This window comes from Halorussus ruber (assembly GCF_004765785.1).
GTDB classification, from domain to species: domain Archaea; phylum Halobacteriota; class Halobacteria; order Halobacteriales; family Haladaptataceae; genus Halorussus; species Halorussus ruber.
Genome location: NZ_SBIT01000001.1, coordinates 1 through 109,498 on the forward strand (window position 1 = coordinate 1; position 109,498 = coordinate 109,498).

Genomic DNA, 109,498 nt, shown 5'->3' on the forward strand with positions numbered 1-109,498 from the left:
ATAGGAGTAACGGCTGATTGGCACAGCCAGTAGCTGTCCAACGTGGCGGCTACAAACCGTAACCATCCCAATCCAGCGGTGCGGTGCCGTGGGAATCCTCGCCCTTCAGGGCGGGGAGGATGTCAATCTCTGCGGCCCGAACTCTCGAAGAAACAACCCGACCCACTCCGTCATAATCAAGTCACCTCGAAAACCACCACCCACCGTGTTCCGAACAGGACATCTCGGCGTGGCGCTCGCGCTCTACGCCCCCGTCGGCGGGTGGCTCCTCGCCCTCCAGCACCCGACCGCCGCGGTCCTCGGCGGCGCGGCCGTCCTCTGGACGACGATGCTCCCCGACTGGGACCACCGGATTCCCTTTCTCACCCACCGGGGCGCGACCCACACCCTCGCCTTCGCAGGACTCCTCGCCGGGAGCGTGTGGGCCGCGGTCGGCGCAGGTGCGAAGGCGGCGAACCTCGACGCGCCAGCAGTCGGCCCCCTCCCGCTTTCCGCGTTCGCCGCCGGAATCGTGGCGCTGGCGCTCCTCGCGCACCTCGTGGCAGACCTGCTGACGCCGATGGGAGTCGCGCTGCTGTGGCCGCTGACCGACCGGCGCTACTCGCTGTCGGTGACGCCCGCCGACAGCACCGCGTGGAACTACGCGCTGTTCGCGCTCGGCGTCTTCGCCACCGGCGCGGCGGCGTATCTCGCCCTCGACTTGCTCGTGCAGGGCGGGTGACGACTCAAGTTCGTATCTCAAACCGAAACCGCCAGCGGGCGGGGCGACAACCCTTTTCCCCGTCCCGGCCCTGCTATCGACAATGACGCAGGACTCCGAGGAGTCCCCGTCGCCGCCCACCCCGGACGGAGGACCGTCCTCACTCGCCGACGACTCGCTTCTCAGGCCCTTCCGCGAGGCCGACGACCCGGTGTTGACGACCGAGGAGGTCGGAAACGCGGTTCCGTACCGCCGCGCGCCGACCGTCGAGGGCCTCGAACGGCTCGCCGACGAGGGCGTCCTCAAGCGCAAGCGGATCGGCGAGGAGACGGTCTGGTGGTTGCCGGGCCACACGGCGACCGACGAGCAGCGCGGCCCGATGCCGGGGACGACCTACGACTACGACGGGGGGCTCCCGCGACAGCTCGAAAACGACATCTCGACGCTCTCGGCCCCCAGCGAACCCGAGCGCGCCGCGATTTACGCGGCGTGTCACTATCTCGCGGAACACGGCCCGGCCTCCTCGGAGACGCTCTGTGCCGAGGTCTACCCCGACAACGAGGCGGGATACGACGACGCCTCGTCGTGGTTGCGAGAGTGCGTCCGTCCGGCGCTGGCGGCGCTGGCGGGCGTCGAACACGTCGAGGACGGGTGGCGGCTCGACCCCGAGTGACGCCGGGACGCTGTCCACTCGACTCCGAGTGACGCGAGGACGCTGTCCACTCGACTCCGAGTGACGCGAGGACGCTGTCCACTCGACTCCGAGTGACGCGAGGACGCTGTCCGACGAAATCAGAACTCCGAGAGCGTGGCGCTCTCCGAGGCGCGGCGAAGTCGGCGAGACTCGTCTTCTGCGGCGGCTTCCAGAAACGCTCGGAATCGCGCGGACGGCTCCGAGAGTCCCACGAGACCCTCGTCGGCGTCGTACTCGACGACAGCTTCTTCGGCGAGCTTCGGGACGTGGACGTGGTGGAGACCGGCCGCGACCCGCTCGGTCGGTGCGTCTTCGAGCGCGGCGACCTCCTCGGCGAGGTCGGCCAGCGCCATCGGCCCTGAGTGGCGATACAGCACGTAGAGAGCGTTTCGGCGGCGCTCAGGTCCGAGGAGCTCGAAAATCGCGTCGAGCGACCGAACTCGGGGGCCGGGACTGGCGGGATTGTTCGCGGTCGGTTCGCCGTTCGAGCTGTCCGGGGACTGACTCATATCCTTGGTTGTGTCTCACACCCACACTTCATAAATCTAGGTAGATTCCTCGAAATCCATAGATTCGAAACAAACCGACGCGGTTCCGACGTCCGGTTGTCGCAGACGATAGCGTCGGTGAATCGCTGACGACGGGACCGTCCCAATCACCAGTCTCGATAGGACAACTCGTCTGCCTTGTTGGTGACCGCCTGCATCATGCACCCGTGGCAGACCCACATGTCGCCCCCGTTGCGAGCGACGAGTCGCGTCCCGTCGGGCTTGCGGTCCTCGCAGATGTCACAGACGCGCATAGCTCCTGTTGGTCGCGTGGGGGTTTCAATCTCTCGGGCAGTCCAGCGAACTTCTCCTCCCGGCGGACTTTTGCGTCCGACTGTCGAGTGTTCGAACGATGGCCGGGACGCTGACCGAGTTGTTCGTCCGAATCGTCGGGCACAATCCCGTGATGCAGGGGTTAGCCGGTGGCGTCGTCATCGCCGCGCTCAACACCCTCGGGGCGGCGCTGGTCGTCGTCTGGCCCGACCCCTCCGAGCGGGCGCTCGACGGGGCGCTGGGCTTCGCCGCGGGCGTGATGCTCTCGGCGAGTTTCACCAGCCTCATCCTCCCCGGCATCGAAATCGGCGGCATCGGACCGGTGCTGGCCGGGTTCGCACTCGGCGTCCTCCTGCTCGACCGCGCCGACCAGTGGGTGCCTCACATCCACGTCGTGATTACGGGGCGGAACCGGGCGAACGGACTTCGGTCGAGGAGCGACGGTGACCCCCGAATCGAGGAGGACACCGCCACCGGTCGGGCGCGAATCGACCCCGAGGACGACCGGACTGCCTCGGTGCTGCTCTTTATCGTCGCCATTACGCTCCACAACATGCCCGAGGGACTGGCGGTCGGGGTCGGTTTCGGGTCGGGCAACCTCGGCGACGCGCTGGCGCTGATGCTCGCAATCGGCATCCAGAACATCCCCGAGGGGCTGGCGGTGTCGGTCGCGGCCGCCAACGCCGGGTTCGGGTCGCTGTTCTACGCCACGCTCGCTGGCGTCCGGGCCGGACTCGTGGAGATTCCGCTGGCGGTGTTCGGCGCGCTCGCGGTCGGTCTCGCCGCGCCGATGTTGCCCTACGCGATGGGGTTCGCGGCGGGCGGGATGCTGTTCGTCATCAGCGACGAAATCGTCCCCGAGACTCACGCTCGGGGTCACGAGCGAGTGGCGACCCTCGGGACGATGGTCGGCGTGGCGGTGATGCTGTATCTGGACATCGTGCTCGGCTAACCGGGAGTCGGGGCGACCGTCGGAAGCGGTTATCAGGGTGGGCGTCGTTGGTCCGGTATGGAACACGTCGAGTACGTCTACACTTTCGGCATGACCGACGAGGAGTTAGACGAGTACCTCCGCGAGAACGACATCGGCGTCCTCTCGCTGGCGGACGACGGCGACGCCTACGCGATTCCGGTGGGGTACCACTACGACGGCGAGCGCCTCGTCGTCCGACTGGGCGAGCGCGACGACAGCACGAAGATGGACTACCTCGAAACCACCGAGCGAGCCACGCTGGTTCTCTACGAGAAAGAGAGCGAGCGGTCCTCGTGGAGCGTCATGGTTCGCGGGTCGCTCCGCGAACTCCCGCCGGAGTCGGACCGGGAAATCAACGAGCAGTTCGAGCCGTTCCGGCTGTTCAACGAGTCCATCGAGGACGTGGACGCCGCCGTCTACGAGATGGAGATGGCCGAGGTGACCGGGCGACGGACCGATTGACTTCTGACGAACTGCTCTCGTCCGCGCAACCTCTAACCCTCCCGAGACCCAATCCGGAGCCATGAGCGAGAAGACCGAGAGGACCGACGATCTGCCCGAGACCGAGGCCGAGTGGCGCGAGAAACTGTCCGACGAGGAGTATCGAATCCTCCGCGAGGCCGGGACCGAGCGGCCGTTCTCGGGAGAACACGTCGACCGCAAGGACGACGGCACCTACGCCTGTGCGGGGTGCGGCGCGGAACTGTTCGAGTCCGACACCAAGTACGAGTCGGGGTGCGGATGGCCGAGTTTCTACGACACCGACGACGACCGCATCGAGACCCGCCGGGACACCAGCAAGGGGATGGACCGAATCGAAGTGCTGTGCGCGAACTGCGAGGGACACCTCGGGCACGTCTTCGAGGACGGCCCGGAACCGACCGGCAAGCGCTACTGCATCAATTCGGCCGCGTTGGAATTCGAGGACGAAGAAAGCGAGGGATAGCGCGGCGAGCGAAACTGGTCGCGTTTCTCTCAGCGGACGGGGGGCGGCCACAAGGCTTATATCTAAAAACCCGAAGTTTTATTCCCCTTTCATCTCTCTGGAACCATATGACCAACACAGCGGCATACCTTGACAAGTCAAGTAGCGACACGGACGAGACGCTCGACCGACCGACGGTGAACGTGAAATACGCCCCGAGCGCCCCCGTCGTGGACAGTCCGATTCTGGTGGAGGCCGACCACGACGAGTCTGGCGTGGAGTACGAGTGGGAGTTCAGCGACGGTTCGACCGCGACCGGTCGGAAGGCGAGCAACATCTTCGACTCCGCTGGCGAGCAGTCGATTACGCTGACCGCCACCGACGGCGACGGCCGGACCGAGACGGTCCGCCAGACGCTGACGGTCTACCGCGAGGCGAACGTCGAAATCTGCGAGCGCGACTGCGGGGACGAGTACGTCACGGTCGTCATCCGCGGCGACTCGGACTTCGACCCGGCCGGGTCGGTCGCGGTAGACTCCCTGCGATTCGGCGCGCCGACCGCGCTGGCGATGGGAAGCGGGTCGGCCCCGGTCGAGACCGACGCCCGCGACGGCGACCTGCGCGTCCAGTTCCCCCGCCCGCCCGGCGACTCGGCCGGACGCCTCGCCGGACGCACCGCCGACGGCGTGCCGCTGGCTGGCACTGCCAGCACCGTCGACGCCGCCGACGCCGCCTGACCGAGGTCTGCCGCTTCGGAAATGAATACATTGGCTAGGGAAATCTATACAATTTCAAAATAATCGTAATTCTGTCTCTACGGCTGCTGCTCGTGTGTGGTGAACGGCGTAATCGCGGCGGTCCGCTGGGCCACGGTGGCGATGCGGAGGACGAACGCGAACAGCACCGCCAGCGGGGCGAACCCGACCGCGACCGTCGCCGCGAGGAGCAAGGGCGGGACGCCGCCGTAGAACGTCTGGGCCGACGGTCCCGCCGCCGCGACCAGCATCATCGTCGAGACGATTTCCGCCGGGACGCCGACGGAGAGCAGGATTCTCGACAGCGAGGCCAACTCGCTCTGCATGAACAGCGTCTTGAAGTACTGGCGCGCCACGTCGATTTGCCGGAGGCGACTCACAGAGTAGCGGCACCGACCACCGGACCGCTCGCAGGACGACGAGTTCGACTGCCACGAGGAGCGCGAACACCACCACGAGCAGGAGTCCGGCGACCACCAACCTGTCGCCGTTCAGCACCAACCAGTCGAGCGCTCGCTAGTCGTCGCCCAGTTCCGGCAGGCCGATGCGAAGTTCCGTCTTCGGCCAGTTCATCCGAACCGTGGTAGGGCAGTCGGACACGAAAGTTCGTCGGCCCCCGGAAGACACTTTCCGCTGCCCCGAGTTCTTTTGCTCGTCACACTCGCAGTCGCACCGTACTCTCGGTCACGTTCGAGACGTACTCGTCGGGCAGTCGATGCACGTCCTGATTGACCATCTCGTCCCACCCGAGTTGGGACACCGCGTCGTCGTCGGTCGCCTCGACCGCGACGTACATGTCGCCGTCGCGGATGTCTTGGACCGAACCGATTGCGACGCCGCTCTGGGCGACGACCCGCTTGCCGATTTGGTCGTTCTTGTAGTCGGCCATGGAGACCGGTTCGGTTTCTCGGCCTGAATGCGTTCGGGCCGCGTACGAGAGTCTTCGGATACGCAGGAGAAGTTCCGATTTCGAGCAGATGGAATTAGGTCTCGAAAGCCCTCGCGCGGTTCGCGGTCGCCCTTTCAGTCCGCCAGGGATGCGGTTGGAACACCGAGCGTAGTGCAGCGGTTGGTCACGCTTGCCTAAACACCGCCCTCGGGCATGCCACTTCGGGTCACACTTATGATGGCTCGGCGACTACTTCCGGACGAGAACCGATGAGTCGAACCGCCAGCGACGGGACCGCGAGCGGGGACGCATCGAGTCCGACGACCGACGAATCGGCGTCCCCGACCGAGTACGAGCGCCTCCGGACGAAGAAGAAAGAGCGGCAGGGCAACGCCGAGCGGGCCGAGGTCCGGGACGTGTTCGTCGGCGAGCGCCGGGTCGTCCTCACGGTCGGGTTCGACTGGACCACCGACACCGAGCGGTTGGTCTACGACCTCGACAGCGACCGCGAAGTGCTGAAACTCGAAGCCCTCGCCGAATCCAAGGGGTTCGACTTCGAGCAGGTGTCGTTTCTGGAGGCCGAGGAGATTCCGGTCGTCTACACCGGGAGCGAGTGGGTGCCCGAGGCCCACGTCGAGTACGTCGAGGGCGAGGGGTCGGCGGGCCAGACCTTCGTGACGGAGCTTCGCCTCCTCGTGCGGGAGTTGGCCCGGTCGCCGAAGGTTCTCCGGCGACTCGTCCGGGTCTCGCGCACCATGACGACCAAGCAGTTGGTCATCGCGGTCATCATCGTCAAGAAGCTGATTATCGTGGCCCTGCTGGCGTGGCTGTTGCTCTGACTGTCTCCTCGCTCGGGAACGCTTTTTCTCGCTTCGGACCGAACGAGACTCATGGCCAACCCAGTCCCGGCCGCGGCCGAGGAGCTACTGACCAGCCAACCCCTGATGGCCCACTTCGCCACTTGCACCGACGAGCGACCCCACGTCGCGCCGGTCTGGTACCACTACGACGAGGGGACGGTCGAGGTCTTGACCACCGGCCGAAAACTGGCGAACGTCCGCGAGAACCCCCGTGTCGCCATCTCGGTCCAGCAGGACGACGAGGGGCAGGCCCGGTGGCGGGTGACGCTCCGCGGGACCGCGACCGTCGTCGAGGACGAGGAGGAACGGCGGGAGGCCGCCGCGCGAATCAACCCGAAGTACGGCGCGGAGGCCGACGAGTACCCCGAGAACGTGCTAGTCCGGGTCGATGTCGGGTCGGCGAGCTACAAGACGTACTGACTCACTCGATGGCGAACCGCAGAATCGCGGCCACGCCGTCGAACCCCTCGCGGAACTGCTCGCCGCGGGCGAAGTCGGTCGGGACGACGAGGCACTCTCCGCCCTCGCTGTCGGCGCGCTCCTGAATCTCCTCGACCGCCTCGGGCGAGAGGTCCTCCGAGACCAGCACCGTCTCGACCGCGTCGTAGTCCAGGGCCTCCTCGACTTTCTCGCGGCCGTAGACCACCTCGGTGTCGTCGGCGTCGCTGTCGGCAGCGGATTCGGCCTCGCTATCGACGTGGAGCGCCTCGAAAAAGTGGTCGAGCGCCTCGCGCATCTCCTCGCGCTCGGCGTCTCGAAGCTGCTCGCTGGCCTTCTCCACGAGTTGGCGGAGTCCCTGCTCGGTGGCGTACTCGACCGAGAACGTCCCCTCGACGATGGCGTCTTCGAGGCGGTAGTCGAGGTGGTCGCCCTCGCTGAAGTCCTCGACCGTAATCTCGGTGCCGCCCAGAAGCAGGCCGTCGATGCCCTCCGCCGCGCCGTCGGACTCCTCGCCGTGGTGGCCCAGAAACGCCCGCTCGGCCTCGTCGGCCACCGTCTCGAAGAACTCCTCTTTTTGTCGTTCGCGCTCGCGCGCGAACCGCTGAGCCGACTGGCCGCCCGCCTTGGTCTTGCCCATCACGTCGCTGTCGAACGTCTCGATTTTCTCCACGTCGTCGCCCTCCGAGAGGCCGAGGACCGCCCCGCCGCGTTCCACGACCAGCAGGCCGAAGGTCTGGGACGACCCGTGGGTGGCCTCCAGCAGGTCGGTGTCGAACTCGTTGTCGCGCTCGTAGGTGAACTCCGAGACGGGCGTCGAGAGGTCGTCGAAGACGTACTCGACCACGTCGCCGTCCACCACTCCGGCGTAGACGATGAGGCCGTTCTCGGGCGTCGAGTCGCGGCGCTGGAACACCTTCCGGAGGGCTTCGAGCGCGTCGAGATACGCGGCGTCCTCGCCCTTCTCGCTGATGTACTCGGCCTCGGCGCGGTCCTCCTCGACGCGCTCCAAGGCCTCGCCGACCGACGCGTCTGGCGGAATCGCCACGGTCAGGAGGTCGTTCTCGGTCGCCTCGGCGGCTTCGACGCGCTCGATTCGCTCGCGGAGTTCGTAGTCTTGGATGTCCATGTGGGGAAAAATACGAAACGTAGTAGGGCGCGGTCGAAATTGAGGGTTTGGGCCGAGACTTATCCGCCTCGCGGTGGTACGCCGGAGGTATGCCCATCATTCACTTCGAGGAGGCCGACGCCCCCGAGCGGACCCAAATCGGCGAGGCCATCGTGAAGTTCGCCAGACAGGCCGACCGACTCGAAACCGGTCGAAGCGAGGGCAAGTACTTCCTGACCCACGAGGACGGCTGCGGCGTCTGCGGCGAGCGAATCGAGACGGGCGACGAGTTCTTCTTCGACACCGAGACGGGCGATATTCTCTGCACCGACCACGGGCGGGCGAGGCGGGAAGAAACCGAAGAATAGCTACTCGCTCTCGCCGACCACGTCCTCGACCTGCCACTCCGGAAGCACCAGCATCTGTTCGTCCTCGGCCATCTCGTCGGTCGTCACGAATTCGAGTCGGTCGCCGCCGACGACGCCCGACCCGCTCTCCACGATGTCGTCCCAGTGGTCGAACACCGCGTCGGGAACCCGTAGCTGTCGGCTGTCGTCGCGGATGACCGTGCTGGTCAGGAATCGAATGCCGGGGTCGTCCTCTACCGGGTCGTAGAGTTGGGAGGCGACCACCGCCCCGTCCTCCTCGCGGACGCCCCAGTAGACCTCGCCGCCCTGCTTGACCAGTTCCATGTTGACGGCCTGCTGGGGGACCGGTAGCTCTTGGGAGTTGCCGCTGACCGACGCGCCGCCGAGTCGCTCGTACTCTGGCATGGGTGTTTGGTCGGCGGCCACGCTGTTAGGTCGTGTGGCCGCCCGAGCGACTGCTCCGCAGAGCGCCCATCCGCTCCATCCGACCGACAGACCGATTCGACCGACAGACCGGTTCGACCGACAGACCGATTTGCCTCCGGGGCGACACGACACCTATGTCGTCCGTCTCGAACTCCGAGTCCTCGACCGAGGAGCAGTCGTCGCCCGACGTCGGCACCTCCTCGCCCGAACCGGCGGTCTCGTCCGAGGTGCGGGCAGACGAGAGTGGCGACGACGAGGGCGGCGAGGGGTCGTCGCTGTTCGACAAACTCGACACCGCGGCGACCGTCCTCCGGGTCTCCGTCCTCGCGTTCGTCGTCGTCTTCACGCTGATTCCCGTCGTCGGCCTCCTCGTCGGGTGGGCACCCTTCGACCCGCCGCCGAAACTGCCCTACTTCGCGCTGGTCGGGTTCGCGCTGGTCGGCACCGTCGCGCTCGTCGGGGCCGAGTTGTGGGACGTGTAGCTGCGTGGAAGATGTCTTCGTCGGAGCGCGAGGAAAATCAGTAATCGGGACGCGGAGCCGTTCCCGCCTGTCCGCTATTCGGCGCGCTGGAGGTCGAACGACAGCGACACGTCGTTGGTCAGGTTGTCCACGAGCGGCGAGTTCTCCCGCGCAACCGTCTTCAACTCCTCGAGTTCCTCGTCTGTCGCGTCGGTCTCGATGTGGGCGGTACACTCGATTTCGTCGTAACCCGGTCGAACGTCGGCGATGCCGAGGAGTCCGCGCATGTCCACCTCGCCCTCGAACTCGAAGCGCAGTCGGTCGATGTCGATGCCCAGTTTCGCGCCGTGGGCCGCGTAGCTGACGGTCAGACAGGTGCCGAGCGCGCCCAGAAGCTGTTCGGTCGCGGTCGGTGCCTCGCGGTGGCCCATCAGCGCACCTTCCATCGTGAACTCGGGGGATTCGGCGACCTTGCCGCCCTTCACGATGTCGCTGACGGTCGTCTCGCAAGTCGGTTCGCCTGCCCACTCGGTTTCGGCGCTGAACGAGAAGACGGCGTTCTCGGGGTCGGCCTCGGCCGCTTCGGTGAGCTTCTCTAACTTCTCCATCTCGATTCCGTTTCGCGTAGTCATGTGAGTATTGTACAATATCATGTTGGTGTCTATCCGTCTAAACGGCGTCGGAACCGCGCGTCGTTACCGGTTTTTCGCCATCGGTAGCGTGTCACAATTAGCCGCTGTGGCGCCCCAGCGTCCCGAAACACGACATTATATCCGGGGTTACTACTCTCCCGGCGACCGGAGGCGACTACTTCCGCTTCCGGCAGAGGTCGATGCGAAACACTCAAACAGTCTTGCGGTAAGAATACAATATTGCCCGGTGTCTGTCGGCAGGGTTGCCGACCGACCGGGCGTGACCACCAATGAGACGGAGAACATTCCTCGGCGGACTCGGGACAGTAGCACTCGGCGGCGTCGCCGCGACCGGAACTGCGAGCGCGGCGACCGACGGGTACGAGATAGAACTCTACTCGGGCGACGCCTTCTCGTTCGCTCAGACCAGCCTCGGCGAGTCGTTCATCTACGCGCCCCTACAGGACGGGAGTACCTACTACCTGATTCAGGTTCCCAACGGATGCTGTCGCGTGGACGAGGTCGTCGTGGTTCTCAGCGAGACGGGCGAGGTGCTGTATCTGGAGAGCCTCGACGGCGTCGAGTACACGCAAGACCAAATCGGGGAGATGGCCGACCGCATCGGGGAGATGGCAGACCGCATCGTCTACACCGAGGAACTCATCGTGCAGACCGAGTACCTCGTCGTGGACGTGATTCGCTTCTCGCAGGAGAACCTCCTCACGTTCGTGAGCATGCTGAACCCGCTCAGCCTGTTCTGAAGCGCCGAGAAGCGTCGGACCCCCGAAACCGGACTCTTTTCGACCGTTGCCGAAAACGCGGTACCTATACGACTCGAAACAGTATTGAGAGACATGAGCAAGATTCGACCCTCGGAACTCGACGAGCGACTGTCGAGCGACGACGTGTTCGTCCTCGACGTTCGACCGCGGGAGAACTACCAGAGCGACCACATCGACGGAAGCTACAACGCCCCGGTCTACCACGACCTGCGGGGCGGCGACCACGGGGCGCTCGACGAGCATCTCGACCGGATTCCGAAAGACGCCGAGGTCGTGACCGTCTGCAAGGCCGGAGTCGTCGCCAAGAAGGCGTCGAGCCACCTGCGAGAGGAGGGCTACGACGCGACGACGCTCTCGGGCGGCTATACCGGGTGGCGTCACTACGACCAGAACACGCTGGTGTATCGAATCTCGTCCGCGATTCGGAAACTGCTTCCCTGAGCGAAAATCGGCGGTCGACTCGGCGGCGTGGTTACGAGATACGTCGTGTCCAACTCCGCATTCCGCCCTGCAGGTTCCGGGCGTCGATTCCGGCCTGATTGAACAGTTGGGTCGCCATCCTGCTTCGACTGCCGGAGGTACAGACGGTGACGACTTCGTCGGTCGGGACGTCCGAGAGGACTCGCTCGGGAGAGAGCGTCTGGAGTTGTTGAAGGGGGACGTTGATAGTCTCGGCAGCGGGTGACTCGATGTGGTCGCGCTCGAATTCGTGGGGTTGGCGCACGTCGACGATAGTAATCTGTGCGCCGTCTTCGAGTTCTGCTTCGAGCGCGGCGGGCGTCGTACTGGGAACTTGGCTCATCGATTGTATCCGTCCCTAAGCTACTGGGTTGTATTAGTGTTGTGTTCGTATTGTGCAATTTTTGCAATATACTCATTAGCAGACCGACCGACTGGTCAGCTCTCCTCGTCGTACTCCTGATAGATGACGTGCCCGCAGGCCTTGCAGTGGGAGGCGTCGGCGTCGTGTTTCGAGAGGCCGCAGTTCGGACACGTCACGTCCACCTTCTCGCCGCTCGACCACGCTTTGACGATACGACTCGCCTGCCACGGGATGAGGATGATGCCCGCCAGAATCGCCGCCACGGTCACCCAGCGACCGAGGCGAGTCGCCGGGACGATGTCGCCGAAGCCGACCGTCGAGAGCGCGACGACCGTGTAATAAAAGGAGTCGCCGAAGGTTTCTATCGCGGGGTTGGCGCGATGTTCGGCCGTGTAGAACAGCCCCGCGGCGGTGAAGAGGACGACCAGAACCGTCAACAGGAGTTTGACCGCGCGCAGGGTCCCGACCTCGATGGTGCCGAAGAAGAACTCCTCGTCCTTGGTGAACCGGTAGAACCGCAGGACGCGGACGACCCGGACCACGCGGAGGAAGCCGATGTTGGCCGCGAGCGCCGGAACGGGCGAGACCAGCAGGACCAGCGTGGGCAGAATCGAGAGCAAATCCACGATGGTGTAGGGGTCGAGGGCCTCGTCGGTCCGGTCCTGTGCGCCGTAGAGTCGGAGGACGTACTCGACCAGAAACACGCCGGTGATGGCGATTTCGGTCTGCCAGAGGAGGCTCCTCGTTCGCTGGGAAATCGGGTAGGTCTCGGCCACGAAGATGCCGACGAACGCGAGGTTGAGCACCAACAGCGAGATGTCGATAGTCTTGCCCAGCTCGGTCTCGTGGTCGAGGAGGTAGAACCGCACCGACTCCCGAAACCCGCGGTCGTCGGTCGACGTCGCGCGACCGGCCATACCGCACCTAACGGGCGGATGAAATAAGGATTTCTCGGACGGCGGCGTGTCCTCCCCTAACCTAGTTATAGCATTACTTAGAAAATATCCTTATTTCCTAAAGAAGTGCTTAGATTGCTTTCGCGCGTCGGTCGGCGGTCCGCTCGGTCACTCGGAACCTTTCTCGATGGGCGCGCGGACGAGGTTGCCCCACTCGGTCCACGACCCGTCGTAGTTGCGCACGTCGTCGAAGCCCAGCAGTTCGTGGAGCGCGAACCACTCGATCGAGGAGCGTTCGCCGACGCGACAGTAGGTGATGACCGACTCCTCGCCGTCCACGTCGTGATCCGCGTAGAGTTGCCGGAGCTCGTCGGCGCTCTTGAACGTCCCGTCGTCGTTGAGGACCTGCGCGACCGGGACGTTCGAGGCCCCGGGGATGTGGCCGCCGCGCTGGGCGGTCTCTCGCATCCCCTCGGGCGCGATTTTCTCGCCGGAGAACTCCTCGGGCGAGCGAACGTCCACCATCGGCAGGCCGCTGTCGATGGCCTTGTCCACGTCGTCTTTGTACGCCCGGATGCTCTCGAAGGGGCCGCGGGCGTGGTACTCTTGGGACGGGAAGTCGGGGACCTCGTCGGTCATCGGGTACTCCTCGTTCACCCAGTACTTCTTCCCGCCGTCGAGGACCCGACAGTCCTCGTGGCCGTAGTACTTGAACTCCCAGTAGGCGAACAGCGCGAACCAATTGGCTATCCACCCGTTCCCGTAGAAGACGACCGTCGAGTCCGCGGCGATGCCGCGATTTCCGACCAACTCCTCGAAGTCCTCCTTCTTCAGGATGTCGCGCTCGTCCTGGTCCGAGAGGTCCTCGTCCCACTGGAGGCCGATAGCCCCCGGAATGTGCCCTTGGTCGTAGCGCGACGGGAAGTCCTCGTCGGGACTCTCGGGGCTGTTTACCTCCACGATTCGGTACTCCGGGTCGTCGCTCTGGAACTCCTCTAAGTGGTCTTCGACCCAGTCGGCGCTGACGAGTACGTCGGTTTCGGATTCTCCCCCACTCATGCGAGACGGGATGACGACGCCGAAGCTAATAGTCGGGTGGGTTGGTCAGAAACGTTACACCGGCCGAAACCGAGCGGCGAGGAGTCAGTCCTCGCCGGAGGCCGCGACGATTTTGTCCACGTCGAGGTCCGCGGCCTGCGAGACGCCCACGACGACCTCGCGGAGGAGTTCGGGTTCGAGCATCGGGACCCCGTTGCTGATGGGGTGAACGAGGTACTGGTAGCCGTCCTTGTCGATAATCGGCGCGTCGTGCAGGGACTCGTGAAGCCGGTCCATGAAGTGTGTTGGGGAGATGGGTGGGAAAAGCGGTCCGTTCTTCGGGCGGAGGTCGAGCCTCGGGAGTGTCACCGCGCGGCGGGCGACTCCTCCCATTTCCTCGTCTCGACCCGCCGCTTGATGCCCAACAGCATCTTGCGCTCCATGACGAAGTGGGCCGGTTCCCAGAAGAGGTAGTCGAGTGCCCCGCCGAGAATCGACACCTTCGCCAGCGGGCCAACCGAGGGCCGGGACGGATCCGAGCGCATCCGGGCCAACAGGCGTGTCGTCCCCCTCTCGGTCGGCTTCAGGACGAACGCCCACGTCCAGCGCGGCGAGTCTTCCGGTGACTGGCCCTCCAGTGGCCGGAGGACCAGCGTGCGTTCCGGTTCCAGTAGGGCAACCTCGGGTGCCGACTCGGTCGAGGAGACCGCGTAGTCCTCGGGAGCCAGTCGGACGGTGTCGCCCTCTGCGAGGTCCTGCTGGTCGGGCAGAATCCAGTCGGCGTTGTGGATGTCGGCACCGACGAGGTTCTCCAGCCAGTCGTAGCTGTAGAATCCGCCGCGGCTCTGCCCGATTTGGACGAGCCACGGCCAGACTTCTTGGACGGGCGCGTCGATTTCGACCGCGTGGGTAACTTGGTCTGTGGCGTTCGGGAGCAGGTCGTCGCCCGGCAGGAGCGCGTGGGCCTCGTCGTCGGTCGTCCCCCAGCGGCGGTGCCACGGCCGGACCGCGAAGTGGTACGCACCGGCGAGGGTCGCGGCCCCGGCAATCGCGGCGAGTCGCCCGACTGCTCTTCGACCGCCGTCTCCCGCTTTCTCCTCGGCCAGCGCCTCGGCGTCGGCCTCGATGCGGTCGAGCGCCCGGGCCATCAGGTACCCCGCGAAGGGGCCGATGACCCGCCAGTAGCGCCGGAAGCTCCGGCGGGCCTCCTCGCTCGTCGTCGCGGTGCGGGCCTCGTAGGACAGCAGGGTCCGACCGTCGCCGTCGGGCCGGACCGACAGGCCGACCGCGAGTTTCGCGTACCCCGGGTCGTCGAACCCCGCGAACTCGTCGGGGGCGACCCGCCGCCACTCGATGTCGGGTTGCCAGAACTTCCCGACCGCGCCGAAGACGAACTCCTCGCCCGGCGCTTCGGCGAGTTTGGCCCACTCCGCAGAATTGGAGATGTCGGCGAAGCGTAGCTCCTCTGGCGGCGGGTCGCGGGTCGTCCCGCTGAGTCGGTTGGCCAGCGCGGTCGGCAGGTCGCAGAGTCGTCCGAGAGCGCGCACCACCGGACCGGTATCGAGGAGATTCGCGTCGAGCATCGCTCGATAGGTGGTCTCGGAGTCGGCGTCAACGACGGTCCGGCGGACCACCGTCTCGTCGTACTCGGGCAGGAGACGGTCGATGAGCATGGCGTCGGTATCGTCTCGGTCTGATTCGGTTGCCTCGTCGCTGGTGAACGGGTTTCGCACGGTTCCGGAGTAGGACGACGCGGAGGCTGATAAATCGTCGGAGCAGTAGCTGTCCGGTCGTTTCGAGGTCCTCGCTGCTTTTTAGGAGAAGTTCGATTTACTCAGTTTTGCCGAGTTCGGCGGAAATTGGCTCGACGGAAAGCTCTCGAAGGTCGACTACGAGTTGCTCGTTGGCTAAATGATAAACTAGCCCACTCTCTTTTTGGTATTCTTTCGTCAAAATCTGGACCTCTACTAATTTTTCCAGCGCACGATAGATGCTCTCGCGGTGCTTTCGGTCATCGTATTCATTTACGTACCGCTCATGCACTCCACTTGCAGAGTCTGATTTATCAGCGAGTAACTGGAGGAGTCTCAACCGAGTTTCGTTCGAAAGCGCTTTCCCGACTTCCATTAGGTCCATCGTATTTAGGTAACACGTGTTGTTTTTTGCCTGTTTGTTACATAGATGCGTAACACAATACGTTTCATAGTAACAAAAATTTGTGACAGGTTGGGTTTTGCCGGACTGTATGCCGAAAGAATTCGAGGCGGCGTACGACGACGTGTTGGAAAAGGCACGAACTGTCGTAGCTGAGTTAGAGGAAATAGACCCCGAGAATATCAGCAGGGAGAACTGGGAACATCAGTTCACAGACTACATGGACTATCGACGATCTCAACGACCATCAGTCAGATTTGTATGCCGCAATCTTTCAGGAGACGAGCGGAAAAGGCCGAATCCGCGAATATCTTCGAGATAAGGTGGGCGAACCAGTCCGTTCCGAACGACTAGCCCAGATTAGTGGCATTAGTCAGCACGCCCGCCGAGTTCGTGAACTCCGCAACGAGGAAGGCTTCGTAATCGACAGTACACGCACTCGGAGCGAATTAGGACAGAACGACTATTTTGTCGTGGAAATTCAGGACGTGGAAGAGAGGTCACGTATCTCCGCGAAGGCACGATTCGAGCAACTGGAACGTCAGGGACGCTGTGAAATCTGTAGACGGGATGCTGACCATCCCGACGTCCGATATATGGAGGTCGACCACATCGAGTCGTTCGTTGACTACGAGGACCCGGACGCCGTGAACGACCCAGCGAATCTCCGAACCCTGTGTAACGAATGCCACCACGGAAAGAGCGCATCGGACAACATCGCAAACCGGAGACGCGGTGGTCAAATCGAAGACGAGTAAAGTTTCGTCCCGGCAGCGCACATGCGATGGCGGTATGCGGTGACGGCGAGACGGCCAGTCAGTCGAAGGCGGCGAGTTGGGACTGTTTCTCCTCACCGATGGGGAACGATTTTTTGAATATCTCGTGTTCGGTGTCTGCGTCCGGAATAATCTGACTGTCCTCGCCTTCAAGGTGGGCCTTGAGTGCTTGACCGAGGTGGTAAGCGAGTTTTGGTGGGACGGCGTTCCCGATTTGTGGCGCTACGCGGGTTCGGGCACCGACGAACTCGAAATCGTCGGGGAAGGTCTGAAGTCGCGCCCCTTCACGGATAGTGATGGAGCGATTGGCTTCCGGATGCAGGTATCGACCCTTTTCGGGCTTGTAGAACTCAGTTCGGATAGTGACGGACGGTCGGTCCCACCAGAGTCGTCCGAACAAATCTGTACCGCCTCGCTTGTCTATCCAGCAATCCGGCAAGAGTTCCTTCGGGATGTCTGTCCGATTCCCGCCGGGCGGCACGTGTTCCATTCGCTTCTTACTGAGTTCCGTGACGTGCTGTCGGGGAACGTGCCAGTTCTCTCCCGACGGTTCGTCCGGGAGATCCCCGATTGCATCCTCGACAGTACGCGTTCGGGTATCCGACGGTTCGGGGAAGAAGGGAACGCCGAGTTTACTCCCGACAACGAAGGCGCGCTTGCGCTTTTGAGGCACGCCGTAGTCGTGCGCCCACAGCGTGTCTACCACCGTCGTGTATCCCATATCTTCCGCGATTTCTACGGCGCGCGCTCCTTGCGCCGACTTCAGGAACCGGGGTACGTTCTCGATGAGAAACACGTCGGGGTCGATTTCGTCTACGGCCCGCATAAAGTGTCGCCAGAGCGTGTTTCGCTCGTCTTCCAACTCCTCGGTCTTCGTCTTGTTGAGGTTCGAAAACCCCTGACAGGGTGGCCCACCGACTACGACGTCGGCGTCGTCCCACTCGCCGAAAGAAGGTATTTCTCGGATGTCCTTCTCGATGACTTCGCTATCGAAGTTCCGCCGAAAGGTTTCGGCCGTGTCGTCGTCGTTTTCGACTGCGAGAACCGACTCGAAGGCTTTCTCCTCGAACGAGATATCCCGGTAAGCGAGATTTGCAAGCCCGTTGAGGCGCGCTGGTTCCTCTAGACCGAGAGAAAGTCCGCCTGCACCGCTAAATAAATCGACCACTTTGTATGGCGGCTTGCTCATCGGCATGATAATAAAACTAGGACCTTAATTGGGTTTGTGATCGAGTCCGTCGTCGATTCGGGTAATCGGTTCGTCTGCTCTCTTAGCAGGTCTACGTCCGGTACCACGCCGCGATTTAAAAGAGTTGGCGAACCTGAGTGAAAGTAATTTACGGCCTCGGCACTCATAGGGCTCGTCACGACTGGTTGCCGAGACCAGTTCGGAGCGCGTGCCTCGTCATCGGCCACGTCGTCCTACTCGCTCGGGTGAAAAGACACCTTCCCTTCCGGACGACCACTTCACTTCCGGACGGCCGACTCCGTGACGTTTAGGACAGTTCCCGGCGAAACCTCGTTCGTGGGAGTCTACGACCGCTACCTCGCCGCCCGCCTCCGGAGACACGACGCCGACCCGCCCCGACACGTCGCGGTCATCATCACCGAGCGCGACCTCCTCGAACAGGGAGCGTACGGGACGCTGGAGGCCTTCTTCGAGTGGGCCTTCGAGTACGACGCCGAGCGGGTGACCGTCTACGTCAGCGTCCTCGACCCCGAGGCGGCCCCGACGCTCCGGCGCGAACTGGACCAGGTGTCGGCCCCCGAGCAACTCGCGGTCCGCGGGCCGGACGACACCCAGCGCGCCGACGCGCCGATTCAGGTCTCCATCGGACTGGGCGGCAAGCACGAGTTCGCCGGCGCAGTCCAGAAAATCGCCGAGGACGTGCAGGACGGCGAGTTGGCCGCCGAGCAGGTAGACGAGAGCGAAGTCGAGGAGCATCTGGTCTTCCCCGAAAATCCCGATTTGGTCCTCAAGACCGGCGCGGAACGGCTCTCTGACTTCATGATTTGGCAGTCGGTCTACTCGGAACTCTACTTCACCGACGTGAACTGGCGGGACTTCCGCAAGCGGGAGTACCTCCGGGCGCTGCTGGACTACAAGAATCGCCAGCGGCGATTCGGAAGATAGGTTTTGGAAATAATATTGTTTCTTAAGGATACATATATGTTTCTTTAGAGCAAGTATTTCGTTCCATCTGCCGAGGAGAACGCTATCACCCACGTTTAATTGATTTCTACGCGGCAGTCCGATATGGACGAAACATCTGGCTCCGAGCGACTCCGGAAAGCGGGCGCGACGGCGTGGCGAACGACGGTGTTGGTTCTGGCGACGCTTCTCGTCGCGCTCCTGTTCGTCGGCATGGGGTATCTCGTCTATCGGGGCGAGATTTCCGAGGGACCGCTGGTGTTAATGACCGGCGTCATCCTCGGGTATCTCCTGCGGGCGGTCCACGGGTATCTCTGAGGACCCAGTCGATGACACGTGAAAGCGAGTACACGTATTTCAGTGTGGGACGATAGCCTCCCGAATTATTCGGCGATTCAAACAGGAGGTCCGAAACCATGGCGAAAACTGGCCCTGACACACCCGACGACGACCGACCCGACGACGACCGAGTCCTGCACATCTATTTCCGAGCGGGCGACTCGGAGCGTATCGAGGAGACCCTCGACGCACTCGATAGCGGCGAGACGCCCGACGCCTACGTCGAGCGCGTCTATCACGACCCCGACGAACTCCACCGAATCACGCGGCCGAAGAACCTCGAACTGCTCCGGACGGTCGTCCGCGAGCGCCCCGCCAGCATCCGTGAGACTGCCCGACTGGTCGAGCGCGACGTGCGGCAGGTCCACCGGAATCTGGAGGAACTCGAAGCCCTGGGACTCCTCGATTTCGAGGAGACCGACCGAGCGAAGCGTCCGAGGGTCTGGTACGACGAAATCAACGTCGAGTTACCGCTCGGAGAGGATCGCGCCGAAGACTCCGAGACGGCGGAAGTCTGACGAATCGGGCAAGCTCACTCAACCGACGACGACCCTTCGCTCTCGACGTCCAACTCATCGACGCCTAACTCCTCGATTGCCGACTCGTCTGGCAGGTTTCCGCGGAAGCGACTGACGATTCTGCGGGCCTCCGCGAGTTCCACACCGCCGAGTTCCCGGACCAGCGCCAGCGCGCGCTTGGCCTTCGCGCGCCGCCAGGACTCCTCGCGGGACTCGTAGGTCCGGATGCCCCGGAGGAAGTCCACCTTCGAGAACTCGGGCCAGTAGGGCGTGCAGAAGAAGACGGCAGCCTCGTTGCCGTTGGCGTGCCACGGCAGGAAGTTCGAGGTGCGCTCGTCGCCGCCGGTCCGGATGATGAGGTCCACGTCGCGGACCGGCCGGTCGTAGATGCGCTCTTCGATTTCGGCCACGTCGATGTCCTCCGGGTCGAGGTCGCCCTCCTCGACGGCCTCGGCCACGTCGCGGGCCGCGCCGAGGAGTTCGTTCCGGCCGCCGTAGGCCAGCGCGACGTTGAGCGTGAACGAGTCGTAGTGTTCCGTCCGGTCCTCGGCGTAGTCGATGGCCTCTCGAACGCGCTCGGGCAGTCGTTCGAGGTCGCCGATGGCGCGGATGCAGACCTCGCCGTCGTGGACGCGCTCGTCGTCGCCGAACTCGTAGAGTTTCTCCTCCAGCAGGTCGAAGAGGGCGTCGCGCTCGTGGTCGGGGCGGTCGAAGTTCTCGGTCGAGAAGGCGTACAGCGTCAACTCCTCGACCCCCATGTCCTGACACCAGTTCAGGACGCGCTCGGTCGTCTGGGCGCCTGCTCGGTGGCCGTCGGGAGCCTCTCCGCCCTGCTTGCTGGCGTAGCGTCGATTCCCATCCTGAATGACGGCGACGTGGGTCGGCGCACCCGATATCTCGCGTCTCAGGAGTCGCTCGTAGGCGGCCCGTACTCGCCGCTGTGCCCACTGGAACATCCGTTGGTGGCACCGACACCTCGGAGGGCAATTAGCCTTTTGACCCCGGACGCACCGGTCGAGTGACCTGTCGGCCCAATAACTCCAGCTAGTTGCATACCTTTTTAAGCGTGGAGCGACTTGAGACAGAATGCAATGGCGAAAGGTACGGTTGATTTCTTCAACGACACTGGCGGTTACGGTTTCATCGACACTGAGGATTCCGACGAAGACGTGTTCTTCCACATGGAAGACATCGGCGGTCCCGACCTCGAAGAGGGGCAGGAAGTCGAGTTCGAGATAGAGCAGGCGGACAAGGGTCCGCGCGCGAAGAACCTCGAACGTCTGTAAAGCGTAACAGTCGAACTGAGTTTTTATTGGCGCTACTCCGATAGCGACTGCGTTACACGATACCGACCCGCAAGCGGCATACGATATCGACCCGCAAGCGCCACACGATACCTACTCACAAATGACACACGATACCGACCCACAAGTGCCCAGCGACCGCGCTGCCGGGCGAACCGCAGGGCGTTTAACAGGCGGTCGGCTACCACCACGTATGGAAGACGTGCTCGACGAGGACCTCTATCGCAGGACGAAGCAACTGCTCGAACCCGGCGAAATCCAACTCAACGGCGCGGTCGTCCACACCGACCTCGGGAGCGACGAGGAGACCGAGATGCATCAGGCGACCGTGGACGTCGGCGAAATCATCGCCGAACACGGCGACTTCGACCCGACCAACACCTTCGTCTACTCGGGCACCGACGACACCGACTTCGCCTCGAACCAGCATCAGGGCCTGACGCTGGACGACGAGGAGTTCGTCTGGGAGTGCCAACAGCTCCTGCGCGAGGGCACCTTCGACGTGGTGTTCTACTACGAGGCCAGCGCAGACCAGCAAGCTATCCTCGAAGACATCCGCGACCTCGGCTTCGACGTGACCGGGGTCGAAGGGGAATAGTGGATTCAGGGGGTGGTCAAGTGCGTCAAATCCGTGGCTCTGACACGAGGTGTCGCGTTTGGAAGGGTTTACGTAGGGTCCGGTCTAAGCTCCCGATAAGACGGTTCGGAAAGCTCTCAAAGGGTGTATCCATGACTTTCGTAACCTCTCTCTCTGGCACGCGAGTTGGGGGGCGATTCCCGTGACGGTGGCGACGGGCGTCGTCTCCGGCGTTCGGGTTAGCCACGACCGCGCGAGTTTAGACGACGTCGAGGCGGCCTGTCACGCCGACGAACAGGCCGTACTGGAGCGACTCGTCGACGTACCGGGCGTCGACGAGGCGTTCGTCATCCAGACGTGCAACCGCTTCGAGGCCTACGTCGTCACCGACGCGGCGGCGACCGGCCGGGCGGTACTGGCCGACTTCGCCCCCGACGTGGGCGACCACTCGGTCGTGGAGATGGGCCACGAGGAGAGCCTTCGCCACCTCCTGCGGGTGGCCGCCGGACTCGAATCGCTCGTCCTCGGCGAGGACCAGATTATCGGGCAGGTTCGTGACGCCTACGAGTCGGCCCGCGAGGTCGGCGCGCTCGGCCCGATGCTCGACGACGCGGTGACCAAAGCCATCCACGTCGGCGAACGCGCCCGGACCGAGACCGCCATCAACGACGGCGCGGTCTCGGTCGGGAGCGCGGCGGTCACGCTGCTGGGCGAACACGCCGACCTCGGCGAGGCCACCGGACTCGTCGTCGGCGCGGGCGAGATGGGTGCCATCGCGGCTCACGCCCTCGCCGACGCCGACGTCGAGGCGCTCTACGTCGCCAATCGCTCGCTCGACAGCGCGGCCGAACTCACCGAGGACGTGGACCACGACGACACCTCCGCAATCACACTCGACGGTCTCGCGTCGGCGCTCGACGCCGCGGACGTGGTGGTCACGGCCACCGGGAGCGAAGACCACGTCCTCGACGCTGGCGACTTCCACGACGCTGGCGAGGTGCTGGCCGTGGACATCGCCCGACCCCGAGACGTCTCGCCCGCCGCCGACGCGGTCGAGGGCGTCACCCTCTACGGGATGGAGGCGCTGGAGTCGGTCACCGACGAGACCGAGCGCCGACGCCAGCGCGCCGCCGAGTCGGTGGCGACGATGATAGACCGCGAGTTCGAACACCTGTTGGAGGGCTACAAGCGAAAGCGCGCCGACGAAGTCATCTCGGCGATGTACGAGAGCGCCGAGCGCGTCAAGGAGCGAGAGGTTTCGGAGGCGCTCTCGAAGCTGGACGCTCACGGCGACCTGACCGACGACCAGCGCGACATCGTGACCTCGATGGCCGACGCGCTGGTTTCGCAACTCCTCGCGCCGCCGACCAAGAGCCTGCGGGACGCCGCGGCCGAGGACGACTGGGGGACGATCAACACGGCGCTCCAACTGTTCGACCCGGACTTCGGCGAGGACGGGTCGCCGCCAGCGTTCGTCCGCGAACAACTCGGCGGCGAAGTACCCGACGAGATTCCGGACGAGATGGCCGAGCAGATGCCCGAGGGAGTTGCGGCGGTCGAAGAAGACGACTAATCGTTTCTACTGTCTTCGATCAAGCAGTAACCGCGGAGTCGCCGTCAATTTCGCACGAGGGAGCTAGCGACTACGATAAACGCCACGAGAGTGAGTACCGCAAACAGGAACGCGCCTCCGGCGAGCAAACTGACGATTCCAGCCGGGTTCACGACGCCTGCTGTCAAATCGAGAACGACCCACGCGACTGCGAGTGCCGTGAACGCTCCGAGGGACTTCATCAGCAAATCGATAGTCTCTCGTTTGGATTTCGTGGACATCATCTGTTCGACCTCTCGGTAACGTTCGGACTCGAACCTTGGATTTCCATAGTCATAACTGTTGGTTACTCCATATCTCCGTCTGTTCCGTCCGTCTCCGTTTCGGTTCCGGTTGCTTCTTCTTCATCCGCTGGTTCGTCGGTCGCCTCCGAAGCATGGTCTGTTTGGTTCTCTTCTTCCGCTTGTTCTTTTGTAGCTATCGGGTCGTCTTGTGTCTCCTCCGATTGTTCAGTTGAAGTTGTCATCTCCCTCAGCATCACCATCGCCGCGAAACCAATTAACGTGAAAGCAAATGCTACAGCGATGAGTGATACTTTCAACACCACCGCTGTATCTGCAGCTACGCCGCCGACAGAGGCGAATACTCCTGCAAGAACGAGACCAAGGATACCAAGTAGCAAGTAGTCGCTCACGTCTTCATCCACGGCCGACTGGTCGTCCGTAGTGAATCGCAGTAGACCGGTAAACAGCGGCAGTAGAATTCCGATTGCTTGAATGAGACGAAGAGAGTACTCCGGTTTTGCATCGAGAACATTCGTCGTAGAGTTAGTCGCTGTATCTGCAGTCGAATTAAAGGGTACCCCGACAACGCCGGACGAAGTAGTTCCGGACGAAAGAACGAAAATGCCGACCCCGAGACCAATAGCGATGCCGAATAGACAGCCGAAAACGAGAGTTCTCCTCCGCCGATACCAATTACGTATCTTTTCTCCAAACATGGATGTTCGCTGTTTCTCAGACGATAGTGACTATTTATCCTATCGGCGAAAGTTTTACTATTCGATATGTAGCGGGTAATTTGACTACTCGTCCCGTACGAACTACCAATCACGGTTCTGTCTTCCTCTCATCGCCACCGGACTTTATCAGCCAGAACGTCGAACCGTCACGCATGGCAGAGCTACTCTCCGACGACGAGATTCGAAACCGACTCCCAGACGGCTGGGAGCGCGAGGGTGACGAAATCGTCCGGACGTTCGAGTTCGACGACTATCTCGAAGGCGTGGCGTTCGCCAGCGAGGTCGGCGAACTCGCCGAGGAGGAGTTCCACCACCCGACGATGGAAATCGGCTATAAGGAAGTCGAGATTCGGTTCACCAGCCACGAGGAGGGCGGCATCACCGACGCCGACGTGGAGATGGCCGAGTTGACCAACGACCTGCGCTGACCGCGACCGATGGAAGCAAGATACGTCTTCGCGGTCCGGTTCCGACTCGAACCATCGGTCGGCGGCGTCTCGGTCGAACCCGACGAGTTCGACACGCGCCTCTACCGGGAGGCCGACCCGCCGGGCGAGGAGGGCTGGCTGTTCTTCCGCGACAACCTCTGGCGCGGCGAAATCAACGACGAGCGCCACTTCCGGCGACTCACCGAGGAGGCGCTGGGCGAGACCGTCCTCTCGGTCGAGTACCGCGCGCTGGAGACCGACGAGGAGTATCTCGACACCCTGAAAGACGAGATTCGGAGCGACTTGGAGACGTTCAATGCCGATTCGGTCTCGGAGGTGCTGAACAAGTATCTCGGGAGTTCGCTGGAGGTCGAGAAGGGGTGATAGGGGTTTCTGGCGGTGAAGTAGCTGGATACGTGACTGACAACCTTGGAGTCGTGTTGTTCTCGAAAGCCCCCGCCCGGTCGCGGTCGCGTGAGCGGAGCGAACGTGACCTCGTAAGACGCGGTTTGTCTTCCGGCGGTCGCTCCTCGACATATCCGACGGACGTCGTTGCGACGGATAGGGGTCGAGGAGCGACCACGCAAGCGCGACCGGGCGGCCCCTTTCAGTCCACCCAGACGAGTGGATTGTTACACCGAGCGCATCCTGTCGGCTGGTTAGTCGTCCCGTTTTCGGTGGAAAGTCCCACCGAGCACGTCCTCGGCAGTTGGTCGGCAGACTCACAATCCGAAAAAGCTTAGACTTACCGAGCGCCTACACGTTGTCCCTATGGTCGCCCGCGAGTACGATTACTGGTTGCTCGACTTAGACGGCACGCTCATCGACGTGGACTGGTCGTATCCGCGGTCGGTGTTCGACAGGGTCGGCGACCGCCTCGGTCGGCAGTTTACCGACCGCGAGGCCGAAATCCTCTGGCACGGCCTCGGCGGGAATCGCAACGACCAGTTGCGCGAGTGGGGAATCGACCCCGAGGAGTTCTGGCCCGTCTTCCACGACATCGAGGACCCACAGCGCCGGGCCGAGGAGACCTACCTCTACGAGGACGCCGAGTTCGTCGGCGAGTTGGACTGTCCGGTCGGTTTGGTGACCCACTGCCAGCCCTTCCTCGCCAACCCCGTGCTGGACGAACTCGACATCCGCGACTGGTTCGACACCGTCCTCTGCTGTGACGAGGAGTTAGGGTGGAAGCCCGACCCAGCGCCGCTCCACCACGCCCGCGAGCAAATCGGCGTCCACGAAGGTGGCTATCGGGGCGTCTACGCCGGAGACGGCGCGAGCGACGTTGGGGCGGCGTGGAACGCCGGACTCGACGCGATTCACGTCGAGCGCCACGGCCACCACCGCCGCGAGCAGTGCGTGCTGGGCGACTACCGCGTCGAGACGTTCGACGAACTGCTGGCGACCGCCGACGCCGACTGAGCGCGGAGCGGTAGTGTGGGAGAACGGACTGTATTCGGGAATCAGAAACTCCCTTTTATATTTGCGACCGATTCCCGGACCCAGTTCATACCGCTATCTTTTCATCCCTATCGTGAATACTCTCTCGAAAATGTACATCGTGATCGTCGGCGCTGGCAATATCGGTAGCCCTCTCATCGAAATTGCGACCGCGGGCGGGAACGAGGTCGTCGTCATCGAACGCGACGAGCAGAAGGCCGAACACGCCGCCTCTACGTACGACTGCCTCGTTCTCAACGACGACGCGACCACGAAGGACACACTACTGGACGCGGGTATCGACCGCGCGGACGCGCTCATCTCCACGACCGATCAGGACGCGACCAACGTCATGGTCAGCCTGCTCGGCAAGGAGTTGGAGGTCCCCAACATCGTCTCGGTCGTCCACGACGCCGAACACATGGACCTGTTCCGCCGAATCGGCGTGAACACCATGCAGAACCCCCAGCGACTCATCGCCGAGTACCTCTATCGGGCGGTCAAGCGCCCCTCCATCATCGACTACATGCGCGTCGGCGACGAGGCCGAGGTCTTCGAGACCAGCGTCACCGAAGGGGCCGCCATCGCGGGGAAGACGATTCAAGCGGCCGCCACCGAGGGTCTCCTCCCCGAAGATACGCTCGTCGTCGCCATCGAGCGCGACGGGGCCGACCAACCCATCACTCCCCGAGGAGATACCGAAATCCGAGTCGGCGACGTGGTGACGGTCTACTCCGAGCGCGGCGCGACGCCCGAAGTGACCGACGTGTTCGGCCACTTCGAGGACCACCCGATTGGCGAGGCCTGACGTGGCCCGGAATCGGACGGTTCGTCGGGTACCGACGGACCTCGCTATCATCGCACGAGACGTGGGGTCGCTGCTCGCCATGGAGGCCGGACTGATGACCATCACGGTCGTCGTCGCGCTGGTCTTCGCCGAGTGGTACCCCGCGCTCGCCTTCCTGCTGTCGGGCGGACTTACAGCGAGCGTGGGTCTCGGAGCCAAGCGGTACTTCGCCGAGGCCCCCGAACCGCGGATGAAACACGGGATGATTATCGCCGCCTCCGGGTGGTTCTGCGTCGCGCTGTTCGGCGCGATTCCCTTCCTCCTGACGGCGTACCTGACTCCTCCAGCGGTCATGGCGACCTACGTCGAGTCGGCCCCCGCTGGGACCTACGAGACGGTGACGATGTTCGGCGTCGAGTCCCGGTCGAGTCTGGTCTACTTCCGCGACCCGCTCCACGCCTTCTTCGAGAGCATGAGCGGGTGGACCGGGTCGGGACTCACGATGGCGGTCCACGAACCCACGCTTCCCCGCGCCGTACAGTGGTGGCGGTCGTTCATCCAGTGGGTCGGCGGCGTGGGCGTCATCGTCCTCACCACCGCGATTCTGGCCCGTCCCGGAAGCGGAAGCTACGCCCTCTACCGGAGCGAAGCCCGCGAGGAGAAGATTCATCCGAGCATCATCTCGACGGTCCGGACCGTCTGGAAGATTTTCGTCCTCTACACCGTGCTGGCCGTCCTCGCCATGTTCGTCGCCATCTCGCTGTCGGACTACGGCTCTCGACTCCCGGCGTGGCGGGCGTTCTGGCAGGCGCTCAACCACGCCATGACCGGCCTCTCGACTGGCGGGTTCTCGGTCACGGACAACTCCATCGCAACCTACGACTCGCCGCTCATCGAGACCGTACTGTTGCCCATCATGGCGCTGGGGGCCATCGCCTTCCCGATTCACTACGGAATCCTCTCGAATCGGGACGCGGAACCGCTCTGGGAGGACCTCCAGACCCGCTGGCTGTTCGTCCTGTTCGCGGCCGGAATCGTCGTCCTCTCGCTCCAGAACGCGGTCGCCGTCACCGCGGCGTTCGAGGCCGCCAACTACGCCGGACTCCAGACGGTCGGCCTCTCGGCGGCCCAGACCACAGCGGTCCGCGACTCGGCGTTCCAGTGGGTCAGCGCCCTCTCGTGTACCGGGTTCCAGTCGTCGGGCATCGGCGACTGGACGGCGGGCGGGAAACTGCTGGTCTCGGTTGCGATGGTACTGGGCGGGGCCGCGGGTTCGACGGTCGGCGGCATCAAAATCATCCGGGCCTACACCATCGGCCGGGGCATCGTCTGGCAGTTCTCCAGAGTCTTCCTGCCCGAGAGCGCGGTCGTCACCGCCAACATCAACGGCCGAAGCCTCTCGCGCAACGAGATGGAACGTGAGTTCAGCGAGGCCGCCATCGTCAGTCTCCTCTGGGTCGTCCTGCTGGTGGCGAGTTCCATCGTGCTGGTGAACGTCGCCGGACCGGAGTTCGGCTACGCCGACGCCCTCTTCGAGGTCGCCAGCGCGCAGGGCAACGTCGGCCTCTCGACGGGCATCACCGGGCCGAGCATGAGTCCCCTCGCAGAAGCGATGTTCCTGTTCAACATGTGGGTCGGCCGCCTCGAAATCATCCCGATTCTGGTGTTCGGACGCTCGCTCATCTACGGCCTGAACCCGCGCTGAATCGATTCTCGCCGATTAGGAGTCACCCCGTCCGCTTATTCCGGTCGGTGTGTTACTCTTGGGCATGGGGGAACTCGAAACAGAAGCCGAGAAGTCCAGAGCGGAGATTGCGACTCAACTTCGGGAGCTGGCCGACCAACTCGATACCGGCGGCGACGTGACGCTCGACCTCGGCGGGAAGCAGGTGACGCTGAACCCGACCGAACCGGTGACGTTCAAGATGGAGGGCGAATCGGACTGGACCGAGGGCGACTCGGAAGCGAAACAGAGCATCGAGTTCGAGATGGTGTGGCGGCGCGAGGCCCAGACCGCCGAGGAGGGGACCCTCGACGTGTCCGACTCGCAGTAGGCGCGCCGGGCGGGGAACCGACCGCGACGGGTCTCCGGGCCTACCGCTCGAACCCCGGCAAGTCGCCGAGGAGGGCGTCTAGCTCCTCGTCCAGCACCTGCCGGAGTTCGCGGACGCCGGATTTGCCTTCGCGGTCGGGATTCGCCAGCACCCGGACCGTCTCGGCCCCGACAGCCACGAAGTCCAGTCCCAGTTTCTCGGCGGTCGCGCGCAGGCCGACTCCGGCGTCGGCCTGCCCGCTGGCCACCTTTCTGGCGGGACTCTCGTGAGCTTTCGCGGCCAACTCGAAGCCGTCGATGGACTCGACGAGGTCGTGGCGCGAGGAGCCACGCTCGTCGGCGAGGTCGGCGAGCGCGTTGCCGAGACTGGTCCGAAGCCCGGAGTCGCTCCCCCGGTTGACGAACCGCAGGTCGCGGTCCACGAGGTCGGCGAGGTCCGAAATCTCCTCGGGGTTCCCGGCGGGCACGACCAGTCCCCACTCGCGCTGGTAGGAAGCCAGTTCGTCGGCGTCGATGTCCCTGTCGGCCGACTCGGCGGCCGACGCGACCGCGAAGTCCGGCACGCCGTCGCGGAGTCGCCGCAGCCCCTCGCGGGACCCGACCGAGAGGTAGCGCGGTCGTTCGAGGCTGTCGAGCAGTCGGGCCAGCGCGGGGTCGTCCTCGCCGACGCCGAGGAGGGTCGGCGGGCGCACGTCCGGCGAGAAGAGTTGGACCTCGACCGTCTCGCCCTCGGCGACGTAGGCGGTGTCGGGCGGGACCTCGACCACGCCGTCGGCCTCCACGAGGCTGGTGGTCGCGCCGCTGCCCTTGTCCACGACGTAGGCCAGCAGGTCGCCGCTCGCGGTTCCACCGCTCGCATTCGAGGCACCGGGTGCCTCGCCGATTTCGGTCAGGCCGACCGGCATCATCCGCATCCGACCCTCGCCGTATCGCTCCTCGGTCGCCATCCGGGCCTCGACGATTGCGGTGGCTGGTTCGGGGACTCCGGCGGCCTCGCGGATGGCGGGCGCGACGAACGTCCGGAAGATGGTGAGCGCCGAGACGGGGTAGCCGGGGAGTCCAACGTAGGCGGAGTCTGCGACTCTGCCGACCAGCATCGGCTTGCCGGGCTTGACCGCGACGCCGTGGAGCAGGAGTTCGCCGCGCTCCTCGATGACGCGGTAGATGACGTCCACCGCGCTGGCGCTCGTGGAGCCAGACGAGAGGACGAGGTCGCACTCGTCGGCGGCCTCGCGGAGGATGCGCTCCATCTCGTCGTAGTCGTCGCCAGCGTGCGGGTAGAGTGCTGGCTCGCCGCCCGCTTCTTCCACGGCGGCGGCGATGGTGTAGCTGTTCACGTCGTAAATCTGGCCCGCCGCGCTGGTTAGCTCCTCGCCGGGCCGGACCAACTCGTCGCCGGTCGAGACGATGCCGACGGTGGGCGTCCCGCGGACCGGGACCTCCTCGACGCCGAGCGCCGAGAGGAGGCCGATTTCGCGCGCCGTGAGCCGGGTTCCGGGGCCGAGCGCCCGTTCTCCCGCCGCCACGTCGGCCCCGGCGAGCATCACGTGGTCGCCGGGTGCGACCGCGGTCCGGATTTCGACCTTTGCGGCCTCTTCTCTCTCGTCCGTCCGCTCGACCATCACCACGGCGTCCGCGCCGTCGGGCATGACCGCGCCGGTCGAGATTTCGGCGGCTTGGCCCTCCGCGACTTCTACGTCGGGTTCCGCTCCGGCGTGGACCGTCCCGACGAGGTCGAGGAGGGCGGGGTCCGACTCGTCCGCGCCGAAGGTGTCCCGCGCCTGGACCGCGTAGCCGTCCATGCTCGCCCGGTCGAACCCCGGCACGTCGAGGCCGGCGTCGATTCGCTCGGCGAGGACTCGGCCTCTGGCTTCTTCGAGCGGGACGCGCTCGGGGTCGGGGGTCAAATCGAGGCTGGCGATTGCTTCGCGGGCGTCCTCGGGGTCCGAGAGGTCTCTGAACTCTTTTCGGTCAGTCATTGTTTGTTGGTTCCTTGTGGGGTTTGGTGGTTGGCTGGTGTTTTCGGGGTTCTACGCGGGTGAAGTGAGTCCGAAGTGACAGCAGAAGAAGCGGAGATGAACGCCTCTGAAGCCCCCGCCCGGTCGCTACACAAGAGGAATAGGTCAAGACCGACAGCAGAAGATTCGGAGATGAACGCCTCTGAATCCCCCGCCCGCTCGCGGTCGCTCAGCGACATATCCGCGGCTCTCCGCACCGCCCGCCGCGGATAGCGGTCGCTGAGGCGACCACGTAAACGCGACCGGGCGGCCCCTTCATCCTCCCGAACCGCACCGCGACCGCGGGCCACGGGCCTCCCCAACCGATTGCGGTCCTCGGCTTCGCCTGCGGTCCTCATCCCTCGCGCGGAGAGGGCGCGGCGCACGAGAGCGCCGCGCCAGCGCGCGCCAACCGCAGACAATTGTTTCTGTTTGCTTAGACAATACCTGGGTTTCCTAAATATTGGAAGATACGTGTCTGAACGCCGGGCGTGATTTTCGTCCCACTTCACGCCGACCACTCCCAGTCCTGCACGGAGACCGTCTCGCCCTCCGGAATCCCCTCGCGGCCCTCGGGCACCTCGACCCAGCCGTCGGCGAGCGCGACGCTGGAGAGGACGCCCGAACCGGAGGCTCTGGTCGGCGTGGCGGTCGTTTCGCCGTCCTCGCCCGCGCCGAGTTGCACCCGAGCGAAGGTCCGGATGCCGGGTTCGCTCCGAATCTTGCGGTCGAGTCGCGCCTCCGTGGTGGGGAAGGAGTCTCGCGGGAGTCCGCCGACCGCCTTCATCGCGGGCCGGAGGAACTGGACCGCGTTGATGATGCAGGCGACGGGGTAGCCCGGAAGCATGACGACGGGGGTGTCCTCCACGACGCCCACCGCGACCGGGTGGCCGGGCTTGAGCGCGACGCCGTGGAATAGGATTTCGCCGAGGTCGGCCACGACTTCGGGAAGCAGGTCGCGCTCGCCGACCGAGGAGCCACCGGTGGTGACCACCACGTCCTTCGTCAGGTCGCGCTGGACGGCCGCCCGGAGCGCGTCGGGGTCGTCGGTCACCACGTCGCGGTAGGTGGCCTTGCCGCCCCACCGCTTGACGTAGCGCGAGACCGTCAGCCCGTTGGTCTCGACCACTTCGCCGGGATTCGGGTCCGACTGGACCAGTTCTTCGCCCGTCGGAATCACCCCGACCGTGGGGCGCTCGCGGACTTCGACGGTATCGACGCCCACGGACTTGAGCAGGCCCAAGTCGGACGGTCGGAGTCGATGGCCGGGGTCGTAGAGATGCTGGCCCTCCGCCACGTCCTCGCCGACCGGCGCGACGTTCTCGCCCTCCGCCACGGCGTCGAAAATCTCTACTTCGTCGCCGAACTCGTCTACCTGCTCTATCATCACCACCGCGTTCGCCCGGTCAGGGAGTTCGCTTCCGGTGTGGACCCGGACCGCCGAGTCGGGGGTCAGCTTTTCGCTCTGACGAAGCACCTCTGGCGACCGGTCGCTCGCGCCGAAGGTGTCCTCGGCCCGGACCGCGTAGCCGTCCATCGCGGCCCGCGGGTAGTGGGGGACGTTTCGCGCCGCGACGACCTCCTCGGCGAGGACTCGGCCGTCTGCGGAGGTAAGGGGGACCTCCTCGGTCCGGTCGTGGGGAGCCACCGCGTCGAGGAGGCGCTTTCGGGCCTCGCCGATGCGGGTCTTGTCCTTGAACCCGGACTGCTTGCGGTCCGGTTGGTCTTCGCTCATGGGTTGAAATCGGCCCGCTGTGGGCAAAAACGTGTGGGACTGGCCCGCAGACCGGACCACACCCTTTTTCGCCCCTCCGTCCTAAAATGATGGTATGTCAGCGCTTCGTGAGGCCATGCGGGAGTTGCCGGACGCGGTGTTCGCCGACTTGCTGGAGAGCGACGACGCCTACCTGTTGGTCATTGACTTGCCGGGAGCCAACGAGGAGACGGTGGACGTCGGCATCACCGACGGGAGACTCGAAATCGAGGCGCGCCGCGAGAAGGACGTGCCGATGGACTTCTCCTACTTGCAGGAGGAGCGGTCGCTGTTCCTCGACGCCGACCTGCCCCTGCCGCCGGACGCCACCGGGGCCGACGCGGAGGCGACCATCGACCGGGGCGTGCTGGAACTCCGCCTGCCCAAGCGCGAGGCCACCCCGGAGCAGGAAATCCACGTCGAGAGCCGGTGACGCCGCGGGGTGGTCACACTGGCTAACCTCCGTGCGTACCGGCGGTTCTTCGTCGTCGCGTACCACTTCCTGCCGCTGCTGTTGAGCTACGCCCGCGACCGCCACCGGTTCCTGGTGTTCGGCAGTTCCCGGCGCGTCGATAGCCAGACGCGCGTCGAACGCGCAAACACCCTGCTTGAGTCGCTACTCACGCTCGGCCCGACGTTCATCAAACTCGGGCAACTCCTCTCGACGCGGCCCGACATCCTGCCGCCCGAGTACGTCGACGTCCTCTCGAAGCTACAGGACGAGGTGCCGCCAGCGCCGTGGCCCGAAGCCAGAGCGGTCCTCGAAGACGAAATCGGACCCATCGAGACCGAGTTCGACGAGTTCGACACCGACGCCATCTCGGGCGCGAGTCTCGGACAGGTCTACACCGCCGAAATCGACGGCAAGGAAGTCGCAGTCAAGATTCGCCGCCCCAACATCGAGGAGTTGGTCAACGCCGACCTGCGCGTCATCCGGTGGTCGCTCCCCGTCCTGCTGCGGTTCCTCGGGCAGGCCAGAGCCTTCTCGCTGGAGAATCTGGCCGACGAGTTCGCCCGCACGATTCGCCAGGAGATGGACTACGACCGGGAGGCCGCCATGCTCACCGAGATTCGCTCGAACTTCGAGGGCAACGACGACGTGGCGATTCCGGCAGTCATCGATTCGCATTCCGGGCCGCGCGTGCTGACGATGGAGTACATCACCGGCACGAAAATCAACGACGTGGAGGAACTCGACGCGATGGGGCTGGACCGCCACGAACTCGCGGTCAACTTGCAGGAGGCCTACCTCCAGATGTTGCTCGAAGACGGGGTGTTCCACGCCGACCCGCACCCCGGCAACCTCGCGGTACAGGACGACGGGACCATCGTCTTCTACGACTTCGGCATGTCGGGCCGGGTGGACGAGTTCATCCAGAACAAAATCGTGGACTTCTACATCGCAGTGGCGAACCAGGACATCGACGGGATTCTCGACGCCCTCGTCGAGATGGGCACCCTCAGTCCCGAGGCCGACCGGGCGACGATGGGGAAGGTGATGGAACTCGCCATCGAGGACGCCCGCGGCGAGGACATCGAGACCTACCGCGTCCAGCAAATCGTCGAGCAGGTCGAGGACACCATCTACGAGTTCCCGCTCCGCCTGCCCTCGAACCTCGCGCTCGTCCTGCGGGTCGCCACCGTGGTCGAGGGCGTCTGCGTCACCCTCGACCCGGACTTCGACTTCATCTCGGTCGCTACCGACTACCTGACCGAACAGGGCTACCGCGAGGAGTCCATCAAGCAGTTCGCCGAGGAGGCGGGCGACCAGATTCAGCGGTCGGTCCAGTCGTCGGTCCGAGTCCCGCCGAAACTCGAAAACACGCTCGACCGAATCGAGCGCGACGACTTCTACGTCCGGGCCGACGTGGAGGACGGCAACAACGTCTTCGAGAAACTCGCCAAGCGCCTCGTCTACGGGATGTTGCTGGCCTCGGGGGCGTTCTCGACCGCCTTCCTCTACGCGCTGGCCGACGTGCAGTCCGCCGCGGTCGCGGGGGTCTTCTCGCTCGCCGTCGCGGCCCTCCTCTACCGGACTTTCCGGAGCAAGAAGGGCACCCGAGTCACTCCGCAGTTCACCCGCCACGAGATGCGCCAGCGTCGGGGCGGCGAGTGAGGCCGACTCCCGAGACAGTCGCGCTCTTGTTTCTGGGAGATTGACAGGCAATTCGTTACTGGCGACTGACAGGACGCCGACCGGTTAGTGGATTCTGTCTCGGCGCAGCGCGGGAAACGCTGTTTTAGGATGGCCAAAAACAAGTTCGTATTTTGGAAAGTCTTTTTGGCCAGTAGTGGGTACGTGTGGGTATGGGATTAGTTCAGAACCTCGTGCTGGTGTTCGTCGCGGGTCTCGTGACGGCACTCGCCACGGGACTCGGCGCGATTCCGTTCTTCGTGGTCGACGACTTCGACGACCGCTGGAACGTCGGCCTCTGGGGCCTCGCGTCGGGTATCATGGTGTCTGCGTCGCTGTTCGGACTGATAAACGAGGGACTGGCCTACGCCTCGGGTGGCCTCCCGGTGCTGATGATAGGCGGCCTCCTCGCGGGCGTCGCGCTGGTCGAGGCCGCCGACTGGGCGCTCGACGCCATCGACATTGAGGGTGGTGAGGAAGAAGAACACGACCACGAGGAAGGAGAGGGCCACGACCACGGCGAGAGTGGGGACCACGCCCACGACCGCAGCGAGGGCGAGGAGGTCCACGCCGACGGCGGCGGCCACAGTCACGACGAACACGCCATGGAGGCCGAGGCGTTCGCCGAGGGCGACCTCCGGAAGCTCGTCCTCATCCTCGGCATCCTGACGGTCCACAGTTTCCCCGAGGGCGTGGCTGTCGGCGTCTCGTTCGCCGAGTTGGGCTTCGAGGGCGGCATCCCGATTCTCGGGTTCACGGTGCCCCTGCTCGCGGTGTTCATGACCATCGCAATCTCCATCCACAACGTCCCCGAGGGACTCGCCATCTCCATCCCGATGCGGGCGATGGACGTGAGCAAGTGGCGGATGGTCGGCGCGGCGGTGTTCTCCAGTCTCCCCCAGCCTATCGGCGCGGTCATCGCCTTCGCGTTCGTCCGGTGGGCCGAGTCCTTCCTCCCGTTCGGATTCGGGTTCGCCGCGGGCGCGATGATTTATCTGGTCGCCACCGAGTTCATCCCCGAGGCGCTCGAAACCGGCGAGGACCTGCCGGGAAGCGGTCACAAGGAACTCCTCGCGGGCCTCGGCGTGGGAGTCGCCGCGATGATTCCGCTGATGTACGTCTGATTCGGTAGACATACTTTCTCCGAGCTAGTCCGGTTGCGACGTGAACACGTCTCTCCGGAGAGACGAACTCGCCGTGGCGCTCCTCTCGTCGGTGTTCGTCGGCTTCGCGGTCGTTCTCGCCACGCGGCGATTGGCGATTTGGAAGTGCCTGCCGTCGGTTCCGCCCGACACCTACGGACTCCGTGACCTCGACGTCTGGCACGTCACCTTCGACTGGGCCGGATGTCAGGTACTCGCACCGCTCGAACCGGTGTATCTCGGCGGTCTCCTCCTGCTCGGTGTCGCGGCGTGGACGTGTCGTCGGCGCTGGACCGGGCGCTGGTGACGGCGGGTCAGATTTCCGGCTTCCCTCGGCTTTACCTCGCTGGCGTCGTAGGGCCTGCATGGACATCGCGCCTTTCGAACTCGAACGCTGGTTCGCCGAGTACGAACACGAGGCCGACATCATGCTGGCCGAGAGCGGGATTCGCAGTCTCCGGGCCGACCGGTTCGACTTGAACCCCGGAAAACTGGGCTACGTCATCCCGACGAACGGCGACCCCGAGTTCCGGGCCGAGGTCGGCGAGCGTTACGACCGAGGAGCAGACGAAGTGCTGTTCACCTGCGGGACGCAGGAGGCCAACCTGCTGGCGTTCCTCTCGCTGATGGACCGAGAGAGCCACGCGGTCGTGGTCACGCCGACTTACCAAGCACTCCACGCAGTTCCGGAATCCATCGGCGACGTAAGTCGGGTCTGGCTCGAACCCCCGGAGTGGGAACTCGACGTTGACGCGGTGGCCGACGCGATTCGGCCCGAAACCTCGGTCGTGGTCCTCAACAACCCGAACAACCCGACCGGGCGCTACCACCCCGAGGAGAAAGTCCGGGCGCTCTACGACCTCGCAGCGGACCACGACGCCTACCTGCTCTGTGACGAGGTCTACCGACTCCTCGCCGACGACCCCCTGCCGACCGTGGCGAGCATGGGCGAGTACGGCGTCAGCACGACCAGTCTGACGAAGGCCTACGGTCTCGCTGGCCTGCGGTTCGGCTGGATTGCAGGCCCCGAGGAGGTCGTCGAGGAGGCGTGGGAGTGGAAGGACTACACCACCATCTCGCCGTCCATCTTCGGCCAGCACGTCGCTCGGCAGGCCCTCGGCGAGCGCGAGGAGGCGATTCTGGCCGAGAACCGCGAGCTGGCGGCGCACAACCACGAAATCGTTCGGGAGTTCGTCGCCGAGTACGACCTGTCGTGGTACGACCCGGTGGGTGTCAACGGCTTCGTATCGGTGCCGGACGGATTCGCGGGGAGCAAGGAGTTCTGCCGAGCGGTCGTGGAGGAGGAGGGCGTCGTCCTCGCCCCCGGCGAACTGTTCGGCTACGACGACTACTTCCGAATCGGGTTCGGCCTGCCGACCGACGAACTCGAGGAAGGTCTCTCGCGGGTGGCCGACTGCATCGAGCGCCGCGCCTGAATCGGTCTCGGTGGTCGGACTCGACGGTCGCGCTCGACGGTCGGACGGTGCGCCAGTTGCGAACGGGAATCGCGGGTCGAGTTACCACGAGTCTCGAATCCGGAGATACTTCCTCAGATTCGGTTTTAAAATTTCTAGAGTCCTCTCGACTCGTTGTAAAACGTCGCCACCGCCGCGTAAAACGACGGGAAACCAACGAGTCGGGCCGAAAAGACGCGAATTTCCGCTAAGGCTCTCCCCTTTATATGATGGTGGGGGTCCAACGAAGAGATAGGTGACCCCCTGATGTCGAACGCTCCCTCCACTCTCGACACGCCCCTCGCTGACGAACGGCCCGACGAACGACTCGCCGACGCGCTTGCGTTCGCCCGGTCCGCGCTCGACACCGCGGCCAAGCCCTTCGAGTTCGCCGGGTTCTGGTCGGCGGTCCTCCTCCCGATGGCCTACGTGCCGATGCTGGTCGGCGGATTCGCTGGCGAGCAACGCGCCGTCTTCGGCCTCCTGCTGGCGGCCCACGCCGTCTCGCTCGTCGCTGGACACGGCTACCGCAACGACTGAGGCTCCCGTCCGCCGCTCCCCGCAGTTTCGGTCACCCCCGACTTCCCTACTCGTCTCGACTCGCCCCATTCTTCCCGACGCTCTCAGACTGTCCGCTGGTCGCTCCTGCGCCCGAACCGACGGAAACCCATTCCAAACCGTTTATACTACCCCGGACGCTATCCCGGCGTATGGCAAAAGAGCAGAAGGAAGTACGGGACCTGCAGGAAGGCAACTACGTGATGATCGACGACGCCGCATGTGAAATTAACTCCTACAGCACGGCCAAGCCGGGCAAGCACGGCAGCGCGAAGGCCCGCATCGAGGCCGAGGGCGTCTTCGACGGCAAGAAGCGCAGTCTCTCCCAGCCCGTCGACGCCAAGATTTGGGTCCCCATCATCAACCGCAAACAGGGTCAGGTCGTCTCCGTCGAGAGCGACGACGTGGCACAGGTCATGGACCTCGAAACCTACGAGACCATCACCATCAAGACGCCCGGCGACATCTCCCTGTCGCCCGACGACGAGATCGAGTACCTCGAGATGGACGAGCAGCGCAAGATTCTCGAATAGATGTTCCCCGGCGCGTCCGCCGACCGCGAGGCGGCCGACTACGTGGTCGTCGGCGCGCCCCTCGACGTTTCCACGACGTTTCAACCCGGCGCGCGATTCGGCCCGGAGCGAATCCGCCGGTTCGCGCGCACCTACGACGACTACGACGCCAGAACCGACCAGCACTTCTCGAATCTCTCCGTCCACGACCACGGCGACGTGAGGGCGTGGGACGCCGCCGACGAGTATCTGGAGTATCTCGAAGGGGTGGCGACCGACGTTCGGTGGGACGACGCGGTGCCGCTCCTGCTCGGGGGCGAACACACGATTACGCTCGCTGGCGTCCGAGCGGTCGAACCCGACGTGTTCGTCTGTCTCGACGCCCACCTCGATTTGCGAGCAGAGTACGACGGCAACGAACTCAGCCACGCGACCGTGACCCGCCACGCCCTCGACGTGGCCGACGAGGCGATTCTCCTCGGTGCGCGAACCGGGAGCGACGACGAGTGGGACCGGGCCAGCGAGTCCGACGTGACCGTCGTTCCGCCCGAGGAGGTCGCCGACTGGTCGCCGGAGTTCGGCGATTCGACCGACGGCGACTCGGAGTCGCCGTCGGTCTACCTCAGCGTGGACATCGACGGCGCGGACCCCGGATTCGCGCCCGGCACGGGCACGATGGAACCGTTCGGCATGACGCCCCGCGAGATGCGCGACGTGGTGCGCGAGGTCGCCGAGGACGCGACCGTCGAGGGCTTCGACGTGGTCGAGGTCAACGACCGCGACGACGGCCAATCCGCGGCGCTCGGCGGGAAACTGCTTCGGGAGTTCGTCTTCGCGGATGCCGATTTGTCGGAATAAGAAGTCGAAGTGTGAATTACTACTCGGTTCGTTACTGCTGTTTCCGACTCGAAGTTTTCACATGTATCTCGTAGCTTTCTTTATGCTCTTTGCCAGATAGCCCGATAGTTGAAATAACCACCTTTGGCGTTGCTTCCACTACTTTTTCGAAGGGTATACTTGGTTCTTTAATTACTTCTCCCTCTGGATTTAGAGTCGTGCTATAATCTACGTATACTTCTTTCTCTTTAGAAGTATGGTTAATCCCGACCGAAATTGCTGATAGTTCCTCATCAATGCGTTCGTGTAGCAATTTGTTTATTTTACTAGTTGCTAATTCTGCACATTGTGCCTTTGCCCACTGCGAAAACGGGATTACATCATACGTCGGTACCATCCTCGTCTTGTTTTGAGTGTTCGAGGTAGGCTTTTTATAACCGCTTTTATATCTCACCGAATTATTTCCCTCGATGTACTCCACGTCCTTCTTTTGGATTTCCTTTCGGACGGAGACTTTTGGGGCTTGGCCTTGTTTGCTCATATCCGGAATTGCGGTCTCTCTTGTCTCGGAACTATTGCTCTGTTCGCTCAAGCAACCAGTTACGAGCGTAAGAACACTTACTGAAACAAATCCACGGCGCGTCTTCTTCATATTTTTAGTACTCCGTAAAAGAGAATAAGACTTCTCCCACCTACAGTGCGAGGTTGTACTCGTCGTTCATGATCTTGTCTAACGCAATGGCTCCGGAATCAGTACCGTCGTTAGTCCAGCAATGCAAACCGACGAGCCAGTAGTAACCATCACCCGAGTCAAACCGATAGTGTGGACCTCCGGAGTCACCTCTAGCTTGGTCAGCAGTAGTCCAGAAGTTTCGCTTTCCATTCTTAGCTACCGTTTCCTTAATTGTACCCGAGTTCCTTCCTGCAGATTTCCCTTGATGAGTGATTTCGTATTGGTACCCATCGTTCGCAATCCAATCCCAGCCATGTACTTTGTTGACTGTATCCGTATACCCTCCCCCATCCTCTGCGAGCTTGTTTGTATAATCGACGTCGCTGTACTTGTATTCTATCAGACCTGCATCCATTTGACCGCCGTCAACCCTGATAGAACTGTCAAGTGGGTAACCGAGGTTCTTATCCCACTCCGGTTGGTGAACCTGACCGGGTACCGAGCCATCGTCGTTCTGTAATACGTGTCCTGCTGTCAAGAACCGGCGACGTGAAACACTATAGTCCCAGAACGAAAAGCAGAGCGTCCCACCCAAGTCAATTTTACAACCGCCAGGGCATGGCCGATACGCCGTATCGTAGTATTCCTGTTGAATTTTCTCCTTCTTTTCGAAGACAACAGGTATTTTCTCGATAACTTCTGTATTCTCTGAGCCGCCAGCGGTTCCACTCACGTAGGAGGGGGTGTTATTTTCTACTTCTTCAAATGTGATACTTGGCTCAGAGATCACCTTGCCGTTAGATTTCTTTAGTGTGTCGTAGGACACGACTACGTAGGGTTCAACCTGTTCTGGGGACGTCGAATCATACCTTACACCAGTGTTGATGGAGTTAGACGGACCTATTTTTTCGATTGCTTTCGAAACTCTCTCCGCGGCGTCATACGCGGCCTGGATTCGGACCCAACGTCCGCGGGGAATTGTCGAATGAATAGTCTCAACCTCAGGCGGACTATTCAGCCCATCTGGATGCTTGTATTCGTATCCTTTCACGTATGGAACCTCTTTTTTTGGATCGGAGGTGACCTGCGCAATACTCTCCTGCGAGAGGGTATTAATCGTAGCCGCTGAAAGGCCTAAATTTGCGAGGGTGTTCATGAATCGACGCCGCCCCATCAGTTCGTACTTATCTGATGACATCCACAAATTAAGTCGTATAGATATAATTTATATCTTTCTAACCATAGAAAACATAATCGGAATTGATGTATGATATGTGTTGAGGACTACCGTAGAGATAGTACTTTAGTTCGGAAAGGAGGGCGGTTCAGAGGTGTATCGAGTGTTCAATCGACATCTGACTACTATTGTATCTTCTTCAATAGTACCAACTGAGTAGGAGCGCGGAGATACAGATACAAGCCCCTCCCGCGAGAACACCAGCGTAGAACATGGACCTCGCCGAACTCGCCTCCCGATACGACGACCGCCTCCGAACCGACGACTTCGCCGACGTGGACGCCAGCGAGAACGGGTTGCAGGTCGGCCCCGACCACCGCGAGGTCGAATCGGTCGCGTTCGCGGTGGACGCAGCCGAGCAGACCGTCGAGGCCGCGGCCGACCGAGGAGCGGACGCCCTCGTGACCCACCACGGCCTCTCGTGGGGCGGCATCGACCGCGTTACCGGCCGTCAGTACGACCGCATCGCGCCCCTCATCGAGAACGACGTGGCGCTCTACGTCTCCCACCTGCCGCTGGACTCCCACCCGGAACTGGGCAACGCCGCCGGAATCGCGGACCTCCTCGGCTTGGAGGAGCGCGAACCCTTCGGCGAGGTTGGGCCGGAACACGTCGGCCAGCGCGGACGCGCCCCGGACCCGATTCCGACCGACCGCCTGCGCGAGACGCTCGAAGCCGAACTCGACCACTTCGGGCAGGGCGTCCGCGTCCTCGACTTCGGCCCCGAAGAAATCGAGGAGGTTGCCGTCCTGACCGGGAGCGGCGTCGATTGGCTCGACGAAGCGGTCGAGTCGGGCGCTGACGCCCTGATTACGGGCGAGGGCAAGCAGAAGGTCTACCACGAGGCGCGCGAGGCCGGACTCACCGTCTTCCTCGCTGGCCACTACGCCACCGAGACCTTCGGCGTCCGGTCCCTGCAGGCGCTGGCCGACGACTGGGGCCTCGAAACGACGTTCATCGACGCGCCGACCGGACTCTGAGCGATGGCCGTCGATTCGCTCCGCGCGGTCGTTCGCGGACGCCGGGTCCAGTGGGCGCTCGCCCTCCTCCTGTTCGCGGTCGGTGCAGTCGTCGCGTCGGCCCAAGGCGGCGTCCTCCCGGCGGCGTTCGGCGCTGTCGTCGGACTGGTGGCCGCCGGAGCGGTCTCCGTCCGCCTCTTCTTCGGGGGCGACGAGTAGCCGTGAGCCAGATTCGAGACACCTATCACGCCGCGCTCCGGCACGACCACGTCGAACCCGCCGAGGAGGACCTCGTGGTCGGCGTCGTCCGCCACCCGGTCTACGGCATCGAGACCCTCCTCGACCGAAACGTCCCGGCGCTGGCCCCGCCGGAGGCCCTCCTCGGCGATTTCGAGGCGGTCGAGGAGCGCGACGACCGGACCCACGACGAGGCGTGGGACGAGGTGAACTTCGCCGAGCGCTATCGGGAGTACCTCCAGCACGCGGCGGTCCAGCAGGTGATGGACGACTTACTCGGGGAACTCGACTCGGGGAAGGGGGACCTCTGGCTGGTCTGCTACGAGAACACCGACGACAAGCGGTGTCACCGGACGATTCTGCAGGAGGTCCTGCGGGAGCGTGCTGGTCGGAGCGACTAATCACTTCTCGCCCCGCACTCGGACCTCGTAGTGTCGCGCCCGGTCGTCGTACCGCGAGAGGACCGATTCGGCCTCCGGCGGGACGTGGGCCTGCTCGTGGTCCTCGCCCGCGAACTCCTTGACCGCGTCGAGGGAGTCGAAGCGCATCACGGTGACGAACTCGACCTCCTCGTCGTTCCTGTTCGCGCGCCGCAAGACTCGAAACCCGCGATACCCCTCGATTCCCTCGTCGGCGAAGCTCGGGAAAATCTCGTCGTGGAGGAGGCGCTCGTACTCGTCGGCCGCCTCGGGCGTCGTCCACCCGTGCCAGATACGCTCTATCACGGAGGCTATTCGTCGTGCGACGAGTTAACTCCTCTCACCGAGCCGTATCCATTTGTAGCGGGGCGTTGGGAAAGCAGTATGGACTCGAAGAACTTCCTGTTCTGCTCGCTGGACGAACCCCTCCTCGGTGATTTGGCGTGGCAGGTCCACCGGGAGGGCCACGGCGTGAACTACTACGTCGAGTCCGACACCGAGGGCGACGTCGCCGACGGGTTCGTGCCCAAGACCGACGACTGGCGGGCGGAACTCGACTGGGCCGACGTGATAATCTTCGACGACATCTGGGTGGACGGCGAGTTGGGGACCGGCGAAATCGCCGAGGAGTTGCGCGCTGACGGCCACGCGGTCGTCGGCGGCACGCCCGCGACCGACCGCCTCGAAGACGACCGGGGCTACGCGATGGAGGTACTGGAGGACCACGGCGTCGAGACCCTACCTCATCGGGAGTTCACCGATTTCGAGTCGGGCATCGACCACGTCCGAGAGAACCCTGGTCCCTACGTCGTCAAGCCCCTCGGCGAGGTCCAGAACGTCAAGCGCCTGCTGTACGTCGGCCGGGAGCGCGACGGCGGCGACGTAATCGACGTACTTCGGGCCTACCAGAAGTCGTGGGGCGAGCGCATGAAGGGGTTCCAACTCCAGCGCCGGGTCGAGGGCGTCGAAGTCGCGGTCTGCGGCTTTTTCGACGGGAATCAGTTCGTGGAACCCGTCAACGTCAACTTCGAACACAAGAAGCTCTTTCCGGGGAACATCGGTCCCTCGACCGGCGAGATGGGGACCTCGATGTTCTGGACGCAGCGGAATCGGCTGTTCGAGGAGACCCTCGGGAGACTGGAGGGGTGGCTCGCCGACGAGGGCTACGTCGGGTCCATCGACGTGAACTGCATCGTGGACGACCGAGGAGTCTATCCCCTCGAATTCACTCCTCGGTTCGGCTACCCGACCATCGTCCTGCAGGAGGAGGGCATGGAGTCGCCGACCGGCGAGTTCTTCGCGGCCCTCGCACGCGGCGAAAATCCCGACCTCTCGGTCCACCGCGGGTATCAGGTCGCGGTCCGCGTCTGCGTCCCGCCCTTCCCCTTCGACGACGAGAAAACCTTCGACGAGAACTCCCGAAACGCCGCCGTCGTCTTCGAGAACCCCGAGGAGACGGCGGGCGTCCACATCGAGGACACGAAGAACGTCGAGGGCCAGTGGCGGGTCGCGGGCACTTCCGGCATCGTCCTCGTCGTCACCGGGAAGGGCCAGACCGTGCGCGAGGCTCAGTCGCAGGCCTATCGGCGCGTCGAGAACGTCGTGATTCCGAATTGCTACTACCGGGACGACATCGGCGACCGGTGGGTCGAGGCGGACGGCGACAAACTGCAAGCGTGGGGATACCTCGGCGGTGCGTAAGTCGCCGCCGCGCGCTCGACCGGTCGAAACCACCGAAGTTGGCCACACAGAACGAGACGGATTGGCGACGTATCGCTCACCGCCGAAAAGACTGAAGCACTCGACTCCTGTCGGTGGTGGCGATGGTACACTCGAACGACGAAGCGACTCTTTCCCGGCGAAGCATCCTGAAACGGACCACTGGCGCGGTAGCGGTCGCGGTCGGCGGCGGTAGTCTCGCGGGTGCCGAAGTCGGTGCCGCCCGCCGCGGCGCGGACTCTCGCGCTGACTCCGGCGTTGACTCTCGCGCTGACTCCGGCGTTGACTCTCGCGCTGACTCCGGCGTTGACTCTCGCGCTGATTCTCGCGGTGGCTCCGGTACTGACTCCCGCGAGGTCTACGAGGCCGTCACCTGCGGCGACGACCACTCGGAGGGGAGTCGTCTCACGGTCGGGAGGTACTGCGAAGGCGATGGCGACTGCGACGTGATACAGTTGGCCGGACTCTCGCCCGACTGTCACACCGAGGAGAAGCGCCTCTACGTCGTCCTCCCCGACACCGACCCGACCGTCTGGATGAACCCCCAGAAGGGCGAGATTCCGCCGGGGACCTACCGCGTGGACCGGGCCGAGCGATGCGAGGGGAGCGCGGGCGAGTGCGACGGCGAGGACCTCTATCACCTGTCGCTCCGGCCGGTCGAGAGCTAAGTGGTCGCCCTCGGAATGTTTTCGAGTTGGCGGATTCTCGAATAGATACTATTAAAACCCCGGAGTTCACGTTGAATAACGTGTCCGCCGGGTTTCAACAACCTTCGCGGTTGCCGGAGCTATGGTCACGCGACGGTTCTCGGCGGGTACGGGCCGCGGCCAACCGGCCCCGATAGCCGACCCTCGGGTACGGCTAATTGAACCGCCGCTGGCGTCCGACCCCCGCCACGTGGGCCCTCGCGGCAGTTGGCACTACCGCTTTTGCGACCGAGTCGAGTATCCCGAGAGCTTTCTCTCGCAATCGGGGCGTTCAAGCGTCTGGACCGACCAGCAACCCACATGACTGACGACCACGACGAGTCCCACGACGACGCTCCTGAGTCCGGAGAGGACGCTGGCGAATCCCACGACGAAGGCCACCACGAACCCCACCGCGAGGAGTTCCACCACGACCCCATCGCCCACGCCGAGGTCAGGGCGGGGATGACCGTCGGCGAGTTGGCAGACTCCTACGGCGACGCGGGCATCGGCGCGGCAGACCTCCACGAGGCGGTGGACATCTACGCCGAGATGCTCGGCGACGACGACGTGACCAACTTCTTCGGACTGGCTGGCGCGATGGTCCCGACCGGGATGCGCCGCATCGTGGCGAACCTGATTCGGGACGGCCACATCGACGCGCTGGTCACGACCGGCGCGAACCTGACCCACGACGCCATCGAGGCCATCGGCGGCAAGCACCATCACGGCACCGAGGACCCCGGCGAGGACCGGACCCTGCGCGACCACGACGAGCAACTGCGCGACGAGCAGGTCGATAGGATTTACAACGTCTACCTCCCGCAGGAGCACTTCGCGCTGTTCGAGAACCACCTGCGCTCGGAGGTCTTTCCGGAAGTCGAAGGTGAGGGGGCAGTGAGTATTCAGGAGTTGACGAACGCCCTCGGCAAAGCCAACAGCGAGGTCAACGAGCGCGAAAGCGTCGAGGAGAGCGCGGGAGTCGCCGCCGCGGCCTACGAGAACGACGTGCCCATCTACTGCCCGGCGATTCAGGACTCGGTCCTCGGATTGCAGGCGTGGATGTACTCCCAGACCGCTGATTTCACGCTCGACGCGCTGGCCGACATGACGACCATCACCGACCAAGCCTTCGAGGCCGAGAAGTCGGGCGCGATGGTGGTCGGCGGCGGCGTCCCGAAGAACTACGTCCTCCAGACGATGCTGGTCTCGCCCGAGGCCTACGACTACGCGGTCCAGTTGACGATGGACCCGCCCCAAACCGGCGGCCTCTCCGGGGCGACGCTGGACGAGGCGCGCTCGTGGGGCAAGTTGGAGAAGGCCGCGCGCAACGCTTCAGTCTACGCCGACGCGACGATTACGCTCCCGCTGGTCACGGCGGCGGCGCGAGAACGAATCGGGGAGTAGGAACGAGTCACATAACTGTTAACAGGCGCGACAGCGGCCACTCCGTATGGACTCCGGAGACGCCCCGACGCCGGAAGACGCCTACGACGAGCTGGCCGACACCTACGAGCAAGAGACCGAGGAGAACCTCTACAACGCCGAAATCGAGTTCCCCGGAACGACTGACCTCGTGCCCGACGTGACCGGCGACCGGATTCTCGACGCCGGATGTGGAGCGGGCCGATACACCGAGTGGTTGCTCGACCGGGGCGCGGACGTGGTCGGCGCGGACGTGAGCGAGGAGATGCTCGACAGGGCGCGCGACCGAGTCGGAGACCGGGCGGAGTTGCACCGGGCCGACCTCGGGGAGTCGCTCGACTTCGCGGACGACGAGTTCGACGGCGTCGTGAGTTCGCTCGCGCTCGACTACGTCGAGGAGTGGCGACCGACGTTCTCGGAGTTCGCGCGGGTCCTGAAATCGGACGGGTTTCTCGTGTTCTCGGTCAAGCATCCCCTCGACGCCCACGACCCCGACGAGGGCACGGACTACTTCGCGGTCGAGCGCCGAATCGCCGACTGGGAGGTTGACGTTCCCTACTACCGCCGCCCGCTCTCGGCGGTCCTGAACCCCTTGCTCGAAACCGGGTTCCGCATCGACCATGTGGCCGAACCCGAACCCACGGACGCCTTCGCGGAGGAGTGGCCCGAACGCTACGAAACCGAGTCGAGAAATCCGGTGTTCCTCTGCGTTCGAGCGGTGAAGAGATAGATTCGCACTCTCGACTGACCAACCACCGGGTGGGATGAAGGGGTCGGCCGGTCGCGTTCATCTTGGTCGTCTGAGCGACCCCTATCGTAGGCCGGGCGGTGTCTCACCGAACGGAGTGAGGTCGTTCGAAAGGCGAAGCCTTTCGTGATCACGAAAATCTCCGATTTTCGGACGATGATGGCTCGGAAGACGCGGTTTGTCTTCCGGCGCGGAGAGTCGCGGATATGTCACTCAGCGACCGCGACCGGGCGAGGGCTTCAATAAACCACCATAATACTGGTTTTGCTGTCGGGGGTTCTGTTGTTGACAGTTCTGCTGTCGGCGTTTTGCTGTTCACGCTCTAAATCCAGAAACTCTCTTGAGGCAGGCGTCCGACCGACCGCCAACGACCGAATGTCCGACTCCCACCGCTCGCCCGATACCCGTCTCTCGCCCGACACCGACCCCGAGGAGTCCCCGACGGTCCGGGCGCTGGCACACGCCGAGACCGACGAGGAGCTACTCCTCGGCTCCAGAGCCTACTGCCGCGAGGCCGCCCGCGAGTACGACCTCGACGTGGACTTGTCGCTGGTCGAGTGGGAGGTCTCGACCCGCGCGAAGCGCCGCGCCGCCGCGGTCAAGCGCCCCAAGATTCCCGAGACGGAGGTGGGCGACCTCCTCGACTGGGACGCCGCGGCCGAGCGAGTGGGGACCCCGCCAGCGGACCTCCGGACCTGTACGCTCTCGCTGACCCGGGCGGCATTCGACTCGTTCGACGTGGGCGAGTGGACCGCGACCCTCCGCCACGAACTCGTCCACGTCGAGCAGTTCCAGCGGTTCGGCACGACCGACCACGGCCCGGCCTTCCGCGAGCGCGCCGAGGAGGTGGACTCGACGGTGCGGTGCCCGCCCTTCGCGGACCCGAAGTACGTGCTGCGGTGTGAGGAGTGTGCGGCCGTGGTGGGACGCCGGTACCGCGAATGTAAGTTGGTTCGGAACCACGACGAGTATCGGTCGTCGTGCTGTGACTCTGATATTGTTTGTTTAGAACAGGAATAGTTAGTCTTAAGATTTAAAATCAGTTGTTTAAGTAAGGTGGGGTTTGTTTTCGTCTGCTTACCTCGCCTCGACCTGACGGCGAGCGCGAACCGCAGAATTAGTGTCGTGTTATCTTCTTGAAGCCCCCGCCCGCTCGCGGTCACGCTCGGTTCCCTCGCGTGACCGCGACCGGGCGGCCCCTTCATCCCACCCATGGTTGATAGTGACACCGAGCGCATCCTGATGGCCTGTCCCACCGAGCGCATCCTGATGGCCTGTCCCACCGAGCGCATCCCGGTGGTTTACTCCACCGAGCGCGCCTCGACAGAGCGGTCAGCCCCGCTCGCGGCCGTCAGGGTCAGACGCTCGTCTGACGAGAACCGCCGAAACGCGGCCGTGTTTCCGTCCGCTTCGGGAGGATTAAGTAGGCGTCGGGGGAAACGACGGACTAACGTGACCACGAGAGTTCGGCGCGCGGCAGCCTACGCCGCAGTCTCCACGCTGGCGCTCGCGGCCCCGGTTCTGGGGTGGGCGACCGCCGCCGCGTTCGGAGCCCTCGCTGTGGGGGCGCTCGCCGTGACCGACGGGCCGCTGTTCGAGTGGTTCGCCCGGCCCGCCGACCGACAGGAAGGCCGACTTCACGGCCTCGCGGCCTTCAGTTTCGCCGCGACTGGCATCGCTCTACTGTCGGCGTTCGCTGGCCTGCCGACACACGTCCTCGTCGCCAGCGTCGTCGTCGTCGGCTACGGCAACCTCGCCCAGCAAATCGCGTGGGAGTTCGACGCCGAGGCCATCCTCCGGACCGGCGCGTTCGTCGGCGGCGGGTTGCTGGCGGGCGTCGCCGGGCAGGTCGTGGCGCTCGTCGCCGACGGCACCCCCGTCTCGCCCGCGCTCCCCAAAATCGTCTTCCTCGCGGCCAGCGGCGCGCTTCTGGCGGGACTCCTCCGGTCGGTGCTGTTCGCCCGCGACGACCCGCTGGTGATGCTCTCGGTGGCCTTCCTGCTGTGGCTGTTCGCCGACCTGACGGTGGTCGTGACCGTCGAGGCCGTCGCTGTCGCCATCGCCGTGACCGCGCTGTTCGGCTACATCTCGTGGCGTCTGGACACCGCCTCGATTCCGGGGATGATGACCGGCGCGCTGTTGGCGATGCTGACCATCGTCCTCGGGGGCTACGGCTGGTTCGCGGTCCTCATCTCCTTCTTCGGCATCGGGAGCCTCTCGACCAAGTTCCGCTACGAGGAGAAGGCCGAGCGCGGCGTCGCCGAGGACAACGAGGGCGCGAGAGGCAGCGGCAACGTCCTCGGGAACGCCGCCGTCGCGCTCGTCGCCGTCTTGGCCTACGCGGCCCGCGGTCGGCTCCCCATCCCGGGCGAAATCTTCCTGTTCGCGTTCGCCGGGTCCATCGCCACCGCGATGAGCGACACCCTCTCGTCGGAAATCGGCGGCGTCTTCGACAAGCCGCGGCTCATCACCACCCTCGAACGCGTCGAACCCGGCACCGACGGCGGGGTGACGTGGCAGGGCGAGGTCGCGGGCATCGCTGGCGCGGCGGTCGTCGCGGGCATCGCGGCCCTCCTGTTCGACCCCGTCGGCACGACCGGCGCAATCGTCATCGTCCTCGCTGGCGCTGGCGGCATGACGGCCGACAGCCTGCTGGGCGCGACCCTCGAAGGCGACCGACTCGGCAACCAGAGCGTCAACTTCCTCGCCACCCTTACCGGCGCGCTGGTCGGCGCGGGTCTGGCGGTGGTCGCTCTGCCGTGACGGGGAGTCGTCTCGCCACGACGGGGGTCGCCCTGCCGTGATTCGCTCCGCTCGCCCCGACGACCGAGAGATTCTGCGCGAGGTCCAAACCCACCTCCGAGAGCCGAATCCGTCCCTGCTAGACTACGCCGTCGACGGGCCGCCGCTGACCCTCGTTTCTACAGCGAGGCGCTTCGCGCCTCGAAATAGGAGCGGGGAGGAACGACCCGCGACCGCACCAGACGACACCCCCGTCGGCTACCTCGTCGCCTTCCACGACGAGGAGGCGGGCTACGTCGCCGAAATCGTCGTCGCGCCCGACCATCGCCGGGAGGGTCGCGCCCGGCGACTCCTCGCCGCGACCTTCGACCGTCTCCGAGACAGAGGGTGTTCGAGAATCAGGCTCGCGGTCCATCCCGACAACGACGCCGCCAGAACCCTCTACGAGTCGCTGGGATTCGAGGAAGTCGGTCGAGAGGAAGGTCACTACGAGGACGGGAGCGACGGGATTGTGATGGGTCGAGACCTCTGAGAGAGTCGATGTCGGAAAAGAAAACGCCGGTCAGAATTGCTCAGAACCTATCCGCGGTCCGGACCCGCACGTCGGCGGGTTGCTTGACGAACTCGCCGGTCTCGGCGGCGACGACCTGCCCGACGCCGCGCTGGGCCGACACGTCCAGCACGCGCTGGTCGCACGTCCCGTCGAGGACCACGGCGTAGGGTACCTCGTCTGACCCCTCCACCGCGTCGAAGGCGTTCTCCGCCGCGACTTCTGCGATGACGCCGAACGCCTCGTCCAGCAGTCGGGCGGTGCCGGTCTCGGCGTCGATGACCGCCTCGACGTGGCCCCGCATCGTCGCAGGTCCGGTCGCCGCGGCGTCGTCGGCCCCGGTGGTGTCGGGGCTGGCGGTGTCGGCCTCGGCGGCGTCCCCGTCGGTCTCGGCCTCCGCGCCGGTCGCATCCGCCTCGGCGACTGCTTCGCCCGCATCGCCCGTGTCGGCGTCAGCCTCGACAGTTTCGTCTCCTGCGAGGGCCTCGGGGTCGTCTATCGTTTCGGGGCTGATTTCGGCGTCGCCGCCTATCAGGTCCGGCCCGTCCGTCGTCTCCGGACTCTCCGTCGGCGTTTCCGGGGCGTCCGTCCCGGTCTCCTCGGTTTCGGGTGCCGGACGGGCGCTCCCGTCGGTCGCCGCGGTGCCGGGTCCGGTCCCGGCGTCCGCGGGCGTCGGTTCCGCGTCGGCAGTCGCGTCGGCGGACGCGGCGTCTGCGGACGCCTCGGCCTCGTCGGCCTCCTCGCCGTCTTCGCCGCCGTCCTCGCCGACCATCGACTTCTCGAAGGGCCGCTTGCTCCGGAGCGCCGACATGACCTCGTGGCGCGCGAGGTCCTCGACCGACTTGTTGGCGGGCGAGAACGCCACGTAGTCGATGTCGCCGACCTGCGCGAGTTCCTTCCGGATGAGGTCGCCACCCCGGTCACCGTCGAGGAAGGCCGTGACGGTCCGGTCTTGGGTCAACTCGGCCACCGCGTCGGGGACGTTGGTGCCCTCGACTGCGACGGCGTTCTTGACGCCGTATCGCAGGAGGTTCAGCACGTCAGAGCGCCCCTCGACCACGATGATGGCGTCGCTGTCCCCGACGCGAGGCCCGGCGGGCAGGCCCTCGAACTCCACGATGTCCTCGACGCGGACGCTCTGGCGGACCTCCTCGAGAATCTCCCGAGAGGTCATCACGTCCTCGTCGAACGAGTCGCTGAGGAGTTCCTTGGCGCGCTCGACCACTTTCCGGCGCTTGGCGGCCCGCACGTCCTCGATGCCCGCGATGGAGACGGTGGCCCGGCAGGGGCCGACCCGACTGATGGTTTCGAGCGCGGCGGCGAGGATAGAGGTCTCTACCTTGTCGAGACTCGACGCGATGGTGATGGTACCGAACGACTGTCCGTTTTCGCTGTCTATGTTGACGTCGATTCGACCGAGTTTCGAAGACTGCTGGAGGTCGCGGAGGTCCAAGTCGTCGCCGAGCAGGCCTTCGGTCTGACCGAAGACCGCGCCGACGACGTCACTCCGCTCTACCACCCCGTCTGCGGTGATATCGGCGTGAATGACGTATTTTGCTGTATCGTCCATGAGTGATGAACTGCCCCCGAGCGGGGCGTGATGATGGTGATGTGTCCATGAGCGTCGCGGCCATGGATGTTTTAAAATCGCACGCCCTGACTGAAATACCTGTCGTCAGCGGAACTGTTTGGGGAAAGAGTGTTACTCGCTGCTGATGCTTCCGGCCGTCACGGTAAAGGCCGTCTCCGCCGTCTCTGCGTGGCGATGCGCCTCCTCGTCGTTCCGGAACTCTACCGCCCAGACGACGCGACCGCCAACGGCACGCTCAACGACGCGGTGCAGTTGGTCGCCGAGTGGCTCGACCGAGACGACTCGCTCCACGTCTACTGGCTCCTCGCTCCTCCCGAAGTCGCCGACTACGACCCCGAATACGTCCTCGCAGACCGCGAGCGAGTGACGCTCATCGAAGCCGAGCCGTTTCTGCACGGTCACGAACACGAGGACCTCTTCTCCGAGACGGGGTACACCGAGGCCCAGTTTCGGGCCATCGAGGAGGCAATCTTCGACCGGTCGGGCTACGTGGACGTGGCAATCGACCAGCAGGTGACGGGCCGGTTCGACCTCTACAAGTGGCTCCACCGACTCGGCGGGGGCCGAGAAGCGAGCGTCCAACCAACCGAGCTAATCGGGTACGTCCACGACCTCAGGCTCCCGTTCAAGCGCCACGGGCGGGGAGTGCCCAACGACGCGCCGACCAAGGCCGAACTGTCCGCCGCGACCTACACCGACGGCCTCTGGTTCAAGGCGGGCGTGGACGCCGAGCGAATGGCCGAGTACGGGGACGATATCTTCGACTCCGCGTTTCTTGACGACCTGCTGGACGACGCGCTCGAAACCGGGAGTCCCCTCGACTTCTCCGACTTTTCCGAATCCTACGCCGAGGCCCCCGAGCGCCTCCACGTCGCGGGGTCGGGATGGGGCAAGAAGAACTTGGACGTGGTTCTGGACGCCGCGGAGACCCTCTACGAGGAGTTCGGCATCCGGACGCTGATGACCAACATGGACCCGATTCCGGAGGGGATGGCCGACCGCGAGTTCGTGGACGCCTACCCCGAATGCTCCCGGGAGCGCTACGAGGAGACACTCGACCGGGGCGACCTCGCGGTCTGCGCCTCGGACCACGAGACGATGCCCCGGACGCCCTTCGAGCAGGCCGCCAGCGGGCAGGTGCTAGTGATTCGGGACGAACCGTGGGCCTACGACTGCGTGCCCGAGGAGTACGGGCTGGCGGGGGATTTGGACGAACTGGAACTCCTCGCGGTCCGAGCCGTCGAGAACTGGGACGAGGCGGTCGCCGAGAACCGCCGGATGGTCGAGCGCGTTCGGGAGGTCCGCGGTCCGGAGGAGTGCGGCAGACGAACCTACCGGGATTTAGCCGAGCGCGTGGAGGACCGGATTTCGGCGTTCGAGAACGCCCAAATCCGGCGAAACGTGGCGTCGGCCGTCTCGGAGTTCGACGGGAGCGAGATTCCGCTCGACGACCTTCGGGAGCGCGTCGGTGGGGACGACTCAATCGACGAGGATGCTCCACTTGCGGACCTCGTGTACGCTCTGCGGTCGCTGGGCTACGAGGACGCCGGGAATCCGGGGACGCCGGTGTTCGTGCGGTCAGGAGAGTAGCTCCGCCAGCGTCTCCGCGCCGTGACGCAACGATTCCTCGGCGTCGGTCGGTTCGTCGTGTTCGTAGACCAGCCACTCGGTTCCGGCCTCGCTCGCGGCTCGGACGCACTCCTCGATTTCGAGGTCGCCCTCGCCGAGTTCGACCGGCGTGGTGCCCGCCACGTCCTTGAGGTGGACCAGCGGGACGCGCCCGCGGAGGTGGTCCAGCAGTTCGACCGGGTTCCGGCCCGCCGCGGTCGCCCATCCAACGTCGAGTTCGAGGTCGATGTCGGTCTCGTCGGCCAACTGGTCGAAGGCAGATTCGCCACCGGAATTCGCCTGCCCGCCGTCCTCGCCGCCGAGGTCGGTGAACTCGTGGTCGTGGTTGTGGTAGCCGAAACGAACGCCGTGGTCGCCCAGTCGCGCGTCGAGTTCCGCCAGCCTGCGACCGGTGTCGGCGACGGCCTGCCGACTGGCGAAGTGGGTCTCGTCCAGATACGGGACGACGATGCGGTCGCAACCGAGCGTTCGGTAGGCCTCGACCACGCCGTCGAGGTCGGCTTCGAGGTCCTCGATGCCGACGTGTGCCGCCGCGGCGTCGAGGCCGGTGTCGTCGAGGGTGCCGCGGATTTCGTCGGGGTTCGAGTCGCCGAGACCGGCGAACTCGACGCCCTCGAACTCGGTTTCGCCGACTCGTTCGAGGAGTTCGGGGAGCGTGTCGTCGAGGTCGCGGAGCGTGTAGAGTTGGATGGCCGAGCGCATGGCGGTGGTTCGACGCGACGGGGTAAATCGGTTGTTGCGAAAGGGGAGTTGTTGGCGTGGGTTGTCGTGAAGTTCTCTTGAACCTCCTCGGTTGCTTTGCTTTATTCCGGATTCGAAGAGAATCGTAGCCGTGAACGCCTCTTGAAGCCCCGCCCGGTCGCGGTCGCTCTGCGGCATATCCGACGGACGTGGTTGCGACGGATAGGGGCCGCAGAGCGACCAAGCGTTGCGCGACCGGGCGGCCCCTTCATCCGCCGGAGGACAAACAGCGTCCTCCGAGTCCTCGTTCGCTCACGGGGACACCCGACGGTGGTTGTTGGGTCGGGCGTCTGCCGGTGGAAAGAGCCACCGAGCGCGGGCCTCACGCCTCCCCAACCTCCTCACTCCCTCACTTCGTTCGGTCGTTCGTCCCTCGCGCGGTTCGGCGCGGCCATAAACGGCCGCGCCAGCACGCGCCGACTGCAACGGGGGGAGAGATAATTAAAATTAAATGTTTAAAATATAATAATATTGCTTTAGGAATTGTCGAGTTACTTCTCGTCCGAAACCCACCGACTTCTCACCGGCACCAGTTATTAGCCGCTCACGCCCGATTCGCAGGCATGAGCCAGAGCGAGCACCCCGAACTCCTGATTCCTCACTACGTCGCCGACAGCGCGCGGGCAGCCCTCCGCGAGGCCCTCGCGGACCTGCTGGCCGACCCGAACCTCTCGGTCGCCGCCACGCCCGAGGAGACCGACGAGAAGCTGGCGACCGCCGAGGTCCTCCTCTCGGCCCGGTTCCCCGCGGAGAAACTCGATTCCGCGCCCGACCTCCGGTGGATTCAGTCGCTCAGCGCGGGCGTGGACCACTTCGACCGGGACGCGCTCGCCGAGGACGACGTGGCGCTGACCTCCGCGTCGGGCGTCCACGCCGAACCCATCGGCGAGCAGGTGCTGGCCTACCTGCTGGCGTTCGAGCGCAACCTCCAGAAGGGCTTTCGCCAGCAGGAGCGGCGGGTCTGGGAGAACTACGGCGGCAAGGAACTCCGCGACGAGACCGTTGGGATTCTGGGCCTCGGCGCAATCGGCGGGCGCGTGGCCGAACTCGCCTCGGCGTTCGGCTGTGAGGTCGTCGGCACCAAGCGCAACCCCGAGAGCGCGCCCGACGCCGCGGACGAGGCCTTCGGTCCCGACGGCCTCTACGAAGTCTGCTCGCGGTCGGACTACGTGGTCCTCGCGGTCCCGCTGACCGACGAGACCCGCGGGCTGATTGGGAAGGAGGAGATTCGGACCATGCCCTCCTCGGCGGTGCTGGTCAACGTCGCCCGCGGCGAGGTCGTCGAGGAGGATGCGCTCACCACCGCGCTCCAGCAGGGCCACCTCCGCGGCGCGGCCCTCGACGTGTTCGAGGAGGAACCCCTGCCCCAAGATTCGCCTCTCTGGGACCTCTCGAACGTCCTCGTCACGCCCCACATGGCCGGTTCGACGCCCCACTACTACGAGCGGTGTGCCAGCCTGTTCGCCCGGAACTACGAGAACTTCGTCGCCGACGACCTCGGAGCGATGGAGAATCGGGTCGCGTGAACTGACCCCGTTCCGTACCTAGATTCAAGGCGGAGTCTGCCGTTTTTCGACTACCTGATTCCATGCGCGTACTCGTCGTTCCGGAACTCTACCGGCCCGACGACGCGACCGCCAACGGCACGCTCAACGACGCGGTCGTCTGGGTCGAGAACTGGGACGAGGCGGTCGACGAGAGCAAGCGCATGCTGGAGTACGCCAAGGAGATTCGGGACCCCGAGCGGTCGGGCCAGCGAACCTACGACGACATGGCCGAACGAGTGGTCTCGAACGTCGAAGCCTACGCTTCCAACCTGAACGACGGGAGCGACCGGAACGACGAGGTCGTCGGCGAGGCCCTCGGGGAAGTCGGCGACGAGTTCGCGCTGGACGAGTTAAACAGGAAAACCGCCGAGTTCACCGAGACCGGCGAGCCGATTTTAGCGGGCAAGTGCGCCCTGAGCGAGGTGCTTTTCGCCCTGCGGCGTCGAGGGGACGAGGACATCGGGAATCCGGGGACGCCCGTCTTCGAGAAGCGCGAGGAGGTCAGCGTTCGTCCGACCCGCCGTCGGGCGTCCGCTCCGTCCCGTCCGGACGCTGACGCGGGTCGAGTGCCCGGACCGGAGCGCGGAAGACGGCGCGGCGGTGCGTCGGCGGCGACTCGGCGACCCCGGTCTCGTGTTCGACTTTCCCGCCCTCGACCTCGAACTCGTCGCGTTCGACCAGTTCGGGCACGATGATTCGCACGAAGTGGACGACCAGCACGAGCAGGAGCGGGCCGAGAAACAGGCCGTACCAGCCGAACAGCACCGGACCGAGGACGTACGCCAGCATGACGAGACCGGTGTGGAGGTCCCGGCCCGAGACGTAGGGTCGCAGGACGAGTTCCGGAACCGTATCGACTACCACGAACGTTACGAGCAGAAAGACCACCGGGAACCACAGCAGGGCGGGGTCGGTCACGCCCGCCACGACTGCCAGCACGATGCCCAGCGGGACGTAGACCAACTTCATACCGACCACCGGAATCAGGCTCGCAAGTCCCGTCAGCAACCCCAGCAGGGTCGGCGACGGAACAGAGACGACTGCCGGAGCGATTAGGTCGAGGAGGTTGTAGACGACGGCAGACAGGATGCCGATGACGAACGCGGTCAGAATGTTACCGAAGTAGACGGTTTCGAGGTCGTCGTCCACCTCTCGGGCGAACGCGACGGTGGGACTGTCCTCGCCAGCGACCTCGTCGCGGAACCACGCCGCGAGTCGGTGGTCGTCCCGCAGGAGGTAGAACGCGACGACGAGGGTAATGACGATACCGAGTGCGGTGCTGGCGAGAACGCCGAGAACTGCGACGACCGAGGCAAAGAGGTCGCTGACGGCCTCTGCTCCGCGGTCAGAGACGAGTTGTTGCAACTGTTGGGGATTCGCCTGCGCGAGACCGACGAGTTTCTGGGGGTCGAGCAGCAGCGACGTGTCCACGTAGGGGCCGAGGAGCCCCTCGAATTCGGCGAAGCCGACGCCCGCCAGCGAACTCAACTCGCGGACGCTGACGACCACGGTGTAGCCCAGCAGAACCAGTCCGGGGAAAGCCAATCCCAGCAGCGCCGTGGCGGCGGTCAGCGTCGGTTGGCGCAGTCGGCCGAGCAAGCGCCGGTACATCGGCCGCGTCGCGTAGTAGACGAACAGGCCGAGCAGAAACGTCCCGAGGAAGGCGGCGACGACGTAGCCGACCGCGACGGCCAGCGCGACGGCGACCAGCCACCACGCCAACCGTTCCCGGTCGAAAGAGACCTCTCGTATCCAGCCCATGCTCGTTCGTTCGGTGCGGAGACGTAAGTTCCTCCGGGATTGAGGGATGGGCGTCCCCGAAACACCCTCAGAACAGCGGTTCGCCCATCGTCTCGCGGCCGAACGCAAGCACCACGAGGCCGCCGAGGACGAACGCGACCGCGAGGGGCGCGAGCGCCGCCAGATACCCCGTCTCGACCAGCGCGCCAGCCAAAATCGGGCCGAGGACCGCGCCGACCTTGCCGACGCCGCCAGCGAACCCGTTGCCGGTGGCCCGGACCTCGGTCGGGAACAGTTCCGGCGTGTAGGCGTAGATGGCACCCCACGCGCCGAGGGTGAAGAAACTCGCCGCGAGCAGGCCGCCGAAGAACGGCCAGAAGCCCGACAGGCCCGCGCCGAACAGCGAGACGTTGGGCATCGAGGCCGCGAAGACGAAGGTGAACAGCCCCGAGAGGGCGAGATAGCTCCCGAGCGTGGGCCTGCGACCGATCTTCTCCACGAGGTAGGCCGCGCTGAAGTAGCCGGGGAACTGGACCAAAGCGATGAGCAAGAAGTAGACGTAGATGCCTTCGAGCGTGACGCTCCCGACGGAGATGCTCTCGACCACGCCCGCCGCGCCGACCGTCTGGGGGAGCCAGATGAACACGCCGTAGTAGCCGAAGTTGATGGCGAACCACGCGGTCGCTATCATCGCGGTTCGGGCGCGGAGGTCACCCTCGAAGAGCCGCGAGTATCCGGCCGACTCGGTGGTCTCGACCGACTCGGCGCTGATGGGCGTGAACTCCTCGCCGTTCTCCTCGGCGATGGCCCGGATGCGCTCGTTGGCCCCGTCGATGTCTCCTCGGCGAGCGAGGTAGTATGGCGTCTCCCGGAGCTGGGAGCGAATCACGAACACCAGCAGGGCCGGGAAGGCCGCGCTTGCGAACAGGAGTCGCCACCCCGCGACCTCGCCGACGACCGGGAGCGCCACGGTACCGGCAGTACCGGGGAGCGCCGAGAGGAACAGCCACGCCAGCACGACCGCCAGCACGTTGCCCAGCGGCCAGAAGGCGTCGAGGTAGACCAGATAGCGCCCCCGCCGGTCGGTCGGCAGGTGTTCCGAGAGGTAGGAGGTGTCCACCGCGAGCGCGCCGCCCAGCCCGACGCCGGTCAGGAACCGGAGCGCGAACCCGGAGTAGAATCCGGTGGCGAAGGCCGTGAGTCCCGCGAACACCGAGTAAGTCAGCACGGTCCACTGGAAGGCGTCGATTCGGCCGTGCTTGTCGGCGTACCAGCCCCACACCCAGTTTCCGGCTATCATGCCGACGAGGCTCGCGCTCCCGAGGAGTCCGGCAGAGAGGCCCGACAGCCCCCACGCCGAGATGAGAACCGGGAGCGTGAAGCTGATGATGATGACCTCCATGCCGTCGAACGCCCACGCGCTTCCGCAAATCGCCAGCAGGCGGCGGTGGAAAGCGCCGACGGGGATTCGGTCCATCACCTGCGAGACGGTGACGCGCTCGTCGGTGGTAACTCCGTCTGCCATGATTATCTATTCGGGACTCGGTATCGGACGTACTTAAGGACGAGGAATTCGGAGAACGATTCGGCGTTTTGAAGAAGATTAGTCTTCAAAGAGGGGCAGGGACCGAGTCGGACTCCTCCGGGTTCGAGTCGGCCCGACCTCCCTTGTCCCCGCCCTGACCTCACCCTGACTCGCGCCGACGCGAAAGGTTGGATATAAGTACGCCCGTGGCGGATTTTCCGGGTATGAAAGACCAAGGACGTTCCACGCGCTCCCGAACCGGCGGTCGACTCCGCCCGCACGACAAGAAGAAAAAGCACCAGTTGGGCCGTGAACCCACCGAGACCACGGTCGGCGAGACCCGCCTCCGGACCATCGACGCCCGCGGCAACACCGAGAAGGTCCGCGCGCTCTCGACCGACGTGGCGAGCGTCGCCAAGGGCGGCGAGACCGTCGAGGCCGAAATCGAGGACGTCGTCGAGAACGACGCCAACCCCAACTACGTCCGACGGAACATCGTCACCAAGGGCGCAGTCATCGACACCAGCGAAGGCAAGGCCCGCGTCACGTCCCGACCCGGCCAGTCCGGCAACGTGAACGCGGTCCTCGTCGAGTAATTTTCACTCGCACCCGACGGATTCGGCGACCTCGCGGAGTTCGCGCTCGCCGACCTCGTCGGTGAACGTTTCGACGCTCACTCGGTAGACGTAGCTGTCGCACTCCCAGACGAACTTCCCGCCGCCGTCCTCCTCGGCGTAGCGCGCGTCGCGGTCGCCGACTGTCGTCGCGTTCCCCGCGGTCAGGTCGTAGGCCGACTCGTTCTCGGCCTTCCGGACCGAGACGACGTTCTGGAGGGTTCCGTTCCGGACGTGGTGGTACGCCATGGCGACGTACTCGCTATCGGGGAGTTCCATCAGAACGGCGCTCTCGAACGCGAACGGTTCGGAGACGTTCGGTTCGGGCACTGAGAACGGCGCGTCGTCCGCGAGCGCCTCCCGGGTGTCGTAGGTTCGGGGCCGGGGCGATGCGGCGGTCGTCGCGGTCGTGTCTGCTGTGGTTGTTGCGGTTGTGTCTGCTGTGGTCGCGTCTGCCGTAGTTGAGTCCGCTGTGGTCGTTGCAGGCGCGTCTGGCGTAGTCGTCGCGGTCGCGTCCGGCCCGCTCCCGGCCCCGCCGAGGCAACCGGACAGGACGAGCGAACAGGCCAGCGCGAGGAGCAGCAGGCGGCGATTCATCTCGCAACCTCCCTCGGGGGCGTCGGTTCGGAGCGGCGATGCGGTCGCGGGAAAGCGGGAACCTTCATTGTCGAACCTCGCCGAAACTTCGGGTCGGTCACACGTGGGCGGTCCGACAGTTCCCCGAGCGCGAAAATCGCACCCGACGTTTATTTGTTAGAACGTTGTTGTTTCAGAGTTCGGCCTCAGACGCCCACGCCGTCCTCGACGGCTTCGAGTCCCGCGTCGGTAATCCGGAACTGGACCTTTTCGCCCGCGGCCTTTGCGCGGTGCTTTTCGAGGGTCGCGCGCCGGTTGCCCCCGCGGAATCGCTCGATGCGGACGACCGTGCCGGTCCAGTGTTCGAGGGTGTGCCCCCCGAGCGGTCGAGTGCGGTCGCTGTCGGGGTCGGTGTAGACCTGATTCGTCAGGACGACCGCCAAATCGTGTTTGCGCGCCAGCGAGAGGAGGTGCGTGACCTGACTGGCGACCTCGCGGAGGGCCTCGCCGCCCTCCTCGTCTTCGGCCCGCTGGAGGCGGTAGAACCCGGTCGCGCTGTCGAGGACCACGAGGTCGGCGCGCTCGGCGAGTTCGGCGGTGTCGCGGACCGCCTCCTCCTGTTCGGCGAAGTCGTAGGCCTCCTTGACGATGATTCGGGAGGTCAGGTCTTCGATGTCGTCCGCGCCGACCTCCTCGGCGCGGGCCTCGGCAACCTGCTCGAACCGGGAGAGCGACAGCCCCTCGGTGTCGATGTAGACCGCGGTGCCGCCGTCGGCGGCGACTTCGACCGCCGCGCCCAGCGCGACGTTGGTCTTGCCGGCGGCGGGCGGACCGTAGACCTGCGTGACGGTGCCGACCTCGAACCCGCCACCGAGGAGGTCGTCGAGGGGACCGCATCCGGTCGGGATGGACTCGTGGTTCACGACCGAGGGTTGGTCCTACCCGGCCTAAAGCCTCCGGATTCGCGGTCAGCGTTCGGATTCGTGGGGGTTGGTGGCACAGTCGCTCTGTGTGACCCCTATCGACGCGACGACCCTTGTCGGCGCGCGCAGAACTGCGCACGCCGACGGTTCCCATGGAAACGTCATCCCGCAGAAAAAGTCACTCGGGACTGGTAACTCAGATACGAAGTATCGAATCGCTTATGTCCATGAGTGATGTTATCACATCTAGTATGATGGTCGCAACCGTCTTGGAGTGCCCTCAATGCGTCGAGGAGAACCAGGCGGAGTTCACGGGTGAACTCGTAGACGGCGATGGCGTCTGGCGGATGCGGTGTTGCGGGACGCTTGCCGACGGCCCGCACCCGGAAGGGGCGTGATTCCGGGGTGAAGGTGGTGAGGGTGGGGCCTCACGTCGGGGATGCGCTCGGTGAGTCGTTCCACCGGGACGCGCTCGACTGACCAACCGCTAGTCCGGGTGGACTGAAGGGGTCGGCCGGTCGTGCCCTGAAGGGACTTGGTCGCTTCAGCGTGTTGAATCTCCGGTAGAGAGACTCTGATAAGCAGATATGTTATAAATCACCTCACACACACAATTAAATAACATAATGATTTATTATCTATGGTGTTGGTTTCTCGTCTATGGGATTCTGTGAGCTTTGTTCAGAAGAAATACAAAACCGGGCAGAATATTGCCTTGTGGATACAGAGACGGAAAAGAAATTAGATATTTGCGATGAGGATGGAGGAAAACTTATTGAAGATTCGACGACCGATGGAAAATGCACCTATTGTGGCGAATTCGCACGATACCAAATAGCAGATATTGATTGGAATGACGATACAATTAGCTCATCTGGTCGTCAAGAAGTCCTAGGAAATTTGGTTTTATGTGAAGACTGCAAGAATTCTTGGTGATAGAACACTAGTTAAGGCAATTTCTGAGAAGCAAGTTCAACGTCTACTCTTTATATTCTCGATTTTGAACCTATCACTACTCTCTCACCCGAGCCAGTTGAACTTTTGACCCCCGAAACCGAACCCTCGACTCGTGACAGTCGTCGTCGCTACCGAGAACTTCGAGGTGTACCACGGCGTGGTCAACGAGTTGCGCGACCGGGGCGTGACCTTCACCACGGTCGAACCCGGCGACTCGCTCCCGGACGGCGCGACGGTTCTCATCCGCGCCGAAGGCGACGACACTATCGACACCGACGAAATCGAGGTCCAAAACGTCGAGACCGTCGTGGCGGTCCCTGACAACCCACGGCGCGCGGTGGACGAAGCGCTCGCCAGACTGCGCGGCGGCGAGGGCCGGACCATCGTCGGCATCGACCCCGGCACGCGGCCCGGCATCGCCGTCCTGTCGGGCGACATGGTGGTCGCGGCCTTCCACGTCCCGCTCTCCGACGTGGCCGAGACGGTGCGCCGCGAGGTCGAGGACGCCGTGGACCCCGTGGTCCGCATCGGCGACGGCGCGCGCTTGCAGGGCGGGCAACTCATCCGCGAACTGGAGGAGGTCCCGGTCGAACTCGTAGACGAGACCGGCACGACGCCCTATCTCGGGACCGGCGCGCGGGGCATGGGCGACGTGCTGGCCGCCGTCAACATCGCCCGATTGGAGGGCGAGCGCGTCGAGGGCCGCGACGTGGAACCGACCGCCGGGGAGTTGCAGGTCATCCAGAACAAGTCACGCGAGCGGGCCGACGACAACCGGGAAATCGACGAGGAGTTGGCGAGGCGAGTCGCGGCGGGGGACCTCACTTTAGAGGAGGCGATGGACGAGCATCGTCAGGAGTGACTGTTACTCTGCTACTTCAGCTACGCACTCCCACAGGAAATCTTCTACTTCGGCTATCTGCTCACCGTTCTCATACATGTGTTTAACAATTTTCTTACCATCTTCTATTTTATTAAATCCGTAACCATCATCCATACATCGGTTGATCTTCTCTTCCATATCGTCGTATTTCCCGACAAACGATTCATCCACGTTGAGGTAACAAATCTCGTTTATTGACTCGTGAGAGTAGTAATTTTCAATTTCTCGCCGTTCTAATACCTTACACCGTGTGTCGTGGTCGTGAAATCGGTCCTGAATTTCACGTACCTCTGCTTTTGGCCGTCCGTCCGCCGATTTCTGATCGCTGTCAAGCAGAATTGCGAAGTTCCGATTAATCCGTGCTAGACGTTCTGGTTCGCAGTGAATCATATTCCCAGTCCCACCGAGATGTTGAACCGTGATGTTGTGTTCTGTCCAGTCGTCGATAGCACACCGTGCGATTTCTTCGACAACCTTGACTTCAGTAGGTCCTTCGACGTAGATAACGAAGTCACTCTGGAGGATGTCGCTATTTCGCGCCCCGATTTCGTTAATGGCTGCGAAAGCATCGTCTCCAACGTGTGTAACACCCGTCTTACCATCGGTTCGACGGACGACGTAGAGGTTCGCATCGCTCTTTTGATCTATCATCACCTGCGAGTGCGTCGAAATGTAGGCTTGTCCTTTCTCGGCAATGCTCCGAAGGGCGTTTAGCATTTTTCGCTCCGCGGCCGGATGGAGGAAGTTCCCCGGTTCCTCAAACAAGAGACAGTATCCTTCGCCGACTTCTTGGTCCACATATGTCTGCATCAGAGAGAGAATAAGGAGACTCCCAACGCCGGAACCGCGTTCTGAGACGTTCACGTCTTCCGGCATGTATCTATCCTCAATCGATATCGTTGGAGAGATAGCCTTCGATATCTTCACGGAGCCAGTCTCTACGTTGATGTTAGCCACATCCGGCATGTGTGACTGCATTTTGTCGGTGAGTTCTGTTCCGAGGTCAGATGCAGTCGCCGTAAGAGAATCCTCAAGATTATCAATGTGGTCCTGTAGCGAATCGTCCTCGTCGATACCACCCCGCTTAAGTATCGGTTCAAGTAAGTCATTCAGAATCGTCCCGCCTTTCAATTTCGTCTCTTCCTTCACGTCGCGCTCGGCCGGAATCCAGATTGGCCGAGGAAGAAACTGCTCCCAGATGTGATTTCTCGATTGGGCTTTTGTAAGTCGCTCGTCGTCGTAGACGATAGCGCCCGCAGATAGTTCCTCTCCGTTGACGTAAGTGGTAGCACTCGGCGTCGTGTTCTCTCTCCGTTTGAATTCCCTTCGTATAGTAATTTTATCGCTTTCAGGAGCGTAGTCATCGTGAAGCTGTTCCCGGAGTGTATCGGGAATGTCGATAAACGTCCCAGTAAGGACAATTTCATCTGCTTCTTTTTGATGAAAATGGTGGTTACTCGGTTTATCTCTGCTTAAAAGACAGTCAATAGCCTCCAAGATTGATGATTTCCCAGCATCATTCTTCCCAATAAAGATATTGAGGTCGTCTGTCTCTAACCCACCAGAGTCAACAATCGACTTGAAATTTTGTGCATGAAATTCGCAAAGCGTCATCGACGGCATATAATTATATGAATACTAATTAGATAAAAATAGTTCGGTTTAGTTGAAAATGGAGATATTGTTCTCGGCGCGGCGCATCACCTCGCGCACCGCCACGCCCGCGTCTTTCGCCGCCGCCGCGCAGTCGTCGTACTCGGCGCTCACGTCGTAGACTGCGCCGTCCTCGTCGCTGGCGAGTTTGACCGTGATTTCGTAGCGTCCGCCGTCGAGGTCCACCGTGACCGTCTCGAACTCCCGATTCGCTATCCAGCGGTGGGTCGCCCCCGACTGGCGAATCCCGAGCGTGCCGGTCTCCTCGGCGAGGCGGCGCGCGACGGCCTCGGCGTCCTCGGGCTTGCAGACGACCTTCACGAGGTGGCCCGGCCGGGACTTCTTCATCGTCAGCGGGACGATCGACACGTCGCGCGCGCCGACCTCGGCGAGCGACTCCTGCAGACCGCCCAGAATCTCGGGCGGCGCGTCGTCCAGATTGGTTTCGAGGACCGCGATGTCGTCGCGCACGAGGCCGCCCTCCTCGCTTTCCCCTACCATCGCCCGCAGGACGTTCGGATGGTCGGGGAAGTCGTACCCGCCAGCGCCGTAGCCCGACGAGTCCAGCCGAATCGAGGGCAGCGATTCGACCCCCTCCGCGAAGTGTGCCAGCACCGCCGCGCCGGTCGGGGTCAGCAGTTCGGCCTCGACCGGGCCGCCCCGGAGCGACCAGTCGGCGCGCTCGGCGATTTCCACGACCGCGGGCGTCGGCACGGGGTAGACGCCGTGGCTCATCTCCATCTCGCCGCCGCCCGTGGCGAGGGGTGTCGTCACGACACGGTCGGGAGCCAAGTCGTCTATCAGGAGCGCCGCGCCGACCACGTCGGCGATGGCGTCGTCCGCGCCGACCTCGTGGAAGTGCGTCGAGTCGAGGTCGGTGCCGTGGACGCTCGCCTCGGCCTCGCCGAGGAGTTCGAAGACGGCGAGGGCGTCGGCCTCGGCGCGCTCGGGGAGCGTCATGGATTCGACTATCTCGACCACCTCGGGGTAGGTCCGGAGCGGTCCGGAGCCTTCGGCGTGGGTGTGGTCGTGGCCGTGTCCCTCGTGGGAATGGTCGTGGTCGGCGTGGTCGTGAGAATGGTCGTGGTCGTGGCCGTGTCCCTCGTCGTGAGAGTGGGCGTCTCCGTGAGAATGGTCGTGGCTGTGTTCCTCGTCGGAGTGGTCGTGGCTGTGGCCGTGGTCGGCGTTCTCTGTCTTCGCCTCGTCCGAGGCATCTCCGTCGTCCTCCAGCAGGACCGAGACAGTCGTCGCCGAGATGCCGTTCTTGCGGGTCTCGCCGACTTCGTAGCGCACCGGCAGGGCCTCCTCGACGGGGGCGAGCGCGTCGCGGTCCGCGCCTGCCGCCAGCAGGGCCGCGAGTATCATGTCGCCACTCGCGCCCATTCGACCGTCGAATGCGAGCGTCTTCATGGCGGTAGATTGGACGCTCGCGGCGAAAAAGGCGATGATTGTGGGCCTTCAGTCTGGAACGCAGGAGACCGGTACCGCACCGCGCCCCGTGTCTCCCGGCCCACCGCGCGCAGTTCTGCGTGCGGTGGGAATCTTAGTCCGTGATTCGAACGCGTTCCACACAGTTTTTCGCCGAGCGCACTCCTCGATGTACCACAAACGACACCAGTACACCAAACTGCTTTGTAGCGCGAACACGTATGCAAAATCATAGCATGCGCCCGGACGTGACGACGCCGTTGGCCGGTTTAGTGGACGAATACCCCGGTAGCAAAGGACTTATCCTTCGCGGGCGCACATCGACAAACAATCCCCGTATTACTGAATCATGAATGAAGTCCAACTAGAGGTGGCAAAGGCGTACCCGAACGATTCGGGACGCGGTATCGCCCGTCTCGACCCGGACACGCTCCTGCATCTGAAGCTGAGCCCGGGCGACATCATCGAAATCGAAGGCGGTGACACGACTGCCGCGAAGGTCTGGCGGGCCGACCGGCAGGACTGGAACACCGACACCGTCCGCATCGACGGGTTCACGCGGCAGAACGCCGACGTTGGCATCGGCGAGCGCGTCGAGATTCGGAAGGCCGAGGCCGAGAAGGCCGACAAACTCGTCCTCGCGCCGCCCGAGGAGGCCAGCGTCCAGTTCGGTTCGGACGCGGCCGGGATGGTCAAGCGCCAGATTCTCAAGCGCCCGGTGGTCGAGCGCGACATCGTCCCCGTGATGTCGAGTACGAACCACCCGTTCATGCGCTCGCCGGGGCAGGCGATTCCGCTCATCGCGGTCGAGACCGAGCCGGAGGGCGTCTGTCTCATCACCGAGGACACCGAGGTCGAGTTGCGAGAGGAACCCATCTCGGGCTTCGAGAAGACCGGCGGCGGCATCACCTACGAGGACATCGGCGGCCTCGAAAACGAGATTCAGCGCGTCCGGGAGATGGTCGAACTCCCGATGAAGCACCCCCAGATCTTCAAGAAGCTGGGCATCGAGCCGCCCCAAGGCGTGCTGCTTCACGGCCCGCCCGGCACGGGTAAGACCCTGCTTGCGAAGGCCGTCGCCAACGAGACCTCCGCGAGCTTCTTCTCCATCGCGGGGCCGGAAATCATCTCGAAATACTACGGCGAGTCCGAGCAACAGCTTCGGGAAATCTTCGAGGACGCCACCGAGGAGTCGCCCTCCATCATCTTCATCGACGAGTTGGACTCTATCGCGCCGAAGCGCGAGGACGTGACCGGCGAGGTCGAGCGCCGCGTGGTCGCGCAACTGCTGACCATGATGGACGGACTGGAGTCGCGCGGGCAGGTCATCGTCATCGCGGCGACCAACCGCGTGGACTCGGTTGACCCCGCCCTGCGGCGTCCGGGCCGGTTCGACCGCGAAATCGAAATCGGCGTGCCGGACGAGACCGGCCGCGAGGAGATTCTCCAGATTCACACCCGCGGGATGCCGCTGTCGGACGACGTGAACCTCGGGAGCCTCGCCAACGACACCCACGGCTTCGTCGGCGCGGACATCGAGAGCCTGACGAAGGAGGCCGCGATGAAGGCCCTGCGGCGGTACCTCCCCGAAATCGACTTGGACGAGGAGGACATCCCGCCGAGCCTCATCGACCGGATGATAGTCAAGCGGCAGGACTTCAACGGCGCGCTCAACGAGGTCGAACCCTCCGCGATGCGCGAAGTCCTCGTGGAACTGCCGAAAATCTCGTGGGACGACGTGGGCGGTCTCGAAGAGGCCCAACAGCAGGTCAAAGAGAGCGTCGAGTGGCCGCTCTCCTCGCCCGAGAAGTTCCAGCGCCTCGGCATCGAACCGCCGAGCGGGGTCCTGCTCTACGGCCCGCCCGGCACGGGCAAGACCCTGATGGCGAAGGCCGTGGCCAACGAGACCAACGCGAACTTCATCTCGGTCCGCGGGCCGCAACTGCTCAGCAAATGGGTCGGCGAGTCCGAGAAGGCCATCCGCCAGACCTTCCGGAAGGCCCGGCAGGTCTCTCCGACGGTCATCTTCTTCGACGAGTTGGACAGCCTCGCGCCCTCGCGCAGTCAGGAGATGGGGAGCAACGTCTCCGAGCGCGTGGTCAACCAACTGCTGACCGAACTCGACGGCCTCGAAGAGAAGGGCGACGTGATGGTCATCGGCGCGACCAACCGCCCGGACATGATAGACCCCGCCCTCATCCGGTCGGGCCGGTTCGACCGCCTCGTCATGATCGGCCAGCCCGACGAGGAGGGCCGCGAGCAGATTCTCAAGATTCACACCGACGACACGCCGCTGTCGGCCGACGTGAGCCTCCGCGAACTCGCCGAGATTACGGACGGCTACGTGGGTAGCGACCTCGAATCCATCGCCCGCGAGGCCGCCATCGAGGCGCTCCGCGAGGACGACGAGGCCACCGAGGTCGGCATGAGCCACTTCCGGCAGGCGATGGAGAACGTCCGGCCGACCATCACCGAAGACCTGCTGGACTACTACGAGCAGATGAAAGACGAGTTCAAGGGCGGGTCGTCGAGTCCGACCCAAGACCGCCGGAACGACCGGATCGGGTTCCAGTAACGTCGGACCCGTACGCGTCCGACCTGCGTTTACTCGTCACTCGCCGACTCGTCAGCCACTCTCCTCGCCGTTTTCTCGCACGTTTCGACCGAGAGCCTGCGCGACCGCGACGAGGTAGCCGAGTCCTCGCTGAACGTCCGGGTCCCCGAGCGCGCCGACGAGCGCTAGCGGTCCCATCTCCTCGGGCACCGAGTCGTCGGCTTCGACCTCGCCGACGGCGTCCACGAGGGTTCGCAACCCTCGGGCAGTCTCGGGTTCGGTACTTGCGTCGGCCAGTTCGCCCAGCGATTCGCCGGTACCCGCGAGCGAGACCACCATGTCGTCGTCGAGCGCCGCCATGCCGAGTTCCGCGGACGCCAACAGTTCGTTCACGACGTCGAGTCTCTCGGCGAACTCGGTGACCTCCTCGGAGTGGTCTGCAATCGCTTCGGTTACTGCGTCTTCCTGCGTCGAGTCGGGTTCTGACATGGTTACAGAAGTCCTCGTGCGGTCAGCCAGTAGGATTCGTTGTACGCCAGTTTCGCCCAGTGAATCGTGCGCGATGGCTCCGGCAGGTCCGGTTGGGTCTCGTAATCGAGCGAGACGTAGGTCGCTTCGTCGAGGCCCGCCTCGACGAAGCAGAGCGTCTTGCCCGAGTATACCGCGGTCGGCGTCCGACCGCGAACGCGACTCGCCAGTCGCTTGGCGACGACGCTGGCCTCGTAGTGGGCGGCGCTTCCGGCCTTGCTCGTCGGCAGGTCGGCGTTGTCACCGAACGCGTACACGTCGTCTGCTCGCTCGGCCTCCAGTGTGTGCTGGTCTACGTCTATCCAGCCCTCGTCGCCGAGTCCCGACCGGGCTATCAGCGGGTCGCCCCGGTGGGGCGGAATCGTCACGAACAGGTCGTAGTCCAGTCGCTCGCCGTCGGTAGCAGTGACGATTCGCTCGTCGGGGGCGACCGACGCCACCTCGAACGACGTGACGGTCTCGATGCCACGGTCGGCGAGTCGGGGTTCCGCCCAGTCGGCGATGGCATCCAGCGAGTGAGCGCGGTCGGCCGGATAGGTGTAGGTGATGGACACGTCCTCGCCCAGTCCGCGCTCGCCGAACCACGCGTCGGCGATAAAGACGAACTCCAGCGGCGCGACCGGGCACATGTGGGGCATCCCGACGACGCCGAGTACGATTCTGCCTTCGGTGAACTCGGCCAGCGCGTCTCGGAGCGCGGTCGCCCCGTCTGGACTGTAGTAGTGGTGTGCCCCCTCGACGAGGCCCGGTACTGTCTCGGGTGCGAGTTCCGCGCCGGTCGTCACGACGAGGTAGTCGTAGTCGAGCGTCGCGCCGTCGTCGCGCTCGATTCGCTTCGCGTCTGTGTCGATTTGCTGGACGTGCGCGATGCGGAGCCTGACCCGACGGTCCAGCAGTTGGTCGAGCGGTCGCACGCCGTCCGCTACGTCTCGCATCCCGAACGCGACGTAGAGGAACACGGGCTTGTAGACGTGTTCCGGACTGTCCGTAACCAGCGACACCTCGACCTCGCCCGCGTCTATCTCCTCGGCCAGTTCGTCGGCGAGTCGATTGGCGAGGACGGTCCCGCCGACCCCGCCGCCGACGATTGCGATTCGCCGCGTCATCGTTCTCCCGTTCTCGAGCGTAGTTGCGTCATCTCGTACCCCCGCATCCGCGTACGGCGTCGATGGGGTTAATCGTGTGCCCCGCTGGAGACCGTTTCCGTCGATTCGAGTGCGACCGCTTGAATCGACGGACGGGTTAGGACGGCCGTCTCGGTACGGCTACAGGCGTGTTTAGATGCCTAAGACAAATAATATTATGTCTTTTACACAATTTTATATTTTCTTACTGCTCGTATAGGTCTCTTTCTGTCGGGCCGACGCTCGAGGAGACCAGCGGTCGGCGTGGGCGTTCGTTTCGACCGACTGCTCGGAAGACGCAAGGTGCCTTCCGGTGGGTTCTGCCAGCGAAAGAGTGCAAGCCCGCTGCTTGCGCGACCGAGTGCAGCAAAAAGTGGTAGCTAATAAATGAGTTCGTCGTCGTTCTCGACCATGTAGAGGGTCCGGGCGGCGATGTTGACCGCGTGGTCGCCGACGCGCTCCAAGTCCCGAACTGTCAGGAGGAGCCGCGAGACGTCCTGCAGCAGTTGCTCGACTTCCTCCTCGGTGTTGTTCTCCAGTTCGGTCTCGATGAGGTCCCGCACCACGATTTCGCTGGCGCGTTCGCAGAGTTCGTCCAAGTCGTCGTCGCGCTCGGCGATGCTGTAACAGCCGTCGGTGTCCTCGTCGGCGTAGGCCGTCATTGCGTCGTCTATCATGTCGAGGGTGAGCGCGCCGAGTTCCTGGATGTCCACCTCGGGGAACACGTCGTGGTTGGCCTCGTGGGTGTACTCGCCGAGGTTGGTGGCGAGGTCGCCGATGCGTTCGAGGTCGGTGATAATCTTGAACGACGCCGCGATGAATCGCAGGTCGCCCGCGACCGGCTGTTGGAGGGCCAGCAGGTCGATGCAGTCCTGTTCGAGTTCGAGGTAGAGTTGATTGACCTCCTCGTCGCCGTCGATGACCTCCCACGCCAAGTCGTCGTCCTTCTGTTCGAGGGCGTCGAGTCCCATCCGAAGGCGCTCCATCACGACCTCGCTCATGTAGAGGACGTTCTCGCGGAGGTCGGTGAGCTTCTGCTGATAGTCCTCTCGGGGCATACCTACGAATGGGTGTGTCCCCCTGTTGTACCTTTCGCCCGCGCTAGCTGACGGGCGTCGGACACTACTCGATGAGTCGGTCGTCGGTCTCGACCATGTAGAGGGTCCGGGCCGCGACGTTGACCGCGTGGTCGCCGACGCGCTCCAAGTCACGAATCGTCAGCAGGACCCGCGAGACGTCCTGTAGAAGCAACTCGACCTCCTCGTTGTCTGCATCGTCGCCGAGTTCGGTCTCGATGAGGTCCCGGACGACGAGTTCGCTGGCGCGCTCGCAGGTCGCGTCGAGGTCGGCGTCTCGGTCGGCCAGCGCGACACAGGCCACGGCGTCCTCGTCGGCGTAGGCGGTCAGCGCCGCCTCGACCATCTCGACTGCGCGCTCGCCGACGTCCCGAAGGTTCACCCCTTCGAACACCTTTTGGTCGGCGTAGAGGGCGTACTCGGCGAGGTTGACCGCCAAGTCGCCGACCCGTTCGAGGTCGGTGATAATCTTGAACGACGCCGCGACGAACCGCAGGTCGCCCGCGACCGGCTGTTGGAGCGCCAGCAGGTCGATGCAGTCCTGCTCTAACTCCAGATACCGCCGGTTGACCTCCTCGTCGCCGTCGATGACGTCCCATGCGAGTTCGTGGTTCTGCCGGTCGAGCGCGACCAGTCCCTTCCGGAGGCGCGAGACGACGAGGTCGCCCATCCCGAGGACGGCCTCGCGGAGCGATTCGAGTCGGTTTTGGAATCCGGTTCGTGGCATGAGGGATGAGTTCGTGTCGGTGTGGTTGAGTGCGTGATTGGCGTGTCGATGCGTCGGGCGACGAATTTGGCGCGACCAGTGATTCGCTCGGTCGAGTTTCCAACAGTTCCGGAATCTCAGCAATCCACCGCAGAACAACGAAATCTACCGCGAGCGAACGAACGTGAGCGAGCGGCCCAAGGAATCCCTCGAACGAGCGCCGAAGGCGCTCGTGAGGGGGTGACGCCGTGGTTTTCATGAAAGTTTTGCCAGCGAGGAAGCGCCTACGGCGCTTCCGAGCGCAGCAAAAGTTTCTATCCGAACTTACCCGTGATGTAGTCCTCGACGCGCTGGCTGTTGGGGTTCTCGAAGATTTGGTCGGTCTCGCCGTACTCCACGAGGTCCCCGCCGGTCAGGAAGACCGCGGTCTGGTCGGAGATGCGGGCGGCCTGCTGCATGTTGTGGGTGACGACGACCACCGTGTAGTCCTCGGAAAGTTCCTCGATGAGGTCCTCGATTTTGGCGGTGGCGATGGGGTCGAGCGCGGAGGCCGGTTCGTCCATCAGGATGACCTCGGGGTCGACCGCGAGGCAGCGACCGATGCAGAGGCGCTGTTGTTGCCCGCCGGAGAGGCCCAGGGCGTTGTCGTCGAGTCGGTCCTTGACCTCGTCCCAGATGGCGGCCTGCTTGAGCGAGCGCTCGACGATTTCGTCCTCCTTCTCGGGTTCGGCGCGCCCGAGGAGTTTGTCGAGCAGGCCGTCGTTGATGTCGCCGTGCTTGCGCGGGCCGTAGGCGATGTTGTCCCGAATCGACTTCGGGAAGGGGTTGGGTGCTTGGAACACCATGCCGACGCGCTTGCGGAGTTCCACGAGGTTGACGCCGTCCTGGTAAATCTCCTCGCCGTCGATTTCGACCGAGCCGTCGACGCGCGCGGAGTTGATGCGGTCGTTCATCCGGTTGAGACAGCGCAGGAAGGTGGACTTCCCACAGCCCGAGGGACCGATGAGTGCGGTGACGCTGTTCTTGGGAATGTCCATCGAGACCGACTGGATGGCGTGGTCGTCGCCGTAGAACACGTCGAGGTCCTCGACCGAAATCTTGGGTGCGCCGTCGAACTGGTAGTCGGTCCACTCGTCTTTGAGTTGCTCTTGGCTCTCCCCGCTGACCGTCATCGACTGGCTCGCGGACTGTTCGTCGGTCGCCTGTTCGCTCGCTTGCTCGCTCTGTTTGAATTCTGCGTTGCTCATTGTTCGAGTTTCCTCCGGAAGTAGATTCGAGAGACGATACCGACCGCGTAGAACGACAGCACCACGATGAGCAGCACCAGCGCGGTGGCCCATCCGAACGCGGGGTCGGAACTGACGACGCCCGCGGTGATGGTCGCGTAGAGCTTGTAGGGAAGGGCGCTGATACTGTCCAGCAGCGCCGGGTTCGCCACGAACGGCGGACTCGACGTGAAGTGGAAGTTCGTCAGCACCTGCGGGCCGCGACTGGCCTGCAGGTTACCGGTCGCCACCAGCAGGATGGGTGCCGTCTCGCCCGCGATGCGGCCGACGCCGAGGATGACGCCCGTGATGACGCCCGGCATCGCGGCCGGGAGGACGACGCTCTTTATGGTCTCCCACTGGCTGACGCCGAGCGCCGCGCTGGCGTCCCGGTACTCCTTGGGCACCGTCTTGATGGCCTCCCGACTGGTGATGAGGACCAGCGGCAGGAGCATGAAGCCCAGAACCAACTGGCCCGCCAGCAGCGAGGTCGTGTTGCCGAGTCGCGGCACGAGGAATGCGTAGCCGAACAGGCCGTAGACGATGCTGGGCGTACTCCACAGGCCGTTGGTCGCAATCTCGACCGCGCGGGTGAACCCGCCCTGTTCGGCGTACTCGGTGAGGAACACCGCCGCGCCGACGCCGAGCGGGACCGCGAACAGCACCGCGCCGATGACCAGCCAGACCGTCCCGACGATGGAGGGCAGGACGCCGTTCATCACGTCTTTCGACAGCGAGTAGCCGTTCATCGTGAACGGCCAGTAGAACCAGACGCCGGGAATCTCGAAGACGACGTACTGGTCGAGGCCGGGCATCTGGAACCAGAAGGCGGGTTCGCTGAACAGGCCGAACTTGACGCCTTCGACCATCCGACTCCAGCCCTTTCCGGCGACGAACAGGATGAGCAGGAGGAGAACCCCCAGCATCCCGAAGGCGTTCAGGCCGACGAGCAGGTACGCCCCGGCCTGTCGCCCGCGGGTGCCGAAGCCTTCGTGGGCCTTCGCCGCGGCCCACGCGCAGACGAGTCCTGCGAAGATGGTCAGCACCGGGCCGACGACCGGACCGGTGAACGCCGCCGAGAAGCCCTCGGGTTCCCACTCCCACTCGGTCGTGACGACGTTGAGCAGGAACAGCGCGCCGACGACAATCGACAGCGCGCCCGCGGGAAGCGTCGAACCGATGTCCTCGCGGGGCAGGACCGTCACGACGCCGAAGCCGACGCCGAACAGCAGCGCAATCGGGAGCCAGCCGAAGACGCCGAAGCCGAGCGTCTGGGAGGCGAACAGGCCGCCGGTCACGACCCCGATGAGGCCGAACAGGCCGCCGGTCAGGAGTCCGGCGCTCCGGTCGGGCGTCGTGTCCACGAGGCCAGCCCGCGAGACGACGCCGAGCGCGATGACCGCGAGGCCGGTCGCCACCAGCGCCAAGCCGTAGAGGTTGAACAGGCTGACGCCGAAGAACTCGCTCTCGACTTCGGTCCACTGGAAGACGGCCGCGAAGCCCATCACGACCGAGAGGACGTTCAGACCCACGACGGCCGCGGCGACTCGCTCGGACAGCGAGGACTCCTCGGTCACGAGGTCGTTCGTCTCGTAGCTCATTGGCTACCACCCAGCTTGCGCTCCATGTGCGCCTCGATGAGTTGCGACCCGATGCTGAGTCCGAGGACCGTCACGAACAGCACCACGCCCGCCGCGAACAGCGCCGACATCTGGTCGCCGCTGGCGATGCCGTACTGGCCCGCGATGAGGCTGGTGAGCGTCTCGGTTCCCGCGAACACGTCGTAAATCGGGTCGGGAAGTACTTGCTGGTGGGGCAACATCACGGTCACGGCCATCGTTTCTCCGACTGCTCGACCGACGCCCAGCAGGACCGCGGCCGAGACGCCCGAGAACGACGCCGGGATGGTGACGCTCTTGATGGTCTGCCAGTCGGTCGCGCCCATCGCCAGCGACCCGCTCTTCATCGACTCGGGCACGCTGTCGATTGCGTCCTCGGCGACCGAGACCACGGTCGGCAGGGACATCACGCCGATGACCAGCGCGGCCGCGAACAGGCTCCCGAAGTTGGCCAGCTTGAACTCCTCCATCATGTACGTGTTGATGATAGTGTAGCCGATGAACCCGTAGACGATGGACGGGACGCCAGCCAGAATTTCGATGCCGGGCTTGATGACTTCGCGCGCCCAACTCGGCGCGATTTCGCTGATGAACAGCGCGCCAGCCACGCCCAGCGGCGCGGCGATGGCCATCGCCAGTATCGTCGTCACCAACGTCCCCCACATCATCGGAACCAGCGAGTAGACGCCCTCGCTGGTGCTCCAGAGCGGTTTGTTGGTCTTGAGTAGCAGGTCGAGACCCATCGCCTGGAATATCGGAAGCGACCGGAGGACGAGATACACCGTGATGAGTCCGAGGATGACGATGGTCGAGGCCGTCATCAGGAACATTAGGAGCTTGGCGGTGTTCGCTTGGTGAGACTTCCAGCCGTAGGCGGTGACCCCGAAGAAGGCGAGCAGGGGGAACACCGTGTAGGCTGGCGCGACGAGGAACGCCGCCAGCGCGGCGAGGACCGACGCGACCGCGACGCCGTCGACGAACTGCGCCCCGCGGTCCATGTCCTCGACGGTCGTTCGTGCGGACCGAACGCGGGTATCGATGCTTCCGATCATTTGGCGTCGGGTAGCTTGTCGAGTTGGTTCTTTCGCCGTTTCTCCGTCAGCATCGAGTAGCCCGACGTTTCGACGAACTTCTTCTGGCCGAACTCGCTGATGAGCATCCGGAGGTAGGCCGCCTCCATCTCGGAGGTTCCGTCGTAGGTGTAGCAGTGAAGGTCACGCGAGAGGGGATATCCCTTCTCCGAGAGGTTCTTGCCGCGCTCGTACACCTTCCCGTCGAACGAGAGCTTGACGGTCGGCGTCTCGGACGTGAGGAACGCCAGCGCCATGTAGGCGATTGCGTTGTTCGAGTTTGCGACGATGGTCTTGACCTGCTGGTTCTGGCCCTTGCGCACGTCCACGCCGCCCATCGAGGCGTCCGGGCCACCGAGCATGTTCGACCGGAAGGCGGTGTCGGTGCCCGACCCCTCGGCGCGGCCGATAGCCTGAATGTCCTTGTCCTCGCCGTCGTAGGCGTCGATTTCCGACCAGTTCTCTATCTCGCCCTGATAGATTTTCCGGACCTGCTCGGCGGTCAGTTTCTTCACGCCCGCCTCGTAGATTTCCTTGCTGACGACGATGGGTTGGGCGTCCACGCCGACGACGTGGTTCGTGAACTTGTCCAGTTCCTCCTCGCTGGCGTCGGGGAACTCGGCCGAGACGGACGCGCTGGCGTTGCCGATGTCCACGAGGCCGTTCTTGAGCTTCTCCAGTCCGGTGCCGGAGTGGCTCAGGCCGACCGTCACCTTGAACGGCGGGTTCGAGCCGTCGGCCTCGAACTTCTCGTACTTGTTCGCCCAGTAATTAGCCAGTCGTTCGTCCGTGTCGATGCCGTAGTTGCTCGGTCCCCAGTACTCCTCGTCGTCGGCCGGTGGGTTGGAGTTCCACACCGACGCGGCTTTGCTCGTTATCGGGTACACCGTAGAGGAGCCCCCCGCCTTCAGCTGGTCCGAAGACGAGTTGTTGGACTCCTCCGTCGTCGTCGCTTCCCCACGACTGCCCGGTGGCGTCTTGCTCGTACTGACGCACCCGGCGAGCGACGCGATGGCGGTGCCCCCTCCGAGGAGAATTGTTCGACGGTCTACAGAGGGTCTTTCCCGCATTGGGATTGATTTGCCGAAGACGAAGTAAATACCCTACTATTATTTCTATATAGACGTACTTATCCATCTGTATTCAAGTTTCCGCGGGTCGAACGCGAATCGCAAACCGTGTTTAGGTGCCACACGGTGGCAGATACGACGGTCAGACGAGGAGGACGCCACGGGACGTGGCAAGCGCCCATCATCGATTCGCTGGCCTGTTGCGAAGCTTAGAGATTCGTATATAGATTGGAATAGATTTATTGTCTCCCACCGCCGCGTTCCCTACATGGAAACGCGGAAGGTCCAGGTTACCGGCGGCTCCACGTTCACCGTCTCGATTCCGAAGGATTGGGCGACCGAGAACGGAATCGAAGCGGGCAACCGCGTCGAATTTCATCCCGAGGGCGACTCGCTTTTGCTCTCGCCCCGGACGACCGAGGACACGGTCGAGGGGACGGTCGATATCACCGACCTCGAAGGAGCGGAACTCAAGCGAACGGTGTTCACCCTCTACGTCAGCGGGTTCGACATCATCAACCTCGAATCGACCCGCGTGACCCCCGACCAGCGACGGACGGTCCGTGACGCCACGCAGGGACTCGTCGGACTGGAGGTCATCGAGGAGACCAGCGACCGAGTGGTCCTGCAGGACCTGCTGGACTCCTCGGAACTGTCGATTCACAACGCCATCACTCGGATGCGACTGGTCTCGGCGACGATGCTTCAGGACGCCGTGACTGCGCTGGTCGAGAACGACGACAGCCTCGCCAAGGACGTCATCGAGCGCGACGACGACGTCGACCGCCTCTGGTTCATGGTCTCGCGCGTGTTCCGGTCGGCGCTGCGCAACCCCAGCACCGCGGCCGACATCGGCCTGCCCCGCGAGACGTGTTTCGACTACCACTCCAGCGCCCGCCAACTGGAGCGCATCGCGGACCACGCCGCCAAAATCGGCCAACTCAGCCTCAACCTCGAGGAGGTCCCCGACGAGGTCGCCGAGGCGCTCGAAGACCTCCACGCCGAGGCCGCCGACATCGTGGAGATGGCGATGGACGCCCTCCTCGAAGAAGACGGTAACGAGGCCACTCGCCTCGGCAACGAGGCCCGCGAGCGTGTCCGCGGCATCGACCAACACACCCGCGCCGTGGACGACCTCATCCGCGAGATGGACGCCCAGCGCGCCCAGCAACTCAGTCTGGTCGTTGACTCGCTCTCCCGGAGCGCCGACTACGGCGGGAACATCGCAGAGACCGCCCTCCAGAAGGCCGCGCCGCGCCCCGAGAACTGAGTGGGTTTCGGGAGTCTCGTTTCACAGGGCCTGCCGCAAGACATATCTATTCATTTCTTTACTGCTTCGATATATTTGTTTAACGAATAGATAGTTGTCTGGTGTGGACGCGCAGCGGCCCAACTCGTGGGGACGGGCGATAGCACTCGCAGGTACGGAAAATACAGAAAAACGTCCGGGGGTCGTCCGTCTCGGCCCGTCAGCGGCTGCCGCTCAGAGTTCGCCCAGCTTTCGGAGGAGTTGCCCCTCGTACTCGCGGTCGCTCTCGACACCCTTCATCTCCAGCACGTTGCGCTCTAGTTTGTCGCGCGCGACACCGAACGCCTGTTCGGCACCGTAGCCCTCGCCCGACCCAGCGGCCTGCCCGCGGTTGGTGCGGAGGCGAATCTTACACTGGATGAGCGGCGTGCCCCGGAGCTTCTCCTTGTGTTCGTGGAACCGGACGTGGGCGTGGCGGACCCGCATGTCCTGATACTTGTCCGAAATCTCGGTGATGGACTCCCGAATCGACTCCCGGCTGAGGGTGTCCAGCAGGTTGACGTTCGTGACCTGCACGTCCATCACGTCCTCCTCGGTGTACGACAGCGCGCGCAGCACGTCGGTCTTGGTGACGACGCCGCCGACTACTCGGTCGTCGTCCTCGGGGGTGACCACGAGACCCGAGTAGTCGTTCTCCAACATGCGTTCGACGGCGTCCTTGACGCTCTCGCTCAGGTTGGTCGTCGCGGCGGGACTCGACATCACGTCGTAGACCGGCAGGTCGAGCAGGCGCTCGCCCTCGCCCGAGCGGTCGCCGACCGTGGTCTTCTCGACGTTTCGGGTGGCGAAGTCCACCACGTCGTGGGTCGTGACGACGCCGGTAAGGAAACCATCCTCGTCCACGACCGGGAGCCGCGAGACGCCGTGTTCGCGCAGTTGGTTGATGGCCTGCCCGAGCGTGGCGTCCTCGGCGATGGTGACGACGTTCTCGGTGTAAATCTGCTCGACCGTCAGCGAGTCGAGATTCTCCAGCACGGCCTCGAGGATGAGGTCCTGACTGATGACGCCCCAGAGGTTGCCCGACTCGAAGACGGGCGCGACCTTGGTGCCGCCCTCGACCAGCGTTCGGGCCACGTCGCGGACGTCGTCGGTTCGCTCGACTTTCGGTGCGGGTTTGGTCAGTGTCTCGACTTTGGTGTGGTCCTCGATGTGCGAGCGCAGCAGTTGCTTCTGAGTGATGACGCCTTCGTAGTCTCCGGCGCGCGTCACGATGATGCCCTTGGGGTTCTCCTCTTCGAAGACGGACCGGGCCTTTCCGACGTTCGACTCGGCCTCTAGTTCGGTGTAGTCCGCCGTAACAATGTCAGCGATGTTCATCGGTACCTGAAGATACTCCTCGGATGGCCTTGAAAGTTATCGCGCGTCGAAGCGGGTGACAACCGGCGATGGGCTTTATATACTTGCCGCGCCAAGGGCCGGGAGTGGTACCCGACATCGGCGCGGTGTTCGGCGAGTACACGTATCTCGCTACGGAGGTCGTCTGGGGGGCGGTTGCGATAGGACTCCTTTATCGAGCCGATGCGCTGGTTCAAGCCGGGCGGACCATCGCGGTACTGTATCCTATCGCCTACGTCTGGGACTGGTACACGCTCCATATCGGCGTGTTCAGCATCCCCCTCCGGACCGGTATCGAGCTCCTCGGAATCCCAATCGAGGAACACATCTTCATGGTGGTAGTTCCCGCCCTCGTGCTAGGTATTCACACGAATCTCGAGAACTGGGGCCGCGAGAACCGTTCGGACTGAAACCGCCGAGAGCGGCCGGTAAGCCCCGGTTAACGCGGGACGGCGGCGAGATGAAACAGACGTGCAACTGTTCGTAAGCAACGGTTTCCGGCGGGTAAATGGTGAATAACAAAGGCTAATCCGGGCGATGTGTTCTATCCATGCTGGGTTACGACCAAGGGGTGGCATATTAATGAGCACCATTGGTGACTCATCCGGAACCGGAAGTACCGAACCGGAGGAGACTCCGGACCAGCAGGACACGGCTGTAGCGGCCGAGGAAGTCTCTGACATCGTCGAGTCCGAAGACGAGGAGGAAGTGCAACAGAAACTCTCTAGAGACCTCGTCTTCGACGTTCTCAAGAATCGCCGGCGACGATACGCCCTCCATTACCTCCGACGCGCGGACGATACGGTGCAGTTGTCCGAACTCGCAGAGCAAGTGGCGGCGTGGGAGAACGACATCGAGGTGGAGGCAATTTCCGCGGCCGAGCGTAAACGAGTCTACACCGCGCTCTACCAGTCACACCTGCCGAAACTAGACGACGCGGGCATCGTGGAGTACAACCAGAATCGCGGCATCGTGAAACTCTCGGGGGCGGCCGAACAACTCGACGTGTATCTCGATCTCGAAGCCCAACCCGACATCCCGTGGTGCAACTGGTACCTCGGACTCGCGGTGGCGGGCCTCGGCCTGCTGACGGGGGCGTGGCTCGGACTGCCGCCGTTCTCGCTGGTCGCGGACGTGCTTCTCGCGACCGTCATCGTCGCCGCCTACGGAGCAGTCGCCCTCGCACACACCTACTACGCCCAACACGCAGACGCCGCGGGTGAAACACCGCCGGAAATTCAGGAGTCGTAGCCATGCGAGAAGCGGTGCGGTCTGGAGTGACCTCCCTCGGGGACGTGGAACCGACGGACGACGCATTCGCTCCCGCGGGGACCCAGACGCTGGTCCGGACGCCAGCCGAGGCCGACCCGCTTTCCGCCCTCCCCGCGCGCACGTTCGACAACCTCCTCGTGGTCTCGGCGCGCGACCACCCGAACAAACTCGAAGCGCGCGTAGAGCGGGCCGGACACGACCCCGCCAACGTGGGTGTCGTACCGGTCTCCCCTGCGGCCCGCGACTACGACGGCGACCTCTGGACGACCGACCCCGTCAACCCCGACGACTTGACGGGCCTCGGCATGCGGTTCTCGGACGCGATTCGACACGTCGAATCCGGGTCCGGTTGGGTCGTCATCGACGCGCTCGGCGTCCTGCTGATGTACGCCGACGACGCTCGCGTGTGCCGGTTTTTCCAGACGCTCTCGAACAGGGTGCGGGCGAAGGAGGTCCACGGAGTCTACTTCACCAACCACGACGCGGTGGCCGACGAGACCTACGAACAACTCCGGGCGATGTGCGACGCGGAGTACCGAATCGAGTAGTTTTCGGTCCCCTACTCGGTTTCAGGGACCGCCTGAAACGCGCTCAGCGACCGTTCTCGACTACCAACGGGCGGACAGTAGAACGCGTCAGGGTATAACTCCTCTGACGATTCCAAGCTGTTGGACATTATCTACTTCTGCTACGACTCGAGGAGACGTACTTCCGACCGGTCCCATGGACGCAGACAAGTACCCGCCCGAGGACGACCGACGGCGGTTCGTGAAAGGCGTCGTCGGCACCGCCGCGACGACCGTCCTGAACGCATCGACCTCCGCCGCCGGTGGCACCGGCGGTCCGACCACGTACGTCGGCATCGAGAACACCGACGGTCCCGCGCCGCGCGGGATGCCCATCGTCCCGCTTACCATCGACGACGAGGGCTACCTGAAGGGCGTCTGGCCCGAGGTCAGGGAGAAGGAACTGAAAGACGGCAGTACGCTCACCTACACCGCCCAAGAGATGGGCGGAGTCACCTACACCGGCCGGTGGTTCCAGTACTGCGGCGTCCAAATCGCGCAAGGGTTGCGCCCCGAAACTGACCAGGACAACTTCCTGCGGTCCAAGCCCGGCCTCTACGAGTGGCAGGCCGACCACGAGCAGGGCCGGAAGCTCCACGTGGACGACTTCGCCGACTACGAGGAGTGGACCAACGGTATCGGGTCGGCTGGCGCGGGCAAACCCGCTCAGACGACGTGGCGCTCCCAATCCGAGGGCGACGAGGAGGTCAAGAAGCTCCCGGTGCAGGTGCTTCGCTCGCCGAAAGTGTCGGACCTGCCCGCCGAGAGCGACCACGGCGCGTTTCTGCGCGCGGCCACCGAGTCGGACTTCGTCGCGTGGCTCGACAAATGCACCCACTTCTGTTGCACGCCGGGGTTCAACTCCTCGCGGGACGCCTCGAAGTTCGACGCGACCGACGCGGGTACTGCTAGTGTCACCAGTCGGTGTACGACCCGTTTTCGCCGGTCGAAAAGTCGTTCAACGCCTTCCCACGACCAGAGTAGCGTCGTGGCTGGGCGCTTTTTCGAGGTCGAGATTGGAGTCGCGCAGACTGCACGACTGACTACGGGCTAGCAACACGACTGCGAGCGAAGCGACTACCTGCTCGGAAGACGCGGGTTGTCTTCCGGCGTTTTTTATCGACGTTTTACAAGTGAACAACTCCCAAGCCAACGGCTTCGGAGTTCTGAAACGCGGTAAAAGGTTGAAGGTAGTGGGTTTGGGCAGATTTGAACTGCCGACCTCCTCCATGTCAAGGAGGTGTCATAACCAACTAGACCACAAACCCAAGTTGGTGCGACCTCCTTCGGACGCATTTCTTCGTTTGCCCCGGGGATAATTGAACCTTTCGGATTCCGACGCAGTCCGGCGATTTACAATGAAGGTTCGGCCTAACGGCGCGGCGTTCGGCCGGTAGAACGGCTAGTTTCGGCGAGAGAAGGGCTTTGGATTCAACTCGTCAGCTATGATAGTACTCAGGGCCGGAGAAATAAATACCCTTATTTAAGAAATATACTTATGGCTTAGAGAAGCAATTACATTTATTTAGTTGTTCGGAAGAGATTCAGTCTGGAAGCGGGAGATAGCCTCAGACTCGAGCCAAGCCGTCTCCCGCACCGCGACCGCACCTCGTCCTCCCCAAACTCCTGTGCTTCTCCCTCGTCGCTTCGCTCCTCGGTGCGATGCTCGTCTACTGGCAGACAACCCGCGTCTGCCGAGCCTTCGGCTTCGCCGAAGACCTCGCGCGCGACGATGGCGCGGCGAACGAGCCGCCGCGCCAGCGCGCGCCGGGCCGAACAGTTCACCGAGCGCCAGCCCCTCAACAACATCCGACCGGGAGTCCCGACAGCTTTAAGTCGATGTACGATTGTGTTCATTATAAGACTAAGACGTACATTGGTGATTTAGAATGCAAGATTACATCGAACGCGTCACCGACGGGGAGGACCTCACGCTCGACCAAGCGCGAGAGGCGGCGACGGCCGTCTTCGAGGGTGCAACCGAGGCCCAAATCGGCGCGCTCCTCTCGGCGCTCCGGGCGAAGGGCGAAACCGAGACCGAAATCGCCGGGTTCGCACAGGGGATGCGCGACGCCGCGCGGACCATCGACCCCGACAGAGCGCCGCTGGTAGACACCTGCGGGACCGGCGGCGACGACTACGACACGATTAACGTCTCGACCACCAGCGCCATCGTCGCCAGCGGCGCTGGCGTCCCCGTCGCCAAGCACGGCAACTACTCCGTCTCCTCGTCGTCGGGAAGCGCGGACGTACTCGAGGAGGTCGGCGTCGAAGTCGAGGCCGAACCGCCCGCCGTCGAGGCGGCCATCGAGGACGACGGCATCGGGTTCATGCTCGCGCCGGTCTTCCACCCCGCGATGAAGGCCGTCATCGGCCCGCGGAAGGAACTCGGGATGCGAACCGTGTTCAACGTCCTCGGTCCGCTGACCAACCCCGCGGGCGCTGACGCCCAAATCGTCGGCGTCTACGACCCTGACCTCGTGCCGGTCCTCGCTCGGTCGCTCTCCAAGATGAGCGTCGAGCGCGCGCTGGTCGTCCACGGCTCCGGCATGGACGAAATCGCGGTCCACGGCGAGACTACCGCCGCCGAGGTCCGCGGCGACGAAATCGAGGAGTACACCATCACGCCCGAGGACGTCGGCCTCTCGCGCCACCCCGTCGCCGACGTGTCCGGTGGCACCCCCGAGGAGAACGCCGAAGACATGCGCGGCATCGTCGAGGGAGACGTGACCGGCGCGAAGCGCGACATCATCCTCGCCAACGCCGGAGCCGCACTCTACGTCGCTGGCGAGGCCGACTCGCTCGAAGACGGTGCGCAATTGGCCGAGAAAGCCATCGAAGACGGCGCGGCGGCCGACCACCTCGAACGCCTCCGGACCACCGTGCCAGCATGACGCGGGTGAAAATCTGCGGACTCACCGCCCGCGAGGACTTGCGGGTCGCGGTCGAAGCGGGCGCTGACGCCGTCGGCCTGCTGGTGGACGTGCCGGTCGATTCGCCGCGAGAAATCGACACCCAGCGAGCGGTCGAACTCGCCGAGGCGGCCCCGCCGTTCGTGACGACCGTGCTGGTGACGATGCCGGATTCGCCGGAGCGCGCTGTCGAACTCACCAGCGCCGTCGACCCCGACGCCGTGCAGGTCCACGGCAACCTCGGCGTGGGCGACATCGCGTACCTGACCGCCAACGTGAACGCGCAGGTCCTCAAGGTCGTGGACGCCGCGGAACCCGAGGACGCCCGGCGCTACGACGACGTGGCAGACGCGCTACTGGTCGATTCCGTGGACGAGGAGGGCGCTGGCGGCACGGGCCGCACCCACGACTGGGAGCGCACTACCGAGTTCGCCGCCGACCTCGACTCGCCGGTCGTCCTCGCGGGCGGCCTGACGCCCGACAACGTCGCCGACGCGGTTCGCTCGGTCGAACCCTTCGCCGTGGACGTCGCCAGCGGCGTCGAGCGGAGCGGTACCGACGCGTCCGAGACAGCACCCTCGACGACCGGACGTAAGGACCCGGACGCGGTCGCCGACTTCGTGGCGAACGCGAAACGAGCGTATTCGACTCCGACACCATGAAGCCGGGACGCAAGCAGTTCGCCGACCTCGCGGGAGGCGACGACCTCTCGGTAGTCCGAATCGAAGCCGAACTCGACGTAGAGACCACGCCCCTGTCGGCCTACGCGGCGCTGACCGGGCGCTCGACCGACGCGGACGCCGCCGAGTACGCCTTCCTGCTCGAAAGCGCCGAGAAGACCGCTTCCAGCGACCCCGACGGCGCGTTCTCGGCCGAACAGTCCGGCGACCGCCACGCCCGCTACTCCTACGTGGGCTACGACCCCGACGCCGTCGTGACAGTCGCCCCCGACGAGACCAACGTCGAGTCGCTCGGCGGCCGGGCCGCCAAATTCGTCGCTGGCGACCACTCCGGCGACGCGCTCGACGCCCTACGGTCGGCCATGCCCGACGCCGAACGCCGCGGATTCCCCGAGGGCGACCGCCAGCACTTCGAGGGCGGTCTGGTCGGCTTTCTGGCCTACGACGCGGTGTACGACTTCTGGCTCGACGAGCGAGGAGTCGAGCGCCCGGAGTCCAGATTCCCCGACGCTCAGTTCGTCCTCAACACGAAGACGGTCGCGTTCGACCACCGCGCCGGAACCGCCTCGCTGGTGTTCACGCCGCTGGTCGGCCCGGACGACGACCCCGCGGAAATCTACGACGACCTCCGGGCGGAAGCCGAGCGCGTGGCCGACCTCCTCGAATCGGCCAGTTCGCCCGAGACCGGCGGGTTCGTCTGCGAGTCGGAGACTGCTGGCCCGCGCGAGGAGTACGAAGAGGCGGTCCGCACCGCGAAGGAACACGTCCTCGACGGCGACATCTATCAGGGCGTCGTCTCCCGGAAGCGAGAGCTGAGGGGCGACGTGGACCCGCTGGGGTTCTACGACGCGCTCCGGGAGGTGAACCCCTCGCCGTACATGTATCTCCTCGGCTACGACGACCGGACCGTGGTCGGCGCGAGTCCCGAGACGCTGGTGTCGGTCCGCGGCCGCGAGGTCATGGCGAACCCCATCGCGGGAACCTGCTCGCGGGGGTCGAGTCCGGTCGAGGACCGCCGCCTCGCGGGCGAGATGCTCGCCGACGAGAAAGAGCAGGCCGAACACACGATGCTGGTGGACCTCGCTCGCAACGACGTGCGCCGGGTCAGCGAACCCGGGAGCGTACAGGTCGAGGAGTTCATGAACGTCCTCAAGTACAGCCACGTCCAGCACATCGAGAGTACCGTGACGGGGCGACTCGCCGCGGGTTCGGACGCCTTCGACGCCACTCGTGCGTCCTTCCCGGCGGGCACCCTCTCAGGTGCGCCGAAGATTCGTGCGATGGAACTCCTCGACGACCTCGAACGCTCGGCGCGCGGCCTCTACGGCGGCGGCGTCGGCTACTACTCGTGGTCGGGCGACGCCGACTTCGCCATCGTCATCCGGACCGCGACCATCGAGTCGGACGCAGATGCCTCTCCGCCGGACCGCATCACGGTGCAGGCCGGTGCGGGCATCGTCGCCGACAGCGACCCCAGCGCAGAGTACGAAGAGACCGAGAAGAAGATGGACGGCGTGCTGACCGCTCTCGACCGCATCGAAGAGTCGCGCAAGCGTCGTCCCACCGACCCCGACGAGACGGAAGCGCCGGGGGTGAGTCGATGACCGCGAGCGTCGAGGGCGACCGCAGGCAGTCGCCCGCCGCCGAGGATCTGCAAGTCCTCTTCGTGGACAACTTCGACTCGTTCACCTACAACCTCGTGGAGTACACGAGCGAACACGCCGAGACGGAGGTGGTCCGCAACACGGCCTCGCTGGCCGACGTGCGGGAGGCCGACCCGGACGCCATCGTGGTCTCGCCGGGGCCGGGACACCCGGCGAACGAGCGCGACGTGGGCGTCACTCTCGACGTGTTCCGCGAGGTCAGCCCCGAGGTGCCGACGCTCGGGGTCTGTCTCGGACTGGAAGCCGCGGTCTACGCCTACGGCGGGTCGGTCGGACGCGCTCCCGAGCCAGTCCACGGCAAGGCCTTCCCCGTGGACCACGACGGGCGAGGCGTCTACGCGGGGCTGGAACAGGGGTTCCGCGCCGGTCGCTACCACTCGCTGGTTGCGACCGAGGTCCCCGACTGCTTCGAGGTGACCGCGACGACCGACCACGAAGGTGAGGAACTGGTGATGGGTGTGCGCCACCGCGAGCATCCCATCGAGTGCGTCCAGTTCCACCCCGAGAGCGTGCTAACCGCGGTCGGCCACGACGTGATTCGGAACTTCGTCCGTGAAGTGGCGTAGATTCGTCTCTCGGACTACGATTGGCTCCGCCTTTTCAGGTTAGTCGGACTGGCAGTTGATGAGGTCATCGACACTGCTGACTGACTCGCCAGCTCCCTGCCCACAACTGCGCGAAACGTCCGGTAAAGGTTGGTCCCGTGCTCAGATTTAAATCTTCGTGGCGGTCGCTCTGTCCGGGGATAAGACAGGATATTATTTCCTAAAGGAATATTTTTTTATATAAATGGATTTCTATTTCTTTTCCGACGCGCTCGACTACAGCAACACGCCCGCCGTGTAGAGCGCCCCGACGACCACGATAGCGACCAGAAGCAGTTTCCACGCGACGCTCAGGACGATGCGCCCGATTAGTACGATGGCCGCGAGCGCGACGAGGCCGACCAGCAGTTCCCCGAGTGGCGACGCGAGCAGTCCCGCCGCGAGTGCGATGTTCATACTAAAATCAAGGCTCCTCGACCACCGTAAACGTATCGACCGATTAACATTCTGCCATGTTCCGAAACCGGTGGCGGGCGGCCGGATAGGTTGGGCCTACTCAAGTACTCCTCCGGTTGGCTGACTACTTTCGCCACGGTCTGGGTACTCTTATTAGGGTGCGGGTGATACATTTGAGCGACAACCCATAGCCGTGAATCCGCCTTTTATACGGTCGGATTCCGGTGCGATTAATTTCGACCAGAGGCATCAAAGTGCAAATTAAATTGGAGTAGTCCAACTGGGACAGCAAAGGTTAAACCGGAGGCTTCAGAATGAAATCGCCGTCACGAATGATACGAACTACACCACTCGCGGGAGCGGAATTCGACAGACAGAGACCCGAGGTGACCCACGCATGAGCGGTGCGGGCGAACTCACGGCCGACGAACTCACTCTCCCCATCAAGCGAACCGAAGGCGAGACGCTCGAAGAGCGGCTCACCGGCAACGCCTATCACAACATCCTCCCGGCGCGCTACCTCCGGAAGAACGCCGACGGGGACCTCATCGAGGAGCAGGAGGACCTCTTCCCGCGCGTCGCCGAGAACATCGCGCTGGCCGAGGCCGTCTACGAGGCCGAGAACCGCGACGAGGAGATTACGGTCACGCCCGACCAGCTCAAGCCCGACCACCCTCGGCGCGACGAACTCGCCGCGGAAGTGTTCGGCAAGGGCACCACGGCCGACGACGACGCCGAAACCACCCTCTCCATCTACAACGTCAACAAGTTCGCTTACGAGACGGTGGTTCCGGACCTCCCCGACGAGATTCGAGACCACGTCGAGGACGTGCGCGAGGAGTTCCAGACGCTGATGGAGGATCTCTCGTTCATGCCGAACTCGCCGACGCTGATGAACGCGGGCGACGAACTCCAGCAGCTCTCGGCCTGCTTCGTGGACTCGCCGGGCGACGACATCACCGACATCCACCAGACCGCCAAGGAGGCCGCCGAGGTCTTCCAGTCCGGCGGCGGCATGGGCTACGCCTTCTGGAAACTCCGACCCTACGGCGACGCGGTGGGTAGCACGGGCGGCATCGCCTCCGGCCCCATCACCTTCATGCGGACCTATGACCAGATGTGCGAGACCATCGCGCAGGGCGGTGCCCGGCGTGGTGCCCAGATGGGCGTCATGCGCGTCTCCCACCCCGACGTCATCCAGTTCATTCACGCCAAGAACAAGGACGTGAGCCTCGCGCACACCCTCCGCCTGAACGACCCCGACGACTACACCCACAACTCGTTCAAGGAGGCCCTCGAAGAGGCCCGCGAACTCATCGACGACGAGGGTCGCGTGCCCAAGCACCTCCGGAACGCCGCCGAGGGTCACCTCTCGAACTTCAACATCTCGGTCGGCGTCACCGACGACTTCATGGACGCGGTCAAGAACGGCGAGGAGTTCACCTTCACCAACCCTCGCACGGAGGAGCCGCACATCGCCACCGAACACACCAAGGAACTCTACGAGATGTTCGGCCTCGGCGAACACGTCGAGGTCGGCGAGGAGCTTTCGGTTCCGGCCGAACTCGTCTGGGACCGCATCGTGGACGGTGCCCACGAGAACGGCGAACCCGGCGTCATCTACCTCGAACGGGTCAACAAGGAGCACTCCTTCGACGTGGAGAAACACCCCGACCACCAGATTCTGGCGACTAATCCGTGCTTGACTGGTGATATGGAAGTCGCCGTTGCTGGTGATGAAGTGTCAGTTCCAATTTCGGAGCTTACAGATGAGAATGAACTAGAACTGTTGGCACTGACTGATGATGGGGAAGTAGTGACTGCACGAGGAGTTAATCCACGTCTTACAAAGAAGGATGCAGACATCCTTGAATTGACCACTGATAAAGGAACAAAACTCCGCCTCACTCCAGATCATGAGGTCCAGTTGGAAAGTGGTGACTGGGTAGAGGCTCAAAACCTTGAGCAAGGTGATGAGCTTGCTTTCCACGAATCCGGAAACTGGTCTTTCACTACCGAACCCAAAACCCTCAGCGATGGTGGCGATACGCTAACTTGGTCACAAGAGAACGGAGGCATTCCAGAACATGGGTTTGAAACAGTCTGCGTTGAATCTATTACGGAAGCCGGAACGGAAGACGTGTACGACATTACCGTTCCGAGACATCACAACTTCTTCGCTGGCAATGTTAGTGAACAGGATGGGCCACCCCTCTTCGTCAACGTTCACAACTGCGGTGAACAGCCATTGGAGGAGTACGAGGCCTGTAACCTCGGGCACATCAACCTCTCGACGCTGGCCGACACAGACGCCCCAGACTGGCGCGTCTGGTACGACGAACACGGCGACGAGTACGACGATTTCGAGGAGGCAGTAGACGCCTTCCTCGCCGACGCGATGGCGTGGGACGACTTCGACCACCGCATCGAGTACGGCACGCGCTTCCTCGAGAACGTCGTCACGATGTCGGACTTCCCGGTCGAGAAGATCGAGCAGAAGGTCCGCGAGATGCGCAAAATCGGCCTCGGCGTCATGGGGCTGGCCCAGCTCTACATCCAGCTCGGCGTCGAGTACGGCAGCGAGGCCGGAAACGAAATCGCTCGCCAGTTGATGCGCTATATCAACCACGAGAGCAAGTGGGCCTCCCACGAACTCGCCGAGGAGCGCGGCTCCTTCGACGAGTGGGACAACAGCAAGTACGCCGACCCCACCGAGTACCGCGAGTGGTTCGAGAAGCAGACCGGCCTCGACGCCGACAACTGGGAGGACGGCTTCCCGGTCCGGAACCACAACACGACGACGATTGCCCCCACGGGGACCACCTCGATGGTCGGCAACACCACGGGCGGGTGTGAACCCATCTACAACGTCGCCTACTACAAGAACGTCTCCGACGACGTGCAGGGCGACGAGATGCTCGTGGAGTTCGACGACTACTTCCTCCGCGTGCTGGAGGACAACGACATCGACGTCGAGGAGGTCAAGCAGGAGGCCCAAGACCAGATGGCGGCAAACGAGTTCGACGGCGTCGAGGGCCTCGAAACCGTGCCGGACGCTATCGGCGAGCTGTTCGTCGTGACCTCCGACCTCACCGGCAAGGAACACGCCGCAGTCCAGTGCGCCTGTCAGGAGGGCGTGGACTCGGCAATCTCGAAGACCTGCAACTTCCCGAACGACGCCAGCAAGGAGGACATGCGCGAGGTCTACGAGTACATCTACGACAACGGCGGCAAGGGCGTGACCGTCTACCGCGACGGCACTCGGTCCAAGCAGGTGCTGACGACCCGCGCCGACAACAAGGAGTTCGCCGACGAGTCCGAAGCGGCCGAGCAGTTGGTCGAGCAGATCGAGGAGGTCTTCGGCGGTATCGAAGGCTTCCTCGACAACGAGGACGTCCGGGCCGCCCTCGACCGCGAGGTCGAATCCATCCTCGAAGTCGCAGACGGCGAGGACGGCGAAGGTCCCTACGCCAGCAAGCGACCCCGACCCGACGTGCTTCACGGCATCACTCAGCGCATCGACACCGGGTACGGCAAGCTCTACGTCAACATCAACGAGGACGACCAGGGCCGACCCTTCGAGCTGTTCGCCAACATCGGCAACTCCGGCGGCTTCACCGCCTCCTTCACCGAGGCGCTGGCCAAGACCATCTCGACCGCGCTCCGGTCGGGCGTGGACCCCGAGGAGATCGCCGACGAGCTACAGGGCATTCGTAGCCCGAAGGTCGCGTGGGACAAGGGCGAGCAGATCAACTCCATCCCCGACGCCATCGGCACCGCGATGCGCCGGTACCTCGACGGCGAAGTCGAGAAAGCCTACCCCCAGCAGCAGAACCTCACCGAAGTCGAGGAGGAAGTCGAAGAGGGCGAGGCCGCGGCGAACGCGCAGGCTGACACCGGTCCGGAAACCGACGGCGGCGCGGTTGCGGCCAGCAAGGAGGCCGACCAGCAGGACATCATCGACTCGGGCGAGAGTCCGGAGTGTCCCGACTGCGGGTCGCTGTCGCTGTACTATTCGGAAGGCTGCAAGACCTGCGAGTCCTGCGGCTGGAGTGAGTGCTGACTACCGAATAACTTCGGTCTAACACTCGATTTTTCGCTCTGCGGCCAGAGACGTTACGTGACCGAACAGCATAGCCACCTGTCGGTCATGGGTGTCAACTGGGGAACGGGTGGACTGTCTCGATACCGGGAGGCGTCCGCGTGCAGGACGTGACTGACGCCGTCTCGGACGCTGGCTCGCTCCGACGCGGAGCGCTACTGGTCGGTGCGGGCCTCCTGCTCGTCGTCGCGGCGTTCGGCGGCAGTTGGGCGCTCGCGCCGGACGCCAGCGTCGGGGGCCTCGACGGAAACGTCACCACGCTCGTCGGCGTGCAGGGGCCGGGACCGAACGGCAACGTGACCGCGCTCGACGGTCGAGGAGACGTGCGGTGGTCGCTGGGGGACATCATCAGCTATCAGGACGTCTCGCACCTCGAAAACGGGTCCGTGCTGGCGACGTACGCCGCGAAGTATCCGCGGGCCTGCGGCCCCTACGAGTCGCCCTGCAAGCGCACCGGGGTTCGAATCATCGACCCTCCCATCGAACCGCCGTCTTCCCCGACCGCCGGGGACCCCGAAATCGTCTACGAGTGGAGCTATCCGGTCCGGACCCGCAGGAACAGCGAGGTCCACGACGCCGAGCTGCTCCCCTCGGGCAACCTGCTGGTCGCCGACATGGAGTACGAGAGCCTCTTCGTCCTGAATCCCCGGACCCGTAACCGGGTCTGGACGTGGAACGCCAGCGAGTTCTACGACGCGCCCGCCGACCCGACCGAGACCGACTGGCTCCACATCAACGACGTGGACCGCATCGGCGAGGGCCGGTACCTGGCCTCGGTCCGCAACGAGAACGAACTGGTCGTCGTCGAGCGCGGGAAGGGCGTCGTGGACGTCATCAACGAGGACGGCGACCCGGACGTGCTGAACCGCCAGCACAACCCCCACTGGCTCGGCGAGGGCGCGGTGCTGGTCGCCGACTCCGAGAACCACCGCGTGGTCGAACTCCACGAGAACGAGACGACCGGCGAGTGGGAGGTCGCGTGGTCGGTGGCGACGGTTGGCGGCATCGACCTCGACTGGCCCCGCGACGCCGACCGCCTGCCCAACGGCCACACCCTGATAACCGACAGCCGAAACAACCGCGTGGTCGAGATCACCCGCGACGGGCAGGTGGCGGCGAGCTATCGCGTCCCCTCGCTCCCCTACGAGGCCGACCGCGTGCCCTACGGCGAGCGCCGAGGAGAACCCTACCGAACCGGCCGCCGGGCCGAGAGCGGACTCCTCGACGGGCGGATTCCGGTCCTCTCGACGCTGCTCGCTGGCGCGCGCCACGTCGTCCCGATTCCGTTCTGGGTGTCGGAGATGCACCTCCTCGTTGTCGGAGTCGCGGGTGTGCTTTGGCTGTGGGGTGGAGTGTCGATGATTCGCGGGGTGAGGGAAAAGAGTGCGGCGCGGGAATCGGGAGGGAAATAGCGATTTCGCTGGCGAGGGGTTTTTGGACGTGAACGAGGAGGTTCGGGTATGAGCGAAGACGGCGGCCGCCCGTGTCCCATCTGTGGAGAGCCGATGTACTCCCGCCATTGCAAGTACGTCTGCCCGCAACACGGCGTTGTATACGATTGCTCGGACACGTTTTACTGACGGTGATTTCGGGGCCAGATGTTCACCGCCGAACGCTCACGGCCCGGTAGGCAGGCCCGGCGAGGAGCGCCGCGGCGACGGCGGCGGCCGCGGCGACGAGTTCCCAACTGACCGCGTTCAGGCCCGCCGTCGAGAGCGTGTCGAGCGAACTCCCGGCCAGCACGGCCGCGACGGTCCACGGAATCTCGCCGATCGCGGTTCCGGCGACGAACGCGCCGGTCGAGACGCCCGAGAGGCCCGCGGCCGCCGAGACGGGGTCGGAGGGCGCGGGGGCGAGTCGGGAGGCCACCATCCCGCGGAGGTCGCCCGCGGCGGCGAAGAACCGCTCGCCGGAGTCGCCGAGGCGCGCGACCAGTCCCGACCCCCATCCTGACCGCTTTCCCTCTCCCGACCCCGAACCCACGTATCGCGCGGCGAGGAAGGGCAGGAGCGCGCTCCCGGTCGTTCCGGCGAGGGCGACGGGGAACCCCCAGACGGGACCGTAGGCGTAGCCCGCCAGCACGGCGACCAGCGTGGTCGGCCACGCGAACAGCGGCCGGACGAGGTAGACGAGGACGAGGAGCGCGCCGAACATCGCGGGGCGGTCCGCGAGGTCGCGGGCGACCCCGAGCAGTCGGTCGGGACCGGCGAGCAGGCTGGCGACCGCGACGACCGCGAGGAGGGCGAGTCCGGCGATTTGTCGGCGCGCGACGTCGGCCATCGCGGGTGGGTTTCTGCTGGGTCGGTATCTTCTTTTTGGGTCCGGGTTCTCGACCTTCGGACGAATGCACGCTCGTTGGACGTCAGTTGGGGTGGTGGCTGCAACGACTGTGGAGAGGCGAGTCCAGCGACCTGTCGACGTGCATTCCGACGGATTCGGTGCAGGACGAATATATCGTAAATCAAGTGTATCGTGAGAAGCTACCGTCCCCCAATGAAGCGATTGAAATCGGTACTACTGATACTCGCGGTCGTAACCGTTGCGTTCTCCGGCGTGACGACGGGGGTCATCCTCCAAGATGCTCCCGAAGCGGACGCCACATCGACCACCGCCACGGCTACAACCGCATCGACTACCGCCACGGCTACAACCGCATCGACTACCGCCACGACAGCCACCGCGGCCACGACGGCGACGACCACCGCGGCCGCGGCGTGCGACCCCTCGGATGACGGACCACAGCTGCGAGCGGCCCGGTTGTACACCCGAGACACCAACATCGCACCGGACGACCCCGGTCGCATCTCGGGTTCGATTGCCAGCGGCGTGGCGAACACGTGTCCGACGCAGGTCGAAATTACTCTCCACCTTCCCGATGGCGTCAGCGTCAGCGACGGTCAGACCACGTCGAGTTTCGTAGTCGAACCCGGCGAGGTTCAGGGATTCAGAACCGAGGTGTACAGCGACGACCTCGGCACCAAAACCGTGCGAGCGTCCATCACCTACTTCCCGGTCGGTCATCGGGACATGGCCAAGAAGAAAGACGACCTCGCGTTGCAGTTCGAGGTGAGCGAGGAAACGAACTCGAAAGCACTCGGCGATGATTCGACCGCGACGGAGACGAAGCAGGACCCCGATGGCGGCATCGGGATTCCCGGCTTCTCGGTGATTTCGGCGGTCGCTGGCCTTGCGCTCGCCGGACTTCTACTGGCAGGAAAGCAATATAGAGATGGCCAAAGAAATTAAATACATATTTTTTATAAATCCATAGTTATATATGGTTCCGACTCGACCGGCCCTCGCGCAACTTTTAATCTCGTCCGCGAGCGATTCGGAAGGGATGGCCGACGACCTAGGTGAGCAATCGGCGGAAGACGAGAAGAGGGGTCCGGACCCCGACCCCGTGGAACTCGGCGTCGAACTCCTCTCGAAGCTCGAACACCCCGAACTCACGGTCGCCGAGGCGGTCGACCGCATCGAGACCGTCACTACTCACCCCGCGACCACCCGCAAGATTCTGGACGAGGCCGAGAAGCGCGGCTACATCGAGCGCGAGGAGGGCATCATCAAGACGACCGGGGGCGGCTACGTCAGTTATCAGAGCGAAGTCGTCACCAAGGAGGGCGACTTCTCGTGTCGGCGGTGCGGCGCGAGCATCTCGACTGGCTACTTCATCAAACTCGACGCCGGAGAACACGGCGCGTTCGGCCCGGAGTGCATCCGGAAGGTCACGGGGCGGGACTGAGAACTACCGACCGCGGCTCAGTTCTTCGATGAGGGTTTCGAGGGTACGCTGTTGCTCGGCCAGCAGTTCGTTCTGGCGCTCGACGGCCTCGGTCAGCGCCGCCAACTGCTCGTCGGTGTCGTCGGCCTCCAGTTCCGAACTCGCGGGCTCGAAGCCCGAGTCGGCGAAGCCACCGTTCGCCTCCTCGGTGGCTCCGGCGTCCTCGGTGGTCCCGGCGGTGGCTTTGCCCGCCCGCGCGGAGTCGTCGGTCAGGTTCGGGTCGCCCGCCTCGTCACGCTCGTCGCGCTCGTCACGCTCGGCAGATTCGGCAGTTGCTCGTGCGTTGCCTGCGCTAGTGCTGGCAGTCGCGCCTGCATCGTCGCTGACGCTCGCGTCTGCACCGGAATCCGTGCCTGTGCTCGCATCTGCATCTGCGCTCGCCGCCGCGGCCTTCGCCGCCGCGTCGCTGGCCTCCTCGGCGCTGACCGACCCGTCGCCGCCGACCGACCCGTCGGCGCGCTCGCCGGTCGTCACGCTGTCGTCGTCCTCGACGATTGCGCCGTCGTCGTCGAGTTCCGGCGGATTGGCGTCGATGGGGTCCACGCCGCCCGCCAGCGGGTCGTTCTCGCTGGCCTCGCTCTCGGCGTCGGACTCGCCCTCCGCCTCGCCGGACTCCTCGGGTTCGGCGTGCTGGCTGGCGAACTCCTCGTAGGAACTCACGTCGTGGTGGGCCAACAGCGCGCGCTCGATTCGCTCGCGGACCTCGCGGGTCTGGTCGCTCGGGGTCTTGATGCGCTGGGGCCGACCGTCGGTTTCGAGGATGATCTGGGACGAGACGTTGCCCTCCTCGACGTCGAGGGCGGTCACGTCGTCGAAGTGGAACTCCTCGTAGTCCTCGTCCCAGACCGCCGCGCCGACGTGCTTGACGACGCGCTCGCTGGTGATGACCAGCGTGAGTTCGCTGAACTGGTAGGTCTGCTTGACCGTCTCGTCGGGACCGGTCACGTCGGCGGCGTTCAACACGCCAGCCAGCACGGGGTGAAGGGCCTCGTAGAGGCGATTGGAGGGAATCTTGAACTTCTCGGTGCCCTCGATGCCGTAGTCGAGCTTGATGGCCGACTTGCGCCGCCCTTCCGAAATCTCGATGCGCTCCGCCTCGTGGGGGTACTCCTCGACGGATTCGTCGCTCAGGAGTCCGTCCGCGCGATAGATGAGAGTTCGAGTTCGAGTCACGTAGAGGCCGTCCTCGCCGCCGAGCGAGACCTGCGCCGCGACCTGTTCGCCGTCTAGCCGGGACTGTACGATGCCGGGAACGCTCATGCTCAGGTATGTTTATCCCCCCTGCTTAAATCCGCCGGGTGCGCAGCGCGACGAATCTCTCCCACGAAAATTCCCCATGCGTCTCGGTGACGAATCGCCGGAAGATGAGAACTTTAAAGAGTAGCACCCACCTACTCGAAATCGAGCCCGGGTGGCTTAGCTGGACATAGCGCCGCACTCATAGGGTTACTGAGATTCGGTGCTCAGGCCTTGGAAGCCTCCCATGCCCGAGAGGCCCGCCGAGCCTCGTACCTGGGTCATGCGGAGATCGAGGGTTCGGAGCCCTCCCCGGGCACTTTTCCCCGAAATTCTTGTCGAACAGAGCCGTCTCTCCGACGTGACCTCGACTTTAGCAAGGTTCTAACCCGGAAAACGAGAACCGTCGAGCTGCGAGTGCGACTCAGTCGCTTCTCGCCGCGGCCAGCGGTTCGTAGGACGCCGCACCGCAGTTCGGACACGTCTGCATGACCGGCGCAATCCCGTCGTCGGTGTCGCGGCCGACTCTGGTCTCACGACACTCCGTGCATTGGAGTCTGTGGACGACCATCGTCAGACCCGGGCGAACACTCCGTCGCCGTCGACGAAGTTGGCGAGTTCGCTGGCGGCCTCGTCGAGTCGGTTCGTCGGCGCGACCGTCTCCTCGTCGTAGACGACCCAGCCCTCTTTGGCCAGCCGGGGGAGGTGGTTGTGGTGGAGCGAGATGCGAATCCGACGACGGACCTCCTCGGCGGCCTGGTCGTCGTCAGTCTCGGCCGTCGCCAGCGTCTCGGTCAACTGGTCGCGCTCGACCGACCCCGACTCGTGGAGGACCGCGACGAGCGTTCGGCGCACGGAGCTACTCAGTAGGTCGAAAGTCGCTTTTCGGTTCATGGATTCGGAGTTCGGTGTCGAGGGCATGGCTTTCGATTCGTCGGTGCGGGGGTGCCCGCATCTATCGAGTCACCACTCAGCAGGACATCGTAAACGCCCCCGTCGCTCCCGACAGTTTCGACCGTTCCGCCAGTCTCGGAAATCAAGAAGTATCCGTCTCGCTATCCCCGACTCGGACGGCTCAATCCGCGAGTGTCAGCAGCTCTTTTTGGGGTTCGGTAAGCCACTCGGTCCCGCTCTCGGTCACTAGCACCATCTCCTCCAGACCGAGGTACCCCCACTCAGTCGCCGCACCCAACTCCATCGTGTAAATCTCGCCCGCGCGAATCTCGCCTTCGGGCGCTGATCCGTACCGGTCCCATCGAGGTCCGAGCAGAGTGCCGCCGTCGTGGGCGTTCCGCCCGACTTGATGGCCGAAGGCGTGCTGGTACTCCGGCCAGCCGCGACCGGTTAGCTCCTCGCGCGCGGCCGAATCGACTTCGTAACCCTGCACGCCCGGCGCGATTTGCTCTCGCCCCGCCTCGATGGCGGCCCGGACGTCCGCGAACGCCTCGCGTAGCTCCTCGGGCGGTTCGGGATTCTCCTCCGACGGTCGGTAGAACAGTCGCTGCATGTCGGCGCTGTAACCGTCCTGCGTCACGCCGAAGTCGATGTGCAGGACCTCGCCCGCCGGAAGCGTCAGGTCGCCCGGCAGGGTGTGGCCGACTTCGCTCTCACCGCCCGCGTGGACCGTCGGACAGTAGTCCCAACTCCACGCGCTCCCGAGGTCCCTGTCGTCCATCCGGGCGTGAAGCCAGTCGGAGACGTCGGCTTCGGTCCAGTCGGGGTCCCACCGGTCGGTCATGTCGTCGAGGAGGACCTCGGTGGTCTCGACCGCCTGCCGAACGCGGTCGCGCTCGGTGGCGGATTTGACCCCCCGGACTGCCGAAACTACGCCCTCGGCGCTCGTCAGCGCGTCCTCGTAGTCCGTTCCTTCGAGGAGGTCCCGCAGTCGGAGGTACATGCCGTGAGTCAGACCGTCGGCGGTGTTGTCGTCCCGCGAGTAGTTGACCGCGATCTCCTCGGGGTCGAGTTCGCCGAGCAGGTCGAGCAGTGGCTCCTCCAGCGACTCGTCGTAGGGGTGGACCTCGTGAGGCAGTTCGCGGGCGTTCGGCGCGTCGTGGCGGCCGATGACGACCGCCGACCGGCCCTCTTTCGAGACCAGAATTGCGGTCGGCCACACCACGTCGAACCCGAGCAGGAAGGGTAGACACGGCTCCGGAATTTCGGTCGTCTCCCGGCAGAAGGTGAGCCAGCAGTCTACGTCCTGTTCGGCCAGCACGTCGGCGGCCTGTTCGGTCTTCTCGGCGACGAGGTCGCTATCAGGCATGGTACGTCACTGCGTACCGGTTCACAGGAGGACTCAAAGAACGTTCCGGCAGTCGCCTCAGTGGCCGTCTTCGTCGAGGTCCGAGGCCTCGACCCCACCATCGAGATACCGTCTGCCGAGTGGGCTGATGGTGTAGATGTCGCTTCCGAGGTGTTCGACCAGTCCGTGGGCCGCCAGCGTTCGACAGCGCGCCGCGACCTCCTCGCGGGCGAGAGGCATCTGTTCGGTGATGGTGTTGAACGTGTCCTTGCGCTCGGCGCGGAGCAAGGCGAGCAAGTGGTCGTCCTCGGGTCGCATCCAGTCCGCCTGCTCGCTCATACGACTAGCTCGTTCGCTCGGCCTCTTCATAGAGACGGTAGTGAGGATACCCCGTCGTTTACGGCGGAGAAGAATCGCGTTCGCTCAGTCACTCGGTTCGGGTTCTGGGTGGCTATCTGTCCTCCACTCCTGAATCTTACCTTTGCTTCTTGTCGCACGAGCCCGGGCCACGTTAGCCGGTGTGCGTCTTTCACCGTGTTCAATCGTTCGTCCTCGTCTTCGCTGACGTCGAGATTCTGGTTCGTGCATAGTGTATGTATCGTCACTTTTACCTAGATTGTGTTCTATTGGTTGGTTGTGGCCGCGACTGTCACGAAAACGCTGGAAGCCACGCTCGCGCCACCGACAGCGCACAAAGAGCGACGGCTTCAACGAACCGTGGCGACGTATCGTCGCGCCCTCGAAGATGCCTTCGAGAGCGGCGCAGACACCCAGACAGCGGTCAACGACGTGGTGACGCCATACACGCTCACGTCCTACGCCAAGGATGTGCTCAAATCCTACGTCCCGCAACTCCGCCGGACGTACAACGCCGGAGACATCGAAGACGACCACCCAGTTCGGTTCACGAACCGAGGCTGGCGACTCGACCACTCCGAGGACCGCGCACGAGTTCTGCTGGCGCGTCCCGCAGGCGGGGCGTGGTAACGCCTTCTGGATTCCGCTCCGCATCAATCCCGCCCAACGCGAGTTGTGGGGCGACCTCCTCGACGGCGACGTGTCGGTCGGCGAGTTCCGACTGCAAGAACACCGCACGACGTGGGTGTTGCACGTCACCGTCGAGTATGCGGTCGCGGACCCAGACGTACCGGACGACCCGACGCCGGTCGGGTTCGACATCGGTGAGGCCAATCTCCTGACGGGCTGTGCCCTTCAGGACGATACTCCGACCCAACCCATGCTGTTCGACGGTGGACGCGCCCGACACCTCCGCAAGGAGATGTTCACGACCCTCCGCCGTCTGCAAGAACGTGACGCCGACTGGCGGATTGACGAGCGGTTCGACTACTACCAGAACGCTTTGACGGACATCGTGGAGACGGCGACTCGACAGGCGGTCGAGTACGCCCAACGCTTCGAGAACCCGGTTATCGTTCTCGAAGACCTGTCGTACATCCGTGAGTCGATGGACTACGGCAAATACATGAACCGGCGTCTGCATTCGTGGGCGTTTGCTCGACTCGCTGGTCGAATCGAGGACAAGGCCCGCGAGGAGGGTATCCCGGTTCGGTTCGTCAATCCGGCGTACACGAGTCAGACCTGCCACGAGTGCGGGCACGTCGGTCAGCGGAACACCCAAGCGACGTTTCGCTGCCCGAACGACGACTGTTGGGTGTCGGAGTATCACGGAGACATCAACGCGAGTGTGAACATCGCTACGCGCTTCGACCGGTGGGGAGAGAGGTGTGCGCTGAAACCGGACACCGATGACTCGCCTCGGGATGGGAGTGCTTGTGACAGCACCACAGGACACCGCACGCCGAGTCCGAAACCCGGACAGATGACGCGTGCGGAACCGTCGTCCTGAAACCTCCAGCGCGAGGCCGTCCTTGTAGGAGGCCCCGCCCTTCAGGGCGGGTGAGGATGTCACCCTTTGCGAGGGCTCGACGCCGAGCGTAACCTCGACGTTGTCGCGGGCTATCGGCCCACAGGCAAGGCCTGATTACCGAGAGCGCCTCCGAGTATGGCGGCATTTCTCATGTCGGATTAGGCGAGAGAAAAACGCTTAGAGCCGGTTTTAAATTTTATGAACGGTTTAGAGCCTGTTTTGAAAGGTGTTTCTTCACACATCGTTGGCGGTGAACGGTTCTGAAATCGCGCTAACGCTCGGCCCGTTATATGACCCCTGCCGTGTAACGAACGAGTGAGGTCGAGACGTCCCCATGAGCGAATCTTCCCTCCAAAACGAAAACGGCTCCATCACCTCCCCCGCGGACGCCGGCGAGGCGACCGCTGGGCGAACCAAACTGGCCGCGATGTACGACCGCTACCAAGAACACGCCCTCACGACGCCCTTCGAGGTCGTGGGCTTCTGGTCGGCGATCGCGCTGCCCTTCCTCTACCTGCCGCTCCTGCTCTCGGGCATCTCCACGCAGGGCGAGTTGCTGACCTTCATCGGCCTGCTCGCGCTGAACGTCGCGGCCCTCCTCGCAGGTCACGGCCACAAGAGCGAGTAACGCTTCGGCCCTCCGCCACGTTCGGACCGCTGTTCGGCCGCCCTCCTGCTGTTCCGCCCTCCCGCTGCTCCGACGCGGTCCCGCATCCTCGCCGCCCCGATTTCGGCCTTTCCGTTTCGGCTTCTCGTCCTATCGCTCGTCCAGATACCGCGGCACCAACAGCGTCAATCCCGCCAGCGAAACCGCTGGATGCGACAGCGTCTCGACGCCGAAAAAGTAGAGCGCGCTGTTCACGGCGACGACCGCCAGTCCGACGACGAAGAGCGCGGTCGCGGCCCGCGACAAGTGGCTCTGCGAGGAGGCTCCCGATTGGTCCCGCTCGGGCGCGAACCCCGGAAACTCGTTGCCCCGTTCGGTCATTGCTCCGTGGTGTTCGGCCGGAGGCTAAAGTCCTTGTGGAGTCACGGCGCTACTGGCGCGAGACGACGGACCGAAGTTTAGGGAGTTCGCGGGCCAGCGCCTCGCGTTTCACCAGACAGAACCCGGCGAAGATGACGAGAAAGCCCGCGACCGTGGTGAGGTCGATGACCTCGTTCAGGAACCACCACCCCGAGAGCGCGGCGAAAATCGGCGCGACGTAGGAGACGAGGTTGATTTCGATGGGACCGAGACGCTCCAGCAGGTCGAAGTAGACCAGAAAGCCGAGTGCGCTCGCGGCGATGGAGAGGTACGCCATCGCCCAGACGGCCTCGGGGGTCCACTGCACCGCGGCGAAGGATTCGCTCGGTCGGGCGACGCTCACGGCGTGCATCAGCAGCGCGCCCAGAAGCATCGACCACGCTTCCATCGTCTCGATGGGAAGTTGGGCCTCGATGCGCCGGGTCAGGACACTCCCCAACGCGAACGACGCCGCGGCCGCGAAGACCAGCAGTTCGCCGACGACGCCCGAGGTCAGGAGGTTGTTCGGGTCCGGGTCGCTCAGGACGACGACGCCGACCAGTCCCAACAGCAACCCGGCGATTCCCGCGGGAGTCAGACGCTCGCTGGGGAGGAGCGCCCGAGCGAACCCGGTGGTCAGGACTGGGTTGAGGCTGACGACGACCGCGGCGACGGCGCTGGTGACGCCCGCGTACCCCTCGCCGACGAAGAGGAGAGCGTGGTAGGCGGCGATCATCAGGCTTCCGCCGACCAGCACCAGCGACCACTCGCCGCGGGTCCGGGGTCGCCACCGGTCGGTGGCGTAGACGGCGTAGGCCAGCATCAGCACGCCCGCGATGTCGTAGCGAATCGCGGCGAAGAGGACCGGCGGGAAGTAGGCGAGTCCGGCCTTGATGGCCATGAACGCCGACCCCCAGACCGCGGCCAGCGCGACGAACAGCGCGAAGTCCCGGTATCTGCTCACGTTCAAACTGGCCCTCCCCGGAGGGTCAACGTTTCGATGGGTGCCAGCGTTTGCCGGTTGCGAGAAATGAAGTTGTCCTCCGGCGCGGAGAGCGTCGAATATCCCACTCAGCGACCGCCGGGAGACAACCCGCGTCTTCCGAGCCATTGCCTCGCTCCGCTCAGCAAGACTCCGCTCACGTGACCGCGATCGGGCGGGAGTTTTCTAAAACGTCACCACCCAATTCTGGGTAGTTGTCTCCGCCGAAGAAGCGACGCTCGAGAAGCTAACGTCGCTTGACTACAACCCGACCTCTCCCTTCCGACGCTCGTCCCGAACCGCGCGAAGCACGTCTTGGCGGGCCACGATGCCCAGCAGTTTCCCGTCGTCGTCCACGACCGGCAGGCGGTTGATGTCCCGTTCGTCGTCGGCCAGCAAGTCGAGGAGGCGGTCGAAGTCGTCGTCGGGGCGGACCGTCACCACGTCGTCGGTCATGACGGTGCTGACGGGCTTGCCGGCGTGTTTCAGCAGGTCGAGTTCCCTGTCGAGGTCGTCCCACGAGAGGTCGATGGCGTATTCGAGCGTCTCGAGGAAGGGCGGGAGGCCGACCGGAATCCAGAGGGTGCGGTCGCTCGGCTGGAAGATGTGAACGAGGTCGTGTTGGGTCACGATACCCACGACTCGGTCGTCGTCGTCCACGACCGGGAAGCCGTTGAAGTCCGCGCTCCCGAGGCGCGTCAGGACCTCGCTTATCTCGTCGTCGCGGTGGACCGTCTCTACGTCGGTCGTCATCAGGTCGCGTGCGTTCATGGTCGATACCGAGGAGTCGCCGGTCCGTATCGTTTCCGGTTGCGCGACTGAGACGGGTTTCGGCGGCTATCGGTGCGTCTCTCGTCCGTCGCTCCGCGACCGCTGGCGTCGGCCGGTCGCTGCAGCGCACTCCCTAAAGACAACTATACATTTCTTAAGGGACTAAAGTCCTATTCTTAGCACGTGTATAAATTGCTCTAGTCCGAACCTCGAACGTGCGAGGGTTGAAATACGAGGACGGGACCAACCCGTGGCGTGCCTCCTCGACGGACCCACGAGTCGGCGACCACCTGTCCCGCGCTACTCGTGAGTGTCCTCGCCGCACTGAGCCAGCGCCTCCTCGGGCAAACCTTACCCTTGCTCCGGTCGTCTCTTGGGCTATGGGCGAACACGAGGAGTCAGAGCGAGGCGGTTCGGAGATGGAACAGCAGGAGTACGTCTGCGAAGCCTGCGGCGAACCGTTCGATTCCGAGGAGGAACTTCGCAAGCACATGCGCGCCGTGGGCTTGGTCGAGTAGCCCGGTTTCTCCTCGCTCGGGAGCGGGGTCGAACTGGCCGCGCGAGCGGCCGCCGGAGTGGCTACAGAAACCCCCGCCGCCAGATTGGAATCGGCGAACGTCAGCCCTGTCGAGCGTCGGCCATCGACGGCCGAGTGGCGACGCTCGCCGGTGGCTCTCGACACGCCGGCGGGGGGGCTCCCCCCCCCCCCCGGGGGGGGCCCCCCGCGGCGGGGGGGCCCCCCGACCCCGTGGACGGAGAGCCGTACCGCGGGAACCGGATAGCCGCGGCTCCGTCCGGAATCGGCCGCTCGGAGTCGGTCAGTCGCTGGCTCGCGAGTCGCTGGCCCGCCGGTCGGCCCGCGACGGCGGCGGAATTTGGGATTCGCTGGACTCCGGGCACTCGGGGAGGAGACACCGGTCGGTCTGGCGATTGACGTGGGCGTACTCCTCGGGAGCGTTGGCCAGCGCGTGGGCCGGGTTCTGGTCGCTTTCGAGGACCGCCGCGCGGACCTCGCCGAATCGGCAGACTCGAGCGCGAATTCCTCGCCAGTGGTTGCGCCCCTCCGGCGGAACCGTGAGTTTCCGCGGGGGCGTGTGGTCGGTCCGGCGGGTCGCCAGCGTCGCGCTGTTGACGTTCGCGGCGAGGTCGTCGTGGTCAACGAGGACGCCGACGTGGGACCCCGGTGGTGCGCGCGCCGCCAGTACGTCGAGTCCGAGGTGGAGCGCCCGATACTCGGCGATGTTGTTGTCCGCGACCGAGTCGTCGGGGACCGAGAGGCGCGCGACCTGCTCGCCGTCTCGCGTTTCGATGATAGCGCCCAGTCCACCCTCGTCGCTGTCGAGGTTGTACGAACCGTCGGTGGCGACGTAGAAATCGCGGTGATGCGTCCGCGGCGGGTGAGCGATGTGCGGCGTGGGCGATTCGTCGAACAATGCCCGGAGCGGGGAGGAACGGCCGTGAACGGCCATATATCACGTATCGTTTCCCGACAACTTAAACTTACGGCCCAGAACCGCTGACAGGTCATACGAACCCGGAGACCGGCGAATGGTGTGGTTCACCACAGCATATTTATGCCCCAGTAGATGTTGTACTGGATATGGCGCACGACGAAGGCGCGTCTCGACGGACGTTCCTCAAAGCGGCAGGTACTGCAGCGGCGACCGCATCGGTCGCAGGGTGTACCGGCGGTGGCGGCGGCCAGCAGACGACGACTGGCACCGAAACCACGACGACCGAGGCGGAGACCGAAACCGAGACGACCGAGAGCGGCGACGCTTCGGGCGAGTTCCCCGTCACGATTACGCAGGGGCAGATGCCGACCACGCTCGACCCCCAGAACCACCGGTCGACTCCGACCGACAACGTGGTCTTGCACGCCTACGAGGGCTTGCTGGGCCGCGACCAGAAGGGGAAAATCGTCCAAAAACTGGCGACGGGCTACGAGCGACAGGAGCCGGGCCGGGTTCGGTTCCAGATTCGGGAGGGCGTCACCTTCCACAACGGCGACCAACTCACTCCCGAGGACGTGGCGTTCAGTATCAACCGCATCGTCAAGCAGGACGTGAGCATTGCCAGCCCGCAGGCCGACCAACTCGCGGGGGTCACGGGAGCGGAGGTGGTAGACGGCCAGCGAGCGGTCGACGTGATGTCCGACGGCGTCAACCCCATCGTGTTCTCGCTGTTCGCCACCTACTGTGACATCATGCAGAAGTCGTGGGTCGAAGGGCGCTCGAAGTCCGAAATCGCCCAGCAGATGAACGGGACCGGCCCCTTCAAGCTCGAGGAGTACCAGTCGAACGTGAAAGTCGAGTTCTCGCGCTACGAGGACTACTGGCGCGAACCCGCAGCGGTCACGTCGCTGACCTTCCGCGCGGCGAAAGAGTCCAGCACTCGCGTGAACCAACTGCTGGAGGGCGAGAGCGACGTCATCGTCAACGTCCCGCCCCAAGCGATTTCGCGGGTCAAGAACAACGGAAGCACCCGAATCAGCGCGGCACCGAGTACGCGCATCATCTACAACGCGATGAAGTACAACGTCGAGCCGTTCTCCAGTCCGAAGTTCCGGCGGGCGATGAACCACGCGGTGAACCTCGAAAGCATCATCGAGAACGTGCTGTCGGGATTCGCGGACCCGACCGGCCAACCCACGCTCGAAGGCTTCTTCGGGTACAACTCCGACGTGAACCCGTTCCCGCACAACAAGTCGAAGGCCGAGCAGTTGGTCGAGGAGAGCGGCCACGCCGGAGCCTCCATCACGCTCCACACGCCGGTCGGCCGGTACCTGAAGGACGTGGAAATCGCCCAAGCGGTCGCCAACCAGATCGACCAGCTCTCGAACGTCTCGTGTTCGGTCAAACAGCGCGAGTTCGCGACGCTGGCGGGCGAACTCACCGACGGCAACCTCGAAACCAGTCCGGACTTCTACCTCATCGGCTGGGGGAACGCGACGTTCGACGCGAGTCAGACCATCATCCCGTTGCTGACGACCGACGGGGCGCTCAGCTCCTACAGCAACGAGCAGGTCGACCAGCAGATGAATCAGGCCCAGAGTCAGGCGGACGAGAGTCAGCGCGACCAGACGCTTCAGCAAGTCAACAAGACGCTCCACGACCAAGCGCCTTGGATTTACCTCAATCGACAGTACAGCGTCTACGGCGTGCAAAACCGCGTCAAGTGGCAGGCCCGCCGCGACGAGCGCATCGACGCCTACGCGATGGAACCCGCCGAAGGTCAGTAACACCGACCCATGTTTTCGCCTCGATGGAGTGATGGCTGATGTCGATGGGACGATTCCTGCTCAAGCGTAGCGTCCAAGGCGTGTTCGTCGTCTGGGGTGTCGTGACCGCGGTGTTCGCCCTGCGGTACGTCACGCCGGGCAACCCGATTACGTTCGTCGCGCCGCTGGACGCCGGACAGGAGTTGCGTGAGCAAATTGCCCGCGAGTTGGGTCTGAACAGACCGTTCTACGTCCAGTACTTCGACTACCTCGTCAGCCTGTTACAGGGCGACATGGGGTATTCGTACATTCAGGGAATCGAGGCCAGCAAGCTGATTTTCGCCCGCCTCCCGGCCACTGTCGAGTTGGCGGTCGCCGCCAGCGTCGTGGCGGTGGTCCTCTCGATTCCGCTGGGCGTCGTCTCGGCGACGCGGCGACACGAACCCGCCGACTACGCCGCGACGAGTTTCTCGCTGGTCGGCATCTCGACGCCGAACTTCTGGCTGGGCATCATGCTCGTGCTGGTGCTGTCGGTCCAGTTCGGCCTCTTCCCGACGAGTCGTCGCGGTATCGGTCTGGCCCCCGCAATCGGGATGCTCGTGACCCAGTTCGACTTCTCGGGACTGGTGAACTGGCTCGCGCACATCACGCTCCCGGCCATCACGCTGGGCACCTACTTCACTGCGCTCATCACTCGACTGACCCGGAGCGGGATGCTGGACGAACTCGGCAAGCCATACGTCCGGGCCTCTCGGGCGAAGGGCCTGCCCGAGACGCTGGTCCGGTACAAGCACGCGCTCCGCAACACCCTGATTCCGGTCATCACGGTGCTGGGACTCCAACTCGGCACCCTCATCGGCGGCGCGGTCATCACCGAGGCCGTCTTCGCGTGGCCGGGACTGGGCACCCTGCTCATCGACGCCATCAACGCCCGCGACTGGCCGCTGATTCAGGGGTCGCTCATCGTCATCGGGACCGGGTTCGTCCTCATCAACATCTTCGTGGACGCGCTGTACGCCTACATCAATCCGCAGGTGGTTCACTAATGTTTTCACCGAGAACGCTCCGGAATCTCCGGAAGGAACTCCGACAGAGCGCGCTGGCCAAAATCGGCATCGTCGTCGTCGTGGTCGTCGTGCTGGTCGCAATCTTCGCACCGTTACTCGCGCCGCACAACCCGACCAACCAGACCCTCGACGACTCGCAACTCCCGCCGCTTGGCTTCAGCAAGACCACGACCGAAACCAGTTCCGAAATCGTCAACGGATCTGTCGAAGTCGTCAACGAGACCGTCACCGTCTCGGCGAAACCAAAATATCCCCTCGGCACCGACGCGCTCGGCCGGGACATGCTCTCGCGGGTCATCTACGGCGCGCGGACCTCCCTGCTGGTCGGCCTGTTCGGCACGGTTATCGCCGCGACGGTCGGAGTCGCGGTCGGACTGGTCGCGGGCTACTACGGCGGGAAGGTAGACGACGCGCTGATGCGGAGCGCCGACATCATGCTCGCCTTCCCGTCGCTGGTGCTGGCGGTCGCACTCGTCGGCCTGTTCGGTCGGGCGGTGGTCAGGCTCCCCGACCCGCTCGTGCAGGCCGGTATCGCGCCGAACATGCCCGAGACGTTCGCCTTACCGGGGACGGTCATCATCGTCGTCGGACTGGTCAACTGGGTCTGGTTCGCTCGCGTCGCTCGCGGCGAGGCCCTGTCCATCAACGGCGAGGAGTACGTCAAGGCGGCGCGCTCGGTCGGCGCGGACGACGGGTTCATCATCCGCAAGCACGTCCTGCCCAACAGCGTGACGCCGATTCTCGTGCTGGCGACCATCCAAATCGCGGCCATCATCCTGCTCGAATCGGCCCTCTCGTTCCTCGGATTCTCGGGGACCAGCCTCTCGTGGGGCTTCGACATCGCGCAGGGACGCGACTACCTCTCGTCGTCGTGGTGGATTTCGACCGTGCCGGGACTGGCAATCGTGCTGACGGTCATCGGCATCAACCTCGTCGGCGACTGGCTTCGTGACGCCTTGGACCCCGGTATCGAGGGCGAGGGAGGTGGCGTCTGATGGCCGACGAACTCCTGCGCGTTCGGGACCTCTCGACGCGCTTCTTCACCGAGGAGGGCCAGATCAACGCGGTCGAGTCGGTGGACTTCGACGTGCGCGACGGCGAGGTCTTCGGCATCGTCGGCGAGTCGGGGTCAGGCAAGAGCGTGACCGCGCTGTCGGTCATCGACCTCGT

118 protein-coding genes, 2 tRNA genes and 2 pseudogenes (1 of these 122 cut by a window edge) are annotated in these 109,498 nt (G+C 64.2%); 73 read left to right on the top strand and 49 right to left on the bottom strand.

What is annotated here, in order from left to right; all coding sequences use genetic code 11:
- Nucleotides 1-205 precede the first annotated feature (205 nt).
- Together EPL01_RS04500 and EPL01_RS04505 are read left to right on the top strand one after the other, a co-directional pair.
- Nucleotides 206-721, top strand: a complete 516-nt coding sequence (locus EPL01_RS04500; RefSeq protein ID WP_135824073.1) for a metal-dependent hydrolase — start codon at nt 206-208, stop codon at nt 719-721.
- 82 nt (nt 722-803) lie between these two features.
- A complete protein-coding gene (locus tag EPL01_RS04505) occupies nt 804-1,373 on the top strand; it encodes a hypothetical protein (protein WP_135824074.1) in 570 nt (189 codons plus the stop codon).
- A 119-nt stretch (nt 1,374-1,492) separates the two neighbouring features.
- Here the strand turns inward: EPL01_RS04505 and EPL01_RS04510 are convergent, their stop codons facing one another.
- Nucleotides 1,493-1,903, bottom strand: a complete 411-nt coding sequence (locus tag EPL01_RS04510) for a DUF7344 domain-containing protein (protein WP_135824075.1) — start codon at nt 1,901-1,903, stop codon at nt 1,493-1,495.
- A gap of 146 nt (nt 1,904-2,049) precedes the next feature.
- Nucleotides 2,050-2,196: a hypothetical protein gene (locus EPL01_RS21455; RefSeq protein WP_168215810.1), complete on the bottom strand. Its 147-nt coding sequence runs from the start codon at nt 2,194-2,196 to the stop codon at nt 2,050-2,052.
- 98 nt (nt 2,197-2,294) lie between these two features.
- Between EPL01_RS21455 and EPL01_RS04515 the strand changes: the two genes are divergently transcribed.
- The 4 genes from EPL01_RS04515 (at nt 2,295) to EPL01_RS04530 (ending at nt 4,850) form a co-directional block, all read left to right on the top strand.
- Nucleotides 2,295-3,167 carry a ZIP family metal transporter gene (locus tag EPL01_RS04515; protein ID WP_135824076.1) on the top strand — a complete coding sequence of 291 codons (873 nt, stop codon included), beginning with the start codon at nt 2,295-2,297 and terminating at the stop codon, nt 3,165-3,167.
- A gap of 57 nt (nt 3,168-3,224) precedes the next feature.
- On the top strand, nt 3,225-3,650 hold the full coding sequence (locus EPL01_RS04520) for a pyridoxamine 5'-phosphate oxidase family protein (protein WP_135824077.1): 426 nt from the start codon (nt 3,225-3,227) through the stop codon (nt 3,648-3,650).
- 61 nt (nt 3,651-3,711) lie between these two features.
- On the top strand, nt 3,712-4,134 hold the full coding sequence (gene msrB, locus EPL01_RS04525) for a peptide-methionine (R)-S-oxide reductase MsrB (protein WP_135824078.1): 423 nt from the start codon (nt 3,712-3,714) through the stop codon (nt 4,132-4,134).
- Nucleotides 4,135-4,241: 107 nt separating this feature from the next.
- Nucleotides 4,242-4,850 (top strand): PKD domain-containing protein, encoded by a 609-nt coding sequence (locus EPL01_RS04530; protein WP_135824079.1) that lies wholly within the window; start codon nt 4,242-4,244, stop codon nt 4,848-4,850.
- Between the two features lie 77 nt (nt 4,851-4,927).
- On the opposite strand, the gene EPL01_RS04535 is transcribed toward EPL01_RS04530, so the two are convergent.
- Nucleotides 4,928-5,248, bottom strand: a complete 321-nt coding sequence (locus tag EPL01_RS04535) for a DUF7972 family membrane protein (RefSeq protein WP_135824080.1) — start codon at nt 5,246-5,248, stop codon at nt 4,928-4,930.
- Between the two features lie 275 nt (nt 5,249-5,523).
- Nucleotides 5,524-5,757 (bottom strand): hypothetical protein, encoded by a 234-nt coding sequence (locus EPL01_RS04540; protein WP_135824081.1) that lies wholly within the window; start codon nt 5,755-5,757, stop codon nt 5,524-5,526.
- A 269-nt stretch (nt 5,758-6,026) separates the two neighbouring features.
- Between EPL01_RS04540 and EPL01_RS04545 the strand changes: the two genes are divergently transcribed.
- Complete coding sequence (locus EPL01_RS04545) at nt 6,027-6,596, top strand: hypothetical protein (RefSeq protein ID WP_135824082.1); 570 nt, start codon at nt 6,027-6,029, stop codon at nt 6,594-6,596.
- 51 nt (nt 6,597-6,647) lie between these two features.
- Entirely contained in the window at nt 6,648-7,037 is a 390-nt protein-coding gene (locus EPL01_RS04550) for a pyridoxamine 5'-phosphate oxidase family protein (RefSeq protein WP_135824083.1), read from the top strand.
- Between the two features lies 1 nt (nt 7,038).
- Here EPL01_RS04550 and EPL01_RS04555 read toward each other — a convergent pair whose 3' ends face one another.
- Nucleotides 7,039-8,184: a Vms1/Ankzf1 family peptidyl-tRNA hydrolase gene (locus tag EPL01_RS04555; RefSeq protein WP_135824084.1), complete on the bottom strand. Its 1,146-nt coding sequence runs from the start codon at nt 8,182-8,184 to the stop codon at nt 7,039-7,041.
- A gap of 89 nt (nt 8,185-8,273) precedes the next feature.
- Between EPL01_RS04555 and EPL01_RS04560 the strand changes: the two genes are divergently transcribed.
- Entirely contained in the window at nt 8,274-8,531 is a 258-nt protein-coding gene (locus EPL01_RS04560; RefSeq protein WP_135824085.1) for a DUF8075 family protein, read from the top strand.
- Here the strand turns inward: EPL01_RS04560 and EPL01_RS04565 are convergent, their stop codons facing one another.
- On the bottom strand, nt 8,532-8,936 hold the full coding sequence (locus EPL01_RS04565) for a hypothetical protein (protein WP_135824086.1): 405 nt from the start codon (nt 8,934-8,936) through the stop codon (nt 8,532-8,534).
- A gap of 155 nt (nt 8,937-9,091) precedes the next feature.
- On the opposite strand from EPL01_RS04565, the gene EPL01_RS04570 reads away from it, so the two are divergent.
- Nucleotides 9,092-9,439, top strand: coding sequence for a hypothetical protein (locus EPL01_RS04570; RefSeq protein WP_135824087.1), 348 nt, complete (start codon nt 9,092-9,094; stop codon nt 9,437-9,439).
- Nucleotides 9,440-9,513: 74 nt separating this feature from the next.
- On the opposite strand, the gene EPL01_RS04575 is transcribed toward EPL01_RS04570, so the two are convergent.
- A complete protein-coding gene (locus tag EPL01_RS04575) occupies nt 9,514-10,050 on the bottom strand; it encodes an OsmC family protein (RefSeq protein WP_135824088.1) in 537 nt (178 codons plus the stop codon).
- Between the two features lie 290 nt (nt 10,051-10,340).
- On the opposite strand from EPL01_RS04575, the gene EPL01_RS04580 reads away from it, so the two are divergent.
- Nucleotides 10,341-10,811 carry a hypothetical protein gene (locus EPL01_RS04580; RefSeq protein WP_135824089.1) on the top strand — a complete coding sequence of 157 codons (471 nt, stop codon included), beginning with the start codon at nt 10,341-10,343 and terminating at the stop codon, nt 10,809-10,811.
- Nucleotides 10,812-10,904: 93 nt separating this feature from the next.
- Nucleotides 10,905-11,273 (top strand): rhodanese-like domain-containing protein, encoded by a 369-nt coding sequence (locus tag EPL01_RS04585; RefSeq protein WP_135824090.1) that lies wholly within the window; start codon nt 10,905-10,907, stop codon nt 11,271-11,273.
- Nucleotides 11,274-11,304: 31 nt separating this feature from the next.
- On the opposite strand, the gene EPL01_RS04590 is transcribed toward EPL01_RS04585, so the two are convergent.
- From EPL01_RS04590 to EPL01_RS21980, 5 genes and pseudogenes are all read right to left on the bottom strand, one after another.
- Entirely contained in the window at nt 11,305-11,634 is a 330-nt protein-coding gene (locus tag EPL01_RS04590; RefSeq protein WP_135824091.1) for a rhodanese-like domain-containing protein, read from the bottom strand.
- Nucleotides 11,635-11,729: 95 nt separating this feature from the next.
- A complete protein-coding gene (locus EPL01_RS04595) occupies nt 11,730-12,572 on the bottom strand; it encodes an ion transporter (RefSeq protein WP_135824092.1) in 843 nt (280 codons plus the stop codon).
- A 147-nt stretch (nt 12,573-12,719) separates the two neighbouring features.
- Nucleotides 12,720-13,610 (bottom strand): sulfurtransferase, encoded by an 891-nt coding sequence (locus EPL01_RS04600; RefSeq protein WP_135824093.1) that lies wholly within the window; start codon nt 13,608-13,610, stop codon nt 12,720-12,722.
- A 102-nt stretch (nt 13,611-13,712) separates the two neighbouring features.
- Nucleotides 13,713-13,886, bottom strand: a pseudogene (locus EPL01_RS04605) (hypoxanthine/guanine phosphoribosyltransferase); the annotation flags it as partial.
- A 68-nt stretch (nt 13,887-13,954) separates the two neighbouring features.
- Nucleotides 13,955-15,322 (bottom strand): SRPBCC family protein, encoded by a 1,368-nt coding sequence (locus EPL01_RS21980; RefSeq protein ID WP_210424074.1) that lies wholly within the window; start codon nt 15,320-15,322, stop codon nt 13,955-13,957.
- A 512-nt stretch (nt 15,323-15,834) separates the two neighbouring features.
- Here EPL01_RS21980 and EPL01_RS04625 point away from each other — a divergent pair.
- On the top strand, nt 15,835-16,065 hold the full coding sequence (locus EPL01_RS04625; RefSeq protein ID WP_135824095.1) for a hypothetical protein: 231 nt from the start codon (nt 15,835-15,837) through the stop codon (nt 16,063-16,065).
- Between the two features lie 166 nt (nt 16,066-16,231).
- On the top strand, nt 16,232-16,501 hold the full coding sequence (locus EPL01_RS22370) for an HNH endonuclease (RefSeq protein ID WP_281275342.1): 270 nt from the start codon (nt 16,232-16,234) through the stop codon (nt 16,499-16,501).
- Between the two features lie 58 nt (nt 16,502-16,559).
- Here EPL01_RS22370 and EPL01_RS04635 read toward each other — a convergent pair whose 3' ends face one another.
- Nucleotides 16,560-17,708, bottom strand: coding sequence for a DNA cytosine methyltransferase (locus EPL01_RS04635; RefSeq protein WP_135824097.1), 1,149 nt, complete (start codon nt 17,706-17,708; stop codon nt 16,560-16,562).
- Between the two features lie 336 nt (nt 17,709-18,044).
- Between EPL01_RS04635 and EPL01_RS04640 the strand changes: the two genes are divergently transcribed.
- The 3 genes from EPL01_RS04640 (at nt 18,045) to EPL01_RS04650 (ending at nt 19,528) form a co-directional block, all read left to right on the top strand.
- Entirely contained in the window at nt 18,045-18,653 is a 609-nt protein-coding gene (locus tag EPL01_RS04640) for an undecaprenyl diphosphate synthase family protein (protein ID WP_135824098.1), read from the top strand.
- Between the two features lie 123 nt (nt 18,654-18,776).
- Nucleotides 18,777-18,989 carry a hypothetical protein gene (locus EPL01_RS04645; RefSeq protein WP_135824099.1) on the top strand — a complete coding sequence of 71 codons (213 nt, stop codon included), beginning with the start codon at nt 18,777-18,779 and terminating at the stop codon, nt 18,987-18,989.
- 98 nt (nt 18,990-19,087) lie between these two features.
- A complete protein-coding gene (locus EPL01_RS04650) occupies nt 19,088-19,528 on the top strand; it encodes an HVO_A0114 family putative DNA-binding protein (RefSeq protein WP_135824100.1) in 441 nt (146 codons plus the stop codon).
- Between the two features lie 14 nt (nt 19,529-19,542).
- Here EPL01_RS04650 and uppS read toward each other — a convergent pair whose 3' ends face one another.
- On the bottom strand, nt 19,543-20,484 hold the full coding sequence (gene uppS / locus EPL01_RS04655) for a polyprenyl diphosphate synthase (protein ID WP_135824101.1): 942 nt from the start codon (nt 20,482-20,484) through the stop codon (nt 19,543-19,545).
- A 135-nt stretch (nt 20,485-20,619) separates the two neighbouring features.
- Here uppS and EPL01_RS04660 point away from each other — a divergent pair, with 135 nt between their 5' ends.
- From EPL01_RS04660 to hemA, 3 genes are all read left to right on the top strand, one after another.
- The gene (locus EPL01_RS04660) at nt 20,620-20,814 is read left to right on the top strand and encodes a cold-shock protein (RefSeq protein WP_135824102.1); all 195 of its coding nucleotides are present in this window, start codon (nt 20,620-20,622) and stop codon (nt 20,812-20,814) included.
- 211 nt (nt 20,815-21,025) lie between these two features.
- On the top strand, nt 21,026-21,430 hold the full coding sequence (locus EPL01_RS04665; protein ID WP_135824103.1) for a DUF5778 family protein: 405 nt from the start codon (nt 21,026-21,028) through the stop codon (nt 21,428-21,430).
- Nucleotides 21,431-21,617: 187 nt separating this feature from the next.
- Complete coding sequence (hemA, locus tag EPL01_RS04670) at nt 21,618-22,982, top strand: glutamyl-tRNA reductase (RefSeq protein ID WP_135824546.1); 1,365 nt, start codon at nt 21,618-21,620, stop codon at nt 22,980-22,982.
- 325 nt (nt 22,983-23,307) lie between these two features.
- On the opposite strand, the gene EPL01_RS04675 is transcribed toward hemA, so the two are convergent.
- Nucleotides 23,308-23,961 (bottom strand): hypothetical protein, encoded by a 654-nt coding sequence (locus EPL01_RS04675; RefSeq protein WP_135824104.1) that lies wholly within the window; start codon nt 23,959-23,961, stop codon nt 23,308-23,310.
- 173 nt (nt 23,962-24,134) lie between these two features.
- On the opposite strand from EPL01_RS04675, the gene EPL01_RS04680 reads away from it, so the two are divergent.
- The 6 genes from EPL01_RS04680 (at nt 24,135) to EPL01_RS04705 (ending at nt 28,691) form a co-directional block, all read left to right on the top strand.
- Entirely contained in the window at nt 24,135-24,410 is a 276-nt protein-coding gene (locus EPL01_RS04680) for a 4a-hydroxytetrahydrobiopterin dehydratase (RefSeq protein ID WP_135824105.1), read from the top strand.
- 9 nt (nt 24,411-24,419) lie between these two features.
- The gene (gene lwrS, locus EPL01_RS04685; RefSeq protein ID WP_135824106.1) at nt 24,420-24,794 is read left to right on the top strand and encodes an LWR-salt protein; all 375 of its coding nucleotides are present in this window, start codon (nt 24,420-24,422) and stop codon (nt 24,792-24,794) included.
- Between the two features lie 387 nt (nt 24,795-25,181).
- On the top strand, nt 25,182-25,832 hold the full coding sequence (locus EPL01_RS04690; protein ID WP_135824107.1) for an HAD family hydrolase: 651 nt from the start codon (nt 25,182-25,184) through the stop codon (nt 25,830-25,832).
- A gap of 130 nt (nt 25,833-25,962) precedes the next feature.
- Nucleotides 25,963-26,658, top strand: coding sequence for a potassium channel family protein (locus tag EPL01_RS04695; RefSeq protein ID WP_135824108.1), 696 nt, complete (start codon nt 25,963-25,965; stop codon nt 26,656-26,658).
- Nucleotides 26,659-26,737: 79 nt separating this feature from the next.
- Entirely contained in the window at nt 26,738-28,342 is a 1,605-nt protein-coding gene (locus tag EPL01_RS04700; RefSeq protein ID WP_135824547.1) for a TrkH family potassium uptake protein, read from the top strand.
- Nucleotides 28,343-28,406: 64 nt separating this feature from the next.
- Nucleotides 28,407-28,691 carry an amphi-Trp domain-containing protein gene (locus EPL01_RS04705; RefSeq protein WP_135824109.1) on the top strand — a complete coding sequence of 95 codons (285 nt, stop codon included), beginning with the start codon at nt 28,407-28,409 and terminating at the stop codon, nt 28,689-28,691.
- Between the two features lie 40 nt (nt 28,692-28,731).
- Here the strand turns inward: EPL01_RS04705 and EPL01_RS04710 are convergent, their stop codons facing one another.
- Complete coding sequence (locus EPL01_RS04710; protein ID WP_135824110.1) at nt 28,732-30,669, bottom strand: molybdopterin biosynthesis protein; 1,938 nt, start codon at nt 30,667-30,669, stop codon at nt 28,732-28,734.
- 526 nt (nt 30,670-31,195) lie between these two features.
- Nucleotides 31,196-32,422 carry a molybdopterin molybdotransferase MoeA gene (locus tag EPL01_RS04715; protein WP_135824111.1) on the bottom strand — a complete coding sequence of 409 codons (1,227 nt, stop codon included), beginning with the start codon at nt 32,420-32,422 and terminating at the stop codon, nt 31,196-31,198.
- 94 nt (nt 32,423-32,516) lie between these two features.
- Between EPL01_RS04715 and EPL01_RS04720 the strand changes: the two genes are divergently transcribed.
- The 8 genes from EPL01_RS04720 to speB all read left to right on the top strand — a co-directional run bounded on the left by EPL01_RS04720 (nt 32,517) and on the right by speB (nt 39,098).
- Nucleotides 32,517-32,873, top strand: a complete 357-nt coding sequence (locus tag EPL01_RS04720) for an Hsp20/alpha crystallin family protein (RefSeq protein WP_135824112.1) — start codon at nt 32,517-32,519, stop codon at nt 32,871-32,873.
- 9 nt (nt 32,874-32,882) lie between these two features.
- Nucleotides 32,883-34,556 carry an ABC1 kinase family protein gene (locus tag EPL01_RS04725; protein ID WP_135824113.1) on the top strand — a complete coding sequence of 558 codons (1,674 nt, stop codon included), beginning with the start codon at nt 32,883-32,885 and terminating at the stop codon, nt 34,554-34,556.
- Between the two features lie 191 nt (nt 34,557-34,747).
- Complete coding sequence (locus tag EPL01_RS04730) at nt 34,748-35,698, top strand: ZIP family metal transporter (protein WP_135824114.1); 951 nt, start codon at nt 34,748-34,750, stop codon at nt 35,696-35,698.
- 40 nt (nt 35,699-35,738) lie between these two features.
- Nucleotides 35,739-36,023, top strand: coding sequence for a hypothetical protein (locus EPL01_RS04735; RefSeq protein WP_135824115.1), 285 nt, complete (start codon nt 35,739-35,741; stop codon nt 36,021-36,023).
- 58 nt (nt 36,024-36,081) lie between these two features.
- Nucleotides 36,082-37,152, top strand: a complete 1,071-nt coding sequence (locus EPL01_RS04740; RefSeq protein ID WP_135824116.1) for an aminotransferase class I/II-fold pyridoxal phosphate-dependent enzyme — start codon at nt 36,082-36,084, stop codon at nt 37,150-37,152.
- Nucleotides 37,153-37,437: 285 nt separating this feature from the next.
- Entirely contained in the window at nt 37,438-37,710 is a 273-nt protein-coding gene (locus tag EPL01_RS04745; protein ID WP_135824117.1) for a DUF8028 family protein, read from the top strand.
- 170 nt (nt 37,711-37,880) lie between these two features.
- Complete coding sequence (locus EPL01_RS04750; protein WP_135824118.1) at nt 37,881-38,261, top strand: translation initiation factor IF-5A; 381 nt, start codon at nt 37,881-37,883, stop codon at nt 38,259-38,261.
- Entirely contained in the window at nt 38,262-39,098 is an 837-nt protein-coding gene (gene speB, locus EPL01_RS04755) for an agmatinase (RefSeq protein WP_135824119.1), read from the top strand.
- A 31-nt stretch (nt 39,099-39,129) separates the two neighbouring features.
- Here the strand turns inward: speB and EPL01_RS04760 are convergent, their stop codons facing one another.
- On the bottom strand, nt 39,130-39,729 hold the full coding sequence (locus EPL01_RS04760; protein ID WP_135824120.1) for a hypothetical protein: 600 nt from the start codon (nt 39,727-39,729) through the stop codon (nt 39,130-39,132).
- Between the two features lie 40 nt (nt 39,730-39,769).
- Nucleotides 39,770-40,948, bottom strand: coding sequence for a trypsin-like serine peptidase (locus EPL01_RS04765; RefSeq protein WP_135824121.1), 1,179 nt, complete (start codon nt 40,946-40,948; stop codon nt 39,770-39,772).
- 251 nt (nt 40,949-41,199) lie between these two features.
- Between EPL01_RS04765 and EPL01_RS04770 the strand changes: the two genes are divergently transcribed.
- Genes EPL01_RS04770 through EPL01_RS04775 form a run of 3 tightly spaced genes read left to right on the top strand, consistent with a single transcriptional unit; the run spans nt 41,200 to nt 42,584 of the window.
- Nucleotides 41,200-41,967 (top strand): Nif3-like dinuclear metal center hexameric protein, encoded by a 768-nt coding sequence (locus EPL01_RS04770; RefSeq protein ID WP_135824122.1) that lies wholly within the window; start codon nt 41,200-41,202, stop codon nt 41,965-41,967.
- A gap of 3 nt (nt 41,968-41,970) precedes the next feature.
- Nucleotides 41,971-42,165: a hypothetical protein gene (locus EPL01_RS21465; RefSeq protein ID WP_168215812.1), complete on the top strand. Its 195-nt coding sequence runs from the start codon at nt 41,971-41,973 to the stop codon at nt 42,163-42,165.
- A 2-nt stretch (nt 42,166-42,167) separates the two neighbouring features.
- Nucleotides 42,168-42,584 carry a DUF488 family protein, N3 subclade gene (locus EPL01_RS04775; protein ID WP_168215813.1) on the top strand — a complete coding sequence of 139 codons (417 nt, stop codon included), beginning with the start codon at nt 42,168-42,170 and terminating at the stop codon, nt 42,582-42,584.
- On the opposite strand, the gene EPL01_RS04780 is transcribed toward EPL01_RS04775, so the two are convergent.
- The gene (locus EPL01_RS04780) at nt 42,585-42,908 is read right to left on the bottom strand and encodes an antibiotic biosynthesis monooxygenase (RefSeq protein ID WP_135824123.1); all 324 of its coding nucleotides are present in this window, start codon (nt 42,906-42,908) and stop codon (nt 42,585-42,587) included. It abuts the gene before it with no gap.
- Nucleotides 42,909-42,986: 78 nt separating this feature from the next.
- Between EPL01_RS04780 and EPL01_RS04785 the strand changes: the two genes are divergently transcribed.
- The 7 genes from EPL01_RS04785 (at nt 42,987) to EPL01_RS04815 (ending at nt 50,454) form a co-directional block, all read left to right on the top strand.
- On the top strand, nt 42,987-44,303 hold the full coding sequence (locus tag EPL01_RS04785; RefSeq protein WP_135824124.1) for a phosphoribosylglycinamide synthetase C domain-containing protein: 1,317 nt from the start codon (nt 42,987-42,989) through the stop codon (nt 44,301-44,303).
- Between the two features lie 122 nt (nt 44,304-44,425).
- The gene (locus EPL01_RS04790) at nt 44,426-44,989 is read left to right on the top strand and encodes a hypothetical protein (RefSeq protein WP_135824125.1); all 564 of its coding nucleotides are present in this window, start codon (nt 44,426-44,428) and stop codon (nt 44,987-44,989) included.
- A gap of 339 nt (nt 44,990-45,328) precedes the next feature.
- Complete coding sequence (locus tag EPL01_RS04795) at nt 45,329-46,414, top strand: deoxyhypusine synthase (protein ID WP_135824126.1); 1,086 nt, start codon at nt 45,329-45,331, stop codon at nt 46,412-46,414.
- A gap of 46 nt (nt 46,415-46,460) precedes the next feature.
- On the top strand, nt 46,461-47,162 hold the full coding sequence (locus EPL01_RS04800; RefSeq protein WP_135824127.1) for a class I SAM-dependent methyltransferase: 702 nt from the start codon (nt 46,461-46,463) through the stop codon (nt 47,160-47,162).
- Nucleotides 47,163-47,555: 393 nt separating this feature from the next.
- On the top strand, nt 47,556-48,200 hold the full coding sequence (locus tag EPL01_RS04805) for a SprT-like domain-containing protein (protein WP_135824128.1): 645 nt from the start codon (nt 47,556-47,558) through the stop codon (nt 48,198-48,200).
- A 432-nt stretch (nt 48,201-48,632) separates the two neighbouring features.
- Entirely contained in the window at nt 48,633-49,943 is a 1,311-nt protein-coding gene (locus EPL01_RS04810; RefSeq protein ID WP_135824129.1) for a DUF92 domain-containing protein, read from the top strand.
- 37 nt (nt 49,944-49,980) lie between these two features.
- Nucleotides 49,981-50,454: a GNAT family N-acetyltransferase gene (locus EPL01_RS04815; RefSeq protein WP_135824130.1), complete on the top strand. Its 474-nt coding sequence runs from the start codon at nt 49,981-49,983 to the stop codon at nt 50,452-50,454.
- 40 nt (nt 50,455-50,494) lie between these two features.
- Here EPL01_RS04815 and dnaG read toward each other — a convergent pair whose 3' ends face one another.
- Nucleotides 50,495-52,042: a DNA primase DnaG gene (dnaG, locus tag EPL01_RS04820; RefSeq protein ID WP_135824131.1), complete on the bottom strand. Its 1,548-nt coding sequence runs from the start codon at nt 52,040-52,042 to the stop codon at nt 50,495-50,497.
- 195 nt (nt 52,043-52,237) lie between these two features.
- Here dnaG and EPL01_RS04825 point away from each other — a divergent pair, with 195 nt between their 5' ends.
- On the top strand, nt 52,238-53,653 hold the full coding sequence (locus tag EPL01_RS04825) for a glycosyltransferase (protein WP_135824132.1): 1,416 nt from the start codon (nt 52,238-52,240) through the stop codon (nt 53,651-53,653).
- Here the strand turns inward: EPL01_RS04825 and EPL01_RS04830 are convergent.
- Nucleotides 53,642-54,394 carry a sugar phosphate isomerase/epimerase family protein gene (locus tag EPL01_RS04830; RefSeq protein ID WP_135824133.1) on the bottom strand — a complete coding sequence of 251 codons (753 nt, stop codon included), beginning with the start codon at nt 54,392-54,394 and terminating at the stop codon, nt 53,642-53,644. The genes EPL01_RS04825 and EPL01_RS04830 overlap by 12 nt on opposite strands.
- A 602-nt stretch (nt 54,395-54,996) precedes the next feature.
- On the opposite strand from EPL01_RS04830, the gene EPL01_RS04835 reads away from it, so the two are divergent.
- Nucleotides 54,997-55,959, top strand: coding sequence for a D-2-hydroxyacid dehydrogenase (locus EPL01_RS04835; protein WP_135824134.1), 963 nt, complete (start codon nt 54,997-54,999; stop codon nt 55,957-55,959).
- 522 nt (nt 55,960-56,481) lie between these two features.
- Here EPL01_RS04835 and EPL01_RS04840 read toward each other — a convergent pair.
- Together EPL01_RS04840 and EPL01_RS04845 are read right to left on the bottom strand one after the other, a co-directional pair.
- Complete coding sequence (locus tag EPL01_RS04840) at nt 56,482-57,741, bottom strand: AI-2E family transporter (protein WP_135824135.1); 1,260 nt, start codon at nt 57,739-57,741, stop codon at nt 56,482-56,484.
- Between the two features lie 67 nt (nt 57,742-57,808).
- The gene (locus EPL01_RS04845; RefSeq protein WP_135824136.1) at nt 57,809-59,245 is read right to left on the bottom strand and encodes an MFS transporter; all 1,437 of its coding nucleotides are present in this window, start codon (nt 59,243-59,245) and stop codon (nt 57,809-57,811) included.
- A 224-nt stretch (nt 59,246-59,469) separates the two neighbouring features.
- Here EPL01_RS04845 and EPL01_RS04850 point away from each other — a divergent pair, with 224 nt between their 5' ends.
- A complete protein-coding gene (locus EPL01_RS04850; RefSeq protein ID WP_135824137.1) occupies nt 59,470-59,841 on the top strand; it encodes a 30S ribosomal protein S8e in 372 nt (123 codons plus the stop codon).
- 3 nt (nt 59,842-59,844) lie between these two features.
- On the opposite strand, the gene EPL01_RS04855 is transcribed toward EPL01_RS04850, so the two are convergent.
- Together EPL01_RS04855 and radB are read right to left on the bottom strand one after the other, a co-directional pair.
- Complete coding sequence (locus tag EPL01_RS04855) at nt 59,845-60,456, bottom strand: hypothetical protein (protein ID WP_135824138.1); 612 nt, start codon at nt 60,454-60,456, stop codon at nt 59,845-59,847.
- Nucleotides 60,457-60,641: 185 nt separating this feature from the next.
- The gene (radB, locus tag EPL01_RS04860; protein WP_135824139.1) at nt 60,642-61,358 is read right to left on the bottom strand and encodes a DNA repair and recombination protein RadB; all 717 of its coding nucleotides are present in this window, start codon (nt 61,356-61,358) and stop codon (nt 60,642-60,644) included.
- A gap of 251 nt (nt 61,359-61,609) precedes the next feature.
- Here radB and EPL01_RS21470 point away from each other — a divergent pair, with 251 nt between their 5' ends.
- The 3 genes from EPL01_RS21470 to EPL01_RS04870 all read left to right on the top strand — a co-directional run bounded on the left by EPL01_RS21470 (nt 61,610) and on the right by EPL01_RS04870 (nt 63,177).
- Nucleotides 61,610-61,756: a hypothetical protein gene (locus tag EPL01_RS21470; protein ID WP_168215814.1), complete on the top strand. Its 147-nt coding sequence runs from the start codon at nt 61,610-61,612 to the stop codon at nt 61,754-61,756.
- A 262-nt stretch (nt 61,757-62,018) separates the two neighbouring features.
- Nucleotides 62,019-62,294 (top strand): hypothetical protein, encoded by a 276-nt coding sequence (locus tag EPL01_RS04865; protein ID WP_135824140.1) that lies wholly within the window; start codon nt 62,019-62,021, stop codon nt 62,292-62,294.
- A 133-nt stretch (nt 62,295-62,427) separates the two neighbouring features.
- Complete coding sequence (locus EPL01_RS04870; RefSeq protein ID WP_135824141.1) at nt 62,428-63,177, top strand: hypothetical protein; 750 nt, start codon at nt 62,428-62,430, stop codon at nt 63,175-63,177.
- A gap of 3 nt (nt 63,178-63,180) precedes the next feature.
- Here the strand turns inward: EPL01_RS04870 and EPL01_RS04875 are convergent, their stop codons facing one another.
- Both EPL01_RS04875 and larC read right to left on the bottom strand, forming a co-directional pair.
- Nucleotides 63,181-64,821 carry an ATP-dependent nuclease gene (locus EPL01_RS04875; protein WP_135824142.1) on the bottom strand — a complete coding sequence of 547 codons (1,641 nt, stop codon included), beginning with the start codon at nt 64,819-64,821 and terminating at the stop codon, nt 63,181-63,183.
- Between the two features lie 39 nt (nt 64,822-64,860).
- Complete coding sequence (gene larC / locus EPL01_RS04880) at nt 64,861-66,261, bottom strand: nickel pincer cofactor biosynthesis protein LarC (RefSeq protein ID WP_135824143.1); 1,401 nt, start codon at nt 66,259-66,261, stop codon at nt 64,861-64,863.
- Between the two features lie 367 nt (nt 66,262-66,628).
- Between larC and EPL01_RS04885 the strand changes: the two genes are divergently transcribed.
- On the top strand, nt 66,629-68,854 hold the full coding sequence (locus EPL01_RS04885) for a CDC48 family AAA ATPase (RefSeq protein ID WP_135824144.1): 2,226 nt from the start codon (nt 66,629-66,631) through the stop codon (nt 68,852-68,854).
- A 51-nt stretch (nt 68,855-68,905) separates the two neighbouring features.
- On the opposite strand, the gene EPL01_RS04890 is transcribed toward EPL01_RS04885, so the two are convergent.
- From EPL01_RS04890 to EPL01_RS04925, 8 genes are all read right to left on the bottom strand, one after another.
- Complete coding sequence (locus EPL01_RS04890) at nt 68,906-69,322, bottom strand: helical membrane plugin domain-containing protein (protein ID WP_135824145.1); 417 nt, start codon at nt 69,320-69,322, stop codon at nt 68,906-68,908.
- Nucleotides 69,323-69,324: 2 nt separating this feature from the next.
- On the bottom strand, nt 69,325-70,467 hold the full coding sequence (locus tag EPL01_RS04895; protein WP_135824146.1) for an NAD(P)/FAD-dependent oxidoreductase: 1,143 nt from the start codon (nt 70,465-70,467) through the stop codon (nt 69,325-69,327).
- A 398-nt stretch (nt 70,468-70,865) separates the two neighbouring features.
- Nucleotides 70,866-71,543 (bottom strand): phosphate signaling complex protein PhoU, encoded by a 678-nt coding sequence (gene phoU / locus EPL01_RS04900; RefSeq protein ID WP_135824147.1) that lies wholly within the window; start codon nt 71,541-71,543, stop codon nt 70,866-70,868.
- Nucleotides 71,544-71,607: 64 nt separating this feature from the next.
- Nucleotides 71,608-72,288 carry a phosphate signaling complex protein PhoU gene (gene phoU, locus EPL01_RS04905; protein WP_135824148.1) on the bottom strand — a complete coding sequence of 227 codons (681 nt, stop codon included), beginning with the start codon at nt 72,286-72,288 and terminating at the stop codon, nt 71,608-71,610.
- 293 nt (nt 72,289-72,581) lie between these two features.
- Nucleotides 72,582-73,439 (bottom strand): phosphate ABC transporter ATP-binding protein PstB, encoded by an 858-nt coding sequence (pstB, locus tag EPL01_RS04910; RefSeq protein WP_394346242.1) that lies wholly within the window; start codon nt 73,437-73,439, stop codon nt 72,582-72,584.
- A 71-nt stretch (nt 73,440-73,510) separates the two neighbouring features.
- Nucleotides 73,511-75,133: a phosphate ABC transporter permease PstA gene (pstA, locus tag EPL01_RS04915; RefSeq protein ID WP_135824150.1), complete on the bottom strand. Its 1,623-nt coding sequence runs from the start codon at nt 75,131-75,133 to the stop codon at nt 73,511-73,513.
- Nucleotides 75,130-76,203 carry a phosphate ABC transporter permease subunit PstC gene (gene pstC, locus EPL01_RS04920; RefSeq protein WP_135824151.1) on the bottom strand — a complete coding sequence of 358 codons (1,074 nt, stop codon included), beginning with the start codon at nt 76,201-76,203 and terminating at the stop codon, nt 75,130-75,132. The genes pstA and pstC overlap by 4 nt, the downstream gene beginning before the upstream one ends.
- On the bottom strand, nt 76,200-77,291 hold the full coding sequence (locus EPL01_RS04925; protein WP_135824152.1) for a PstS family phosphate ABC transporter substrate-binding protein: 1,092 nt from the start codon (nt 77,289-77,291) through the stop codon (nt 76,200-76,202). Before EPL01_RS04925 ends, pstC begins: the two co-directional genes overlap by 4 nt.
- Nucleotides 77,292-77,559: 268 nt before the next feature.
- On the opposite strand from EPL01_RS04925, the gene EPL01_RS04930 reads away from it, so the two are divergent.
- Nucleotides 77,560-78,561, top strand: a complete 1,002-nt coding sequence (locus EPL01_RS04930; protein ID WP_135824153.1) for a phosphate signaling complex PhoU family protein — start codon at nt 77,560-77,562, stop codon at nt 78,559-78,561.
- A gap of 213 nt (nt 78,562-78,774) precedes the next feature.
- Here EPL01_RS04930 and EPL01_RS04935 read toward each other — a convergent pair whose 3' ends face one another.
- On the bottom strand, nt 78,775-79,917 hold the full coding sequence (locus EPL01_RS04935) for a CBS domain-containing protein (protein ID WP_135824154.1): 1,143 nt from the start codon (nt 79,915-79,917) through the stop codon (nt 78,775-78,777).
- Between the two features lie 104 nt (nt 79,918-80,021).
- Between EPL01_RS04935 and EPL01_RS04940 the strand changes: the two genes are divergently transcribed.
- From EPL01_RS04940 to EPL01_RS04955, 4 genes are all read left to right on the top strand, one after another.
- Nucleotides 80,022-80,345 carry a lycopene cyclase domain-containing protein gene (locus EPL01_RS04940; protein WP_135824155.1) on the top strand — a complete coding sequence of 108 codons (324 nt, stop codon included), beginning with the start codon at nt 80,022-80,024 and terminating at the stop codon, nt 80,343-80,345.
- Between the two features lie 172 nt (nt 80,346-80,517).
- Nucleotides 80,518-81,186, top strand: coding sequence for a DUF7344 domain-containing protein (locus tag EPL01_RS04945; protein ID WP_210424076.1), 669 nt, complete (start codon nt 80,518-80,520; stop codon nt 81,184-81,186).
- Between the two features lie 2 nt (nt 81,187-81,188).
- Nucleotides 81,189-81,755 carry a DUF7504 family protein gene (locus EPL01_RS04950; RefSeq protein ID WP_135824156.1) on the top strand — a complete coding sequence of 189 codons (567 nt, stop codon included), beginning with the start codon at nt 81,189-81,191 and terminating at the stop codon, nt 81,753-81,755.
- 175 nt (nt 81,756-81,930) lie between these two features.
- Nucleotides 81,931-82,827, top strand: coding sequence for a beta/alpha barrel domain-containing protein (locus tag EPL01_RS04955; protein WP_368279087.1), 897 nt, complete (start codon nt 81,931-81,933; stop codon nt 82,825-82,827).
- A gap of 140 nt (nt 82,828-82,967) precedes the next feature.
- Here EPL01_RS04955 and EPL01_RS04960 read toward each other — a convergent pair.
- A tRNA-Val gene (locus tag EPL01_RS04960) sits at nt 82,968-83,041 on the bottom strand.
- 621 nt (nt 83,042-83,662) lie between these two features.
- On the opposite strand from EPL01_RS04960, the gene trpD reads away from it, so the two are divergent.
- From trpD to trpG, 4 genes are read left to right on the top strand one after another with little or no spacing between them, the layout of a single operon-like run.
- Nucleotides 83,663-84,667, top strand: coding sequence for an anthranilate phosphoribosyltransferase (gene trpD / locus EPL01_RS04965; RefSeq protein WP_135824157.1), 1,005 nt, complete (start codon nt 83,663-83,665; stop codon nt 84,665-84,667).
- Complete coding sequence (locus EPL01_RS04970; protein WP_135824158.1) at nt 84,664-85,347, top strand: phosphoribosylanthranilate isomerase; 684 nt, start codon at nt 84,664-84,666, stop codon at nt 85,345-85,347. Before trpD ends, EPL01_RS04970 begins: the two co-directional genes overlap by 4 nt.
- Nucleotides 85,344-86,969: an anthranilate synthase component I gene (trpE, locus tag EPL01_RS04975; RefSeq protein ID WP_135824159.1), complete on the top strand. Its 1,626-nt coding sequence runs from the start codon at nt 85,344-85,346 to the stop codon at nt 86,967-86,969. Before EPL01_RS04970 ends, trpE begins: the two co-directional genes overlap by 4 nt.
- Entirely contained in the window at nt 86,966-87,595 is a 630-nt protein-coding gene (gene trpG, locus EPL01_RS04980) for an anthranilate synthase component II (RefSeq protein WP_135824160.1), read from the top strand. The genes trpE and trpG overlap by 4 nt, the downstream gene beginning before the upstream one ends.
- 255 nt (nt 87,596-87,850) lie before the next feature.
- Here trpG and EPL01_RS04985 read toward each other — a convergent pair whose 3' ends face one another.
- Complete coding sequence (locus EPL01_RS04985; protein WP_246045630.1) at nt 87,851-88,030, bottom strand: DUF8029 family protein; 180 nt, start codon at nt 88,028-88,030, stop codon at nt 87,851-87,853.
- 397 nt (nt 88,031-88,427) lie between these two features.
- Between EPL01_RS04985 and EPL01_RS04990 the strand changes: the two genes are divergently transcribed.
- The 3 genes from EPL01_RS04990 to EPL01_RS22540 all read left to right on the top strand — a co-directional run bounded on the left by EPL01_RS04990 (nt 88,428) and on the right by EPL01_RS22540 (nt 93,712).
- Entirely contained in the window at nt 88,428-92,093 is a 3,666-nt protein-coding gene (locus EPL01_RS04990) for a TSCPD domain-containing protein (RefSeq protein WP_135824162.1), read from the top strand.
- 140 nt (nt 92,094-92,233) lie between these two features.
- A complete protein-coding gene (locus EPL01_RS04995; protein ID WP_246045631.1) occupies nt 92,234-93,544 on the top strand; it encodes a hypothetical protein in 1,311 nt (436 codons plus the stop codon).
- Between the two features lie 48 nt (nt 93,545-93,592).
- Nucleotides 93,593-93,712: an HVO_2523 family zinc finger protein gene (locus tag EPL01_RS22540; RefSeq protein ID WP_303646384.1), complete on the top strand. Its 120-nt coding sequence runs from the start codon at nt 93,593-93,595 to the stop codon at nt 93,710-93,712.
- A gap of 22 nt (nt 93,713-93,734) precedes the next feature.
- Here the strand turns inward: EPL01_RS22540 and EPL01_RS05000 are convergent, their stop codons facing one another.
- Nucleotides 93,735-94,412: a TVP38/TMEM64 family protein gene (locus tag EPL01_RS05000; protein ID WP_135824163.1), complete on the bottom strand. Its 678-nt coding sequence runs from the start codon at nt 94,410-94,412 to the stop codon at nt 93,735-93,737.
- A gap of 213 nt (nt 94,413-94,625) precedes the next feature.
- On the opposite strand from EPL01_RS05000, the gene EPL01_RS05005 reads away from it, so the two are divergent.
- Together EPL01_RS05005 and EPL01_RS05010 are read left to right on the top strand one after the other, a co-directional pair.
- Nucleotides 94,626-95,378, top strand: a complete 753-nt coding sequence (locus EPL01_RS05005) for a hypothetical protein (RefSeq protein ID WP_135824164.1) — start codon at nt 94,626-94,628, stop codon at nt 95,376-95,378.
- A 94-nt stretch (nt 95,379-95,472) separates the two neighbouring features.
- Nucleotides 95,473-95,877: a DUF5830 family protein gene (locus tag EPL01_RS05010; protein WP_135824165.1), complete on the top strand. Its 405-nt coding sequence runs from the start codon at nt 95,473-95,475 to the stop codon at nt 95,875-95,877.
- A 3-nt stretch (nt 95,878-95,880) separates the two neighbouring features.
- On the opposite strand, the gene EPL01_RS05015 is transcribed toward EPL01_RS05010, so the two are convergent.
- Nucleotides 95,881-97,176, bottom strand: a complete 1,296-nt coding sequence (locus tag EPL01_RS05015; RefSeq protein WP_135824166.1) for a DUF7115 domain-containing protein — start codon at nt 97,174-97,176, stop codon at nt 95,881-95,883.
- A 145-nt stretch (nt 97,177-97,321) separates the two neighbouring features.
- Between EPL01_RS05015 and EPL01_RS05020 the strand changes: the two genes are divergently transcribed.
- Nucleotides 97,322-97,471: transfer RNA gene (locus tag EPL01_RS05020), tRNA-Met, on the top strand.
- Between the two features lie 105 nt (nt 97,472-97,576).
- Here the strand turns inward: EPL01_RS05020 and EPL01_RS21475 are convergent.
- From EPL01_RS21475 to EPL01_RS05035, 4 genes are all read right to left on the bottom strand, one after another.
- Complete coding sequence (locus EPL01_RS21475) at nt 97,577-97,723, bottom strand: hypothetical protein (RefSeq protein ID WP_168215815.1); 147 nt, start codon at nt 97,721-97,723, stop codon at nt 97,577-97,579.
- A 2-nt stretch (nt 97,724-97,725) separates the two neighbouring features.
- The gene (locus tag EPL01_RS05025) at nt 97,726-98,046 is read right to left on the bottom strand and encodes a DUF7344 domain-containing protein (RefSeq protein ID WP_135824167.1); all 321 of its coding nucleotides are present in this window, start codon (nt 98,044-98,046) and stop codon (nt 97,726-97,728) included.
- A 181-nt stretch (nt 98,047-98,227) separates the two neighbouring features.
- Nucleotides 98,228-99,415, bottom strand: coding sequence for a M24 family metallopeptidase (locus EPL01_RS05030; protein WP_135824168.1), 1,188 nt, complete (start codon nt 99,413-99,415; stop codon nt 98,228-98,230).
- A gap of 57 nt (nt 99,416-99,472) precedes the next feature.
- The gene (locus EPL01_RS05035) at nt 99,473-99,733 is read right to left on the bottom strand and encodes a hypothetical protein (protein ID WP_135824169.1); all 261 of its coding nucleotides are present in this window, start codon (nt 99,731-99,733) and stop codon (nt 99,473-99,475) included.
- A gap of 297 nt (nt 99,734-100,030) precedes the next feature.
- Here EPL01_RS05035 and EPL01_RS05045 point away from each other — a divergent pair.
- Both EPL01_RS05045 and EPL01_RS05050 read left to right on the top strand, forming a co-directional pair.
- Nucleotides 100,031-101,261: pseudogene (locus tag EPL01_RS05045) on the top strand (RNA-guided endonuclease TnpB family protein).
- Nucleotides 101,262-101,616: 355 nt separating this feature from the next.
- The gene (locus tag EPL01_RS05050) at nt 101,617-101,910 is read left to right on the top strand and encodes a DUF8028 family protein (RefSeq protein ID WP_135824171.1); all 294 of its coding nucleotides are present in this window, start codon (nt 101,617-101,619) and stop codon (nt 101,908-101,910) included.
- 129 nt (nt 101,911-102,039) lie between these two features.
- Here the strand turns inward: EPL01_RS05050 and EPL01_RS05055 are convergent, their stop codons facing one another.
- From EPL01_RS05055 to EPL01_RS05065, 3 genes are all read right to left on the bottom strand, one after another.
- Nucleotides 102,040-102,270 (bottom strand): hypothetical protein, encoded by a 231-nt coding sequence (locus EPL01_RS05055; RefSeq protein ID WP_135824172.1) that lies wholly within the window; start codon nt 102,268-102,270, stop codon nt 102,040-102,042.
- Nucleotides 102,271-102,319: 49 nt separating this feature from the next.
- Nucleotides 102,320-103,252, bottom strand: coding sequence for a DMT family transporter (locus tag EPL01_RS05060; RefSeq protein WP_135824173.1), 933 nt, complete (start codon nt 103,250-103,252; stop codon nt 102,320-102,322).
- Nucleotides 103,253-103,531: 279 nt separating this feature from the next.
- Entirely contained in the window at nt 103,532-104,041 is a 510-nt protein-coding gene (locus tag EPL01_RS05065) for a CBS domain-containing protein (protein ID WP_135824174.1), read from the bottom strand.
- A 380-nt stretch (nt 104,042-104,421) separates the two neighbouring features.
- Here EPL01_RS05065 and EPL01_RS05070 point away from each other — a divergent pair, with 380 nt between their 5' ends.
- On the top strand, nt 104,422-104,559 hold the full coding sequence (locus tag EPL01_RS05070) for a C2H2-type zinc finger protein (RefSeq protein ID WP_135824175.1): 138 nt from the start codon (nt 104,422-104,424) through the stop codon (nt 104,557-104,559).
- Between the two features lie 300 nt (nt 104,560-104,859).
- Here EPL01_RS05070 and EPL01_RS05075 read toward each other — a convergent pair whose 3' ends face one another.
- Nucleotides 104,860-105,510 carry a reverse transcriptase-like protein gene (locus tag EPL01_RS05075; protein ID WP_135824176.1) on the bottom strand — a complete coding sequence of 217 codons (651 nt, stop codon included), beginning with the start codon at nt 105,508-105,510 and terminating at the stop codon, nt 104,860-104,862.
- A 131-nt stretch (nt 105,511-105,641) separates the two neighbouring features.
- On the opposite strand from EPL01_RS05075, the gene EPL01_RS05080 reads away from it, so the two are divergent.
- The 4 genes in view from EPL01_RS05080 to EPL01_RS05095 are tightly spaced (at most 38 nt apart) and all read left to right on the top strand, a layout consistent with a single transcriptional unit that may run on beyond the window.
- Nucleotides 105,642-107,282, top strand: a complete 1,641-nt coding sequence (locus EPL01_RS05080; RefSeq protein ID WP_168215816.1) for an ABC transporter substrate-binding protein — start codon at nt 105,642-105,644, stop codon at nt 107,280-107,282.
- Nucleotides 107,283-107,320: 38 nt separating this feature from the next.
- Nucleotides 107,321-108,307, top strand: coding sequence for an ABC transporter permease (locus tag EPL01_RS05085; protein WP_135824177.1), 987 nt, complete (start codon nt 107,321-107,323; stop codon nt 108,305-108,307).
- Complete coding sequence (locus tag EPL01_RS05090) at nt 108,307-109,323, top strand: ABC transporter permease (protein WP_135824178.1); 1,017 nt, start codon at nt 108,307-108,309, stop codon at nt 109,321-109,323. The genes EPL01_RS05085 and EPL01_RS05090 overlap by 1 nt, the downstream gene beginning before the upstream one ends.
- On the top strand, nt 109,323-109,498 hold the start of the coding sequence (locus EPL01_RS05095) for an ABC transporter ATP-binding protein (RefSeq protein ID WP_135824179.1). 1,090 nt of this gene lie beyond the right edge of the window; only the first 176 of its 1,266 coding nucleotides appear in the window; the start codon lies at nt 109,323-109,325; its stop codon lies beyond the right edge, outside the window. The genes EPL01_RS05090 and EPL01_RS05095 overlap by 1 nt, the downstream gene beginning before the upstream one ends.

What these genes read in the sequence shown, in the direction of transcription:
- EPL01_RS04575 (WP_135824088.1), bottom strand. Translation starts at nt 10,050, where the DNA reads ATGACTACGCGAAACGGAATCGAGATGGAGAAGTTAGAGAAGCTCACC.
- EPL01_RS04545 (WP_135824082.1), top strand. Translation starts at nt 6,027, where the DNA reads ATGAGTCGAACCGCCAGCGACGGGACCGCGAGCGGGGACGCATCGAGT.
- lwrS (WP_135824106.1), top strand. Translation starts at nt 24,420, where the DNA reads ATGGAAGCAAGATACGTCTTCGCGGTCCGGTTCCGACTCGAACCATCG.
- EPL01_RS04705 (WP_135824109.1), top strand. Translation starts at nt 28,407, where the DNA reads ATGGGGGAACTCGAAACAGAAGCCGAGAAGTCCAGAGCGGAGATTGCG.
- EPL01_RS04985 (WP_246045630.1), bottom strand. Translation starts at nt 88,030, where the DNA reads ATGAACATCGCACTCGCGGCGGGACTGCTCGCGTCGCCACTCGGGGAA.
- EPL01_RS04740 (WP_135824116.1), top strand. Translation starts at nt 36,082, where the DNA reads ATGGACATCGCGCCTTTCGAACTCGAACGCTGGTTCGCCGAGTACGAA.
- EPL01_RS04635 (WP_135824097.1), bottom strand. Translation starts at nt 17,708, where the DNA reads ATGAGCAAGCCGCCATACAAAGTGGTCGATTTATTTAGCGGTGCAGGC.
- EPL01_RS04680 (WP_135824105.1), top strand. Translation starts at nt 24,135, where the DNA reads ATGGCAGAGCTACTCTCCGACGACGAGATTCGAAACCGACTCCCAGAC.
- trpD (WP_135824157.1), top strand. Translation starts at nt 83,663, where the DNA reads ATGCAAGATTACATCGAACGCGTCACCGACGGGGAGGACCTCACGCTC.
- EPL01_RS05035 (WP_135824169.1), bottom strand. Translation starts at nt 99,733, where the DNA reads ATGAGCGAGCAGGCGGACTGGATGCGACCCGAGGACGACCACTTGCTC.
- EPL01_RS04855 (WP_135824138.1), bottom strand. Translation starts at nt 60,456, where the DNA reads ATGAATCGCCGCCTGCTGCTCCTCGCGCTGGCCTGTTCGCTCGTCCTG.
- EPL01_RS21475 (WP_168215815.1), bottom strand. Translation starts at nt 97,723, where the DNA reads ATGGTCGTCCACAGACTCCAATGCACGGAGTGTCGTGAGACCAGAGTC.
- EPL01_RS04690 (WP_135824107.1), top strand. Translation starts at nt 25,182, where the DNA reads ATGGTCGCCCGCGAGTACGATTACTGGTTGCTCGACTTAGACGGCACG.
- EPL01_RS04625 (WP_135824095.1), top strand. Translation starts at nt 15,835, where the DNA reads ATGCCGAAAGAATTCGAGGCGGCGTACGACGACGTGTTGGAAAAGGCA.
- EPL01_RS04785 (WP_135824124.1), top strand. Translation starts at nt 42,987, where the DNA reads ATGGACTCGAAGAACTTCCTGTTCTGCTCGCTGGACGAACCCCTCCTC.
- EPL01_RS05070 (WP_135824175.1), top strand. Translation starts at nt 104,422, where the DNA reads ATGGGCGAACACGAGGAGTCAGAGCGAGGCGGTTCGGAGATGGAACAG.
- EPL01_RS21455 (WP_168215810.1), bottom strand. Translation starts at nt 2,196, where the DNA reads ATGCGCGTCTGTGACATCTGCGAGGACCGCAAGCCCGACGGGACGCGA.
- EPL01_RS04650 (WP_135824100.1), top strand. Translation starts at nt 19,088, where the DNA reads ATGGCGAAAACTGGCCCTGACACACCCGACGACGACCGACCCGACGAC.
- EPL01_RS04845 (WP_135824136.1), bottom strand. Translation starts at nt 59,245, where the DNA reads ATGGCAGACGGAGTTACCACCGACGAGCGCGTCACCGTCTCGCAGGTG.
- EPL01_RS04795 (WP_135824126.1), top strand. Translation starts at nt 45,329, where the DNA reads ATGACTGACGACCACGACGAGTCCCACGACGACGCTCCTGAGTCCGGA.
- EPL01_RS05030 (WP_135824168.1), bottom strand. Translation starts at nt 99,415, where the DNA reads ATGCCTGATAGCGACCTCGTCGCCGAGAAGACCGAACAGGCCGCCGAC.
- EPL01_RS05015 (WP_135824166.1), bottom strand. Translation starts at nt 97,176, where the DNA reads ATGAGCGTTCCCGGCATCGTACAGTCCCGGCTAGACGGCGAACAGGTC.
- EPL01_RS04830 (WP_135824133.1), bottom strand. Translation starts at nt 54,394, where the DNA reads ATGCGCTCGGCCATCCAACTCTACACGCTCCGCGACCTCGACGACACG.
- EPL01_RS05080 (WP_168215816.1), top strand. Translation starts at nt 105,642, where the DNA reads ATGGCGCACGACGAAGGCGCGTCTCGACGGACGTTCCTCAAAGCGGCA.
- EPL01_RS04865 (WP_135824140.1), top strand. Translation starts at nt 62,019, where the DNA reads ATGGGATTCTGTGAGCTTTGTTCAGAAGAAATACAAAACCGGGCAGAA.
- EPL01_RS04660 (WP_135824102.1), top strand. Translation starts at nt 20,620, where the DNA reads ATGGCGAAAGGTACGGTTGATTTCTTCAACGACACTGGCGGTTACGGT.
- EPL01_RS04950 (WP_135824156.1), top strand. Translation starts at nt 81,189, where the DNA reads ATGCGAGAAGCGGTGCGGTCTGGAGTGACCTCCCTCGGGGACGTGGAA.
- EPL01_RS04770 (WP_135824122.1), top strand. Translation starts at nt 41,200, where the DNA reads ATGGACCTCGCCGAACTCGCCTCCCGATACGACGACCGCCTCCGAACC.
- EPL01_RS04510 (WP_135824075.1), bottom strand. Translation starts at nt 1,903, where the DNA reads ATGAGTCAGTCCCCGGACAGCTCGAACGGCGAACCGACCGCGAACAAT.
- EPL01_RS04675 (WP_135824104.1), bottom strand. Translation starts at nt 23,961, where the DNA reads ATGTTTGGAGAAAAGATACGTAATTGGTATCGGCGGAGGAGAACTCTC.
- dnaG (WP_135824131.1), bottom strand. Translation starts at nt 52,042, where the DNA reads ATGGACGATACAGCAAAATACGTCATTCACGCCGATATCACCGCAGAC.
- pstB (WP_394346242.1), bottom strand. Translation starts at nt 73,439, where the DNA reads ATGACGGTCAGCGGGGAGAGCCAAGAGCAACTCAAAGACGAGTGGACC.
- EPL01_RS04555 (WP_135824084.1), bottom strand. Translation starts at nt 8,184, where the DNA reads ATGGACATCCAAGACTACGAACTCCGCGAGCGAATCGAGCGCGTCGAA.
- EPL01_RS04990 (WP_135824162.1), top strand. Translation starts at nt 88,428, where the DNA reads ATGAGCGGTGCGGGCGAACTCACGGCCGACGAACTCACTCTCCCCATC.
- EPL01_RS04585 (WP_135824090.1), top strand. Translation starts at nt 10,905, where the DNA reads ATGAGCAAGATTCGACCCTCGGAACTCGACGAGCGACTGTCGAGCGAC.
- EPL01_RS05085 (WP_135824177.1), top strand. Translation starts at nt 107,321, where the DNA reads ATGTCGATGGGACGATTCCTGCTCAAGCGTAGCGTCCAAGGCGTGTTC.
- EPL01_RS04515 (WP_135824076.1), top strand. Translation starts at nt 2,295, where the DNA reads ATGGCCGGGACGCTGACCGAGTTGTTCGTCCGAATCGTCGGGCACAAT.
- larC (WP_135824143.1), bottom strand. Translation starts at nt 66,261, where the DNA reads ATGAAGACGCTCGCATTCGACGGTCGAATGGGCGCGAGTGGCGACATG.
- EPL01_RS04875 (WP_135824142.1), bottom strand. Translation starts at nt 64,821, where the DNA reads ATGCCGTCGATGACGCTTTGCGAATTTCATGCACAAAATTTCAAGTCG.
- EPL01_RS04580 (WP_135824089.1), top strand. Translation starts at nt 10,341, where the DNA reads ATGAGACGGAGAACATTCCTCGGCGGACTCGGGACAGTAGCACTCGGC.
- EPL01_RS04790 (WP_135824125.1), top strand. Translation starts at nt 44,426, where the DNA reads ATGGTACACTCGAACGACGAAGCGACTCTTTCCCGGCGAAGCATCCTG.
- EPL01_RS21465 (WP_168215812.1), top strand. Translation starts at nt 41,971, where the DNA reads ATGGCCGTCGATTCGCTCCGCGCGGTCGTTCGCGGACGCCGGGTCCAG.
- EPL01_RS04800 (WP_135824127.1), top strand. Translation starts at nt 46,461, where the DNA reads ATGGACTCCGGAGACGCCCCGACGCCGGAAGACGCCTACGACGAGCTG.
- EPL01_RS04540 (WP_135824081.1), bottom strand. Translation starts at nt 5,757, where the DNA reads ATGGCCGACTACAAGAACGACCAAATCGGCAAGCGGGTCGTCGCCCAG.
- EPL01_RS04945 (WP_210424076.1), top strand. Translation starts at nt 80,518, where the DNA reads ATGAGCACCATTGGTGACTCATCCGGAACCGGAAGTACCGAACCGGAG.
- EPL01_RS04665 (WP_135824103.1), top strand. Translation starts at nt 21,026, where the DNA reads ATGGAAGACGTGCTCGACGAGGACCTCTATCGCAGGACGAAGCAACTG.
- pstA (WP_135824150.1), bottom strand. Translation starts at nt 75,133, where the DNA reads ATGAGCTACGAGACGAACGACCTCGTGACCGAGGAGTCCTCGCTGTCC.
- EPL01_RS04840 (WP_135824135.1), bottom strand. Translation starts at nt 57,741, where the DNA reads ATGGGCTGGATACGAGAGGTCTCTTTCGACCGGGAACGGTTGGCGTGG.
- EPL01_RS04925 (WP_135824152.1), bottom strand. Translation starts at nt 77,291, where the DNA reads ATGCGGGAAAGACCCTCTGTAGACCGTCGAACAATTCTCCTCGGAGGG.
- EPL01_RS04520 (WP_135824077.1), top strand. Translation starts at nt 3,225, where the DNA reads ATGGAACACGTCGAGTACGTCTACACTTTCGGCATGACCGACGAGGAG.
- EPL01_RS05005 (WP_135824164.1), top strand. Translation starts at nt 94,626, where the DNA reads ATGAAGCGATTGAAATCGGTACTACTGATACTCGCGGTCGTAACCGTT.
- trpE (WP_135824159.1), top strand. Translation starts at nt 85,344, where the DNA reads ATGAAGCCGGGACGCAAGCAGTTCGCCGACCTCGCGGGAGGCGACGAC.
- EPL01_RS04760 (WP_135824120.1), bottom strand. Translation starts at nt 39,729, where the DNA reads ATGAAGAAGACGCGCCGTGGATTTGTTTCAGTAAGTGTTCTTACGCTC.
- EPL01_RS04560 (WP_135824085.1), top strand. Translation starts at nt 8,274, where the DNA reads ATGCCCATCATTCACTTCGAGGAGGCCGACGCCCCCGAGCGGACCCAA.
- EPL01_RS04590 (WP_135824091.1), bottom strand. Translation starts at nt 11,634, where the DNA reads ATGAGCCAAGTTCCCAGTACGACGCCCGCCGCGCTCGAAGCAGAACTC.
- EPL01_RS22540 (WP_303646384.1), top strand. Translation starts at nt 93,593, where the DNA reads ATGAGCGAAGACGGCGGCCGCCCGTGTCCCATCTGTGGAGAGCCGATG.
- speB (WP_135824119.1), top strand. Translation starts at nt 38,262, where the DNA reads ATGTTCCCCGGCGCGTCCGCCGACCGCGAGGCGGCCGACTACGTGGTC.
- EPL01_RS05010 (WP_135824165.1), top strand. Translation starts at nt 95,473, where the DNA reads ATGGCCGACGACCTAGGTGAGCAATCGGCGGAAGACGAGAAGAGGGGT.
- EPL01_RS04695 (WP_135824108.1), top strand. Translation starts at nt 25,963, where the DNA reads ATGTACATCGTGATCGTCGGCGCTGGCAATATCGGTAGCCCTCTCATC.
- pstC (WP_135824151.1), bottom strand. Translation starts at nt 76,203, where the DNA reads ATGATCGGAAGCATCGATACCCGCGTTCGGTCCGCACGAACGACCGTC.
- EPL01_RS05055 (WP_135824172.1), bottom strand. Translation starts at nt 102,270, where the DNA reads ATGACCGAACGGGGCAACGAGTTTCCGGGGTTCGCGCCCGAGCGGGAC.
- EPL01_RS04935 (WP_135824154.1), bottom strand. Translation starts at nt 79,917, where the DNA reads ATGAACATCGCTGACATTGTTACGGCGGACTACACCGAACTAGAGGCC.
- EPL01_RS05090 (WP_135824178.1), top strand. Translation starts at nt 108,307, where the DNA reads ATGTTTTCACCGAGAACGCTCCGGAATCTCCGGAAGGAACTCCGACAG.
- EPL01_RS04645 (WP_135824099.1), top strand. Translation starts at nt 18,777, where the DNA reads ATGGACGAAACATCTGGCTCCGAGCGACTCCGGAAAGCGGGCGCGACG.
- EPL01_RS04565 (WP_135824086.1), bottom strand. Translation starts at nt 8,936, where the DNA reads ATGCCAGAGTACGAGCGACTCGGCGGCGCGTCGGTCAGCGGCAACTCC.
- EPL01_RS04835 (WP_135824134.1), top strand. Translation starts at nt 54,997, where the DNA reads ATGAGCCAGAGCGAGCACCCCGAACTCCTGATTCCTCACTACGTCGCC.
- EPL01_RS05025 (WP_135824167.1), bottom strand. Translation starts at nt 98,046, where the DNA reads ATGAACCGAAAAGCGACTTTCGACCTACTGAGTAGCTCCGTGCGCCGA.
- EPL01_RS04955 (WP_368279087.1), top strand. Translation starts at nt 81,931, where the DNA reads ATGGACGCAGACAAGTACCCGCCCGAGGACGACCGACGGCGGTTCGTG.
- trpG (WP_135824160.1), top strand. Translation starts at nt 86,966, where the DNA reads ATGACCGCGAGCGTCGAGGGCGACCGCAGGCAGTCGCCCGCCGCCGAG.
- EPL01_RS04700 (WP_135824547.1), top strand. Translation starts at nt 26,738, where the DNA reads ATGGAGGCCGGACTGATGACCATCACGGTCGTCGTCGCGCTGGTCTTC.
- EPL01_RS04710 (WP_135824110.1), bottom strand. Translation starts at nt 30,669, where the DNA reads ATGACTGACCGAAAAGAGTTCAGAGACCTCTCGGACCCCGAGGACGCC.
- phoU (WP_135824148.1), bottom strand. Translation starts at nt 72,288, where the DNA reads ATGCCACGAACCGGATTCCAAAACCGACTCGAATCGCTCCGCGAGGCC.
- EPL01_RS04805 (WP_135824128.1), top strand. Translation starts at nt 47,556, where the DNA reads ATGTCCGACTCCCACCGCTCGCCCGATACCCGTCTCTCGCCCGACACC.
- EPL01_RS04715 (WP_135824111.1), bottom strand. Translation starts at nt 32,422, where the DNA reads ATGAGCGAAGACCAACCGGACCGCAAGCAGTCCGGGTTCAAGGACAAG.
- EPL01_RS05075 (WP_135824176.1), bottom strand. Translation starts at nt 105,510, where the DNA reads ATGGCCGTTCACGGCCGTTCCTCCCCGCTCCGGGCATTGTTCGACGAA.
- EPL01_RS04890 (WP_135824145.1), bottom strand. Translation starts at nt 69,322, where the DNA reads ATGTCAGAACCCGACTCGACGCAGGAAGACGCAGTAACCGAAGCGATT.
- EPL01_RS05000 (WP_135824163.1), bottom strand. Translation starts at nt 94,412, where the DNA reads ATGGCCGACGTCGCGCGCCGACAAATCGCCGGACTCGCCCTCCTCGCG.
- EPL01_RS04895 (WP_135824146.1), bottom strand. Translation starts at nt 70,467, where the DNA reads ATGACGCGGCGAATCGCAATCGTCGGCGGCGGGGTCGGCGGGACCGTC.
- EPL01_RS04930 (WP_135824153.1), top strand. Translation starts at nt 77,560, where the DNA reads ATGGAAACGCGGAAGGTCCAGGTTACCGGCGGCTCCACGTTCACCGTC.
- EPL01_RS04505 (WP_135824074.1), top strand. Translation starts at nt 804, where the DNA reads ATGACGCAGGACTCCGAGGAGTCCCCGTCGCCGCCCACCCCGGACGGA.
- EPL01_RS04885 (WP_135824144.1), top strand. Translation starts at nt 66,629, where the DNA reads ATGAATGAAGTCCAACTAGAGGTGGCAAAGGCGTACCCGAACGATTCG.
- EPL01_RS05050 (WP_135824171.1), top strand. Translation starts at nt 101,617, where the DNA reads ATGAGCGAATCTTCCCTCCAAAACGAAAACGGCTCCATCACCTCCCCC.
- EPL01_RS04745 (WP_135824117.1), top strand. Translation starts at nt 37,438, where the DNA reads ATGTCGAACGCTCCCTCCACTCTCGACACGCCCCTCGCTGACGAACGG.
- EPL01_RS04825 (WP_135824132.1), top strand. Translation starts at nt 52,238, where the DNA reads ATGCGCCTCCTCGTCGTTCCGGAACTCTACCGCCCAGACGACGCGACC.
- phoU (WP_135824147.1), bottom strand. Translation starts at nt 71,543, where the DNA reads ATGCCCCGAGAGGACTATCAGCAGAAGCTCACCGACCTCCGCGAGAAC.
- EPL01_RS04600 (WP_135824093.1), bottom strand. Translation starts at nt 13,610, where the DNA reads ATGAGTGGGGGAGAATCCGAAACCGACGTACTCGTCAGCGCCGACTGG.
- EPL01_RS04570 (WP_135824087.1), top strand. Translation starts at nt 9,092, where the DNA reads ATGTCGTCCGTCTCGAACTCCGAGTCCTCGACCGAGGAGCAGTCGTCG.
- EPL01_RS04850 (WP_135824137.1), top strand. Translation starts at nt 59,470, where the DNA reads ATGAAAGACCAAGGACGTTCCACGCGCTCCCGAACCGGCGGTCGACTC.
- EPL01_RS04750 (WP_135824118.1), top strand. Translation starts at nt 37,881, where the DNA reads ATGGCAAAAGAGCAGAAGGAAGTACGGGACCTGCAGGAAGGCAACTAC.
- EPL01_RS04550 (WP_135824083.1), top strand. Translation starts at nt 6,648, where the DNA reads ATGGCCAACCCAGTCCCGGCCGCGGCCGAGGAGCTACTGACCAGCCAA.
- uppS (WP_135824101.1), bottom strand. Translation starts at nt 20,484, where the DNA reads ATGTTCCAGTGGGCACAGCGGCGAGTACGGGCCGCCTACGAGCGACTC.
- EPL01_RS04720 (WP_135824112.1), top strand. Translation starts at nt 32,517, where the DNA reads ATGTCAGCGCTTCGTGAGGCCATGCGGGAGTTGCCGGACGCGGTGTTC.
- EPL01_RS04765 (WP_135824121.1), bottom strand. Translation starts at nt 40,948, where the DNA reads ATGTCATCAGATAAGTACGAACTGATGGGGCGGCGTCGATTCATGAAC.
- EPL01_RS04595 (WP_135824092.1), bottom strand. Translation starts at nt 12,572, where the DNA reads ATGGCCGGTCGCGCGACGTCGACCGACGACCGCGGGTTTCGGGAGTCG.
- EPL01_RS05065 (WP_135824174.1), bottom strand. Translation starts at nt 104,041, where the DNA reads ATGAACGCACGCGACCTGATGACGACCGACGTAGAGACGGTCCACCGC.
- msrB (WP_135824078.1), top strand. Translation starts at nt 3,712, where the DNA reads ATGAGCGAGAAGACCGAGAGGACCGACGATCTGCCCGAGACCGAGGCC.
- EPL01_RS04730 (WP_135824114.1), top strand. Translation starts at nt 34,748, where the DNA reads ATGGGATTAGTTCAGAACCTCGTGCTGGTGTTCGTCGCGGGTCTCGTG.
- EPL01_RS04970 (WP_135824158.1), top strand. Translation starts at nt 84,664, where the DNA reads ATGACGCGGGTGAAAATCTGCGGACTCACCGCCCGCGAGGACTTGCGG.
- EPL01_RS04530 (WP_135824079.1), top strand. Translation starts at nt 4,242, where the DNA reads ATGACCAACACAGCGGCATACCTTGACAAGTCAAGTAGCGACACGGAC.
- EPL01_RS21470 (WP_168215814.1), top strand. Translation starts at nt 61,610, where the DNA reads ATGATGGTCGCAACCGTCTTGGAGTGCCCTCAATGCGTCGAGGAGAAC.